The 98,696-nt window shown below is 56.7% G+C and carries 98 protein-coding genes, 4 tRNA genes, 1 rRNA gene and 2 pseudogenes; 78 read left to right on the forward strand and 27 right to left on the reverse strand.

Annotation, left to right across the window (positions count from 1 at the left end):
- The first annotated feature begins 2 nt into the window (after positions 1-2).
- The 50 genes from rrf (at position 3) to bfr (ending at position 35,690) form a co-directional block, all read left to right on the forward strand.
- Positions 3-118: ribosomal RNA gene (gene rrf / locus CEC48_RS14535) — 5S ribosomal RNA — on the forward strand.
- A 165-nt stretch (positions 119-283) separates the two neighbouring features.
- Positions 284-1,243 (forward strand): bifunctional biotin--[acetyl-CoA-carboxylase] ligase/biotin operon repressor BirA, encoded by a 960-nt coding sequence (gene birA, locus CEC48_RS14540; RefSeq protein WP_088424403.1) that lies wholly within the window; start codon positions 284-286, stop codon positions 1,241-1,243.
- Entirely contained in the window at positions 1,233-1,982 is a 750-nt protein-coding gene (locus tag CEC48_RS14545) for a pantothenate kinase (RefSeq protein WP_088424404.1), read from the forward strand. The genes birA and CEC48_RS14545 overlap by 11 nt, the downstream gene beginning before the upstream one ends.
- 7 nt (positions 1,983-1,989) lie before the next feature.
- Entirely contained in the window at positions 1,990-2,436 is a 447-nt protein-coding gene (locus CEC48_RS14550; protein ID WP_088424405.1) for a hypothetical protein, read from the forward strand.
- A gap of 142 nt (positions 2,437-2,578) precedes the next feature.
- Positions 2,579-2,663 (forward strand) — tRNA-Tyr (locus CEC48_RS14555).
- 23 nt (positions 2,664-2,686) lie between these two features.
- Positions 2,687-2,760 (forward strand) — tRNA-Gly (locus CEC48_RS14560).
- A 26-nt stretch (positions 2,761-2,786) separates the two neighbouring features.
- Positions 2,787-2,862 (forward strand) — tRNA-Thr (locus CEC48_RS14565).
- Positions 2,863-3,025: 163 nt separating this feature from the next.
- Positions 3,026-3,101 (forward strand) — tRNA-Trp (locus tag CEC48_RS14570).
- Positions 3,102-3,146: 45 nt separating this feature from the next.
- Positions 3,147-3,515 (forward strand): preprotein translocase subunit SecE, encoded by a 369-nt coding sequence (secE, locus tag CEC48_RS14575; RefSeq protein ID WP_088424406.1) that lies wholly within the window; start codon positions 3,147-3,149, stop codon positions 3,513-3,515.
- A gap of 9 nt (positions 3,516-3,524) precedes the next feature.
- The gene (nusG, locus tag CEC48_RS14580; RefSeq protein ID WP_003176436.1) at positions 3,525-4,058 is read left to right on the forward strand and encodes a transcription termination/antitermination protein NusG; all 534 of its coding nucleotides are present in this window, start codon (positions 3,525-3,527) and stop codon (positions 4,056-4,058) included.
- Positions 4,059-4,175: 117 nt separating this feature from the next.
- Positions 4,176-4,607: a 50S ribosomal protein L11 gene (gene rplK / locus CEC48_RS14585; protein WP_003210097.1), complete on the forward strand. Its 432-nt coding sequence runs from the start codon at positions 4,176-4,178 to the stop codon at positions 4,605-4,607.
- Positions 4,607-5,302, forward strand: a complete 696-nt coding sequence (gene rplA, locus CEC48_RS14590; protein ID WP_003176434.1) for a 50S ribosomal protein L1 — start codon at positions 4,607-4,609, stop codon at positions 5,300-5,302. The genes rplK and rplA overlap by 1 nt, the downstream gene beginning before the upstream one ends.
- A gap of 198 nt (positions 5,303-5,500) precedes the next feature.
- Entirely contained in the window at positions 5,501-6,001 is a 501-nt protein-coding gene (rplJ, locus tag CEC48_RS14595) for a 50S ribosomal protein L10 (RefSeq protein WP_088424407.1), read from the forward strand.
- A 78-nt stretch (positions 6,002-6,079) separates the two neighbouring features.
- On the forward strand, positions 6,080-6,445 hold the full coding sequence (gene rplL, locus CEC48_RS14600) for a 50S ribosomal protein L7/L12 (RefSeq protein WP_088424408.1): 366 nt from the start codon (positions 6,080-6,082) through the stop codon (positions 6,443-6,445).
- Positions 6,446-6,665: 220 nt separating this feature from the next.
- Positions 6,666-10,739, forward strand: a complete 4,074-nt coding sequence (gene rpoB, locus CEC48_RS14605) for a DNA-directed RNA polymerase subunit beta (protein ID WP_076016468.1) — start codon at positions 6,666-6,668, stop codon at positions 10,737-10,739.
- Between the two features lie 64 nt (positions 10,740-10,803).
- Positions 10,804-15,003 (forward strand): DNA-directed RNA polymerase subunit beta', encoded by a 4,200-nt coding sequence (gene rpoC / locus CEC48_RS14610; protein WP_076016467.1) that lies wholly within the window; start codon positions 10,804-10,806, stop codon positions 15,001-15,003.
- A 216-nt stretch (positions 15,004-15,219) separates the two neighbouring features.
- A complete protein-coding gene (gene rpsL / locus CEC48_RS14615; protein WP_002555494.1) occupies positions 15,220-15,591 on the forward strand; it encodes a 30S ribosomal protein S12 in 372 nt (123 codons plus the stop codon).
- 118 nt (positions 15,592-15,709) lie between these two features.
- Complete coding sequence (gene rpsG, locus CEC48_RS14620) at positions 15,710-16,180, forward strand: 30S ribosomal protein S7 (protein ID WP_002555493.1); 471 nt, start codon at positions 15,710-15,712, stop codon at positions 16,178-16,180.
- A 30-nt stretch (positions 16,181-16,210) separates the two neighbouring features.
- Positions 16,211-18,316: an elongation factor G gene (gene fusA / locus CEC48_RS14625; RefSeq protein ID WP_088424409.1), complete on the forward strand. Its 2,106-nt coding sequence runs from the start codon at positions 16,211-16,213 to the stop codon at positions 18,314-18,316.
- Positions 18,317-18,346: 30 nt separating this feature from the next.
- A complete protein-coding gene (gene tuf / locus CEC48_RS14630) occupies positions 18,347-19,540 on the forward strand; it encodes an elongation factor Tu (RefSeq protein ID WP_048724879.1) in 1,194 nt (397 codons plus the stop codon).
- A gap of 141 nt (positions 19,541-19,681) precedes the next feature.
- Positions 19,682-19,993, forward strand: coding sequence for a 30S ribosomal protein S10 (gene rpsJ / locus CEC48_RS14635; RefSeq protein ID WP_003210084.1), 312 nt, complete (start codon positions 19,682-19,684; stop codon positions 19,991-19,993).
- Positions 19,994-20,074: 81 nt separating this feature from the next.
- Positions 20,075-20,710 carry a 50S ribosomal protein L3 gene (rplC, locus tag CEC48_RS14640; protein ID WP_003194649.1) on the forward strand — a complete coding sequence of 212 codons (636 nt, stop codon included), beginning with the start codon at positions 20,075-20,077 and terminating at the stop codon, positions 20,708-20,710.
- 12 nt (positions 20,711-20,722) lie between these two features.
- On the forward strand, positions 20,723-21,325 hold the full coding sequence (rplD, locus tag CEC48_RS14645; protein WP_088424410.1) for a 50S ribosomal protein L4: 603 nt from the start codon (positions 20,723-20,725) through the stop codon (positions 21,323-21,325).
- Entirely contained in the window at positions 21,322-21,621 is a 300-nt protein-coding gene (gene rplW / locus CEC48_RS14650) for a 50S ribosomal protein L23 (protein WP_002555488.1), read from the forward strand. The genes rplD and rplW overlap by 4 nt, the downstream gene beginning before the upstream one ends.
- 14 nt (positions 21,622-21,635) lie before the next feature.
- Positions 21,636-22,460 (forward strand): 50S ribosomal protein L2, encoded by an 825-nt coding sequence (rplB, locus tag CEC48_RS14655; RefSeq protein WP_032884535.1) that lies wholly within the window; start codon positions 21,636-21,638, stop codon positions 22,458-22,460.
- 16 nt (positions 22,461-22,476) lie between these two features.
- Positions 22,477-22,752, forward strand: coding sequence for a 30S ribosomal protein S19 (gene rpsS, locus CEC48_RS14660; RefSeq protein ID WP_003232420.1), 276 nt, complete (start codon positions 22,477-22,479; stop codon positions 22,750-22,752).
- A gap of 13 nt (positions 22,753-22,765) precedes the next feature.
- Positions 22,766-23,098, forward strand: coding sequence for a 50S ribosomal protein L22 (gene rplV / locus CEC48_RS14665; RefSeq protein ID WP_003210077.1), 333 nt, complete (start codon positions 22,766-22,768; stop codon positions 23,096-23,098).
- Positions 23,099-23,111: 13 nt separating this feature from the next.
- Complete coding sequence (gene rpsC, locus CEC48_RS14670) at positions 23,112-23,798, forward strand: 30S ribosomal protein S3 (RefSeq protein ID WP_003176422.1); 687 nt, start codon at positions 23,112-23,114, stop codon at positions 23,796-23,798.
- Between the two features lie 12 nt (positions 23,799-23,810).
- Positions 23,811-24,224 carry a 50S ribosomal protein L16 gene (gene rplP / locus CEC48_RS14675; RefSeq protein ID WP_045057467.1) on the forward strand — a complete coding sequence of 138 codons (414 nt, stop codon included), beginning with the start codon at positions 23,811-23,813 and terminating at the stop codon, positions 24,222-24,224.
- A complete protein-coding gene (rpmC, locus tag CEC48_RS14680; protein WP_008030901.1) occupies positions 24,224-24,415 on the forward strand; it encodes a 50S ribosomal protein L29 in 192 nt (63 codons plus the stop codon). Before rplP ends, rpmC begins: the two co-directional genes overlap by 1 nt.
- A gap of 2 nt (positions 24,416-24,417) precedes the next feature.
- On the forward strand, positions 24,418-24,684 hold the full coding sequence (gene rpsQ, locus CEC48_RS14685; RefSeq protein ID WP_003176419.1) for a 30S ribosomal protein S17: 267 nt from the start codon (positions 24,418-24,420) through the stop codon (positions 24,682-24,684).
- 23 nt (positions 24,685-24,707) lie between these two features.
- Positions 24,708-25,076, forward strand: a complete 369-nt coding sequence (gene rplN / locus CEC48_RS14690; protein WP_002555479.1) for a 50S ribosomal protein L14 — start codon at positions 24,708-24,710, stop codon at positions 25,074-25,076.
- An 11-nt stretch (positions 25,077-25,087) separates the two neighbouring features.
- Positions 25,088-25,402, forward strand: coding sequence for a 50S ribosomal protein L24 (gene rplX / locus CEC48_RS14695; RefSeq protein WP_003176416.1), 315 nt, complete (start codon positions 25,088-25,090; stop codon positions 25,400-25,402).
- A gap of 20 nt (positions 25,403-25,422) precedes the next feature.
- Positions 25,423-25,962 carry a 50S ribosomal protein L5 gene (gene rplE, locus CEC48_RS14700; RefSeq protein ID WP_003176415.1) on the forward strand — a complete coding sequence of 180 codons (540 nt, stop codon included), beginning with the start codon at positions 25,423-25,425 and terminating at the stop codon, positions 25,960-25,962.
- 13 nt (positions 25,963-25,975) lie between these two features.
- The gene (gene rpsN / locus CEC48_RS14705) at positions 25,976-26,281 is read left to right on the forward strand and encodes a 30S ribosomal protein S14 (protein ID WP_003176414.1); all 306 of its coding nucleotides are present in this window, start codon (positions 25,976-25,978) and stop codon (positions 26,279-26,281) included.
- Positions 26,282-26,489: 208 nt separating this feature from the next.
- On the forward strand, positions 26,490-26,882 hold the full coding sequence (rpsH, locus tag CEC48_RS14710; RefSeq protein ID WP_003186040.1) for a 30S ribosomal protein S8: 393 nt from the start codon (positions 26,490-26,492) through the stop codon (positions 26,880-26,882).
- A 12-nt stretch (positions 26,883-26,894) separates the two neighbouring features.
- A complete protein-coding gene (rplF, locus tag CEC48_RS14715) occupies positions 26,895-27,428 on the forward strand; it encodes a 50S ribosomal protein L6 (RefSeq protein WP_003176412.1) in 534 nt (177 codons plus the stop codon).
- A gap of 10 nt (positions 27,429-27,438) precedes the next feature.
- The gene (gene rplR, locus CEC48_RS14720; RefSeq protein ID WP_003186037.1) at positions 27,439-27,789 is read left to right on the forward strand and encodes a 50S ribosomal protein L18; all 351 of its coding nucleotides are present in this window, start codon (positions 27,439-27,441) and stop codon (positions 27,787-27,789) included.
- 3 nt (positions 27,790-27,792) lie between these two features.
- Entirely contained in the window at positions 27,793-28,293 is a 501-nt protein-coding gene (gene rpsE / locus CEC48_RS14725; RefSeq protein WP_003186035.1) for a 30S ribosomal protein S5, read from the forward strand.
- A 2-nt stretch (positions 28,294-28,295) separates the two neighbouring features.
- Positions 28,296-28,472 (forward strand): 50S ribosomal protein L30, encoded by a 177-nt coding sequence (gene rpmD, locus CEC48_RS14730; RefSeq protein WP_003186033.1) that lies wholly within the window; start codon positions 28,296-28,298, stop codon positions 28,470-28,472.
- A 3-nt stretch (positions 28,473-28,475) separates the two neighbouring features.
- The gene (gene rplO, locus CEC48_RS14735; RefSeq protein ID WP_003210066.1) at positions 28,476-28,913 is read left to right on the forward strand and encodes a 50S ribosomal protein L15; all 438 of its coding nucleotides are present in this window, start codon (positions 28,476-28,478) and stop codon (positions 28,911-28,913) included.
- Entirely contained in the window at positions 28,914-30,242 is a 1,329-nt protein-coding gene (secY, locus tag CEC48_RS14740; protein WP_088424411.1) for a preprotein translocase subunit SecY, read from the forward strand. It begins immediately after the preceding gene.
- Between the two features lie 27 nt (positions 30,243-30,269).
- On the forward strand, positions 30,270-30,386 hold the full coding sequence (gene rpmJ, locus CEC48_RS14745) for a 50S ribosomal protein L36 (RefSeq protein ID WP_002555468.1): 117 nt from the start codon (positions 30,270-30,272) through the stop codon (positions 30,384-30,386).
- Positions 30,387-30,515: 129 nt separating this feature from the next.
- Positions 30,516-30,872, forward strand: a complete 357-nt coding sequence (gene rpsM, locus CEC48_RS14750) for a 30S ribosomal protein S13 (RefSeq protein WP_003210063.1) — start codon at positions 30,516-30,518, stop codon at positions 30,870-30,872.
- A gap of 30 nt (positions 30,873-30,902) precedes the next feature.
- On the forward strand, positions 30,903-31,292 hold the full coding sequence (gene rpsK, locus CEC48_RS14755; protein ID WP_002555466.1) for a 30S ribosomal protein S11: 390 nt from the start codon (positions 30,903-30,905) through the stop codon (positions 31,290-31,292).
- Between the two features lie 18 nt (positions 31,293-31,310).
- Positions 31,311-31,931, forward strand: a complete 621-nt coding sequence (gene rpsD, locus CEC48_RS14760; protein ID WP_003210056.1) for a 30S ribosomal protein S4 — start codon at positions 31,311-31,313, stop codon at positions 31,929-31,931.
- Positions 31,932-31,953: 22 nt separating this feature from the next.
- Complete coding sequence (rpoA, locus tag CEC48_RS14765) at positions 31,954-32,955, forward strand: DNA-directed RNA polymerase subunit alpha (protein WP_003176403.1); 1,002 nt, start codon at positions 31,954-31,956, stop codon at positions 32,953-32,955.
- A 41-nt stretch (positions 32,956-32,996) separates the two neighbouring features.
- Positions 32,997-33,383 carry a 50S ribosomal protein L17 gene (gene rplQ / locus CEC48_RS14770; protein ID WP_003210053.1) on the forward strand — a complete coding sequence of 129 codons (387 nt, stop codon included), beginning with the start codon at positions 32,997-32,999 and terminating at the stop codon, positions 33,381-33,383.
- 238 nt (positions 33,384-33,621) lie between these two features.
- Positions 33,622-35,070, forward strand: coding sequence for a catalase (locus tag CEC48_RS14775; protein ID WP_088424412.1), 1,449 nt, complete (start codon positions 33,622-33,624; stop codon positions 35,068-35,070).
- A gap of 155 nt (positions 35,071-35,225) precedes the next feature.
- Complete coding sequence (gene bfr, locus CEC48_RS14780) at positions 35,226-35,690, forward strand: bacterioferritin (protein WP_088424413.1); 465 nt, start codon at positions 35,226-35,228, stop codon at positions 35,688-35,690.
- Positions 35,691-35,757: 67 nt separating this feature from the next.
- Here the strand turns inward: bfr and uvrA are convergent, their stop codons facing one another.
- Positions 35,758-38,592: an excinuclease ABC subunit UvrA gene (uvrA, locus tag CEC48_RS14785; RefSeq protein WP_088424414.1), complete on the reverse strand. Its 2,835-nt coding sequence runs from the start codon at positions 38,590-38,592 to the stop codon at positions 35,758-35,760.
- A gap of 178 nt (positions 38,593-38,770) precedes the next feature.
- Between uvrA and CEC48_RS14790 the strand changes: the two genes are divergently transcribed.
- From CEC48_RS14790 to CEC48_RS31570, 9 genes are all read left to right on the forward strand, one after another.
- A complete protein-coding gene (locus CEC48_RS14790) occupies positions 38,771-40,165 on the forward strand; it encodes an MFS transporter (RefSeq protein ID WP_010174606.1) in 1,395 nt (464 codons plus the stop codon).
- A gap of 9 nt (positions 40,166-40,174) precedes the next feature.
- On the forward strand, positions 40,175-40,693 hold the full coding sequence (locus CEC48_RS14795) for a single-stranded DNA-binding protein (protein WP_003210042.1): 519 nt from the start codon (positions 40,175-40,177) through the stop codon (positions 40,691-40,693).
- Positions 40,694-40,835: 142 nt separating this feature from the next.
- Positions 40,836-42,053 carry a site-specific integrase gene (locus tag CEC48_RS14800; protein WP_088424415.1) on the forward strand — a complete coding sequence of 406 codons (1,218 nt, stop codon included), beginning with the start codon at positions 40,836-40,838 and terminating at the stop codon, positions 42,051-42,053.
- The gene (locus tag CEC48_RS14805; RefSeq protein ID WP_088424416.1) at positions 42,050-43,564 is read left to right on the forward strand and encodes a site-specific integrase; all 1,515 of its coding nucleotides are present in this window, start codon (positions 42,050-42,052) and stop codon (positions 43,562-43,564) included. Before CEC48_RS14800 ends, CEC48_RS14805 begins: the two co-directional genes overlap by 4 nt.
- Positions 43,557-45,569: an integrase gene (locus CEC48_RS14810; protein ID WP_088424417.1), complete on the forward strand. Its 2,013-nt coding sequence runs from the start codon at positions 43,557-43,559 to the stop codon at positions 45,567-45,569. Before CEC48_RS14805 ends, CEC48_RS14810 begins: the two co-directional genes overlap by 8 nt.
- A gap of 2 nt (positions 45,570-45,571) precedes the next feature.
- A complete protein-coding gene (locus CEC48_RS14815; RefSeq protein WP_088424418.1) occupies positions 45,572-45,964 on the forward strand; it encodes a hypothetical protein in 393 nt (130 codons plus the stop codon).
- An 887-nt stretch (positions 45,965-46,851) separates the two neighbouring features.
- On the forward strand, positions 46,852-47,553 hold the full coding sequence (locus tag CEC48_RS14820) for a hypothetical protein (protein WP_088424419.1): 702 nt from the start codon (positions 46,852-46,854) through the stop codon (positions 47,551-47,553).
- 10 nt (positions 47,554-47,563) lie between these two features.
- Entirely contained in the window at positions 47,564-48,673 is a 1,110-nt protein-coding gene (locus CEC48_RS14825; protein ID WP_088424420.1) for an XRE family transcriptional regulator, read from the forward strand.
- A gap of 372 nt (positions 48,674-49,045) precedes the next feature.
- Positions 49,046-49,201: a hypothetical protein gene (locus CEC48_RS31570; protein ID WP_176438718.1), complete on the forward strand. Its 156-nt coding sequence runs from the start codon at positions 49,046-49,048 to the stop codon at positions 49,199-49,201.
- Between the two features lie 144 nt (positions 49,202-49,345).
- Here the strand turns inward: CEC48_RS31570 and CEC48_RS14830 are convergent.
- Both CEC48_RS14830 and CEC48_RS14835 read right to left on the reverse strand, forming a co-directional pair.
- Positions 49,346-50,365: pseudogene (locus CEC48_RS14830) on the reverse strand (IS30 family transposase).
- A gap of 135 nt (positions 50,366-50,500) precedes the next feature.
- Entirely contained in the window at positions 50,501-51,631 is a 1,131-nt protein-coding gene (locus tag CEC48_RS14835; protein WP_088424421.1) for a hypothetical protein, read from the reverse strand.
- A gap of 463 nt (positions 51,632-52,094) precedes the next feature.
- Between CEC48_RS14835 and CEC48_RS14840 the strand changes: the two genes are divergently transcribed.
- Positions 52,095-52,589, forward strand: coding sequence for a DUF1543 domain-containing protein (locus CEC48_RS14840; RefSeq protein WP_088424422.1), 495 nt, complete (start codon positions 52,095-52,097; stop codon positions 52,587-52,589).
- 403 nt (positions 52,590-52,992) lie between these two features.
- Here the strand turns inward: CEC48_RS14840 and CEC48_RS14845 are convergent, their stop codons facing one another.
- The 3 genes from CEC48_RS14845 to CEC48_RS14855 are packed head-to-tail and all read right to left on the reverse strand — an operon-like array spanning position 52,993 to position 57,562.
- On the reverse strand, positions 52,993-54,138 hold the full coding sequence (locus CEC48_RS14845; RefSeq protein ID WP_088424423.1) for a nucleoside phosphorylase: 1,146 nt from the start codon (positions 54,136-54,138) through the stop codon (positions 52,993-52,995).
- The gene (locus tag CEC48_RS14850) at positions 54,135-54,584 is read right to left on the reverse strand and encodes a response regulator transcription factor (protein ID WP_088424424.1); all 450 of its coding nucleotides are present in this window, start codon (positions 54,582-54,584) and stop codon (positions 54,135-54,137) included. The genes CEC48_RS14845 and CEC48_RS14850 overlap by 4 nt, the downstream gene beginning before the upstream one ends.
- On the reverse strand, positions 54,581-57,562 hold the full coding sequence (locus CEC48_RS14855; RefSeq protein ID WP_088424425.1) for a hypothetical protein: 2,982 nt from the start codon (positions 57,560-57,562) through the stop codon (positions 54,581-54,583). Before CEC48_RS14855 ends, CEC48_RS14850 begins: the two co-directional genes overlap by 4 nt.
- Positions 57,563-58,193: 631 nt before the next feature.
- Here CEC48_RS14855 and CEC48_RS14860 point away from each other — a divergent pair.
- Positions 58,194-58,655 carry a hypothetical protein gene (locus tag CEC48_RS14860; protein WP_088424426.1) on the forward strand — a complete coding sequence of 154 codons (462 nt, stop codon included), beginning with the start codon at positions 58,194-58,196 and terminating at the stop codon, positions 58,653-58,655.
- 359 nt (positions 58,656-59,014) lie between these two features.
- Here CEC48_RS14860 and CEC48_RS14865 read toward each other — a convergent pair whose 3' ends face one another.
- Entirely contained in the window at positions 59,015-59,923 is a 909-nt protein-coding gene (locus CEC48_RS14865) for a LysR family transcriptional regulator (protein WP_176438719.1), read from the reverse strand.
- 102 nt (positions 59,924-60,025) lie between these two features.
- Here CEC48_RS14865 and tam point away from each other — a divergent pair, with 102 nt between their 5' ends.
- A complete protein-coding gene (gene tam, locus CEC48_RS14870) occupies positions 60,026-60,787 on the forward strand; it encodes a trans-aconitate 2-methyltransferase (RefSeq protein WP_088424428.1) in 762 nt (253 codons plus the stop codon).
- A 12-nt stretch (positions 60,788-60,799) separates the two neighbouring features.
- Here tam and CEC48_RS14875 read toward each other — a convergent pair whose 3' ends face one another.
- Positions 60,800-61,351, reverse strand: coding sequence for a cysteine hydrolase family protein (locus CEC48_RS14875; RefSeq protein ID WP_088424429.1), 552 nt, complete (start codon positions 61,349-61,351; stop codon positions 60,800-60,802).
- A gap of 96 nt (positions 61,352-61,447) precedes the next feature.
- On the opposite strand from CEC48_RS14875, the pseudogene CEC48_RS14880 reads away from it, so the two are divergent.
- From CEC48_RS14880 to CEC48_RS14890, 3 genes and pseudogenes are all read left to right on the forward strand, one after another.
- Positions 61,448-62,427, forward strand: a pseudogene (locus CEC48_RS14880) (GlxA family transcriptional regulator).
- Positions 62,428-62,598: 171 nt separating this feature from the next.
- The gene (locus CEC48_RS14885) at positions 62,599-63,708 is read left to right on the forward strand and encodes a DUF3182 family protein (protein ID WP_088424430.1); all 1,110 of its coding nucleotides are present in this window, start codon (positions 62,599-62,601) and stop codon (positions 63,706-63,708) included.
- Positions 63,698-64,450 (forward strand): S9 family peptidase, encoded by a 753-nt coding sequence (locus CEC48_RS14890; protein WP_088424431.1) that lies wholly within the window; start codon positions 63,698-63,700, stop codon positions 64,448-64,450. Before CEC48_RS14885 ends, CEC48_RS14890 begins: the two co-directional genes overlap by 11 nt.
- Here the strand turns inward: CEC48_RS14890 and CEC48_RS14895 are convergent.
- The 4 genes from CEC48_RS14895 to CEC48_RS14910 form a co-directional block, all read right to left on the reverse strand.
- Positions 64,437-65,417, reverse strand: a complete 981-nt coding sequence (locus tag CEC48_RS14895) for a lysylphosphatidylglycerol synthase domain-containing protein (protein ID WP_088424432.1) — start codon at positions 65,415-65,417, stop codon at positions 64,437-64,439. The two genes, CEC48_RS14890 and CEC48_RS14895, sit on opposite strands and share 14 nt — an antisense overlap.
- Positions 65,395-66,693 (reverse strand): cardiolipin synthase ClsB, encoded by a 1,299-nt coding sequence (gene clsB, locus CEC48_RS14900; RefSeq protein WP_088424433.1) that lies wholly within the window; start codon positions 66,691-66,693, stop codon positions 65,395-65,397. Before clsB ends, CEC48_RS14895 begins: the two co-directional genes overlap by 23 nt.
- The gene (locus tag CEC48_RS14905) at positions 66,690-67,466 is read right to left on the reverse strand and encodes an endonuclease/exonuclease/phosphatase family protein (protein WP_088424434.1); all 777 of its coding nucleotides are present in this window, start codon (positions 67,464-67,466) and stop codon (positions 66,690-66,692) included. The genes clsB and CEC48_RS14905 overlap by 4 nt, the downstream gene beginning before the upstream one ends.
- A gap of 210 nt (positions 67,467-67,676) precedes the next feature.
- Positions 67,677-68,879, reverse strand: coding sequence for an MFS transporter (locus CEC48_RS14910; RefSeq protein WP_088424435.1), 1,203 nt, complete (start codon positions 68,877-68,879; stop codon positions 67,677-67,679).
- Positions 68,880-69,143: 264 nt separating this feature from the next.
- Here CEC48_RS14910 and CEC48_RS14915 point away from each other — a divergent pair, with 264 nt between their 5' ends.
- Positions 69,144-71,258: a mechanosensitive ion channel family protein gene (locus CEC48_RS14915; RefSeq protein ID WP_088424436.1), complete on the forward strand. Its 2,115-nt coding sequence runs from the start codon at positions 69,144-69,146 to the stop codon at positions 71,256-71,258.
- 135 nt (positions 71,259-71,393) lie between these two features.
- Here CEC48_RS14915 and CEC48_RS14920 read toward each other — a convergent pair whose 3' ends face one another.
- A complete protein-coding gene (locus CEC48_RS14920; protein WP_088424437.1) occupies positions 71,394-75,674 on the reverse strand; it encodes a DEAD/DEAH box helicase in 4,281 nt (1,426 codons plus the stop codon).
- Between the two features lie 334 nt (positions 75,675-76,008).
- Here CEC48_RS14920 and CEC48_RS14925 point away from each other — a divergent pair, with 334 nt between their 5' ends.
- The gene (locus CEC48_RS14925) at positions 76,009-76,893 is read left to right on the forward strand and encodes a sugar nucleotide-binding protein (protein WP_088424438.1); all 885 of its coding nucleotides are present in this window, start codon (positions 76,009-76,011) and stop codon (positions 76,891-76,893) included.
- A gap of 166 nt (positions 76,894-77,059) precedes the next feature.
- Here CEC48_RS14925 and CEC48_RS14930 read toward each other — a convergent pair whose 3' ends face one another.
- The 5 genes from CEC48_RS14930 to CEC48_RS14950 form a co-directional block, all read right to left on the reverse strand.
- The gene (locus CEC48_RS14930) at positions 77,060-77,758 is read right to left on the reverse strand and encodes an OmpW family protein (RefSeq protein WP_088424439.1); all 699 of its coding nucleotides are present in this window, start codon (positions 77,756-77,758) and stop codon (positions 77,060-77,062) included.
- 96 nt (positions 77,759-77,854) lie between these two features.
- Positions 77,855-78,376, reverse strand: a complete 522-nt coding sequence (locus CEC48_RS14935) for a DUF3299 domain-containing protein (protein WP_088424440.1) — start codon at positions 78,374-78,376, stop codon at positions 77,855-77,857.
- Positions 78,377-78,387: 11 nt separating this feature from the next.
- Positions 78,388-79,653 carry an ABC transporter permease gene (locus CEC48_RS14940; RefSeq protein ID WP_088424441.1) on the reverse strand — a complete coding sequence of 422 codons (1,266 nt, stop codon included), beginning with the start codon at positions 79,651-79,653 and terminating at the stop codon, positions 78,388-78,390.
- Position 79,654: 1 nt separating this feature from the next.
- Positions 79,655-80,365 carry an ABC transporter ATP-binding protein gene (locus CEC48_RS14945; RefSeq protein ID WP_088424442.1) on the reverse strand — a complete coding sequence of 237 codons (711 nt, stop codon included), beginning with the start codon at positions 80,363-80,365 and terminating at the stop codon, positions 79,655-79,657.
- A 150-nt stretch (positions 80,366-80,515) separates the two neighbouring features.
- Complete coding sequence (locus CEC48_RS14950) at positions 80,516-81,127, reverse strand: DUF2796 domain-containing protein (protein ID WP_088424443.1); 612 nt, start codon at positions 81,125-81,127, stop codon at positions 80,516-80,518.
- A 135-nt stretch (positions 81,128-81,262) separates the two neighbouring features.
- Here CEC48_RS14950 and CEC48_RS14955 point away from each other — a divergent pair, with 135 nt between their 5' ends.
- On the forward strand, positions 81,263-81,610 hold the full coding sequence (locus tag CEC48_RS14955; protein ID WP_088424444.1) for a hypothetical protein: 348 nt from the start codon (positions 81,263-81,265) through the stop codon (positions 81,608-81,610).
- 3 nt (positions 81,611-81,613) lie between these two features.
- Here CEC48_RS14955 and trxA read toward each other — a convergent pair whose 3' ends face one another.
- Genes trxA through CEC48_RS14970 form a run of 3 tightly spaced genes read right to left on the reverse strand, consistent with a single transcriptional unit; the run spans position 81,614 to position 83,654 of the window.
- Complete coding sequence (trxA, locus tag CEC48_RS14960) at positions 81,614-82,486, reverse strand: thioredoxin (RefSeq protein ID WP_088424445.1); 873 nt, start codon at positions 82,484-82,486, stop codon at positions 81,614-81,616.
- Between the two features lie 32 nt (positions 82,487-82,518).
- The gene (locus CEC48_RS14965) at positions 82,519-83,199 is read right to left on the reverse strand and encodes a methyltransferase (RefSeq protein WP_088424446.1); all 681 of its coding nucleotides are present in this window, start codon (positions 83,197-83,199) and stop codon (positions 82,519-82,521) included.
- Complete coding sequence (locus CEC48_RS14970) at positions 83,196-83,654, reverse strand: YbaY family lipoprotein (protein ID WP_088424447.1); 459 nt, start codon at positions 83,652-83,654, stop codon at positions 83,196-83,198. Before CEC48_RS14970 ends, CEC48_RS14965 begins: the two co-directional genes overlap by 4 nt.
- A gap of 139 nt (positions 83,655-83,793) precedes the next feature.
- On the opposite strand from CEC48_RS14970, the gene nrdR reads away from it, so the two are divergent.
- The 10 genes from nrdR to CEC48_RS15020 all read left to right on the forward strand — a co-directional run bounded on the left by nrdR (position 83,794) and on the right by CEC48_RS15020 (position 91,197).
- Positions 83,794-84,264, forward strand: coding sequence for a transcriptional regulator NrdR (gene nrdR, locus CEC48_RS14975; RefSeq protein WP_003209990.1), 471 nt, complete (start codon positions 83,794-83,796; stop codon positions 84,262-84,264).
- Positions 84,261-85,397: a bifunctional diaminohydroxyphosphoribosylaminopyrimidine deaminase/5-amino-6-(5-phosphoribosylamino)uracil reductase RibD gene (gene ribD / locus CEC48_RS14980; protein WP_088424448.1), complete on the forward strand. Its 1,137-nt coding sequence runs from the start codon at positions 84,261-84,263 to the stop codon at positions 85,395-85,397. Before nrdR ends, ribD begins: the two co-directional genes overlap by 4 nt.
- 34 nt (positions 85,398-85,431) lie before the next feature.
- Positions 85,432-86,094, forward strand: a complete 663-nt coding sequence (locus tag CEC48_RS14985; protein WP_088424449.1) for a riboflavin synthase — start codon at positions 85,432-85,434, stop codon at positions 86,092-86,094.
- A 16-nt stretch (positions 86,095-86,110) separates the two neighbouring features.
- Positions 86,111-87,202 carry a bifunctional 3,4-dihydroxy-2-butanone-4-phosphate synthase/GTP cyclohydrolase II gene (gene ribBA, locus CEC48_RS14990; RefSeq protein WP_088424450.1) on the forward strand — a complete coding sequence of 364 codons (1,092 nt, stop codon included), beginning with the start codon at positions 86,111-86,113 and terminating at the stop codon, positions 87,200-87,202.
- A gap of 90 nt (positions 87,203-87,292) precedes the next feature.
- The gene (gene ribE, locus CEC48_RS14995; protein WP_003209986.1) at positions 87,293-87,769 is read left to right on the forward strand and encodes a 6,7-dimethyl-8-ribityllumazine synthase; all 477 of its coding nucleotides are present in this window, start codon (positions 87,293-87,295) and stop codon (positions 87,767-87,769) included.
- Positions 87,766-88,266 carry a transcription antitermination factor NusB gene (gene nusB / locus CEC48_RS15000; RefSeq protein ID WP_088424451.1) on the forward strand — a complete coding sequence of 167 codons (501 nt, stop codon included), beginning with the start codon at positions 87,766-87,768 and terminating at the stop codon, positions 88,264-88,266. Before ribE ends, nusB begins: the two co-directional genes overlap by 4 nt.
- A gap of 18 nt (positions 88,267-88,284) precedes the next feature.
- Positions 88,285-89,238 carry a thiamine-phosphate kinase gene (thiL, locus tag CEC48_RS15005; protein ID WP_088424452.1) on the forward strand — a complete coding sequence of 318 codons (954 nt, stop codon included), beginning with the start codon at positions 88,285-88,287 and terminating at the stop codon, positions 89,236-89,238.
- 128 nt (positions 89,239-89,366) lie between these two features.
- The gene (ribA, locus tag CEC48_RS15010) at positions 89,367-89,984 is read left to right on the forward strand and encodes a GTP cyclohydrolase II (protein ID WP_088424453.1); all 618 of its coding nucleotides are present in this window, start codon (positions 89,367-89,369) and stop codon (positions 89,982-89,984) included.
- Positions 89,981-90,400, forward strand: a complete 420-nt coding sequence (locus CEC48_RS15015; RefSeq protein WP_008436498.1) for a nuclear FMR1 interacting 1 family protein — start codon at positions 89,981-89,983, stop codon at positions 90,398-90,400. Before ribA ends, CEC48_RS15015 begins: the two co-directional genes overlap by 4 nt.
- A complete protein-coding gene (locus CEC48_RS15020; RefSeq protein WP_088424454.1) occupies positions 90,400-91,197 on the forward strand; it encodes a cobalamin-binding protein in 798 nt (265 codons plus the stop codon). The genes CEC48_RS15015 and CEC48_RS15020 overlap by 1 nt, the downstream gene beginning before the upstream one ends.
- A gap of 107 nt (positions 91,198-91,304) precedes the next feature.
- On the opposite strand, the gene CEC48_RS15025 is transcribed toward CEC48_RS15020, so the two are convergent.
- The 6 genes from CEC48_RS15025 to CEC48_RS15050 all read right to left on the reverse strand — a co-directional run.
- Positions 91,305-93,200: a TonB-dependent receptor domain-containing protein gene (locus CEC48_RS15025; protein WP_088424455.1), complete on the reverse strand. Its 1,896-nt coding sequence runs from the start codon at positions 93,198-93,200 to the stop codon at positions 91,305-91,307.
- A gap of 141 nt (positions 93,201-93,341) precedes the next feature.
- The gene (gene dxs, locus CEC48_RS15030) at positions 93,342-95,240 is read right to left on the reverse strand and encodes a 1-deoxy-D-xylulose-5-phosphate synthase (RefSeq protein ID WP_088424456.1); all 1,899 of its coding nucleotides are present in this window, start codon (positions 95,238-95,240) and stop codon (positions 93,342-93,344) included.
- 111 nt (positions 95,241-95,351) lie between these two features.
- Positions 95,352-96,239, reverse strand: coding sequence for a polyprenyl synthetase family protein (locus CEC48_RS15035; protein ID WP_088424457.1), 888 nt, complete (start codon positions 96,237-96,239; stop codon positions 95,352-95,354).
- On the reverse strand, positions 96,236-96,478 hold the full coding sequence (locus CEC48_RS15040; protein WP_003209964.1) for an exodeoxyribonuclease VII small subunit: 243 nt from the start codon (positions 96,476-96,478) through the stop codon (positions 96,236-96,238). The genes CEC48_RS15035 and CEC48_RS15040 overlap by 4 nt, the downstream gene beginning before the upstream one ends.
- Before the next feature lie 409 nt (positions 96,479-96,887).
- Positions 96,888-97,271 carry a hypothetical protein gene (locus CEC48_RS31100; RefSeq protein ID WP_141099678.1) on the reverse strand — a complete coding sequence of 128 codons (384 nt, stop codon included), beginning with the start codon at positions 97,269-97,271 and terminating at the stop codon, positions 96,888-96,890.
- Position 97,272: 1 nt separating this feature from the next.
- Positions 97,273-98,696: RHS repeat domain-containing protein (locus tag CEC48_RS15050; protein ID WP_141099679.1), on the reverse strand; the 1,424-nt coding region annotated here is incomplete at its 5' end.

Genomic DNA, 98,696 nt, shown 5'->3' on the forward strand with positions numbered 1-98,696 from the left:
TTCTTGACGACCATAGAGCATTGGAACCACCTGATCCCATCCCGAACTCAGCAGTGAAACGATGCATCGCCGATGGTAGTGTGGGGTTTCCCCATGTGAGAGTAGGTCATCGTCAAGATTAAATTCCGAAACCCCTGATTGCTAACGCAATCAGGGGTTTTGTTTTGGGCGGTCGAAAGTATGGCGACGGTCTTCGGGCATCTTCAATGCTAAAGTCCTGCCTTTCTATGCAATGGCCTTATGCATGGCTATCATGCCTGCCTCATTGTGAGGCGAGACTTGCATGCTGACGTTGTTGAAACTTCTAAAAGATGGTCGATTCCACTCCGGGGAAGCGCTTGGTGCTGCCTTGGGGGTCAGTCGCAGTGCTGTATGGAAGCAGCTTCAGCATCTCGAGGCGGAATTGAATCTACCTATCCATAAAGTCCGCGGCAGGGGGTATCAGCTGGCGTCGCCTCTGGTGTTGTTAAATGCTGATGAAATTGCTCAGCATGTGCCGGCTCCTGCATGGCCTATTCATATCTCTGACTCCATTGACTCTACCAATGCCGAGGCATTGCGTCTTATCGAGGCGGGCCGCACTGCGCCGTTTCTTGTGCTTTCAGAGCAGCAGACTGCTGGCAGGGGGAGGCGAGGGCGAAAGTGGATCAGTCCTTTCGCTCAAAACGTCTACTACAGCCTTGTGTTGCGTATCGAGGGCGGTATGCGCCAGCTGGAGGGCCTAAGCCTGGTAGTCGGATTGGCGGTTATGCAGGCGCTGCGGGATGCAGGTGTTCGCAATGCCGGGTTGAAGTGGCCAAATGACGTTTTGGTGGGGAAGAAAAAGATCGCCGGGATTCTTCTGGAGCTGGTCGGTGATCCCGCCGATGTTTGCCATGTCGTCCTGGGTATCGGCATTAATGTGAACATGCAGAAGGCGGATGAGGTCGATCAGCAATGGACCTCTGTACAGCTGGAGACCGGTAGCGCTGTTGATCGTAACTACCTGGTAGCGCGTCTGGGCGTGCAACTGCAGGCTTATCTTGATCGCCACCAGGCTTCCGGCTTTTCCACTATCCAGGGTGAATGGGAGCAGAATCATTTATGGCAGGGTCGACCTGTATCGCTCATCGCAGGTGTGAATCAGATTGACGGAGTGGTATTGGGGATTGACGGGCAGGGCGCGTTACGGTTGAGAGTGGATGGTGTTGAGAAAGTATATAGCGGTGGTGAGCTAAGCCTGAGGTTGCGTGATGATTCTTGAGCTCGACTGTGGGAATAGCTTTATCAAATGGCGGGTGCTCGAGTCGGATAGGGCGCGCATCTTTGCAGAAGGCGTCGTTGGATCGGATGCCTCTCTGATCGACAGCCTGTTCGCGCTCACGGGGCTCGCCTTAAAGGATTGTCGTCTGGTGAGTGTTCGTGCCTCCGATGAGACGAATCAACTGGTCGCTACCCTGGTAGAGGCGTTTGGCGTCAAAGTCCTCTGTGCTGCTGCAGCAAGGCAGATGGGCGGGGTCCGGAACGGGTATGAAGACTTCGAACGCCTGGGCCTGGATCGCTGGCTAGCTATGTTGGGCGGTTTTCAGTTGGCGTCGGGCGCGTGCCTGGTACTCGATTTTGGTACCGCAGCAACAGCAGACTTCATTGCTGCGGACGGTGAGCACCTGGGAGGCTTTATTTGTCCCGGTATGCCGCTGATGCGTAACCAGCTTCGAACGCATACCCGCAAAATACGCTATGACGATATTGCCGCTGAGCGTGCCCTTGAGGCCCTGTCTCCGGGCCGCACAACCGTAGAGGCGGTAGAGCGCGGCTGCACGCTCATGCTGAGAGGGTTTGTGCTCACTCAGTTGGAGTTGGCTCGTAGCTATTGGGGGGGCGATTTCACTGTCTTCCTTACCGGTGGAGATGCTGAGCTGGTGGCGGATGCGGTGCCTCACGGAAGGCTCGTCCCTGATCTCGTTTTTGTTGGCTTGGCGATGGCGTGCCCTTTGTCCTGAGGTTTTTATGCGTTGGCTGTTTCTGCTTTTGCTGGTCCTCAATGTCTTCTATTACATCTGGCATCAACAGGAAGCCCCTCTGCGCGCTAAAGACGTCACGCCTTTGGCTCTCTATCGTGGCTCTCAGCAAGATATCCGGCTGTTAAGCGAATCGGCTGACGCGATGGTGCGGCGAGACAGGGGGAAGGCGCCTGAAGCACCGGCTACGTGCCTGTACATCGGTGGCCTGGCCGATCAGAAAGAGGTTCAGTCCGTTGAGCAGCGCCTCACAAGCCTGGACATCAAGGTCAAACTGCAATCTCTGAACCTGCCTGATGCTTCTGGATACTGGCTGCGAGTAGCCCCTGAAAGCAGGCGCCTGGCCGATGATCTGCCCTTTGAAAACCTTGCTAATGAATTCAATGAGTTAAAACATAAAATAATGCCGTGCGAAGGCATTGCAACCTTCGAATAGTTTGCATAGAATGGCGCCCGCTTCGCAGTGAAGACCTCTTGGGTCGACAGGGTGAAGCAACGGTCAATGCAGCTAACCTCATATTTTTAATGAGAAAATGCTTGACAGAAGGCTGGCATGATGTAGAATGCCGGCTCGCTTAGGAGGGGTTCCCGAGCGGCCAAAGGGATCAGACTGTAAATCTGACGTCTACGACTTCGAAGGTTCGAATCCTTCCCCCTCCACCATTTTAGCGTGAGCTGCAAGCTCCGCGGGTATAGTTTAGTGGTAGAACCTCAGCCTTCCAAGCTGATGATGCGGGTTCGATTCCCGCTACCCGCTCCAAGTTTGCAGGTTGTGCAGATTGTTTTGCTCTTGTAGCTCAGTTGGTAGAGCACACCCTTGGTAAGGGTGAGGTCAGCGGTTCAAATCCGCTCAAGAGCTCCATATAACAAGGCAGATATGAAAATATCTGCCTTTGTTTTAACAGCTGCCTCTGATTGATTCTACTCTCTCTCGTGATTTTGTTTGGGTAGGTTCGGGGTCTGCAGGGGTTTGTTGTTGTAAAGTCTTTTTCAGATCGGCATAATTGTCGGCCTGATTTTGTTTTAGGTCAGTAGCTCAATTGGCAGAGCGACGGTCTCCAAAACCGTAGGTTGGGGGTTCGATTCCCTCCTGACCTGCCAGATTCACTTGGTGTGTCTGGCTTTCTTTTCACAGGATCTTCATAGATGACTCCTAAGGCTGAAGCTCAAGGCTCTCGCTTCGATCTGCTCAAGTGGCTTGTAGTAGTCGCTATTGTGGTCGTAGGCGTTGTCGGCAACCAGTACTACTCTGCGTCGCCGATCCTGTACCGCGTCCTCGCATTGCTCGCCCTTGCTGCTGCTGCTGCCTTTGTTGGCCTGCAGACTGCCAAAGGCAAGTCGTTTGCGGTCTTGGTAAAGGAAGCTCGTACCGAGATCCGTAAAGTCGTTTGGCCGACTCGCCAAGAAACCACGCAGACCACGTTGATTGTGGTAGCTGTTGTTCTGGTTATGGCGTTGCTGTTGTGGGGTCTTGATTCCCTGCTCGGCTGGCTTGTTTCCTTGATTGTTGGCTAAGGGTGTCCCGTGGCTAAGCGTTGGTACGTTGTGCATGCTTACTCGGGTTACGAGAAGCATGTCATGCGCTCTTTGCTAGAGCGCGTAAAGCTGGCAGGCATGGAAGATGGCTTCGGCGAAATTCTGGTTCCCACTGAAGAAGTGGTTGAAATGCGTAATGGCCAGAAACGCAAAAGCGAGCGCAAGTTCTTCCCTGGCTACGTGCTGGTTCAAATGGACATGAATGAGGGTACTTGGCACTTGGTCAAGGACACTCCTCGCGTCATGGGTTTCATCGGCGGTACCGCTGATAAACCTGCTCCGATCACCGACAAAGAAGCAGAAGCAATTCTGCGTCGTGTTGCTGACGGCAGCGACAAGCCCAAGCCGAAGACGTTGTTCGAGCCGGGTGAGGTTGTTCGTGTCACAGATGGTCCGTTTGCAGATTTTAACGGCACTGTCGAAGAAGTTAACTACGAAAAGAGCCGGATCCAAGTGGCAGTGCTCATTTTCGGTCGCTCTACTCCGGTAGAGCTAGAGTTCAGCCAGGTCGAAAAAGTCTAGCTGAGCAAGCATCCCAACCCCGCAGCCTTAGGCTGTGGGGTTTTGTCGTCACTGGGATAAACGCGCAAGTAACCGGGGAGCCTTTCGAGGCGTTCGAACCCGTAATTGGAGTGCCTCATGGCCAAGAAGATTACCGCTTACATCAAGCTGCAAGTGAAGGCCGCTCAGGCCAACCCAAGCCCACCTGTTGGTCCAGCTCTGGGTCAGCACGGCGTGAACATCATGGAATTCTGCAAGGCCTTCAACGCCCGTACTCAGGGTATTGAGCCAGGTCTGCCGACTCCAGTGATCATCACTGTATACAGCGACCGTAGCTTCACCTTCGAAACCAAGTCGACCCCGGCTTCGGTTCTGTTGAAGAAAGCTGCTGGTCTGACTAGCGGTTCCGCTCGTCCTAACACCGTTAAGGTTGGCACTGTGACCCGTGCTCAGCTGGAAGAAATCGCGAAAACCAAAAACGCGGATCTGACTGCAGCTGATATGGATGCAGCCGTGCGTACCATCGCCGGTTCTGCTCGTAGCATGGGCCTTAACGTGGAGGGTGTGTAATGGCTAAGCTGACCAAGCGCCAAAAGGCTATCGCCGGTAAAATCGAAGCGGGCAAGTCCTACAACTTTGTAGACGCTGCTGCTCTGCTGACCGAGCTGTCGACTGTCAAGTTCAGCGAGTCTGTTGACGTTGCTGTAAACCTGGGCGTTGACCCACGTAAATCCGACCAGGTCGTTCGTAGCGCTACTGTGCTGCCACACGGTACTGGCAAGACTGTACGTGTAGCTGTCTTCACCCAAGGCCCAGCAGCTGAAGCTGCTCTGGCCGCCGGCGCCGATCGCGTTGGCATGGACGACCTGGCTGCCGAAATGAAAGGCGGCGACCTGAACTATGACGTCGTAATTGCTTCCCCGGATGCAATGCGCGTTGTAGGTCAGTTGGGTCAGATCCTCGGTCCACGTGGTCTGATGCCTAACCCTAAAGTTGGCACCGTAACTCCAGACGTAGCTACCGCGGTTAAAAACGCCAAGGCTGGTCAGGTTCGTTATCGCACCGACAAAAACGGCATCATTCACACCTCCGTTGGCAAAGTCGGCTTTGATGCCGTCAAGCTGAAGGAAAACGTTGAAGCCCTGATCGCTGATCTGAAGCGTATCAAGCCAGCTTCCTCGAAAGGTATCTACGTCAAGCGCGTTACCCTGAGCACCACTATGGGCCCAGGTCTGGTCATCGACCAAGGCTCGCTGGACGTATAAGACACAAATTGGTGCAAGTAATTGCGCCAGTTGAAAGATTGGGGTCCCTGCCTGGCGGGGGCTATCCAAGACCGTAGGCGACGCAAGTCTTAAACCACCAGCCTACGCAGATGGTGCTCCCGGTTCCTTACCGAATCAGACACCAAAACGACATCCGGCCCAGGCCAGATGAAACGGTAACAAGCAGGAGTTAAACCCGTGGCAATTAATCTCGAAGACAAGAAGGCCATCGTCGCTGAAGTCAACGAGGCTGCCAAAGCTGCTCTGTCCGCTGTCGTGGCTGATGCCCGTGGTGTGACAGTAAGCGCTATGACCGGACTCCGTAAAGAGGCTCGTGAAGCTGGCGTGTACGTACGTGTTGTACGTAACACCTTGCTCAAGCGCGCTGTTGCTGACACTGAATACAGTGTCCTCAACGACGTGTTCACTGGCCCGACTCTGATTGCGTTCTCCACCGATCATCCAGGCGCTGCTGCCCGTTTGTTCAAGGAATTCGCTAAGGGTAACGACAAGTTCGAGATCAAGGCAGCTGCGTTCGAGGGCAAGTTCCTCGCAGCTAACCAAATCGACGTACTGGCAACACTGCCGACCCGTAACGAAGCTATTTCTCAGCTGATGAGCGTGATTCAAGGCGCTACCAGCAAGTTGGCTCGTACTCTGGCCGCAGTTCGCGAGCAAAAAGAAGCTGCCGCAGCCTAAGGCTGAGCACTTCCTCTCGCGTATTTTTGTTTATTTCGATGGCCGCGTAGGCCGTCCCCCAATTCAGGAATTACAGCAATGTCTATCTCCCAAGACGATATCCTCAACGCCGTAGCTGAAATGTCGGTTCTGCAGGTTGTTGAGCTGATCAAAGCTTTCGAAGAAAAATTCGGCGTTTCCGCTGCCGCTGCTTCCGCTGGCCCAGCCGCTGTTGCTGCTGTTGCTGAAGAGCAAACCGAATTCAACGTTATGCTGTTGGAATCCGGCGAGAAGAAAGTAAACGTGATCAAGGCAGTACGTGAACTGACCGGTCTGGGCCTGAAAGAAGCCAAGGCTGTAGTTGACGCTGCTCCAAGCATGGTTCTGGAAGCTGTTGCGAAAGACGCAGCTGACAAAGCCAAGGCTGCTCTGGAAGAAGCAGGCGCTAAAGTCGAGCTGAAGTAAGCATCGACCTTGCGTCTCCAGCCCAAGCGTTAAGCTGAAGGCTGATGGCTGGTGGCTCTTGCCACCGGCCTTTTTCCGTTATTGGCAATCGACTCGGTCGTCGCCTCTAACGCGTTGTAACCACCCGATGCGGTGGCGCAAACCATGGGGTTTGCAAGATTTTCTGGCTGCTCCCGTCGGGAGGGGCCAAACAAGCAGGTGACCAAGCTGGGGAACGCTGATGGCTTACTCATATACTGAGAAAAAACGTATCCGCAAGGACTTTAGCAAGTTGCCGGACGTCATGGATGTCCCGTACCTTCTGGCTATCCAGCTGGATTCGTATCGTGAATTCTTGCAGGCGGGAGCGACCAAAGATCAGTTCCGCGACGTGGGCCTGCATGCGGCCTTCAAATCCGTTTTCCCGATCATCAGCTACTCCGGCAATGCTGCGCTGGAGTACGTCGGTTATCGCCTGGGCGAACCGGCATTTGATGTCAAAGAATGCGTGTTGCGCGGTGTTACGTACGCCGTACCTTTGCGGGTAAAAGTCCGTCTGATCATTTTCGACAAAGAGTCGTCGAACAAAGCGATCAAGGACATCAAAGAGCAAGAAGTCTACATGGGTGAAATCCCCCTGATGACTGAGAACGGTACCTTCGTTATCAATGGTACCGAGCGTGTTATCGTTTCCCAGCTGCACCGTTCCCCGGGCGTGTTCTTCGACCACGACCGCGGCAAAACGCACAGCTCCGGCAAGCTCCTGTACTCCGCGCGGATCATTCCGTACCGTGGTTCGTGGTTGGACTTCGAGTTCGACCCGAAAGACTGCGTGTTCGTACGTATCGACCGTCGTCGCAAGCTGCCGGCCTCGGTCCTGCTGCGTGCGCTCGGCTATACCACTGAGCAAGTGCTGGATGCCTTCTACACCACTAACGTATTCCACGTGAGTGGCGAAACCCTGAGTCTGGAACTGGTGCCTCAGCGCCTGCGCGGTGAGATTGCCGTTCTGGATATCCAGGACGAAAAAGGCAAGGTCATCGTTGAAGCCGGCCGCCGTATTACCGCGCGCCACATCAACCAGATCGAAAAGGCCGGTATCAAGACGCTGGAAGTGCCTCTGGACTACGTCCTGGGTCGCACCACCGCCAAGGTCATCGTGCACCCGGCCACCGGCGAAATCCTGGCTGAATGCAACACCGAGCTGAACACTGAGATTCTGGGCAAGATCGCCAAGTCCCAGGTTGTTCGCATCGAGACCCTGTACACCAACGACATCGACTGCGGTCCGTTCGTCTCCGACACCCTGAAGATCGACTCCACCAGCAACCAATTGGAAGCGCTGGTCGAGATCTATCGCATGATGCGTCCTGGCGAGCCACCAACCAAAGACGCTGCCGAAACCCTGTTTAACAACCTATTCTTCAGCCCTGAGCGCTATGACCTGTCTGCGGTCGGCCGGATGAAGTTCAACCGTCGTATCGGTCGTACCGAGATCGAAGGTTCGGGCGTGTTGTGCAAGGAAGACATCGTCGCGGTACTGAAGACCCTGGTCGACATCCGTAACGGTAAAGGCATCGTCGATGACATCGACCACCTGGGTAACCGTCGTGTTCGCTGTGTAGGCGAAATGGCCGAGAACCAGTTCCGTGTTGGCCTGGTACGTGTTGAGCGTGCGGTCAAAGAGCGTCTGTCGATGGCTGAAAGCGAAGGCTTGATGCCGCAAGACCTGATCAACGCCAAGCCAGTGGCTGCAGCGGTGAAAGAGTTCTTCGGTTCCAGCCAGCTCTCGCAGTTCATGGACCAGAACAACCCGCTCTCCGAGATCACCCACAAGCGCCGTGTTTCCGCACTGGGCCCGGGCGGTCTGACTCGTGAGCGTGCAGGCTTTGAAGTTCGTGACGTACACCCGACTCACTACGGTCGTGTGTGCCCAATTGAAACGCCGGAAGGTCCGAACATCGGCCTGATCAACTCCCTGGCCGCTTATGCGCGCACCAACCAGTACGGTTTCCTCGAGAGCCCGTACCGTGTGGTGAAAGACGCACTGGTCACCGACGAGATCGTGTTCCTGTCTGCCATCGAAGAAGCTGATCACGTGATCGCTCAGGCTTCGGCCACGATGAACGACAAGAAAATGCTGATCGACGAGCTGGTAGCTGTTCGTCACTTGAACGAGTTCACCGTCAAGGCGCCGGAAGACGTCACCTTGATGGACGTGTCGCCGAAGCAGGTAGTTTCGGTTGCAGCGTCGTTGATCCCGTTCCTGGAACACGATGACGCCAACCGTGCGTTGATGGGTTCCAACATGCAGCGTCAAGCTGTACCCACCCTGCGCGCTGACAAGCCGCTGGTAGGTACTGGCATGGAGCGTAACGTAGCCCGTGACTCCGGCGTTTGCGTCGTGGCTCGTCGTGGCGGCGTGATCGACTCCGTTGATGCCAGCCGTATCGTGGTTCGTGTTGCCGATGACGAAGTTGAAACTGGCGAAGCCGGTGTCGACATCTACAACCTGACCAAATACACCCGCTCCAACCAGAACACCTGCATCAACCAGCGTCCGCTGGTGAGCAAGGGTGATCGGGTTCAGCGCAGCGACATCATGGCAGACGGTCCGTCCACCGATATGGGTGAGCTGGCACTGGGTCAGAACATGCGCATCGCGTTCATGGCCTGGAACGGTTACAACTTCGAAGACTCCATCTGCCTGTCCGAGCGTGTGGTTCAGGAAGATCGCTTCACCACGATCCACATTCAGGAACTGACCTGTGTGGCGCGTGACACCAAGCTTGGGCCAGAGGAAATCACTGCAGACATCCCGAACGTGGGTGAAGCTGCACTGAACAAGCTGGACGAAGCCGGTATCGTTTACGTAGGTGCTGAAGTTGGCGCAGGCGACATCCTGGTTGGTAAGGTCACCCCGAAAGGCGAGACCCAGCTGACTCCGGAAGAGAAGCTGTTGCGTGCCATCTTCGGTGAAAAAGCCAGCGACGTTAAAGACACTTCCCTGCGCGTACCTACCGGTACCAAGGGCACTGTCATCGACGTACAGGTCTTCACCCGTGACGGCGTTGAGCGTGATGCTCGTGCACTGTCCATCGAGAAGACCCAACTCGACGAGATCCGCAAGGACCTGAACGAAGAGTTCCGTATCGTTGAAGGCGCGACCTTCGAGCGTCTGCGTTCCGCACTGGTAGGCCACAAGGCTGAAGGCGGCGCAGGCCTGAAGAAAGGTCAGGACATCACCGACGAAGTACTCGACGGTCTTGAGCACGGCCAGTGGTTCAAACTGCGCATGGCTGAAGATGCTCTGAACGAGCAGCTCGAGAAGGCTCAGGCCTACATCGTTGATCGTCGCCGTCTGCTGGACGACAAGTTCGAAGACAAGAAGCGCAAACTGCAGCAGGGCGATGACCTTGCTCCAGGCGTGCTGAAAATCGTCAAGGTTTACCTGGCAATCCGTCGCCGCATCCAGCCGGGCGACAAGATGGCCGGTCGTCACGGTAACAAAGGTGTGGTCTCCGTGATCATGCCGGTTGAAGACATGCCGCACGATGCCAATGGCACACCGGTCGACGTCGTCCTCAACCCGTTGGGCGTACCTTCGCGTATGAACGTTGGTCAGATCCTCGAAACCCACCTGGGCCTCGCGGCCAAAGGTCTGGGCGAGAAGATCAATCGTATGATCGAAGAGCAGCGCAAGGTCGCAGACCTGCGTAAGTTCCTGCACGAGATCTACAACGAGATCGGCGGTCGCAACGAAGAGCTGGACACCTTCACCGACCAGGAAATCCTGGATCTGGCGAAGAACCTGCGCGGCGGCGTTCCAATGGCTACCCCGGTGTTCGACGGTGCCAAGGAAAGCGAAATCAAGGCCATGCTGAAACTGGCAGACTTGCCAGAAAGCGGCCAGATGCAGCTGTTCGACGGCCGTACCGGCAACAAGTTTGAGCGCCCGGTTACTGTTGGCTACATGTACATGCTGAAGCTGAACCACTTGGTAGACGACAAGATGCACGCTCGTTCTACCGGTTCGTACAGCCTGGTTACCCAGCAGCCGCTGGGTGGTAAGGCTCAGTTCGGTGGTCAGCGTTTCGGGGAGATGGAGGTCTGGGCACTGGAAGCATACGGTGCTGCTTACACTCTGCAAGAAATGCTCACAGTGAAGTCGGACGATGTGAACGGTCGGACCAAGATGTACAAAAACATCGTGGACGGCGATCACCGTATGGAGCCGGGCATGCCCGAGTCCTTCAACGTGTTGATCAAAGAAATTCGTTCCCTCGGCATCGATATCGATCTGGAAACCGAATAACACGTGACGCGAATCGAGAGCGGGGCTGTTTAGCCCGCTCTCTGCTCCGCCAGGAGGAAAGGCCTTGAAAGACCTACTGAATTTGCTGAAAAACCAGGGTCAAGTCGAAGAGTTCGACGCCATCCGTATTGGATTGGCATCGCCTGAGATGATCCGTTCGTGGTCGTTCGGTGAAGTTAAAAAGCCGGAAACCATCAACTACCGTACGTTCAAACCAGAACGTGACGGCCTGTTCTGCGCCAAGATCTTTGGCCCGGTAAAGGATTACGAGTGCCTGTGCGGTAAGTACAAGCGCTTGAAGCACCGTGGTGTGATCTGCGAGAAGTGCGGCGTTGAAGTTGCACTGGCCAAGGTTCGTCGTGAGCGCATGGCGCACATCGAACTGGCTTCGCCGGTTGCCCACATCTGGTTCCTGAAATCGCTGCCGTCCCGTATCGGCTTGCTGATGGACATGACCCTGCGTGATATCGAACGCGTTCTCTACTTCGAGAGCTATGTCGTTATCGATCCAGGCATGACCACCCTTGAAAAAGGTCAGTTGCTCAACGACGAGCAGTACTTCGAAGCGCTGGAAGAGTTCGGCGACGATTTCGATGCCCGCATGGGTGCCGAAGCTGTCCGCGAACTGCTGCACGCTATCGACCTGGAACACGAGATTGGCCGTCTGCGTGAAGAAATTCCGCAAACCAACTCCGAAACCAAGATCAAGAAGCTGTCCAAGCGTCTGAAGTTGATGGAGGCCTTCCAGGGTTCCGGCAACTTGCCAGAGTGGATGGTGCTGACCGTTCTGCCGGTTCTGCCGCCAGACCTGCGTCCGCTGGTACCGTTGGATGGCGGTCGCTTCGCGACTTCCGACCTCAACGACCTGTACCGTCGCGTGATCAACCGTAACAACCGCTTGAAGCGTCTGCTCGATCTGTCCGCTCCGGACATCATCGTGCGCAACGAAAAGCGTATGTTGCAAGAAGCTGTCGATGCCCTGCTCGACAACGGTCGTCGTGGCCGCGCTATCACCGGTTCCAACAAGCGTCCTCTGAAATCCTTGGCTGACATGATCAAGGGTAAGCAAGGTCGTTTCCGTCAGAACTTGCTCGGTAAGCGTGTTGACTACTCCGGTCGTTCGGTAATTACCGTAGGCCCGACCCTGCGTCTGCACCAGTGCGGTCTGCCGAAGAAGATGGCTCTCGAGCTGTTCAAGCCGTTCATTTTCGGCAAGCTGGAAATGCGTGGTCTGGCGACCACCATCAAAGCTGCCAAGAAAATGGTCGAGCGCGAACTGCCAGAGGTTTGGGACGTTCTCGCTGAAGTGATCCGTGAACACCCGGTTCTCCTCAACCGTGCACCGACCCTTCACCGTCTGGGTATCCAGGCGTTTGAACCGGTACTGATCGAAGGTAAGGCTATCCAGCTGCACCCTCTGGTCTGTGCTGCGTACAACGCCGACTTCGACGGCGACCAAATGGCCGTGCACGTACCGCTGACACTGGAAGCCCAGTTGGAAGCGCGTGCGTTGATGATGTCGACCAACAACATTCTGTCGCCAGCCAACGGTGAGCCAATCATCGTTCCGTCGCAGGACGTTGTATTGGGTCTGTACTACATGACTCGTGAAGCGATCAACGCCAAGGGCGAAGGTCGTGTGTTCGCGGATCTGCAGGAAGTTGACCGTGTGTTCCGTGCCGGCGAAGCCGCACTGCATGCAAAGGTTAAAGTGCGCATCCACGAAACCATCAACGATCGTGACGGTGGCAGCGTCAAGAACACCCGTATCGTCGACACCACTGTCGGCCGTGCGCTGTTGTTCCAGGTTGTTCCACCTGGCCTGTCGTACGATGTAGTCAACCAGCCAATGAAGAAAAAGGCGATCTCCAAGCTGATCAACCAGTGCTACCGCGTGGTTGGTTTGAAAGAGACCGTTATCTTCGCTGACCAGTTGATGTACACCGGTTTTGCTTATTCGACCATTTCCGGCGTTTCCATCGGTGTTAACGACTTCGTTATCCCGGACGAGAAAGCCGCCATCATCGGTGCTGCTACCGATGAAGTGAAAGAGATCGAAAGCCAGTACGCCTCCGGCCTGGTAACCCAGGGCGAGAAGTACAACAAAGTGATCGACCTTTGGTCCAAGGCCAACGACGAAGTGTCGAAGGCGATGATGTCGAACCTCTCGAAAGAGCGCGTTATCGACCGTCATGGCGTAGAAGTCGATCAAGAGTCGTTCAACTCGATGTACATGATGGCCGACTCGGGCGCACGGGGTTCTGCTGCGCAGATCCGTCAGCTCGCCGGTATGCGTGGCCTGATGGCCAAGCCGGACGGTTCCATCATCGAAACGCCGATTACTGCGAACTTCCGTGAAGGTTTGAGCGTACTTCAGTACTTCATCTCGACTCACGGTGCTCGTAAAGGTCTGGCGGATACCGCGTTGAAAACCGCTAACTCCGGTTACCTGACTCGTCGTCTGGTAGACGTTGCGCAAGACTTGGTTGTGACTGAAGTTGACTGCGGTACCGAACACGGTCTGCTGATGACTCCGCACATCGAAGGCGGCGACGTTGTAGAGCCGTTGGGTGAGCGCGTACTGGGTCGAGTAATCGCCCGTGACGTATTCAAGCCAGGCACCGAGGAAATCATCGTTCCTGCTGGCACCTTGGTAGACGAGAAGTGGGTCGAGTTCATTGAACTCAACAGCATCGACGAAGTGATTGTTCGCTCGCCGATCAGTTGCGAAACCCGCTACGGCATTTGCGCCAAGTGCTACGGCCGTGACTTGGCTCGTGGTCACCAGGTGAACATCGGTGAAGCGGTCGGCGTTATCGCTGCCCAGTCCATCGGTGAGCCGGGTACCCAGCTGACCATGCGTACGTTCCACATCGGTGGTGCGGCAAGCCGGACCTCCGCAGCCGACAGCGTTCAGGTGAAGAATGGCGGTACCGTCCGTCTGCACAACCTGAAGCACGTTGAGCGAGTGGATGGCCACCTGGTTGCTGTGTCCCGTTCCGGTGAGCTGGCAATCGCTGATGACTACGGTCGTGAGCGTGAGCGTTACAAGCTGCCGTACGGTGCTGTGATTTCGGTTAAAGAAGGTGACAAGGTCGACGCTGGCGCAATCGTGGCCAAGTGGGATCCGCACACTCACCCAATCGTTACCGAAATGAAAGGTACCGTGACCTACGTGGGCATGGAAGAAGGCATCACGATCAAGCGTCAGACTGACGAATTGACCGGTATGACCAACATTGAAGTACTCGACGCCAAAGACCGTCCAGCAGCAGGCAAAGATATTCGTCCTGCTGTGAAAATGGTTGATGACAACGGCAAGGATCTGTTGCTGCCAGGCACTGACGTTATCGCTCAGTACTTCCTGCCAGCCAACGCCCTGGTCGGTGTTGCGGATGGTGCGAAGATCGCGATCGGTGATGTTATCGCTCGTATCCCGCAAGAAACTTCGAAGACCCGTGACATCACCGGTGGTCTGCCACGTGTTGCCGACTTGTTCGAAGCTCGTCGTCCGAAAGAAGCGTCGATTCTGGCTGAAGTCAGCGGCACCATCGCGTTCGGTAAAGAGACCAAAGGCAAGCGCCGTCTGGTCATTACCCCGAACGATGGTAGCGATCCGTACGAAGAGCTGATTCCGAAGTGGCGTCACCTGAACGTCTTCGAAGGCGAACAGGTAAACCGCGGCGAAGTTATCTCCGACGGCCCGAGCGATCCACACGACATCCTGCGTCTGCTGGGTGTGAGTGCGCTGGCCAAGTACATCGTTAACGAGATCCAGGACGTTTACCGTCTGCAAGGCGTGAAGATCAACGATAAGCACATCGAGACCATCCTGCGTCAGATGCTGCGTAAAGTTGAAATCGCTGAATCCGGCGATTCGAGTTTCATCAAGGGCGACCAGATGGAACTGACTCACGTACTGGTAGAGAACGAACGTCTGGCTGGCGACGAGAAATTCGTTTCCAAATTCACTCGTGTGTTGCTGGGTATCACCAAGGCGTCGTTGTCCACTGAGTCGTTCATCTCGGCGGCCTCCTTCCAGGAGACCACTCGTGTACTGACCGAAGCAGCGGTAACCGGCAAGCGCGATTACCTGCGCGGCCTGAAAGAAAACGTGGTTGTGGGTCGTCTGATCCCGGCCGGTACCGGCTTGGCCTACCACAGCGAGCGTAAGCGTCGCCGTGAACTCGACAAGCCGCTGCGCGTAAGCGCCAGTGAAGTGGAAGCTGCACTGACCGAAGCGCTGAACTCAAGCGGTAACTGAGTTCTGCGGTAAATAAGACCGGGCCCTGGCAGCCCCGTTCGTCGGATCGAGACAGATTTGTCCCGGTTCGATGGAGGGGGAGGTCGGGGCCTTGCCTTGACTGGGGACAAGATCCTCTTTAGACTCTTGTACCCCTAAATTTGGCGGGAATTCGTTCCTGCCATTTTGCTTTTCTTGCAAGACAATAGCGTCGCAAGACAACAGTGGAGCTAGTAGATGGCAACTATCAACCAGCTGGTACGTCAGCCGCGTAAGCGTATCGTCGAGAAATCCGACGTGCCTGCGCTGCAGAACTGCCCGCAACGTCGTGGCGTATGCACTCGCGTGTATACTACTACGCCGAAAAAACCTAACTCGGCACTGCGTAAAGTATGCCGTGTGCGCCTGACCAACGGTTTCGAGGTTTCCTCGTACATCGGCGGTGAAGGCCACAACCTGCAAGAACACAGCGTGGTACTGATCCGCGGCGGTCGTGTAAAAGACTTGCCAGGTGTTCGTTACCACACCGTACGCGGCTCCTTGGATACTTCCGGCGTTAAAGGTCGTAACCAGGGTCGTTCGAAGTACGGTACCAAGAAGCCTAAGTAGTAGCGGCTTTTTGTAAAACTGAATCATCTTATTTTCTGAGTCGATAAGAGTAAGGTCGGAGGCGTCCCGAAAGGGCACTAATTCCGAGCGAACCTGAAGACCGTTTGAGGGCTTATCCATGCCAAGAAGACGCGTAGCAGCCAAGCGCGAAGTGCTTGACGATCCAAAATACGGAAGCCAAATTCTGGCCAAGTTCATGAACCACGTGATGGAGAGCGGCAAGAAAGCCGTTGCCGAGCGTATCGTTTATGGCGCGCTGGAAAAGGTTAAAGAACGCAAGAACAGCGACCCCCTGGAAATCTTCGAGAAAGCTCTCGACGCCATCGCTCCGCTGGTCGAAGTGAAGTCGCGCCGTGTAGGCGGTGCTACTTACCAGGTTCCGGTTGAAGTTCGCCCGTCCCGTCGTAACGCTTTGGCAATGCGCTGGTTGGTAGACTTCGCCCGTAAGCGCGGCGAGAAGTCTATGGCCCTGCGTTTGGCTGGCGAACTGTTGGACGCTGCTGAAGGTAAAGGTGCTGCTGTTAAGAAGCGTGAAGACGTGCACCGTATGGCTGAAGCTAACAAAGCTTTCTCGCACTACCGCTTCTAATTCTAGCTTCACTAATTTTGCGAGGGCTTTATGGCTCGTACTACTCCGATTAGTCGCTACCGTAACATCGGTATCGTCGCTCACGTGGATGCTGGTAAAACCACCACCACCGAGCGCGTCCTTTTTTACACCGGCAAAAGTCACAAGATGGGCGAGGTGCATGACGGCGCCGCGACCACAGACTGGATGGTTCAGGAGCAGGAGCGTGGTATTACCATTACTTCTGCTGCTATTACCGCCTTCTGGAAAGGTTCCGAGAAGCAGTACAAGGATGAGCACCGCTTCAACGTAATCGATACCCCGGGTCACGTAGACTTCACCATTGAAGTTGAGCGTTCCCTGCGCGTACTCGACGGCGCTGTCGTTGTGTTCTGCGGCACCTCGGGTGTTGAGCCTCAGTCGGAAACCGTATGGCGTCAAGCCAACAAATACGGCGTTCCACGTCTTGTTTACGTAAACAAGATGGACCGTGCTGGTGCCAACTTCCTGCGCGTGATCGGTCAGATCAAGCAGCGTCTGGGTCACACCCCGGTGCCAATCCAGTTGGCTATCGGTTCCGAAGACAACTTCCAGGGCCAGATCGATCTGGTGACTATGGAAGCTGTTTACTGGAACGATGCTGACAAAGGTATGGTTCCTCGTCGCGAAGCGATCCCTGCTGAACTGCAGGAATTGGCTGACGAGTGGCGCAACAACATGGTTGAGGCTGCGGCCGAAGCCAACGAAGAACTGATGAACAAGTACCTCGAAGGTGAAGAACTCACCAACGCGGAAATCAAGGCCGCTCTGCGTCAGCGTACTATCGCTGGTGAGATCGTCTTGGCTGTTTGCGGTTCCTCGTTCAAGAACAAGGGCGTTCCCCTGGTTCTCGATGCTGTGATCGACTACCTGCCGGCACCAGTGGATATTCCTGCCATCAAGGGTACTGACCCGGATGACGAGACTATCGAGCTGGAGCGTCATGCAGACGACGCAGAACCGTTCTCCGCTCTGGCATTTAAAATTGCCACTGACCCATTCGTGGGCACCTTGACCTTCGTCCGCGTTTACTCGGGCGTGTTGAACTCCGGCGACGGCGTGATCAACTCGGTTAAAGGCAAGAAAGAGCGTGTGGGTCGTATGGTGCAAATGCACGCAAACGCCCGCGAAGAGATCAAGGAAGTACGCGCTGGTGACATCGCGGCCTTGATCGGCATGAAGGACGTCACCACTGGTGAAACCTTGTGCAACGCTGACAAGCCAATCATCCTGGTTCGCATGGACTTCCCGGAGCCGGTTATTTCGGTTGCCGTTGAGCCTAAGACCAAGGATGACCAGGAAAAAATGGGTATCGCTCTGGGCAAGCTTGCTCAGGAAGATCCATCTTTCCGCGTCAAGACTGATGAAGAGACTGGTCAAACGATCATCTCCGGCATGGGCGAGCTTCACCTGGACATCCTGGTTGACCGGATGCGCCGTGAGTTCAACGTCGAAGCCAACATCGGTAAGCCTCAGGTTTCCTATCGTGAGCGCATCACGAAGAACTGTGAAATCGAAGGCAAATTCGTTCGTCAATCCGGCGGTCGTGGCCAGTTCGGCCATTGCTGGATCCGTTTTGCTCCTGCTGATGAAGGTCAGGAAGGTCTGCAATTCGTGAACGAAGTAGTGGGCGGTGTTGTTCCTAAGGAATACATCCCGGCTATCCAGAAGGGTATCGAAGAGCAGATGAAGAACGGTGTTGTTGCCGGCTATCCGCTCATCGGCCTGAAGGCGACCGTTTTTGACGGTTCTTACCATGACGTCGACTCCAACGAGATGGCGTTTAAGGTGGCTGCTTCCATGGCTACCAAGCAACTGGCCCAGAAGGGCGGTGGTGAGTTGCTTGAGCCAATCATGGCAGTAGAAGTCGTTACGCCTGAAGACTACATGGGTGACGTGATGGGCGACCTTAACCGTCGTCGCGGCATGATCTTGGGTATGGAAGATACGGTTTCCGGCAAAGTGATTCGTGCCGAGGTTCCGTTGGGCGAGATGTTCGGTTATGCGACCGACGTTCGTTCCATGTCTCAGGGTCGCGCAAGCTACTCTATGGAATTCAAAAAATACAACACAGCTCCGGCGCACATCGCTGAAACTGTATCCAAAAAACAAGGCTGATTCAGTCCTTTAGGCAAGGAGTTAATTGTCGTGGCTAAAGAAAAATTTGATCGTTCCCTACCGCACGTCAACGTTGGCACTATCGGTCACGTTGACCACGGTAAAACTACGCTGACTGCTGCTCTGACTCGTGTTTGCTCCGAAATTTTCGGTTCGGCTATCGTTGACTTCGACAAGATCGACAGCGCGCCAGAAGAAAAAGCTCGTGGTATCACCATCAACACCGCTCACGTTGAATACAACTCGCTGATCCGTCACTACGCTCACGTTGACTGCCCAGGTCACGCTGACTATGTGAAGAACATGATCACCGGTGCTGCCCAGATGGACGGCGCAATCCTGGTTTGTTCGGCCGCTGATGGTCCGATGCCACAAACCCGTGAGCACATCCTGCTGTCCCGTCAGGTTGGCGTTCCGTACATCGTGGTTTACCTGAACAAGGCTGACCTGGTAGACGACGCTGAGCTGCTGGAATTGGTTGAGATGGAAGTGCGCGATCTGCTGAGCACTTACGACTTCCCAGGCGACGACACTCCGATCATCATCGGTTCTGCTCGTATGGCTCTGGAAGGCAAAGACGATAACGAAATGGGCACCACTTCCGTACGGAAACTGGTTGAGACTCTGGACAGCTACATTCCAGACCCGGTTCGTGTTATCGACAAGCCGTTCCTGATGCCAATCGAAGACGTATTCTCGATCTCCGGTCGTGGTACTGTTGTAACTGGCCGTATCGAGCGCGGTATCGTTAAGGTTCAGGATCCACTGGAAATCGTTGGTCTGCGTGACACTACCGTCACCACCTGCACCGGTGTTGAAATGTTCCGTAAACTGCTCGACGAAGGTCGTGCAGGCGAGAACTGCGGCGTTCTGCTGCGTGGTACCAAGCGTGACGACGTTGAGCGTGGCCAGGTTCTGGTCAAGCCAGGTTCGGTTAAGCCGCACACTACCTTCGAAGCTGAAGTGTACGTGTTGAGCAAAGAAGAAGGCGGTCGTCACACTCCGTTCTTCAAAGGCTACCGTCCACAGTTCTACTTCCGGACCACTGACGTGACCGGTAACTGCGAACTGCCGGAAGGCGTTGAAATGGTAATGCCAGGCGACAACATCAAAATGGTTGTCACCCTGATCAAAACCATCGCAATGGAAGATGGTCTGCGTTTCGCTATCCGTGAAGGCGGTCGTACCGTCGGCGCTGGCGTCGTAGCCAAAATCATCGCTTAATAAGTGATGACTTGAAAAAGCCCCCGCTTAGCGGGGGCTTTTTTATTGAGTTGACACCCATATGGGGCGTCTATAGAATTGCGCCTCCTTTTAACGGGCGTGTTGCGCTCGCTGGGAATAGCAGCCGGAGTCTGAAATCCAATGGCAAATCAGCAAATTCGTATCAGGTTGAAGGCTTTTGACCACAAACTGATCGACCAATCCACCCAGGAAATCGTGGAAACCGCGAAACGTACTGGTGCTCAAGTGCGTGGTCCAATTCCACTGCCTACCCGTAAAGAACGGTTCACCGTTCTGGTCTCCCCGCACGTCAACAAAGACGCGCGTGACCAGTACGAGATCCGTACTCATAAGCGCGTGCTGGACATCGTCCTGCCAACGGATAAAACCGTTGATGCACTTATGAAGCTTGATCTGGCGGCCGGTGTGGAAGTGCAGATCAGCCTCGGCTAAGACTTGGGTCTTAGTCGTGTAACGCTCTGAAATGGGCGGCCATAGCGGGTGAAAGCCCCGTACACTCATGAGGTTTACAACATGACTATTGGTGTAGTCGGTCGTAAATGCGGTATGACCCGTATTTTCACCGAAGAAGGTGTCTCCATTCCGGTTACGGTCATTGAGATCGAACCGAATCGCGTCACCCAGTTTAAAACTGAAGAAACCGATGGCTATCGTGCAGTGCAAGTCACTGTCGGCGAGCGTCGTGCTTCGCGTGTGACTGCTGCTCAAGCAGGTCACTTCGCTAAAGCAAACGTTGCAGCTGGTCGTACTGTTATGGAGTTCCGTCTTGAAGACGGCGACTACCAGGCTGGCGATCTGATCAACGCTGAAATCTTCGCCGCTGGTCAACTGGTTGATGTAACCGGTCAGTCCAAGGGTAAAGGCTTCCAGGGTACGATCAAGCGTTGGAATTTCCGTGGCCAAGACAACACTCACGGTAACTCCGTTTCCCACCGCGTCCCGGGCTCTATTGGCCAGTGCCAGACTCCTGGTCGTGTATTCAAGGGCAAAAAAATGTCCGGTCATATGGGCGCTGAGCGCGTGACCGTGCAGTCCCTCGAAGTAGTGCGCGTCGACGCTGAACGCAATCTGTTGTTGGTCAAGGGTGCTGTTCCTGGCGCTACTGGCGGCAACCTGGTTGTACGTCCAGCGGCCAAGGCTCGCGGTTAAGGGGAAGCTGACATGCAATTAAATGTAAATGACGCTCAAGCGATCGAAGTTTCCGAACTGACATTTGGCGGCGAATTCAACGAGACGCTGGTTCACCAAGCAGTCGTGGCCTACATGGCCGGCGGCCGTCAAGGTAGCAAGCAGCAAAAGACCCGTTCCGACGTTCGTGGTGGCGGTAAGCGCCCTTGGCGTCAGAAAGGTACTGGCCGCGCTCGTGCCGGTACTATCCGTAGCCCAATCTGGCGTGGCGGCGGTACCACTTTCGCAGCTCGTCCACAGGATCACACCCAGAAGCTCAACAAGAAGATGTATCGCGCAGCACTGCGCTCCATCCTTGCTGAACTCGTGCGTACTGATCGTCTGGTCGTGGTTCAGGACTTCGCTGTTGAAGCGCCGAAAACCAAAAATCTGCTGAACAAGCTGAACGGCATGGGCCTGACTGACGTCCTGATCGTGTCTGAAGCTGTTGATCAGAACCTGTACCTGGCTGCTCGCAACCTGCCACACGTTGATGTACGTGACGTGCAAGGTTCCGATCCAGTTAGTCTGATCGCATACGACAAGGTGTTGATCACCGTGTCGGCCGTGAAGAAATTCGAGGAGCTGCTGGGATGAACCAGGAACGCGTATTTAAAGTTCTGCTTGGCCCGCACGTTTCCGAAAAGGCTACGGTTCTGGCTGACAAGAAAGGCCAGTTCGTTTTCAAGGTTGCAACTGACGCAACCAAGCTGGAAATCAAGAAGGCCGTCGAAAGCCTGTTCAGCGTGAAAGTAGAGCGTGTTACTACCCTGAATGTTCTGGGTAAGAGCAAGCGCACTGCTCGCGGTCTGGGCAAGCGTAATGACTGGAAGAAGGCAGTTATCTCCCTTCAGCCAGGCCAAGATCTCGATTTCAGCAGCAGTGCTGAGTAAGGAAGGGGTGCATCATGGCAATCGTTAAATGCAAACCGACTTCCCCTGGCCGCCGTTTTGTGGTCAAGGTGGTCAACCAGGAGCTGCATAAAGGCGCTCCTCACGCACCGCTGCTCGAGAAGAAATCGAAGACTGGTGGTCGTAACAACAATGGTCGCATTACCACTCGTCACATCGGTGGTGGCCATAAGCAGCATTATCGTCTGGTCGACTTCCGTCGCAACGACAAAGATGGCATCACTGCCACTGTCGAGCGTATCGAATACGATCCAAACCGTACTGCTCACATCGCTCTGCTGCTGTACGCAGATGGCGAGCGTCGCTACATCATCGCCCCTAAAGGCGTGAGTGCTGGTGACCAGCTGATCGCAGGTGCTTTGGCGCCGATCAAGCCGGGCAACGCTCTGCAACTGCGCAACATTCCAGTTGGTAGCACCGTACACGGCATCGAATTGAAGCCGGGTAAAGGCGCGCAAATCGCTCGTTCCGCTGGTGCTTCGGCTCAGCTGATCGCTCGTGAAGGTGTCTACGTGACCCTGCGTCTGCGCTCTGGTGAAATGCGTAAAGTACTGGCTGAGTGCCGTGCGACCCTGGGCGAAGTCTCGAACTCCGAGCACAGCCTGCGTTCGCTGGGTAAAGCTGGTGCCAAACGCTGGCGTGGCGTTCGCCCAACCGTTCGTGGTGTTGCCATGAACCCGGTTGACCACCCACACGGTGGTGGTGAAGGTCGTACCTCTGGTGGTCGTCATCCGGTATCGCCATGGGGCTTCCCGACTAAGGGCGCGAAGACTCGTGGTAATAAGCGTACCGACAAAATGATCGTCCGTCGTCGCAAGTAAATAGAGGGATACGACAGTGCCACGTTCTCTGAAAAAAGGTCCTTTTATTGATCTTCACCTACTGAAGAAGATCGAAGTGGCGGCGGAAAAGAACGATCGCAAACCGGTGAAAACCTGGTCGCGTCGTTCGATGATCCTGCCACAAATGGTCGGTTTGACCATTGCAGTGCATAACGGTCGCCTACATGTTCCAGTTCTCGTGAACGAAGACATGGTCGGCCACAAACTAGGCGAGTTTGCCGGTACCCGCACATATCGTGGGCACGTGGCAGACAAGAAAGCCAAGCGTTAAGGGGTAAGGAATGATGGAAGTAGCCGCTAAGTTGTCGGGCGCTCGAATCTCCGCCCAGAAAGCCCGCTTGGTCGCCGACCAGATCCGCGGGAAGAAGGTGGGCGAAGCGCTCAACCTGTTGGCTTTCAGCAGTAAGAAAGCCGCCGAGATCATCAAGAAAGTGCTGGAGTCGGCCGTAGCCAACGCCGAGCACAACGAAGGCGCGGACGTTGATGACCTTAAGGTCAGCACCGTTTTCGTCAACGAAGGGCGTTCGCTGAAGCGCATCATGCCTCGTGCCAAAGGCCGAGCTGATCGCATCGTCAAGCGGTCTTGCCATATCACTGTCAAGGTTGCTGACAAGTAACGGAGTCGAAGAGATGGGTCAGAAAGTACATCCCATTGGCATTCGCCTGGGAATCGTCAAGGAGCACACCTCCGTCTGGTACGCAGACGGTCGGACTTATGCGGACTACTTGTTCGCTGATCTGAAGGTGCGTGAGTATCTCCAAGACAAACTAAAAAGCGCGTCCGTGAGCCGTATCGATATCCATCGTCCTGCTCAAACTGCACGTATCACCATCCACACCGCTCGTCCAGGTATCGTTATCGGGAAGAAAGGTGAAGATGTTGAGAAACTGCGTCAGGACCTGACCAAGCAAATGGGTGTGCCTGTGCACATCAATATCGAAGAGATCCGCAAGCCGGAGCTCGACGGTATGCTGGTTGCGCAGAGCGTAGCTCAGCAGCTGGAGCGTCGCGTAATGTTCCGTCGCGCTATGAAGCGCGCAGTACAGAACGCCATGCGCATTGGTGCCAAAGGCATCAAAATCCAAGTGAGCGGTCGTCTCGGCGGTGCTGAAATCGCACGTACTGAATGGTATCGCGAAGGTCGTGTGCCACTGCACACCCTGCGTGCCGACATCGACTATGCCAACTACGAAGCTCACACCACTTACGGTGTGATCGGTGTAAAGGTTTGGATCTTCAAAGGCGAAGTAATTGGTGGTCGCCAAGAAGAACTGAAACCACAAGCACCAGCGCCTCGTAAAAAAGCTGCTAAGTAAGGGGTACGCCAAATGTTGCAACCAAAGCGTACGAAGTTCCGCAAGCAGATGACAGGCCACAACCGTGGTCTGGCTCAGCGCGGTAGCAAAGTCAGCTTCGGCGAATATGCGCTGAAGTCTGTAGCTCGTGGTCGTCTCACCGCTCGTCAGATCGAGTCAGCGCGTCGTGCACTGACCCGTCACGTTAAGCGTGGCGGCAAGATCTGGATCCGTGTATTCCCGGACAAGCCTATTTCCAAAAAGCCCCTCGAAGTTCGTATGGGTAAAGGTAAGGGTAGTGTGGAGTACTGGGTTGCCCAGATTCAGCCAGGTAAAGTCCTGTATGAAATCGAGGGTGTAACTGAAGAGCTGGCGCGTGAGGCTTTTGCCCTGGCTGCTGCAAAGCTGCCGCTCGCCACCGCCTTTGTTAAACGGACGGTGATGTGATGAAAGCGAATGAACTTCGTGAAAAAGACGCGCCGCAGCTTAACGAGCAACTGCTCGGCCTGCTGCGCGACCAGTTCAATCTGCGTATGCAGAAAGCAACTGGCCAGTTGGGGCAGTCTCACCTGCTCCGGCAAGTTAAGCGTGACATCGCTCGCGTGAAGACTGTGCTCAAACAGCAGGCAGGTAAGTAATCATGGCTGAAGCCGAAAAAACCGTCCGTACGCTGACTGGCCGTGTTGTCAGCGACAAAATGGACAAGACCATCACCGTTCTGATCGAGCGTCGCGTAAAGCACCCGATCTACGGTAAATACGTTAAGCGTTCGACTAAGCTGCACGCGCACGACGAAACCAATCAGTGCCACATCGGCGACAAAGTCACTATTCGTGAAACTCGTCCGCTGGCCAAGACCAAGTCTTGGGCACTGGTTGATGTTCTCGAACGCGCTGTGGAAGTCTAAGGACTAGGGGTCGGAGAAATTATATGATTCAGACTCAATCCATGCTCGATGTGGCCGATAACAGCGGCGCACGCCGCGTTATGTGCATCAAGGTGCTGGGTGGCTCCCATCGTCGTTACGCTGGTATCGGTGACATCATCAAAGTTACCGTGAAGGAAGCAATTCCTCGCGGTAAAGTGAAAAAAGGCCAAGTGATGACTGCTGTTGTAGTCCGCACTCGTCACGGCGTACGTCGTGCTGATGGCTCCATTATCCGCTTTGATGGCAACGCTGCTGTTCTTCTGAACAACAAGCAAGAGCCGATCGGCACCCGTATCTTTGGGCCAGTGACCCGTGAACTTCGTACTGAGAAGTTCATGAAGATCGTCTCGCTCGCCCCAGAAGTGCTGTAAGGAGATCCGACATGCAAAAGATTCGTCGTGACGACGAGATCATCGTGATCGCCGGCAAAGACAAAGGTAAGCGCGGTAAGGTGCTTAAGGTTCTCGCCAATAACCGTCTGGTTATCGGTGGTCTGAACCTGGTTAAGCGTCATACCAAGCCTAACCCGATGTCGGGCGTACAAGGCGGTATCGTCGAAAAAGAAGCTCCACTGGACGCTTCTAACGTCGCCATTTTCAACGGCGAAACCAACAAGGCTGATCGCGTTGGTTTTAAAGTAGAAGACGGCAAGAAAATTCGTGTCTTCAAGTCGACCCAAAAAGCGGTTGATGCTTGAACACTGCTAGGTAGAAGACCATGGCACGACTAAAAGAGATTTACTGGAAGGAAATCGCACCGAAGCTTAAGGAAGAACTTAAGCTTTCGAACGTGATGGAAGTTCCACGCGTTACAAAAATCACCCTGAACATGGGTCTGGGCGAAGCAGTCGGTGACAAAAAAGTCATCGAGCACGCTGTTGCCGACCTGGAAAAGATCACCGGTCAGAAAGTCGTTGTGACTTACGCTCGGAAATCCATCGCTGGCTTTAAAGTCCGTGAAGGTTGGCCGATCGGCGTCAAAGTGACTCTGCGCCGTGAGCGTATGTACGAATTCCTGGATCGTCTGCTGTCGATCTCCCTGCCTCGGGTCCGCGACTTCCGCGGCCTGAATGCCAAGTCCTTCGATGGTCGTGGTAACTACAGCATGGGCGTTAAAGAGCAGATCATCTTCCCGGAAATCGACTACGACAAGATCGATGCTCTCCGCGGTCTGGACATCACCCTGACCACCACTGCCAAGAACGATGATGAAGGCCGCGCTCTGCTGCGTGCGTTCAAATTCCCGTTCCGCAACTGATTGGAGTAGGACCATGGCCAAGATGAGCATGAAAAACCGCGAGCTGAAACGTCAGCTCACGGTTGCCAAGTACGCCAAGAAGCGTGCAGCACTGAAAGCAATCATCGTTGATCTGAACGCAAGTCCAGAAGCGCGTTGGGAAGCTACAGTTGCTCTGCAGAAGCAGCCACGTGACGCAAGCGCTTCGCGCATGCGTAACCGCTGCCGCCTGACCGGTCGTCCACACGGCGTTTACCGCAAGTTCGGCCTCGGCCGTAACAAACTGCGTGAAGCGGCAATGCGTGGTGACGTACCAGGTCTGGTTAAAGCCAGCTGGTAAGTACTTTCGAAGTCTCAGCGGCCAGGATCGCAAGATACTGACCGCCGGTGGCCTTGAATCTGGAACAAGCCCCTTTTGGGGCTTGTTTCATTTCCGGAGTGTGTCTAAAATACGCGGCTCGCCTGAGCCCGTGTGTTTTATGCTCGGAGATTCTCGGCGACACGTAATGGCCGCAAGGCTAATTTTTTTGTATTAGGAGCGTCTAGCCATGAGTATGCAGGACCCGTTAGCGGACATGCTAACTCGTATCCGTAATGCCCAGATGGCTGAAAAGTCCGTCGTAAGCATGCCATCTTCCACGTTGAAGGTAGCTGTTGCCAAAGTCCTGAAAGACGAAGGCTACATTGCGGGTTATCAGATCAGCAGCGAAATCAAACCACTGCTGTCCATCGAGCTGAAGTACTTCGAAGGCCGTCCGGTCATCGAGGAAGTGAAGCGCGTTAGCCGTCCAGGCCTGCGTCAGTACAAGTCCGTCGATGATCTGCCAAAAGTTCGTGGCGGTCTCGGTGTGTCTATCGTCTCCACCAACAAAGGTGTGATGACGGATCGTGCTGCGCGCGCTGCCGGTGTCGGCGGCGAAGTTCTTTGCACTGTGTTCTAAGGGGGGATAAGCATGTCACGCGTCGCTAAGAACCCCGTTAAGCTGCCAGCCGGTGTCGAAGTAAAATTCGCAGGCCAACAGCTTTCGGTGAAGGGTGCCAAGGGCACTCTCGAACTGAACATCCATTCGTCCGTTGAGATCGTTGAAGAAGCTGGTGAGCTGCGTTTCGCTGCTCGCAATGGCGATCAACAAACTCGCGCAATGGCCGGTACCACTCGTGCGTTGGTAAACAACATGGTCCAAGGCGTAAGCCAAGGCTTCGAGCGTAAGCTCCAGCTGGTCGGTGTTGGTTACAAAGCGCAAGCAAAAGGCACGGTTCTGAACCTGGCCCTTGGCTTCTCGCACCCAGTGGATTACGAACTGCCGGAAGGCATCACCGCTGAGACCCCTAGCCAAACCGATATCCTGATCAAGGGTATTGATAAGCAGCTGGTAGGTCAGGTGGCCGCTGAGATCCGCGACTTCCGTCCACCAGAGCCGTACAAAGGCAAAGGTGTGCGCTACGCGGACGAAGTCGTCCGTCGTAAAGAAGCCAAGAAGAAGTAGGGCATAGCAAATGACCGACAAAAAAGTTACTCGACTGCGTCGCGCTCGCAAAGCACGCCTGAAAATGCACGAACTCGAAGTCGTGCGTCTCTGCGTGTTCCGCTCGTCGCAGCACATCTACGCCCAGGTCATCTCGGCCGACGGCAACAAAGTCCTGGCAAGCGCCTCGACTTTGGATAAAGAACTGCGTGATGGTGCCACTGGCAACATCGACGCGGCCACTAAGGTTGGCCAGCTGGTCGCTACGCGTGCTAAGGCCGCTGGCGTCTCGCAAGTGGCTTTCGACCGCTCTGGCTTCAAGTACCACGGCCGCGTGAAAGCGCTGGCTGATGCTGCTCGTGAAGCTGGGCTGGAGTTCTAAGTTATGTCAAATAACGACCAAAAGCGCGACGAAGGCTACATTGAGAAGCTGGTTCAAGTTAACCGCGTAGCCAAAACCGTTAAAGGCGGCCGTATCTTCACTTTCACCGCGTTGACCGTGGTGGGTGATGGTAAAGGGCGCGTTGGCTTCGGCCGTGGCAAGTCACGTGAAGTGCCTGCTGCGATCCAGAAGGCAATGGAAGCTGCTCGTCGCAACATGATCCAAGTTGATCTGAACGGCACCACTCTGCAGTACGCAATGAAGTCCGCTCACGGCGCTTCGAAGGTGTACATGCAGCCTGCTTCTGAAGGTACCGGTATCATCGCTGGCGGCGCTATGCGTGCTGTCCTCGAAGTTGCTGGCGTTCAGAACGTTCTGGCCAAGTGCTATGGCTCGACTAACCCGGTAAACGTGGTTCACGCCACTTTCAAGGGTTTGAAAGCAATGCAGTCTCCTGAATCCATTGCCGCCAAGCGTGGCAAAAGCGTCAAGGAGATCTTCTGATCATGGCTACCGTTAAAGTAACGCTGATCAAAAGCATGACCGGCCGCATCCCTAACCACAAATTGTGCGTTAAGGGTTTGGGTCTGCGTCGCATCGGTCACACTGTAGAAGTACTTGATACTCCCGAGAATCGCGGGATGATCAACAAGGCTTACTACATGCTGCGTGTCGAGGGTTAATCGATGAAACTCAATGATCTGAGTCCAGCGCCGGGTTCCCGTCGCGAAAAGCATCGTCCGGGCCGTGGTATCGGTAGTGGTTTGGGCAAGACCGGTGGCCGTGGCCACAAAGGTCAGTCCTCCCGCTCCGGTGGCACCATCGCTCCAGGCTTTGAAGGCGGTCAACAGCCGCTGCATCGTCGCCTGCCGAAGTTCGGTTTCGTTTCTCTGAAAGCCATGGACCGCGCAGAAGTGCGTCTGTCCGAGCTGGCCAAAGTGGAAGGCGACATCGTTACCGTGCAGACCCTGAAAGATGCCAACGTGATCAACGTCAACGTACAGCGTGTGAAAATCATGCTGTCCGGTGAAGTGACTCGCGCTGTCACTATCGGCAAGGGAATCGGCGCCACCAAAGGTGCGCGTTCGGCTATCGAAGCAGCTGGCGGCAAGTTCGAGGAATAAATGGCTAAGCAAGGTGCTCTCTCAGCGCTCGGCAAAGGCGGTATGTCTGAACTTTGGGCTCGTCTGCGTTTTCTGTTCCTGGCGATTATCGTCTACCGAATAGGCGCACACATCCCGGTTCCAGGTATCAACCCGGACCGACTCGCAGACCTGTTTCGACAGAATGAGGGGACCATTCTTAGCTTGTTCAACATGTTTTCTGGCGGCGCGCTGGAACGGATGAGCATCTTTGCACTGGGGATCATGCCGTACATCTCGGCATCGATCATCATGCAACTGATGACCGCCGTGAGCCCGCAGCTGGAGCAGTTGAAGAAGGAAGGTGAAGCTGGCCGTCGCAAGATAAGTCAGTACACCCGCTACGGCACTGTCATGCTCGCCCTGGTTCAAGCTATCGGCATGTCCGTTGGCCTGGCCGGGCAGGGTGTTGCGTTCACTGGTGACTTTGGCTTCCATTTCGTCGCGGTATCCACTTTTGTGGCTGGTGCGATGTTCATGATGTGGCTGGGTGAGCAGATTACTGAACGTGGTGTTGGTAACGGTATCTCGATGTTGATTTTCGCAGGTATCGTTGCCGGTCTTCCGAGAGCGATTGGGCAGTCTTTCGAGTCTGCACGTCAGGGTGATATCAATATCTTCGCCTTGGTTGCCATCGGTTTGTTGGCAGTAGCGATTATCGGTTTTGTGGTGTTCATTGAGCGTGGCCAGCGTCGTATTGCTGTTCACTACGCCAAGCGTCAGCAGGGCCGCAAGGTCTTTGCTGCGCAGACCAGCCACTTGCCGCTGAAAGTGAACATGGCCGGGGTTATTCCTGCCATTTTCGCGAGCAGCATTTTGCTGTTTCCGGCTTCGTTGGGTGCCTGGTTCGGTCAGTCTGAAGGTATGGGCTGGTTGCAGGACATCTCGCAGTCGATCGCTCCTGGTCAGCCGTTGAATATTCTGCTGTTTAGTGCAGGGATTATTTTCTTCTGCTTCTTCTATACGGCGTTGATGTTCAATCCGAAAGACGTAGCGGAAAACCTGAAGAAGTCCGGTGCCTTTATTCCGGGTATTCGTCCAGGTGAGCAGTCTGCGCGCTACATTGATGGCGTTCTGACTCGCTTGACCATGTTCGGTGCTCTATATATGACGGCCGTGTGCTTGCTGCCCCAGTTCCTGGTGGTTGCAGCAAACGTTCCGTTCTACCTTGGCGGGACCTCGTTGCTGATCGTCGTCGTGGTTGTGATGGACTTCATGTCCCAAGTACAATCGCACCTCGTTTCGCACCAGTACGAATCCCTGATGAAGAAAGCCAACCTGAAGGGTTACGGCAGCGGCATGTTGCGCTGAGTACCCATAAGGTTCGAGGAGTTGGTGATGAAAGTTCGTGCATCGGTGAAAAAGCTGTGCCGTAACTGCAAAATTATTCGCCGCGAAGGTGTTGTTCGAGTAATTTGCAGCGCGGAACCGCGTCACAAACAGCGCCAAGGCTGAGTGTGATCCGCTTGAAGCCCGGCAGCTAGTGCGCTGCCGGGTTGATTATTTGTTATTACAGCGATATTATCTCGCGCCCTATTTCTTGGCTTCCGGGGCGTAGGTAGCTGTCAATTGGAGTCCCACTGAATGGCCCGTATTGCAGGCGTTAACATTCCAGATAACAAGCACACTGTTATCTCGCTGACCTACATCTATGGTGTTGGTCGCACTACTGCGCAGAAAATTTGCGCAGATACTGGGGTAAACCCAGCCGCAAAGATCAAAGATCTGAGCGACGAGCAGATTGAGCTGTTGCGTGGCGAAGTGGCGAAGTTCACCACTGAAGGTGACCTGCGTCGCGAAATCAACATGAAAATCAAGCGTTTGATGGACCTCGGTTGCTACCGTGGTCTGCGTCATCGTCGTGGTCTTCCAGTACGCGGTCAGCGTACCAAGACTAACGCGCGTACCCGTAAAGGTCCGCGTAAGCCGATCCGCAAGTAATCGCCCACGCGAATCGACAGGAAATTAATCATGGCAAAACCTGCTGCTCGTCCTCGTAAAAAAGTTAAAAAGACAGTGGTTGATGGCATCGCCCACATCCATGCATCTTTTAACAACACAATCGTGACCATCACCGACCGTCAAGGTAACGCGCTTTCTTGGGCTACCTCCGGTGGTTCGGGTTTCCGCGGTTCCCGCAAGTCCACCCCGTTTGCTGCTCAAGTAGCTGCTGAACGTGCTGGTCAAGCTGCGCTGGAATATGGCCTGAAAAACCTTGACGTCAACGTCAAAGGTCCAGGTCCAGGTCGTGAGTCTGCTGTCCGTGCATTGAACGGCTGTGGCTATAAGATCGCCAGCATCACCGACGTGACGCCAATCCCGCACAACGGGTGCCGTCCGCCGAAGAAGCGCCGCGTGTAATCCAGGAGATTGTAAAGAATGGCTCGTTACATTGGTCCAAAATGCAAACTCGCTCGTCGTGAAGGCACCGATCTCTTTTTGAAGAGCGGCGTGCGCGCGATCGAATCGAAGTGCAACATTGAAGCAGCACCTGGTATCCACGGCCAACGCCGCGGTCGCCAGTCCGATTACGGCACCCAACTGCGTGAAAAGCAGAAGGTCCGTCGTATCTACGGCGTTCTCGAGCGTCAGTTCAGCGGCTACTATAAAGAAGCTGCTGGCAAGAAAGGTGCAACCGGTGAAAACCTGCTGCAACTGCTCGAATGCCGTCTGGACAACGTTGTATACCGTATGGGCTTTGGTTCGACTCGTGCCGAATCCCGTCAGCTGGTATCGCACAAATCCGTCAGCGTAAACGGCCAAACCGTTAACGTCCCGTCGTACCAGGTTCGTGCTGGTGACGTGGTCGCGATTCGCGAGAAAGCAAAAAATCAACTTCGCATTGTCCAAGCTCTCGATCTGTGTGCCCAACGTGGCCGCGTAGAATGGGTAGAAGTAGACACTGAGAAGAAGTCGGGCGTTTTCAAGAACGTTCCTGCTCGCAGTGATCTGTCCGCCGACATCAACGAAAGCCTGATTGTCGAGCTCTACTCCAAGTAAGGGCTAGAAAATAGGTGCATCCATGCAGATTTCGGTAAATGAGTTCCTGACACCACGTCACATTGATGTGCAGGTTGTCAGTCCAACCCGCGCCAAGATCACTCTCGAGCCTCTCGAGCGTGGTTTTGGCCACACCCTGGGCAACGCGCTGCGCCGCATCCTGTTGTCCTCAATGCCCGGCTGTGCAGTAGTCGAGGCCGAGATTGACGGTGTGCTCCACGAGTACAGCGCCATCGAAGGTGTACAGGAAGACGTAATTGAAATCCTGTTGAACCTTAAAGGTCTGGCTATCAAGCTGCACGGCCGTGACGAAGTTACGCTGACCTTGTCGAAGAAGGGTTCGGGGGTGGTTACCGCTGCCGATATTCAGCTGGATCATGATGTCGAGATCGTTAATCCCGATCACGTAATCGCTAACCTGGCGTCTAACGGCGCCCTGAACATGAAGCTCACCGTAGCTCGTGGTCGTGGTTATGAACCGGCCGACTCGCGTCAGAGCGATGAAGACGAAAGCCGCAGCATTGGTCGCTTGCAGCTTGACTCTTCGTTCAGCCCGGTTCGCCGTATCGCATACGTGGTGGAAAACGCCCGTGTCGAACAGCGTACTAACCTGGACAAGCTGGTTATTGATCTGGAAACCAACGGTACTCTGGATCCTGAAGAGGCTATCCGCCGCGCTGCAACCATTCTGCAACAGCAGTTGGCTGCGTTCGTCGACCTCAAGGGTGACAGCGAACCAGTGGTAATCGAGCAGGAAGACGAGATCGATCCGATCCTGCTTCGCCCGGTTGACGATCTGGAACTGACTGTACGTTCGGCTAACTGCCTTAAGGCGGAAAACATTTACTACATCGGCGATCTGATTCAGCGCACCGAAGTAGAACTGTTGAAGACTCCGAACCTGGGCAAGAAATCCTTGACTGAAATCAAGGACGTTCTGGCCTCCCGCGGTCTGTCCCTCGGCATGCGCCTCGACAACTGGCCGCCTGCAAGTCTTAAGAAGGACGACAAGGCGACTGCCTGATCGTCGTAATCACCGAACGTGAGTTTGGTAAGGAATGAACCATGCGTCATCGTAAAAGTGGTCGTCACCTGAGCCGTACCAGCTCGCACCGTAAGGCTATGTTCCAGAACATGGCGGTGTCGCTGTTCGAGCACGAGCTGATCAAAACTACACTGCCGAAAGCTAAAGAACTGCGTCGCGTTGCTGAGCCGCTGATTACTTTGGCCAAGACAGACAGCCTGGCTAACCGCCGTCTGGCTTTCGACCGTACTCGTTCGAAAGCTATCGTTGGTAAGCTCTTCAACGACCTGGGCAAGCGTTACGCTACCCGTGAGGGTGGCTACCTGCGCATCCTCAAGTGCGGTTTCCGCGCTGGTGACAACGCGCCTATGGCGTACGTTGAGCTGATCGATCGTCCAGTTGGCGGTGAAGCTGTATCCGCTGAGTAAGACGTCAGTCTGTAACGAAGAACCGGGCCTAGTGCCCGGTTTTTTGTGCCTGTAAGAAAAGCGCCATCCGTACAATCCTCCGGCTCGTAGACGCCCGCACTATAGCTGCGGGATTGTTGGTAGAAATTTTCTATTGATGCCTACAATTTTATGAATTTGTAGGCGTCATGTTGATGGTCAATACTCCCTCCAAGCCGATTAGCCGGCAGTTCCAAGACTGACCTGAGGAAGATTGAGCATGAGCCAGAATAAAACCCTTACTACCGCCAGCGGCGCACCCGTTGCCGATAACCAGAATTCCCGTTCGGCCGGCCCACGTGGCCCGTTGCTGCTCGACGATTTTCACCTGATCGAAAAGCTCGCCCACTTCAACCGTGAAAATATCCCTGAACGTCGTGTGCACGCCAAGGGTTCGGGCGCTTACGGTACCTTCACCGTCACCCAAGACATTACTCAGTACTCCAGTGCCAAGCTGTTCGAGTCCGTGGGTAAACAAACGCCGACCTTCCTGCGCTTCTCTACCGTGGGTGGCGAACGCGGTTCGGCTGATACCGAGCGCGACCCACGCGGTTTCGCCTTGAAGTTCTACACCGAAGAAGGCAACTGGGACATCGTTGGCAACAACACCCCGGTGTTCTTCATCCGTGACCCGCTGAAATTCCCGGACTTTATCCACACCCAAAAGCGCCTGCCGCAAAGCAACCTGAAAAGTGCGCAGATGATGTGGGACTTCTGGTCGCACTCCCCTGAGGCGCTGCACCAGGTCACCATCTTGTTTTCGGACCGTGGTATCCCGGACGGCTACCGTCACATGCACGGCTTCGGCAGCCACACCTACAGCCTGATCAACGCCCGCGGCGAGCGTCACTGGGTGAAGTGGCACTACAAAACCAAGCAAGGCATCAAGAACCTGGCGCCGGCTGACGCTGCACGCCTGGCGGGTACCGACCCCGATTACGCCCAACGCGACCTGTTCGGCGCTATCGAGCGCGGTGACTTCCCGAAATGGCGCGTGTGCATCCAGATCATGACCGAGGCCCAGGCCAACGCTCACTACGAGAACCCGTTCGACGTGACCAAGACTTGGTCGCAGAAAGAGTTCCCGCTGATCGAAGTCGGCGAGCTGGAGTTGAACCGCAACCCGCTGAACTACTTCGCTGAAGTTGAGCAGGCGGCTTTCGGTCCAAGCAACATGGTCCCGGGTGTTGGCTTGTCACCAGACCGCATGCTGCAAGGTCGTGTGTTCGCTTACGCTGATGCCCACCGCTACCGCGTAGGCACCAACCACCAGCACCTGCCGGTGAATGCGCCACTCAGCCCAGTCAACAGCTACCAGCGTGACGGTTCGATGGCATTCGGCAGCAATGGCGGTGCGGCTCCCAACTATGAACCAAACAGCTACGCCGGTGCACCGAAGCAGGCTCCGCAGTTTGCCGAGCCTGCCTTGGCCCTGAGCGGCGCGGCGGATCGTTACGATCACCGCGAAGACACCGACTACTACAGCCACGCCGGTGCGCTGTTCCGCCTGATGAACGATGAGCAGAAAGCCCTGCTGATCCACAACATCGCCGGCGCCATGGCGGGAGTTTCCAGCGACGTGGTTCAGCGCCAGTTGCAATACTTCTTCAAGGCAGATCCTGCGTATGGAGAAGGGATCGCATCTGCACTGGGTGTATCGCTTAACTAACTCTAAACGATAAGCAGAACCGCCCTCATTTGGGCGGTTTTTGCGTTATTTCAGCTACTTTTCACCGGAAATCTTCACTTTTCTGCCGTTGATCCCGTGACCTCCGGGTCATCATGGTTCAAACTACAGACTTTCAAGCAGGGAGATGTAGGGCGATGCAAGGTCACCCCGACGTAATCGATTACCTCAACACGTTGCTGACGGGCGAACTGGCAGCTCGTGACCAATATTTCATTCACTCGCGGATGTACGAAGACTGGGGCTTTACCGAGCTCTACGAGCGTATCAACCATGAAATGGAAGAAGAGGCACAGCACGCCGACGCGCTGATGCGCCGTATCCTGATGCTCGAAGGCACGCCACGTATGCGTCCCGACGACCTGGACACCGGCACCACGGTGCCTGACATGCTCGCCAGCGACTTGCGCCTGGAATACAAGGTGCGTGCTGCGCTCTGCAAGGGCATTGAGCTCTGCGAGAAGCACAACGACTACGTCACGCGGGAAATCCTGCGGGTGCAGTTGAATGACACCGAAGAAGATCACACCTACTGGCTGGAGAAGCAGTTGGGCCTGATCAAGTTGATTGGCCTGGAGAACTACCTGCAATCGCAGCTCTGATTCCGCAGGCTAAAAAAAGCCCCTGTCACTTACACGGTGACAGGGGCTTTTTCGTGGGGCTGAACAATCAGTCCTTGTCGCGGGCCAGCAGGGGCTTGAGGTAGAAGCCCGTGTGAGACTGCTTCATCTCCGACACTTGCTCCGGCGTGCCGACCGCAATGATCTGCCCACCTTTGGAGCCGCCTTCCGGCCCCAGGTCCACCAGCCAGTCGGCGGTCTTGATCACATCCAGGTTGTGCTCGATCACCACTACAGTGTTGCCGTGGTCACGCAAGCGATGCAGCACGTCCAGCAGTTGTTGGATATCCGCGAAGTGCAGGCCAGTGGTCGGCTCATCGAGGATATACAGGGTCTTGCCGGTATCGCGCTTGGACAGCTCACGAGACAGTTTGACCCGCTGTGCCTCACCACCAGACAGGGTGGTCGCTGACTGCCCCAGCTTGATGTACGACAGGCCGACATCCATTAGCGTCTGCAGCTTGCGCGCCAGAGCCGGTACCGCATCAAAGAACACCCGGGCTTCCTCGATCGTCATCTCGAGGGTTTCGTGGATGTTCTTGCCCTTGTACTTGATCTCCAGGGTTTCGCGGTTGTAGCGCTTGCTCTTGCACACGTCGCACGGCACGTAGATGTCCGGCAGAAAGTGCATCTCAACCTTGATCAGGCCATCGCCCTGGCAAGCCTCACAGCGCCCGCCCTTGACGTTGAACGAGAACCGGCCAGGCCCGTAGCCACGGGAGCGCGATTCCGGCACACCGGCGAATAGCTCGCGGATCGGCGTGAACAGCCCGGTGTAGGTCGCCGGATTGGAGCGCGGCGTGCGGCCAATCGGGCTTTGGTCGATATCGACCACCTTGTCCAGATGCTCCAGGCCTTTGATGCTGTCGTGAGCGGCAGCTTCCAGAGTGGTCGCGCCGTTCAGCGCGGTGGCACTCAACGGGAACAGCGTGTTGTTGATCAGTGTTGACTTGCCCGAACCGGATACACCGGTAACGCAGGTCAGCAGGCCCAGCGGGATCTCCAGGTCGACATTGCGCAAGTTGTTGCCACGCGCGCCCTTGAGGTGCAGTGCCATCTTCTTGTTGCGCGGCGTACGTTTGGCCGGCACGGCGATCTTCACGCGGCCAGACAGGTACTTGCCGGTCAGTGAGTCAGGATGCGCCATCACTTCTGCGGGCGTGCCCTCGGCGACAATATGCCCACCGTGTACGCCGGCTCCCGGGCCGATGTCGACTACATAGTCGGCCAGGCGAATCGCGTCTTCATCGTGCTCAACCACGATCACCGTGTTGCCGATGTCTCGCAGGTGCTTCAGCGTACCCAGCAGACGGTCGTTGTCCCGTTGATGCAAGCCAATCGACGGCTCATCGAGGATGTACAACACACCCACCAGGCCGGCACCAATCTGGCTGGCCAGGCGAATCCGCTGTGCTTCACCACCGGAAAGCGTATCGGCACTGCGGTCCAGCGACAGGTAGTCCAGCCCCACGTTAACCAGGAACTGCAGCCGCTCACGAATCTCCTTGAGGATCTTGTCGGCAATCTCCCCACGGCGGCCGGTCAGCTTCAGCGTGCCAAAGTATTCGCAGGCATCGCCAATCGGCAGGTTGGTCACCGCCGGCAATGTCTTCTCGCCAACCCACACATGCCGTGCTTCGCGGCGCAGGCGGGTGCCACGGCAATCCGGGCACGGCTGGGTGCTGAGGAACTTGGCCAGTTCCTCGCGCACGCTGGCCGACTCGGTCTCGCGGTAGCGACGCTCCAGGTTCGGCACGATGCCTTCGAACGGGTGCGAGCGCTTGACGATATCGCCACGGTCGTTCAAATACTTGAAGTCGACGTTCTGCGAGCCGCTGCCATGCAGGATGAATTTCTGCTGTTCGGCTGTCAGCTCGTTGAACGGCACTTCCAGGCTGAACTTGTAGTGCGACGCGAGTGACCCCAGCATCTGGAAGTAATAGACGTTACGCCTGTCCCAGCCGCGTATCGCACCCTCCGCCAGCGTGAGGTCACCATTGACCAGGCGCTTGATGTCGAAGAATTGCTTAACCCCCAGGCCATCACAGGTCGGGCAGGCGCCGGCCGGGTTGTTGAAGGAAAACAGCTTCGGTTCCAGCTCGCTGATGGCATGGCCGCAGATCGGGCAGGCGAAGCGCGCGGAGAAGATGATTTCTTCGCCGGGCTCGTCGTCCATCGGCGCCACCAGGGCGATACCGTCCGCCAGCTTCAGCGCGGTCTCGAAAGACTCCGCGAGGCGCTGCTGCAAATCGGCACGCACCTTGAAACGGTCGACCACCACATCAATCGAGTGCTTCTTCTGTTTATCCAGCTTCGGCGCTTCGTCCAGCTCATAGAGCTTGCCGTTGATCCGAGCCCGCACGAAACCTTGCGCACGCAGCTCTTCAAAGACGGAAAGGTGTTCACCCTTGCGCTCGCGAATCACTGGCGCCAGCAGCATCAGCTTGGCGCCTTCCGGCTGGGCCAGCACCAGGTCGACCATCTGGCTGACGGTCTGGGCTTCCAGGGGAATGTCGTGGTCCGGGCAACGCGGAATACCCACGCGCGCGTACAGCAGGCGCAGGTAGTCGTAGATTTCGGTGATGGTGCCCACGGTGGAGCGCGGGTTATGGGACGTCGATTTCTGTTCGATGGAAATCGCTGGCGACAGGCCTTCAATGGTGTCGACGTCGGGCTTTTCCATCATCGACAGGAACTGGCGGGCATAGGCCGACAGGGATTCCACGTAGCGGCGCTGGCCTTCGGCGTACAGCGTGTCAAACGCCAGGGACGACTTGCCGGACCCGGACAAGCCGGTGATGACGATCAGTTTGTCCCGTGGCAGGGTCAGGTCGATGTTCTTCAGGTTGTGGGTTCGAGCCCCACGAATCAGGATCTTGTCCAAGATGGCCTCGCACGGCGGGCGTAAATAATGCAGGAGTATACGGCTAAAGACTGGATGAATATACACTGTCAAAGTGCCGGGTGCAGCCTTACATGAAAGCTGCGCGGCAAAGCGCCGCATATACCCTCTCAATCGATGGGACTGGTAGAATCGCCGCCGGTTCACACGAGGTTTATCCATGCACGATCCCCACAGCGAACGCATGAGTGGCAGCGAGACCCGCGCAGCAAGCGGTCTGGCCCTGGTGTTCGCATTCCGTATGCTTGGCATGTTTATGGTGTTGCCGGTGCTGGCGACCTATGGAATGGATCTCGCAGGAGCGACCCCGGCCCTGATTGGCCTGGCGATTGGCGCCTACGGCCTGACCCAGGCGCTGTTTCAGATTCCGTTCGGGATCATTTCCGACCGCATCGGCCGCCGGCCGGTGATCTACCTGGGGCTGATCGTCTTCGCCCTGGGCAGTGTGCTCGCGGCCAATGCCGACTCGATCTGGGGCGTGATTGCCGGACGAGTCCTGCAAGGCGCGGGGGCGATTTCCGCCGCCGTCATGGCGCTGCTTTCCGACCTCACCCGCGAACAACACCGCACCAAGGCCATGGCCATGATCGGAATGACCATCGGCCTGTCGTTTGCCGTGGCGATGGTGGTTGGCCCGCTGCTGACCCGCGCGTTCGGCTTGCACGGCCTGTTCCTGGCCACCGGTGGCATGGCGCTTTTCGGCATCGTGATCGTGGCCTTTATGGTGCCGCGCTCCACGGGGCCGTTGCAGCACCGTGAGTCGGGCGTCGCTAAACAGGCATTGCTGCCCACACTCAAGCACCCGGACCTGCTGCGCCTGGATTTGGGTATCTTCGTATTACACGCGATGCTGATGTGCAGCTTCGTCGCCTTGCCCCTGGCCCTGGTGCAAAAAGCCGGGCTGCCCAAGGAGCAACACTGGTGGGTGTACCTTACTGCGCTGCTGATTTCGTTCTTCGCCATGATCCCGTTCATCATCTACGGCGAGAAGAAACGCAAAATGAAACGAGTTCTCCTGGGCGCCGTCGCGACATTGATGCTCACTGAGCTATTCTTCTGGCAGTTCGGCGACAGCCTGCGGGCGCTGGTGATCGGCACGGTGGTGTTCTTCACCGCGTTCAACCTGCTGGAGGCTTCATTGCCTTCGCTGATCAGCAAGGTTTCACCGGCCGGCGGCAAAGGCACGGCGATGGGCGTGTATTCCACCAGCCAGTTCCTCGGTTCTGCACTGGGCGGGATCATGGGCGGCTGGATGTTCCAGCATGGCGGTTTGTCGGTTGTGTTCCTTGGATGCGCCGGGCTGGCTGCACTTTGGCTAGCCTTTGCTGTTACCATGCGCGAACCCCCATACGTCACAAGCCTGCGTCTGCCGTTATCGCCCGAAGCGATTCGTGAAGCCGGTCTGGTAGAGCGCCTGAAGGCCGTCGTTGGGGTAACAGATGCAGTCGTGGTTGCTGAAGAAGCGGCCATTTACATCAAATTGGACACCGAATTATTGGATCGCGCGACGCTCGAGCAACTGGTCAACCCAGTGCCGACAGCGCGCCCAGCCTAGGAGAACGTTATGGCCCGTGGGGTTAACAAAGTCATATTGGTCGGTACTTGCGGCCAGGATCCCGAAGTTCGCTACTTGCCGAACGGTAACGCCGTGACCAACCTGAGTCTGGCGACCAGCGAACAGTGGACCGACAAGCAAACCGGGCAGAAGGTCGAGAAGACCGAATGGCACCGTGTGTCGATGTTCGGCAAGGTTGCAGAGATCGCCGGTGAATACCTGCGCAAAGGTTCGCAGGTCTACATCGAAGGCAAACTGCAGACCCGCGAGTGGGAAAAAGACGGCATCAAGCGTTACACCACCGAAATCGTGGTCGACATGCAAGGCACCATGCAACTGCTGGGCGGCCGTCCACAGGGCGACCAACAGGGCCAGGGCGGCATGTCCAACTCGGCACCGCGTCCACAGCAGCAGTCGCGTCCGCAGCCAACCCAGCAGCCACAGCGTGAGTCGCGTCCAGCGCCACAGCAGGCAGCTCCTCAGCCGGCAGCCGACTTCGACAGCTTTGACGACGATATCCCGTTCTAGGCCATACCTTAGACTTTTTTGTAAAGTTTAGTCCTGAAGCCCCCGCACTGCGGGGGCTTTGCATTTCTACGGGTGTAAAAAATATTTCGACTAGGCTCTTAAGGTCAGATACCACGTAGAAACGTAAAGATGGGAGTCCGCCGTGAAGCCCTCAGCGCGCAGGATTAAGTCATTAAATGGCGAGCGACTCATCGTTCTTGTCGACGAGTCCGGGATGCCTCTGTTCTACCCGGCGCTCTACGTCACAGTGCATCTGCGCGGGCGTTCTCTGGCGCTGAACACCATTCAGAATGCGCTTGATGCGGTCAAAGCCCTGTACGCGTGGCAGGGCTATTATGGCCATGATATCGAGTCTTATTTTTCGCGTGGTGAGCTGCTGCAAGCTCACGATGTGCATTCCTTACGCGACTTTATGCAAAGACCGTTGAGCCGCGACAACGGTGGCAAAATCGCTACTATTTCAGGTAGACCCGCAGCGGTTAGCACAAGCAATCAGTACGCGCGCATGTCAGTGGTCGCTGACTACCTTGGTTTCCTAGGGGGTCAGCTGCAACGATCATCCGCACACAGTAGTGAAAGTACTCAGCGGATGGTTGCGCAGATCAAAGCTAACCGTCCCAGAAAGTCGACTAAGTCCAACGTAGCCAGGGACGAAAAACATCTCGATGACGTGCTTCTTGATGCGCTTGAGGACGCGTTGAAGCCAGGTTCGGCTAACAATCCCGCTCATGAATATGCCGTCCAGGTACGCAACGCTTTGATGTTCTCCATTCTGCGTGTCACGGGGCTGCGACGTGGTGAACTGCTGAATCTGAAAGTCGAGGATATCGATTTTGCGAAAAATACGCTGAAAGTGGTCAGGCGCCCGGATTCAAAAGATGACGTTAGAGCCTATCAGCCAGTGGCCAAAACACGAGAGCGTACATTTCCCTTGCTGCCCGAACTGGCCGATCAAATTCGAGGCTATGTGCTCGGTCAGCGCAACAAAGTGCCCGGTGCCAAGAAGCACGGCTATCTCTTTGTTACACATAAATCTGGGGCTTCGCAGGGGCGCCCTTTGTCGAATGCCGCGTTCGGCAAGTTCATGGGTGAATTGAGGCAGGTGGTCGAAGGCTGCAACGGAATCCATGCCCACTCGTTACGCCATCACTGGAACTACTCATTCTCGGCAATCTGTGAGGGGATAAATATGTCACCCGAGCGCGAGGAAAAGATCCGTTCATACCTGATGGGCTGGAGTGAGACCTCTGGTACTGCGGCAACCTACAACCTTAGGCACATTAAAGAGCAAGCTGGTAAAGCGGTGCTGGACCTTCAACACAGGCATCTTGGTACCGTACGGAAAGGAGATGCAGCATGAATATGCTGGCTGCGCAGGAAGGTGTCACCGAGGAGTTTTACTCAAGGGAGGGGTATAGGGTCAGGCTTGATGATAAGCGATGGAAGCTGAGTAAGGATGTTGATATCTCGGTTCCTGCGGTGGCCCAGGCCTTGAGTGCGGACATGTATATGTCTTTTCGGCATGTGCTTGCCTTTTACGCTCAATCCAGCTCTCCAGCGCATGTCCAGAATTTGTTTTATCGCTGCAAGTATTACCTTGAGGCTACGGCCGATCAGATACCTTTCAGTGTTGAGTCTTTAATTTTTTATCGCTCTTTGTTGGATAAAAAAACGGAGTGGTATCTAGGGACGTTGCGCGGACTGGTTAGGCGATGGGCTGACCTAGGGTATGCAGGTATGCCGATTGAAACCTTGGCGCTATTGGACAAATGGACATTAAAAGGCAATGAGAAAGGCTATGCCGTTCAGTCTATGTGCCCTGACAGCGGCCCCCTGACCGATATCGAAATGGAAGGTGTTATAGCAGCGGTAATCACGGCCTATGGTGATGATCGCCTAGAGCTCATCGATGCGTCTTATGCAATGACCTTAGCCATGACCGGGCGGCGTCCTGGGCAGATTACCGGATTGAAGATAAAAGACCTGATCCAGCAGTCGGATAGGTACTTCATCAGTTTTCCCCGTGCCAAGCAGCGTCATCAGCTTTGGCGTACAACGTTTAACAAATTCGCAGTCGTCGAAGATCTGTGGCTGCTTTTGCAGCAACAGGCCGTAGCTGTTAAGCAGGTATTTGCCGACAAGCTGGGTATAGACGTTCCAGCGGACTTGGTTCCCGAACTGCCGCTGTTTCCTGCATTGGAAGCTATCGACATTAAGTTGGAGTTGAGGACGCAACTCCGTGGGGATCGTCTGCATGCACCGAGCACTGCTGTAAACCATGCTATGGATCGGGTCGCAAAAATGATCAAGTTGGTCAGCGAACGCACGGGCCTGCCGGTTCACCTTAATCCGACCCGTTTTCGCTATACGCTTGGTACTAATCTCGCTCGCGAAGGCAAAGGCGAATACGTCATCGCTGAGGCGCTGGATCATTCTGATACGCAAAATGCCGGTGTATATGTGAGAAATATTCCGGAAATTGTCGAGCGAATTGACAAGGCCGTGGCCCTGCAGTTGGCACCTATTGCGCAAGCGTTCCAGGGTGTGCTCGTGATATCCGAAAGTGATGCGAGAAGGGGTGGTGATCAACGTAGTCGGATCTCCAATGGCGCCGCGAACCTCGGCACCTGCGGCAGTTACGGGTTTTGTGGAGCGTTAGCACCCATTGCTTGTTATACCTGCAATCATTTTCAGCCTTGGTTAGATGGCCCTCATGAGGCGGTTCTGGAATGCTTGATCCTGGAGCGCGATAGAGTCTTGGAGCAAACAGCAGACAAGAAAATTGCCTCTGTTAACGACCGGTTGATTCTGGCTGTCAGCGATGTGGTTAACCGATGCTGTGTGATGAAAAAAGAGGTTTCCCATGAATGATATTCAGCTCTTTACGTCGAAACAGCACCTTGATGCTAAAGCCAACCTCAATGACTTCATCGAGATGTGTCGTGATCGTCTCACAGTCTTCGGGACCAATCTAGATTGGAACAGTGACACATGGCCCGGTGTTTGTAACTTCACCGTCATAGGAGCTCCCTCTCGGGGGTTCACTACCAATCAATTGCTAAACCCCAAGATTATTCCTTTCGCCAAATCCTATGTGCGCTATCAACACCAGTACTACTCGAACAGTAGCAGTCGCTGTAAAGAGATAAAGGGTATTCGTTGTGTTGAGAAAGCGCTATTGCAGGTCAAAGGAAAGGCAGATATCACGCTGACAGATCTCAATGTATTGGATATGGCCGCTCAAGTTGCGCGCGAGTACAAGGCGTCCGCATACCAGGCAGGTTGCAGCATAGTAAAACTCGTAGAGTTTCTTAACCGGGCGAAGATCGTTCCGCACGAGCTTGTCTGGAAAAATCCAATCTCAAAGCCCAACGAGTTGAATCGAACGGACGCAGCAACAAAAGCCAAGCGAAGAGCAAAGGTTCCACAAGACCACTGCTTGGAATACATGGCCGAAATGTTTTCCAATGATCTGCAAGATCCGCGTGACCGATTCACTACTTCAATATTTGCGATGCTGATGTGCGCACCTTCTCGTATCAGTGAAGTGCAAGAACTTCCGGTCAACTGCTTACATACCGAAAGCGACAGTCAAGGTACAGAGCGGTTGGGGCTAAGGTTTTATGCAGCCAAGGGTTACGGTTCGGATATTAAATGGATTTCAACGCCTTTTAAGAGTATTGCCTCTGAGGCCATACGACGTCTCGTGGCGCTTTCCAATGAAGGTCGTAAATTGGCGTCCTGGTATGAAGAGAATCCCCACCGATTCTATCGGCATCCTGGCTGCCCTCGTGTGAATGAGAATGCTGCTTTGTCTAATGAACAAGCCTGCAGAGCGCTGGGGATTTCAGAAGAAAGTGCAACGGGTTCTTTGTGGGCTTATTTTAAAAGCTATTCACCGTTTCAAACTCTCAGGGCAAAGGGCGAATCGCTCACCCTGGCTTTTCTAAATGAATTTTGTCGCAGCAAACTTCCGGATGGCTGGCCCTGGTTTAATAAAGAACGGAATATCAAGTATTCCGAAGCACTCTGCTGTTTTCGGAGCCATGAACTACGTGTGGGTATGAATACCAGCCCTGTTTTGCTTTGGAAACCCGGTGGTACTACGTTCACGACTGATCTGAACTATATCAATGGTCAAGAGAGAAATGTCTGGATCCGGCACGGTTATAAGAATCCGGACGGGACTGAGATATCGATGACGTCCCATCAAGTTCGTCATTATCTAAACACTGCCGCGCAGCGTGGCAGTCTGGCTCAGCTTGATATAGCAAAATGGTCAGGGCGGGCAAATATTCATCAGAATGCTACGTACAACCATATGGCCGATGATGAGTACGTTGATATGGCTCGACAGGCTGGAGTGGGGGGCCTGCTTCAGAAAGTCAAACTCAATGCTCCTGTCACGTTTGCTGACTTGGACGCTGTGGGGGAGGGCATTGCTCACGTCACTGAATATGGGTTCTGCGTACATGACTTTTCAATGTTGCCGTGCCAGAAGCATCGCGATTGCTTGAACTGCATTGAGCAGGTTTGCGTCAAGGGAGATGAGGAAAAGCTGGAGCGTTTAAAAAAGCAGCGTGATGGCATTCGATTGCAGCTCATAAAGGCCCTAGATGCGTCTGAAAACAGTGTCTACGGCGCAGACCGCTGGAGCCAGCATCAAATTACCACGCTGGAGAGAGTAGGGCAGCTTATCGAGATTCTGGAATCGCCGAGCACCGCGAATGGCTCGGTAATCCATTTAAGCATTGTTCAGGAGTTCAGTCCGCTCAGGCGCGAGATAGCCGCACACACAGCTGTCGCAAAAAGCGCTGCTCCGTCGATATCAACTAGACCTGATGTTGATGAGCTTCGCATCCTCCTGGGAGTCTAACTGTGGCAAAGCATCTAACCATCAGAGACATCTCTATCCTAGTTAACCAGATTGATGCTTGGGAAGGAAAGTTAGGTTGGGATGCTTTGTGTGACGCCGCTGCACCTCTGATCGGTGGAAGACCTACTCGTCAGACCCTTAGTTCACACGGTCAGATCAAAGCGGCGTTTGGGCAAAAAAAACAGCAGTTGAAGACTGGTTTCGTTTCAACGAAGAGACCGTCGAGCTTGAACATTGCAGAACAGCGCATCAGACGTTTAGAAAGCGAAAATGAACGCCTAAAAGTGGAAAATTCGAATTTATTAGAGCGGTTTGTGAAATGGCAATACAACGCGTACAAGCACGGAGTGACCAAGGATAAGCTTGACGCTGAGCTGCCAAAAATCGACAGATAGAAATTTTGAACCGTTGGCAGGCGAACTGCCTTAAGGTTGAGTTGTCGAGGGGCCTAGAGTAATTCTGAGTCGGCGTTGAAGTCGCACCCGTTGAAGCTCACTGGAAACCATAATCCTTGAACAGAGCTAAACTTTACCCGTAGATCGTTTTACGGCTTACCCGATCCTTGACGATATAGGAGGAGGGATATGACTTGTGCTCAAGCTACGGAGGTCCGGGCTGATTTGGCGTTTGAGGAATGGAATCGGCTCTGGATGATTCAAGGTCATGATGTAGTGTGCCGCCTTTGCCAGAGACGTCAAAGGCTGGTCTCGGCTCATGAAGCTTTTGCGCACCGCCGATCTTGTATCTGGTCGATGGCCAAAAAGAAACACCATCCCTGGCAGACATTGGCCAGAATTCTCCGGCCATTTGACGGAAATCATTGAAGAGTTAGTGTGCTATCATTTATCCCGTAGCCCTTGAGGCGCTTGCAAATCCCGGTCTTTGATCGGGATTTTGCCTTTTCCTAATTACACGGACTTGACCACCCATTTGCAGCGGACTTGACCAGCGCAAATGACTGCCATGACTGGCCAGACTCAACCCAAAGCAAACGGCGGCGACAGGCAAAAATCGGCCAGAAACGGTCACTCGTTCTCTATACAGCCAGTTGAGGTTCAGGCGCCATTTATTTCGACCGGACTGAAGCTCGGCGCTTTACCACCTTGGCAAGCGACCAGCATGAGGTCTGCAGAAAGACGCCAAATTCGATCTCGATCCCGGGTTTTCTCTACCCCCCCATTCCTCAAAAAAACCATCAACGACTCAACCGAGCGGTCCTTGCGTTTCCGTTTTTTATACCTCAACATGAGGGGTCCTTTTCGGAAACATGTACGGAGTGGCGATGAGCACATTTGAACTGACGGCTTCAAACGCTTTCACTCGTCGAGCGACGATTATCGATGAGCCCGCGCATGTGGAAGTGCATTTGAGGGAGCTGCATTCCGACTTGGGTCCGGTCCTCCTCCGTGACGCCATTAGTGGCGGTATCCGAGGACGTAATGAGACCAGTCGTGCATCCGCTCCGACTGCGGCAGGTGTGCAGCAATGGCTGAAGACCGTTGAAGATCTGCGCACCTTGTTGGCTTCAGCTCACTGGCATATTCACGAGCAGAAGAACTGCCCTTTCATCAGTTCGCCTGATCGAAGCATTTCCATTGTTGTCATGACTGGCAATAGTGAGACAGGCAAGAATGGAATTGATGAGCCGACAAACCAGGCTGAAAAAGGAGCGGTGGCTGAGGGTTTTGTTTATAACAACAATCGTCAGTTAGAACTCTTCAATAGTGCCTCGTTCCAATTCGCAAAAGAACACCGGAAAGAAACCCAAGTATGGGCGTTGCTTTATCATTATGATAAAGTACTTAAGCAAGTTCGATATGAATTGTCCTTGCCGACTGGATTTGGTAATAAAAAAATTACTAACTGGGGCATTCGCATACTCCTAGGTAGTGTCTCTAACAATCCAGATGATTTCACCATTCGTAAAGATGAATCAAATTCTCCGATTTCGGTGGAAGTAGAGCCTAAAATAGGCAAGTTGTGAGTAAGTAGCTATGTCCGAAATTAATCCCAAGCAAATCACATTTGCCAGGGTGAGAAGACGCTTCACTAAAGCTCAGTTGGCAAAGGAATTAGGTATTACCAGTCGTAGCCTGCAGAACTACGAGACTGGTGCGTCCTATCCTGAGCCAGCGGCGTTGGAGAAAATTGCAAAAATACTTAACTTTCCTCAGCAGTTCTTTTTCATTGAGGAAGATATGCCAGAGCTCAGGGAGGATTCGGTAAGTTTTCGTAAGCTTTCAAAAATGACTGATGCACTGAAAGCTTGCACATTTGCAGCAGGTGCTATCGCGTTTAGAGTGAACCATTGGATAGAGGAAAGGTTTAATTTGCCTTCGGCAGCACTACCCGACCTAAGCGATCTAGGGCCTGAAGAAGCGGCTGCCACACTACGTCGCGTATGGGGACTAGGTAATGCACCAATTCCTAATATGATTCACTTGCTTGAGTCAAAAGGTATTCGTGTTTTTTCGCTGGCCGAAGAAACCCGAGAGGTTGACGCTTTCTGTACTTGGTATGATGGCAAACCATTTATTTTCCTTAACACCATCAAGTCCGCAGAGCGAAGCCGCTTTGACGCGGCACATGAGCTAGGCCATTTGGTTCGCGACGTTTACACAATGCAGCACGGCCAGGCGCACGGACCTGAAATGGAGCGACAAGCTAATGCATTTGCTGCAGCCTTTTTAATGCCTAAGGATAGTGTGGCTGCTAATCAGCCACCAACTTACTCGATTAAGTATTTGATGAAACTCAAGCATTATTGGGGTGTGTCGCTTGCAGCTATGGCATATCGTTTTAATTCATTGGGGTTAGTCAGTGAATGGAATTACCGAAATCTTTGCATAGACATTGCTAAAAGTGGATATCGCTCTAATGAGCCAGAGCCGATGGAGCGGGAGACATCGCAGTTGCTCACAAAAGTACTAGATGCTTTGCATATCCGAAAGCAAGGTCGTCGGGAGATTGCGGATAGTTTGAGTATCAGTATAGATGAAATTAATGCTTTAACTTTCCAGCTGACAAGGTTGTCAGTAGTATCAGGAAGTATAACCGGTCGGTCGGCAGTTAAGAAAGGTTCTCCGAAGTTGAAGCTTATATAGCGGAAATCTTTTTCCTGGTTCAATAGAGAATTGAGCCTATTACTTTGCTTCATTTTTAGCAGATAGACTACGAGCCGCATTCGATCGCTAATGGACGATCCCTCTTCCAGAAGTCCGCGCATCGAAAATATCGTTTGGTTATACGTAACGCCGTTTGTGCTCAACGAGCTCCCCGCACACCTTAACCGGATGGGGAGCTTTTTGTTTTGTCGCGATGCTCCTCATAAACTGGTAGATCAGACGTCCGATCAATGATTTACCCAGTTATAGGCGCCCAATCGAACAGAAAGTCCACCCATGGGCAACGACCTACCTCCCCTCGAATCCAGCACGACCAGGTCGAGATTCTGACCCGTCGCAGCGAATCGTTTTTTGAACGCCTATAACGAATCCAATACCCTGCTGGGTGAATTGATGCGGAACCAGTTAACCCTTGATCAACTGATGGTCGACTGCGTTGCACCGCTGAAACTGTCGCACCACTTCGCCACGGGCGAGCAACTCGGAGCAGCGCTGTTACTAACATAAGGAGACCAGTCAGAGCAGGTGATGTTTTGAGCTGCCGTGTCCGCTATTTGTTCAACGCATTATTGTTGCATTTCACTTATGCAGGCCAGCTATATGACCTAAGCGGTACAATGGGAGGGCGGTCTCAGGTTCCAAGTGCAACAGTCAGTTGATGGTTTCGAGCTTGTTGCTCGCTAATAGCTGAAGGTATTCAACCAGTACTTCGACCGGAAATTTCCAGCCCAGCGTTTGGCGTGGCCGAGTGTTCAGCAAGTCGGCAATTTCGTCCAGTCGCTCCTGGGTGACCAGAGAGAGATCCGTGCCTTTTGGCAAATACTGGCGCAGCAAGCCATTGGTGTTTTCATTGCTGCCGCGCTGCCATGGGCTGTGCGGATCTGCAAAGTAAATCTTCAGGCCGGTGTGGGCCGTGATTTCGGCGTGACGGGCCATTTCACTGCCTTGGTCGTGCGTCATGGTTTTCAGCAATGATGGCGCCATCCGCGACATCTCTCTGGTAATGGCTTGAGCGGCTGCATAGGCGGTCGGTGCGTCGAGTTTTGCCAAGATTACGTAACGGCTGGTGCGCTCAACCATCGTGGCGACAGCAGAGCGATTGTTGGCCCCGATGATCAGGTCGCTTTCCCAGTGTCCTGGAACAAGGCGATCAGCGACCTATGGTGGACGCAAGTGGATGCTGAGCTCAGCAGGATAGCGCTCTCGACGTATGGCACTCTGGGTTCGCGGGCGACGCTTGCCTTTACCTTGGCGCAAGTAGCTGATGAGCTGGCGTTTCAACTCGCCTCGCGGATAGGCATAAATTGCCAGGTAGATGGTTTCGTGACTCACATATCGCTCGGGGTGATCGGGCCAGATACGGCGTAGTCTGCTGGCGATTTGCTGGGGTGACCAGCCAATGCGCAACATTTCTATGATCACTTGGAACAGTTCAGAGCCAGAGCACAAGCGAGACTGACGGCGCGGCTTGTGACGTAGCACTCGCGCCCGGCTTGCGGCGTGAGATGAATCGTATCGCCCCAGTTGGCTGTGCCGCCTGATCTCACGGCTAATGGTACTGGGATGACGCCTGAGCAAAACGGCGATAGCTCGAAGAGTGAGTTGTTGAAGCTGCATCACCATGATGGCGACGCGCTCCTCAGTGCTGAGATGTGTGTACTTCGTTGGCATGGCAACACCTTACATCAGGTGTTGCACTTGGTCCTTGAGACCGCCGAGTGCGCGGCATCAGATGCTGCTTTTATCCAGAGCGAATCGCATAAAGCAAGCGATTGCATCTCTATAATTAGCACGTTAAGGATATATTCAATATATAGTGTTTTTTGCCATTTCTTGCCACAGGAGTTTCCTGTCAAGCTCCTGGCCTTGGTATATGACTTTTCCAAAAGTATCGTCCACTACACGACGCCCTTTCTCATATATATGCACGTGGATTCCCAGTTCCTGAGGCCTGTCTGCTGTCCATAAGACGGCTGGAGTAGAAGACCATACATCGAATTTCAAACCAGGATACTCGTCCATATTTAGCGTGCGATCGGGGACTATATACTGATTGCTGTTGTTAAATTGATCGTGTAAGGGCTTCAGTGGCGTTGATACTATTTTCCCATCACTCCAAACGCTGTCATTACCACAGTTTCCACAGAAATGTTTTGCGTGTGGCGTGTTGGCGAAGCTGCCCAAATCTAGATGAGGATACCCGCATTTTTTGCACGTCACACATGACATTTCTCGGCCATTTTCCAGTGACTTTACGAACTCGAATGCAGCTGGTGGCGTTATCTGAATTTGAGTGATTTCGTCGCTGGAAAATAATCCTAAATTTTTATTGTATGAGCAAACGATAGCGTCAAAATCCCGATCCAGCCGCTTTTTATTGTCACCAGAGAAACGCTTGTGCACGTGTATTTTGGGAGGTCTTGGGACTATCTCTTCACTAGAGAGTGCTGGTGGCAAGGAGCACCAAACCCCAATTTCTTCAAAATCGTTGAAATCCACAACTAAAGGATCAACTACATAGCTCATGCCCATAAGGTGATTACTGCAGGTTACTTCACCGGTAGATGGTACAGCAGCTATATCTGCTTTTACACCCCAGTGGATTTGGTGAGTTTTGCAGTACCATCTATCTGCACCGTTTCTGAATTTCCCACATGGAATAATATTGCAAGGTAATACTGCGTTGTCGCCGGTTTTTGCGGTGAAGCTACCGAACACTCCCTCGGAGTTTACAGCGATATTCCCGATTGTGCTTCCAGGTGCCCAACAAATAGCTGATGCAGTAGAGTATTGTTCAGCACTATCCTCTTGTTCACCCTCATTGCAGTATTTTATAGTAAAGTTTTTTTTCGCCATCCCCGTTCCTGGATCAGACCATTCACACTCCCACACTTCAACTTGCCCTGTCTCTGAGTTTAGTTTTCGGGAATAAAACATTAAGTAATCCTTTAGTTAGGCTGTGAATATTTACTAGAGGGTGCTATTCCTGCAAATCTTCGGCAGGTTTTACTATATTCTGAATCGACCAACCGGTCTTTGTGCGCGCGATCGGGGTGTAAAGGCTGGATGACATCATTGAAGCAGTTTGACCGTCAGAGTTCAAGGTGTACTCGTCTACTGATTATGACTGGCCGGGGTGCGGTGCCCCCCTAACAAATGCTCCTCCCTAGAAGGCTCATCTGCTGCCTATAGAAGGTTGACCGACACCTGCATGGTTACATTTTTTGCTACTTCGTCACCATTCACGCATGGGCTTATAGGTGGTGGGTTTATACAGGGTTCTATTAAGTTGGCTTTTTTGAATTAGATGTGAGTGCAAGATGATTTTAGTGAGCTTTAATATATGATATTATAATTTTCTATCTTTTTTATCGTTTTTTTATTTACAGTAGGGCGGGTAATGATTTTTGTTGTAATGTTAGGCGGAAGACATCCTAGAGCGAAAATTGAAGTCCATGATATAGCCTTCGTGGTCTCCGACAGCTTAGAGGATGCGTATCCTCAGCTTAGACAGAGTTGGTTTGGATCCCCTGTAGGTCTTCATATTGATGCATGGATGGCAGTTGATGGAGTTGAAGGCTGGAAGTTAGAGCTAAGCACCTTAGCTCCCCACCCCGGATCTATGCGCTTGTACTTCATCAATTTGGGTGGATATGAAGTTAAATCCTTTGGCGAAGCGCATCACTATTCTCTAATAGTTGCGAAAGATAAGCAGGCGGCGATGAGCCTCGGTAAGCGCCAGATTTTAAAGCACTGGGCCCGGGCCCATACTGATGGCGTGCTGGATGTGGACGACTGTTTGCCGATTGATGCGATAGAAGGAAGATACGTTCATTTGGTCGAGGGACCACACGACGGCATAATTCAGTGCAATGACTACATCGTCTTGTCGTAACGCTTAGTCAGCTCAATACGTCATATGCTTGTTATCGCTGATACAGAATTAACCCAAATGCGGACTTAACATTGCGCCGTCAGTGATCAGCTCAATGTCAGAACTGCAAATACTTACATCGCGTAGGCTTGGGTCAGCCAAATTTCGATAGCCGACTCAATTGGGCGTTATCGACAACAGTCTCGGCTCATGAGGCTTTTTCACACCGTCGACCTTGTATCTGGTCGACGGTGGAAAGCAAGCATTACCCCTGTCAAATAATGGCCAGCCTTCTTCGGCCATTTGATTGGAATCACTGATGCGTCAGTGTGTTCAGAAAAAGATGCTTTGCCTTCTCTTTTTCAGGCCTTGATGAGAAGGATGAAATTTTGCCTGCTCATCAAGGAAGTCGGTATTGGATGTTCTAGGGGCGCTTTAAAAAATAATCTTTTATCGCTCTGATCATAAATTTTGACGAAATGTAGGATCCGTAAAGATGTAGATCGTCAGTCTTATTCGCATCACACAAGTCGACCACCGTTTTTGCGCAAATACACGCTGGCCTATGCGGTGAAAGTTCTGCTGCCCGCTGTACGGCAAAAATCTCCATGTCCAAGGCATTAACCTTTCTATGGATTACCTCTATTTGGATTAAGTATTCGCGATCAGCTATGACTGAAGAACCGCTTGTGAAAATGCCCACCTCAGGTTTAAATGTTTCCATAGGACGCTTGCCGCCGTCAAAACCTTCTTCCAATTCGCGTATTAGTCCTTCCTTGTTACATAGGACTTTCAAATCTGTGAGAGTGGTATTGTCAGTGTGGACTTGGTACGGTTCTTGTTTAAAGCCATCTGCGGCCCATTTTCCCGATTGGTATTCATAAACCATGCTGGAGATTAGCAGTTGACCTTTATTAGCGCGTTGCTCAAAGCCGCCGCATATTCCACTCATTCCTACTACAGATGGTTTAAATCGGTCTATACATACCCCAGCAATTATTGCGGCATTTACTAGGCCCATTTGTGGCAGGAGAACTACGGTGCCTTTTTTTCCCTCGATTTCAATGTCGTAGCAATCAACACCGCTCCTAGTTATTTGTCTGCCTCCTATTATTGTTACATAAGGGTTTCGTTCTGCGAGTAACGCACAAAATATGATGAAATCCAGCTTTACATTTTTTTTAAGCTGAATCAATAAGTGATCAAGTGTAGATTGCCATCCCTTTTTGTTAGCGAAATCTGCGAGAATGCAGCCATTGGATTCATAAAATTCCCGCATTTCTGGGAATTCGGCAGGGTATGAACTTATAGCCAAAAGTAACGCATCATTTTTCCCTGCTTTTATAATCGACTCCAATATTGATTTTCCGTTTGATGACGCTGTGCCGTTATCACAGTTTGGGAGCTTGAAATCAATTATAAAAAGGCCGATATCGAGATGTAAATAACCCGCAAAATCTGTCATGTTTTTAGCAATGAAAATATCTTCGCTCGCAATTCCTCCTCTGGTGAGGTGCGACGTTATCGCTTGGCGCTTTTTTTTGTCGTCCTCTATTAGCAGAATTTTCATTTGACGGATCTCAGAATTGAAACTATACGTTGCAACGTAGTCTTGGATTTATAGTTGTACAAGACAGCGCCTCTTACATCCTGGCTGTATTTTTCATTGATGACTTTTGGAGAGTCCTTTAGTTTTACCTTTGTACCACCAATGTAAAAGTCAGGATATTGCGTGACAATTATTATTTTAGTGGTTTTTTTTGAAAGTTTAAGCGCTCTTAAAACCTCGATGCCGCCCTGAGCTTGGTCGTGACCTTTTTTCTTATCGTCAGCACTTTCCCCAAATGTAGGCAAGGCCATATCAAGTATGATTAGATCATAGTCAGTTTTCATAACCTCGAGTACTGCGCTGCTGACGCTGTCCACTATCTCGGGTAGGAATTCATATACTTCTTTTACGCATTGAATGATTTCATCGCGTTTGTGGATTTCATCTTCAACAAGTAATATTTTCATAGAGTTGCACAACTAATTACGTCCTCAGTGGCGGTTTCAGCATGTATTGAAAAGCCGACTCTTAGTTCTCTTGCCTCATCTTCATTGTGGCATCGAACAGTGTGTATTCCTTCACTTATCCGGCTGATAAACTTGATCTTTTTGATTCCCGTATAACCTTCCGTGACCATGTCGGTGCCAGCCTCTGCTGTTTCAATAGCCTTCGCAATTCGTAGTTTGGAGTTCTGGTATTGTTCTTTTGCAACTGTTGAAGTGATATCAATCGCTACTAAGTCAAGTACTGACTCAGCTTCCGCTTTGCGTGCGCAAACGTTGACAAGAATAACTGTGCCGTCCTCTCCATGTTTATGGGCATTTTGAAGGAGTACTGCTAAGCAGTCATACAGTCGATGTACACTTATGCCTGTGTACTTTATGTCGAGAGCATCTCCCGAAAACTCAACTCCGTTATTTCGGTTCACATCAATCAATATGATTTGACATAAGTCTCGTATTGATGCTGATATGAATCCAGTTCTTGGCACTTGAAACCAATCAGACACCTTCTTGAATACCTCGTTAACCGCCTCATGCAACTCCGCTTTTATTTGTCCCTCTACGGTTCCAAATATGCCGGAAAAGTACTTATCTATGGAAGTGTTGGCTTCTTGCAATAGTGTTGTTCTTATAAATCTAGCAGCATTCTCTAGCTGAGGGGTAATCTGTTTCCAGCAAAAAGCTATGAGTAAGTCATTGAGAAGCTCGCTGCCGCCCGTTGCTCTTAGCGTACTGGAAAGTACGCGTATATTTTCTTTAGTTGACGAGTCTTCTAAGTCTAAGATGGCATTGAAGAGTGAATGATGAGACTTGAATTGTAGATGGTCTCTTCTCAATTTATCGACGATTGATTTGTAAACATCCATCCATGCCTCGACTGTCTTGCGCATGCTGGAGTTCGCCAAGATGATTCCGTACTCGGATTTACGAAGAACAGCATCCACAGTGTCTGTGGTCACACCATCTAATGTGTTGTGCCGGATACGTCGGCCGAGATACGATTCAATTCCAAACTCAGTGTTCAAGCAAAACTGTTCGAACGCGTCCTTTGCGATTTGTGTTATGAGGTACTCGCTTTGGTCATTAACATGTATTACTAAAACGCTCGTATCGCCACTGGTAATATTCTCGAATGAAGAAATTCTTGCTCTCGGATGTAGGCTTCTATACTGCTCGGTAGACACTGATGGATTACTGTCGAGCCATTTTTTCATAGATATGCTGTCAACATACATTCGACTGCTGTCGAAGTACTGTTGAAGTTTGGAGACTTTGGATCGCGTAGTAATCGCGTCGGCTTCGATAATGTATTCTATGCGATTTAATTTTTTACCAATCAATTGTAATATGTCGCAACGTATTTCTGATGCTTGTGAGGCATTTTTCACCAACGTGTACATTTTTTCTAATGTGACTTCGTCCAGAGAACTCACAATGTAACTTGCTATCTCCGGCGATTCATTAAGAAGAGAATCTATAAAGTCAACCACCGAACCCTTGTGAGCAGTATTTATATGAGCAATGAAATCTGTTCTGAACTCGAAATCAACATCAGGGTCGATTGATTTTTTTCTGAAAAGCGCAAGCGCCAGAACAGTAACTAGACTTTTGCTTTCTGGTGGGGCAGTTACGTAAATCGCCCTCATTTCTTCTTCTGTTAGAAGAGTTTCTAATCGCTGAGTGTTTTCAAATATAAATTTGATTTCTTCACTGGTAAGGCTTAGTAAACTAGATTTGTTCTGTATTAGCCGTAGAAACAGAAAAGTCCTATAGAATGTGTCCAGATTGATCTGGAATTCTTCATTAAGAGGGGTTTCATCAGAAGAGAGTAATAGTTCTTTAGATGTTGAAGTGGTCGACGAGGCCTCGATTTTTCCATCAATAATCTCAGCTAGCAGTCGGGCGCCAATTACTCGATCAAACTTATTCCGATATAGTGCGAATTTAGGTCGTTCAAGAAATGCTGCAGAAGTTCGGTAAAGATCTAGAGAAACCTCGCTGTCTTCATTTATCTCTCGGTAATAATCCGTAATGACTTCTCCATCAATCACGGAGGACGTATACTCAATCAACTCATATAATTTCTTCAAGAACTTCGAATTGAGGCGTTTTTCGAATTCGCGTCGAGTCGCAGTGAATTCTCTAGAAAGATTGAAAATTATTAAAACGGCGTAAATTGTATCCAGTAAGCAGGATTCAGTGGCGCGGAGTAAGAAGCCAGCTATGTCTTTTTCATCAATTGGTGTCGGTATGAAGTTGCTCAAAGATATCGCTTTACGGAAATCGCCATTGACTCTTCCCACGAGGCCGCTGACTCTCCTTTTAGCTACTACAAATAATGAAATCTTTGAATTTAGATTTTCAAGTGCGCTAAAGTGGAAGCCTGCGTTACCGCGATGAGAGATTTCTTCTTCGATTTGGGAAACCAAGTTTAGTGAAGTAGCCGAAAGCTCTCTTGAACTTCTAAGGTATGCCAACTTATACGAAAGGTAGTTTGAAGCACCGTACTTTTCACTGTAATCGAGCAAGAGTTCGAGCGCTGATTCCGACGTCATACTTTCCATGCTGGCAAGCGTTTCGATTATGTGCAGCATTTGGATCGCTGCTTCGTCTACTGAGTTAATGTAACCTGCTGTATAAGAAACTTCGTTCCTCCATTCTATTGGAGGGAAGGAGGTCATGACAAAAATATCGTCACTGGTTTTTTTAGACTCTTCGGGGCCATTGAGTAGTCCGTGACTCCCCTTTAATATAGAACCAATGAGCATGCTGTCGTGGGGAGTACTCCCTTTTCGAATGTTTTCTACCTCATGGCGATTAACGCGAGGTTTTGTGCTACACCCACGCATCAAGTTTCTCTTTTTGATATCTTTAATACTAAATATCAGCTTGTAAATTTCAGCTGGGTGCCACGCCTTTGTATGATGGTATTTGCTATCCATTATCAGTAATTGTCCTTATACATTTGTAGCACAGATACTTTTGGCTCGGAACCCAGCTCGATCTCAAACGCTTCTTCGCCCCAAGCTTCACTCTACCGCAAGTGATGGCATTTTGACTATATTTTGTCTCTTTTGAATATCAGTTTCGGGGTGGGAGGCTCTGCCACGCGTTTCGTATTAACGGGGTAGCGTACTTGCTTAGGTTTAGGATCTGCCAGGAATGGTAGGGTGGGGGCTGGAACAGGCGGCTGCATATTCGTGAGGCGTCGGTGCAAATCTAAGTTCGAGAATAGTTGTTCTGTTTGCATTCTCTCATTAATGTACTTTGATTGAGTTGCGCTTGCGTTAATAGATTTTGCTTTTAATTTGGGTTGCTAGCTCTTTGAGGTATCTATTTACCTGTATTAACGCTTTGGGCATACTGCACGCATGCTTAATGCTAACGCTTAAATCTATTTTGCGAATGTACTTTTCTTACCATTTCTAATCGCTGCGGTGAATTAGTTGCTCTTGAAATTTATCATTGATCTTGACGTGTTTTTTGGTGATGATGTCATTCGTAATGATTGTGATCTTGGGTATTTGATGAAGACTACAACTCATTTTTCTGAATCGTTGTTGGAGATGGTATATGGACGAAAATCAAAAGCTTGAACGCTCGATGCAGCACGTATGGAAGTATTTCGAATTACATGCTCAACAGCGGATGACTGTATTCAACTTTTTTTTAGCAATTTCAGGGTTGGTCGCCGCCGGAATTGGTGTCAGCCTACAACAGGGATCAAAATTTTCTGTCTTCGCGTCTTTTCTAGGAGCATTTTTGAGTTTGATATCTTTTTTGTTTTGCAAATTAGATGCACGTATATCCGCTATGATCAAAAGAGCCGAGTTAGCGCTTTGTCACATCGAAAAATCTGGACTTATTCAAGAGGCTGCTATTTTTTCTTCTGACGATAGTGTAGTGCGTAACAAAGGTTTTTTGTCAATTTGGACATATGGTAAGTGCTTTCGAATTTCATTCTTCACGGTTGGCTTCATAGGGATCATGCTCACTATAGCCCCGTATATTCTCGAGATATCTATTAAAGCTTAACCTAACCATACTTGGTGTATCGAATGCTTTGCGACTGCTCGTTAGGAAAGGCTCGGCGCCATGGTTATGAGGCTGGGACATCCAATACAAGATATTTTTGTAACGGTTTACCGCCGGAAACGGACGTTTTGACGCGCGTTTTTTACAAAATATCTAACGATTTGCCGTCGTTTATTTTCGAATCCTGTTGGTTTAGTCAATGATTGTTCGTTCTCTAGTCACTAGCGCGCTTCGAAGCTAAGCTTGTTTGTATTTACAACCGTTCTAGGATATAGCTGAGACCCGAACTATCGCGTCACAACTGAAAACCCCCGATGGCCTTGGCCTCGGGGGTTTTTCGTTTAGTGCTCGGTAACCTGCTACACCTCGGTAAACGCGGCGTTCACCACCAGCTCCCGAAACCTCTCCAGCACCGATGAGGTGTCACCCACCCGCGTCGCCAAATGCAACGGCGCCACAAGGCTACGACACTCCGAAAGCTCCCGATAAACAATCCCGTCGCCCCGTAACCGTTGCATGGACGCAGGCACAATCGAAACCCCAAGCCCCGCTGCCACCAGGCTCAACGTTGCCGTCATGCGCGGCGCCTCTTGCACAACCTGCGGGCTGAAGCCTGCTTCTCGACACGCCACCAGAATAGCGTCATACAACCCAAGCCCCACCCGGCGTCGATACAGCACAAACGCCTCCGTCGCCAATGCCGCCAACGGCAGCGGTGTCGACGGGTCGATCGCCAGCGAATGATCAGTAGGCAGCGCCAGCAACATCGGCTCCACCAGAATCGGCTCATCCTGCAACGCCTGCGTCCCGCTCAGCGGCGAACGAATGAACGCCGCGTCGAGCTTTTCATGCTGCAACGCGTCCAACAGCTCCCCGGTGCCGGCCTCTTCCAGCACCACTGACACGCCGACAAAGGTTTCCCGAAACAGGCGCAACACACTGGGGACAAACGGATGCAAGGCGGCAGAGCTGGTAAAGCCAATTGCCAGGCGTCCGCGCTCACCACGGGCAGCGCGGCGCACAATATCGGCCAGGCCGTCGACGCTGGCCAAAATATGCCGAGCTTCCTCCAGCAAGGCCAAGCCCGCCGTGGTCGGGCGCACGCCCCGTGGCAGGCGCTCCATCAGCACCACGCCCAACTCGGCTTCCAGGCTTTGCAACAGACGTGTCAGCGGCGGTTGCTGCATGCCCAGTCGTTCTGCCGCACGGGTGATATAGCCTTCTTCGGCAATCGCGACGAAGGCCTTGAGCTGCCTGACTTCCAGCATCGGAATACTTTTGAGGTATGGGAGGTAATCAATCGTGGCATTTGTTCTCATGGATCACAAGATTTAGGCTGTCATCGCTCCTCACAGAAGAAGGAATGCCGCATGACCTGGTCAGCCAAGCAATACTCGATGTTCGAACAACAGCGAACCCGTCCCGTCCGGGATCTGGTGGCAGCCATTCCTGAGGGTGACGTGCGCACCGCCGTCGACCTGGGATGCGGCCCCGGTAATTCCACCGAGGTGTTGGCCGAGCGTTTTCCAAAGGCATTGGTCACCGGCATGGACAGCTCCGATGACATGCTGGTCGATGCCCGCAAGCGCCTGCCCGCGCTGAACTTTGAGTTGGCTGACATCGGCGCCTGGACCCCAGCGCAGAAATTCGACGTAATCCTCGCCAATGCATCGCTGCAATGGCTGCCCGACCACGCCACGCTGTATCCGCATCTGGTGAGCCAGTTGACGCCCGGCGGCACCCTTGCAGTGCAGACGCCCGACAACCTCGATGAACCGGCCCACAAGCTGGCGCGGGAAGTGGCGGCGGATGGCCCATGGGCCGTAAAGATCGGCGCGGTGAAACACAACCAACGCCATGCCGCGAGCTACTACTTTGAGCTGCTGAGCAAACACTGCTCCACGGTGGATGTATGGCGCACCACTTACCACCATCCGCTGGCAGGCTCTGCCGCGGTGGTGGAGTGGTTCAAGGGCTCGGCGTTGCGTCCCTTCCTGGCGCCCCTGACTGAATCAGAAAAGAGCGCCTTCCTTGATGAATACCTGGCGCGGATTACCCAGGCCTATCCGGCGCTGGCCGATGGCACGGTGCTGCTGCCGTTCCCGCGCCTGTTCATCATCGCCACCCAGTAAAAGGATGGGTGATCAGTCGGCGGTCAGGAACTGCGCCGCCGACAGCACGCTCGCATAAGCAAACCCCAGCGACGACATAAACGCGGCATGCGCCTGGGCCGCCGGTACGACGGTGCCATTGAATTCCAGGTCTCGTGTTGCGCAGGCATCGTGGATCACGGTCACGGTGTAGCCGAGATCCGACGCTGCACGCACTACGGCGTCGATGCACATGTGGCTCATGCTGCCGACCACCACCAACTCGGTGATGCTGCGTTGTTCCAGCAGTGCCCGCAGGTTGGTTTCGCGGAACGCATTGACGAAATGCTTGAGCACCACCGGCTCATCGGCCTGGTTCACAACCTTGGGGTGCAAATGCGCGCCTTCCGAACCCGGCGTGAAGAAGGGTGCATCGTCGGAGGTGAATTCGTGGCGCACATGAATCACCGCATCGCCCGCCTGGCGAAACGCCTGGAGCACTTGCTGCGCCTTGTCTGCTGCCGCGTCCACACCGTCAAGGGGCCACTTGCCCTGGGGGAAGTAGTCGTTCTGGATATCGATTAGGATGAGCGCTTGCTTGGCCATGTTGGGTTTCCTTGTGAGGGTTGATGCGTCCAGTATCCTGGCTGGCGTAGCGCCTGGGGATTGGCCGCACCGACAATAACAGAGGGAAAACTGACAATGGCGATCGTCGAGCTTGGCGTGCTGATCTACAGCGGTGCGCAAATGGCCGCCGTGCATGGCTTGACCGACTTGTTCGCTGTCGCCAACCGGATTGCGGCCGAGCATCAGTCCGAGCAACTGCCGTCCCTGCGCATCAGCCACTGGCAGGCCGACGCAGGCAATGCGCCGACCCGTGTGTTCGACAGCCTGCCTGGCAGCGGGCAGGCGCTGACGGCCTTGCTGATTCCGCCCTCCATCGCCGGGTTTCCGAGGGGCAGGCTTCTGCCCAATTGCTGGATTGGCTACGCCAGCAGCACCGCACCGGGACGATTCTGGGCGGCGTGTGTGTGGGCTCGATCCTGATGGCGGAAAGCGGCCTGTTGGATGGTCGCAGCGCCACCACCCACTGGACGTCGGCCAAATCCTTCGCTGCCCGTTACCCGGCCATCCGTCTTGAGGCCGACAAACCCATCGTCGACGACGGCGACCTGATCACCACCGCCGGGCTCATGGCCTGGTCCGAACTGGGCTTGCGCCTGGTAGATAGACTGCTCGGCCCGAGCATCGCCGCCAGCACCGCGCGGTTCCTGGTGATCGAGCACAGCGACAGCGCCAGTGAGTGCGGCAGTAACTTTGCGCCGATCCTCGCCCATGGCGACGGTGCGATTCTGAAGGTGCAGCATTGGCTGCAGGCCAGCGGCGCGGTGGATGTTTCATTGGCCGCCATGGCGCAGCAAGCCGGGCTTGAAGAGCGCACGTTCCTGCGGCGGTTTCGCGCCGCCACCGGCTTGAAACCCACCGAATACTGCCAGCACCTGCGGGTGGGCAAGGCGCGGCAGATGCTCGAGTTCACCAACGGCACCATTGATCACATCGCCTGGACTGTCGGTTATCAGGACCCGGGCGCCTTCCGCGCCACCTTCAAGAAAATCACCGGGCTGGCGCCAAGCGACTACCGCAACCGTTTCGGTGTAACACCCACCAAGGCCCAAGCCTGAATCGTGCAGAACGCCGCGACACCTGGGGCACTTCGTGCAGAATAAAACAGGCCAAGTGCTATCGCTTTTCCCGCAACTGACTGATTCCCCGCGCGTTTAATCAAATGCCGCGTTGGCGTGATCCCTGCAGCCGTTTCCCTACACACATGGCAGGACAGCCAAGGGGGACGCATGACCCCGACAAATCGCAAAAAAATCGTGGTGGCGCATTCAATTCGAGCAGACGCGCCGTTGCACGAAGTCGAAACCAACCGCGCCCTGGCCCGCTGGCTGGCGCACATCCTCGGGCTCAAATACGGTGGCAGCTATAACCCTGAGCTGCACAGTGGGCGCGACCTCTACCTGTTACCCACTCAGACGCTGGTCGGCGCGGCCCAGGCGCGGCAATTGGGTGTCAAAGGCCCCGAGGACTTGTGGGGCGGTTATGTCGACCACGATTTCATCTGCACCAAGGCCATCAGCCACGGCCTGCTGAACAAAGCCGCGGTTGCCCCCGAAGGCTGGTCGCCGCTGTTTTCCGAGCGCATCCGCAATGTAGTGCTGGATGGCTTGAGTGTGCATGCCCTGGAAGACGCGCGGCCGGCGGCGACCCATTTGCTGTACACCGGGCCGATCCGCCTCAAGCCCGTGCACGCCTGCGCCGGGCGCGGCCAGGAAGTGATCCGCAGCCTCGACGAATTTGACGCAATCCTCGCGCGGCCCGATGCGGCGCAACTGTTCACCGAGGGTGTGGTGCTGGAGCAGGACCTGCACGATGTGGTCACCCACAGCGTCGGCCAGAGCTTTATCGGCGAGCACGTCATCAGCTACTGCGGTGATCAATACCTGACGCAGGACGGGCAGGGCGAAGAGGTCTATGGTGGTTCCAACCTGTTGGTGGTTCAGGGCTACTACGAAGACCTGCTCAAGCTCGACCTGCCCGATGACGTACGCCTGGCCATCCAACAAGCGCAGGCTTTCGATAACGCGGCCGATGAGGCCTACCCGGGGTTCTATGCCTCGCGGCGCAATTACGACATCGCCCAAGGCCTGGACAGCGACGGCCAACGCCGCAGTGGCGTGCTGGAGCAATCCTGGCGCATGGGCGGGGCCAGCAGCGCGGAAGTCGCGGCGCTGCAAAGCTTCGTCAACAACCCCGGGCTGCGGGCGATTCATGTGTCGTCGGTAGAAACCTATGTCGATCAGCCACTGCCGGCTGACGCGATCGAGGTGTACCGGGGCCCGGCGGAAAACAGCGACTTTCTTCTCAAGTACGTGACGGTTAACTCTTATGACGGCTAGAAGCGAAACCATCGCTATTGATATCGACGACGAACAGATGAGCGGGACCTTCCTCAGTCCCAAATCGAAAGTGCCGGGGGTGTTGTTTGTGCACGGCTGGGGCGGTAGCCAGGAGCGTGACCTGGAGCGCGCCAAGGGCATCGCCGGGCTTGGTTGTGTGTGCCTCACCTTCGACCTGCGCGGCCACGCCGGCAACGGTATTCCGCTGTCCCGCGTCACCCGCGAAGACAACCTGCGCGACCTGCTCGCCGCCTACGACCGCCTGCTGTCACACCCGGCCATCGACACCTCGGCGGTGGCGGTGGTCGGCACCAGCTACGGCGGTTACCTGGCGGCCATCCTCACCTCGCTTCGCCCCGTGCGCTGGCTGGCGCTGCGGGTGCCGGCGCTGTACCGCGACCAGGAATGGCTAAAGCCCAAGCGCGACTTGGATAAAGCCGACTTGATGGATTACCGCGGCACGTTTGTGCAGGCCGAAACCAACCGTGCGTTGCATGCTTGCGCGGCGTTTACCGGCGACGTGCTGATCGTCGAATCCGAAACCGACGATCATGTGCCCCACGCCACCATCATGAGTTACCGCGCCGCGTGCCAGCAGACGCACTCGCTGACCCACCGGATTATCGATGGCGCCGACCATTCCCTGAGCGACCCTATCTCCCAGCAGGCCTACACCTCGATCCTGGTGGACTGGATCACCGAGATGGTGGTGGGCGAGCGCTTGAGCATCATTCAGTCTTAGGCGTCTTCTTCACCCGTAGCGCCTTGGCCTTGGCTTCCACCGCGAGGTACATCACCAGGGCCACCAGCAGCGGCAAGATGAAGTAGACCGCGCGGTAGGCGATCAGCCCCGCGAGCAAACTACCGCGCGATGCTTCGTGCTGCAGCAGGGCAATGAATACCGCCTCCAGCACCCCAAGCCCCGCCGGGATATGCGTGACCACCCCAGCGATGCTGCTGATCAACAACACGCCGAGCACCACCGGGTAATCCAGTTGCTTGGGCAGCAGCGTGAAGATTACCGCCGCCATCAGCGACCAGTTCAGCGCGCCGAGTGCCAACTGCAACACGGCCATGCGCAGCGACGGCAGGCTGATTTCAATCCCGCGTACCGACCACGCGCGCTTTTTCGACAAGCGGCAAGCCAGCAGATAACCCAGGCTCGCCAGTACCAGCAGCACGCCCACGCCTTGCAGCGCGCCACTGCTGAGCTTCCACCCCGGCGGCAACGTCACCAGCCCGCTGCTGAACACCGCACCGGCAATCGCCATGTAGCCAAACCAATTGGTGGCCAGGCTCAACCCGAGGATCTTCGCGATATTCCCGCTGCTCACCCCCAGCCGTGAATACAGCCGATAGCGCATGGCGATGCCACCGACCCAGGCACTCAGGTTGAGGTTGAAGGCATAGCTGATGATGCCCACCGGCAGGATCTGCTTCCACCCCAACGGCTGGCGGATGTAGGTGCGGCCGATCAGGTCGAAGCACGAATACACCAGGAAACTGCACACCGTCAGCGCGCCTGCGATGAGCAAGGTGCGCAGCTTGAAATCGCCCAAGGTGTCGAACACCTCGCTCCAGTCGATACGCCGGGCGAGCAGGGTGAACAACACGATCAGCGCCAGGAAAAACACCACCGTCAGCGGCGTTTTCCAGCGCCTAAAAAAGCCAGGATGGGCGCTTTCTTCAGCCGTGCGGGCTTGGGTCATGGTCCGGGCGCTCCTCGTGAACGAAGGGTTTCAACCTGGGCTTATGGGCCGGCAGCCAGCCGGTCCATGATGGAAAATGCCGCAGCACATGGAACACCACAAAACCCACCGTCACCCGCCAGAACCAGCCGCGAGGCGTGCGGTTCTCCGGCATGGTCTTGCAGTGGTTTTGACTCAGGTATTCCAGGCGTTCGAACAACTGCTGATTGAACCCTCGATCACGAATCAACACATTGGCTTCAAGGTTCAGCGCCAGGCTCAGCGGGTCAAGATTGCTCGATCCCACTGTGCTCCACTGCTCGTCCACCAGTGCGACCTTGCCATGCAACGGGCGCTGGCAGTACTCGTGGATCACCACGCCTTCCTTGAGCAAATAGTCATACAGCATGCGTGCCGCCAGCTTGGCCAGCAGTACATCCGGCTGGCCCTGCATGATCAATTGCACCTGCACACCGCGCCGCGCGGCGTTACGGATTTCCCGCAGCAAGCGGTAGCCAGGGAAGAAGTAGGCGTTGGCAATCACCACCCGCCGCTCGGCCTTGCGCAGAGCGTGCAGGTAGGCTTCCTCGATGTCGGTACGGTGTTGCAGATTGTCCCGGTAAATCAGCCGCACCAAGCCATCGCCGTCACCCGCAGCCCATGGCGACGGCCGCTGCTCGCGCCGCCAGCCGCGCCGTTTGCGCACACGCCGGCCACTTTGTGCGAGGGCGAAATGATGCAGGTCGGCCACCGCCGGGCCTTGCACCTGCACCGCATAATCCTGCTTGGCCTCGGGGCCAAAATCCCCCAGGTGATCGGCCGAAAAATTGATCCCGCCGATAAACGCCACGGTGGCATCCACCACCACAATCTTGCGGTGCAGGCGGCGAAACCAGTTGGTGCGAAAGCCCAGCGTCTTGGTTGCCGGGTCGAACATCTGCACGGTCACGCCAGCCTGGCTCAGCTCACCGAGAAACCCCGGGCTCAGCTCGCCACAGCCAAAGCCATCAAGGCTGGCCACCACCTTTACGCCACGCTGCGCCGCCTCAATCAAAATGCCTTTCAGCTCGTGGCCGACCTTGTCTTCAAACAGAATAAAGGTCTCCAGCAAGATCTCCCGTTGGGCCTGGCGCATCGCCTCGAACACCTTGGGGAAGTAGGCCTCGCCGTTCTCCAGCAACTCAATTTGATTGCCGCTCTGCCAGCCGTAATCCAGGTCCCGGGCCACTGCGTCGTCCGGCGGTTGATCGGTCGCGATATGTTCCACCGCGACCTTCTCCAGCGGCGCGCTGTTCATAACTCGATCTCCACCGACAGCGGCGCGTGGTCAGACAAATGCGACCACGGACGGCTGGTCAGCACCTGCGGCTGATGTACCTTGAGGTTGCGCACATAGATACGGTCCAGCGCCAGCAACGGCAGGCGCGCGGGGAACGTGCGGGCCGGCTTGCCCTGGGTTTCGATAAACACTTCCCGCAGCCCGCAGTGGGCAAGATCGGCCCGCTGGCGCCAGTCATTGAAATCGCCAGCGACGATCACTGGCGCGTCAGCTGGAATCTCGGCGATCCGCTGCGCGATCAGGCGCAGTTGCTGCTGGCGATGCACCTCCCGCAACCCCAAGTGCACGCAGATGGCATGCACGTCCTGCACGTTACCCGGCAGGCGCAGCACGCAATGCAGCAGGCCACGGCTTTCGTGGCCGCTTTGGGAAATGTCGAGATTGTCGTAGCGGATGATCTGGAATTTCGACAGCAACGCATTGCCGTGGTCGCCATGTGGGTACACCGCGTTGCGGCCGTAAGCGAACTGCGGCCAGATACTGTCGGCGAGGAACTCGTACTGCGGCATGCTCGGCCAGTTGCTGTAGCGCTTGGGATGGTGCTCGTGGGTGCCGTGGATTTCCTGCAGGAACACCACATCGGCGGCCACGCTGCGAATGGCCTCCCGCAACTCGGGCAAGATAAAACGCCGGTTGAGCGCGGTGAAGCCCTTGTGGGTATTGACCGTCAGCACCCTGAAGCGGGTGATGGCTTCGGTGGGTGTGGTCGGCATCAGCTCCGGGTGGGTCATGGTTGCTCCCGTGGGTTGGGTGTCGAGTGACCTCCGTTTTTGGATGACTGCGATGATCGTAAGAAAGTTTCGGCGCCCTTACAGACGGCACATGCCCACTGTAGGAGCGAGATTGCTCGCGAAGAACCTGAGAGCGCCGCGTTCATTCAGGGTGCCAGCGTCATCGTTAACGTCCATCGCGAGCAAGCTTGCTCCTACAGAAAAGCGGGGTCAGTGCCCGCCAACCACGCGGGTCGAACTCTCGGCATACACCGGCCCCAACCGGTCAAGTCGGCCGCTCCAGGCCGTCAGCGCCAAGGCCACCAGCACCACCGAGCCACCAATCCACGCCGTGTGGATCAAGCCCATGTGGGCGACGATCAAGCCACCGGCCCACGCACCACCGGCGATCCCCAAATTGAACGCCGCGATATTCAGGCCCGAGGCCACGTCCACCGCGTTCGGCGTGTGATGTTCCGCCTGGCGCACCACGTACACCTGCAAGCCCGGCACGTTGCCGAAGGCGACCGCGCCCCACACCAGCACGGTGGCCAGGGCCAGCCATGGATTGCCGGCGGTGAAGGTCAGCACAAACAACACAGCGGCGAGCAGGACGAAGATGATTTTCAGGGCGCTGATCGGGCCGCGTTTGTCGGCCAGCTTGCCGCCCCAGATGTTACCGATGGCCACCGAGATGCCGTACACCAACAGCACCAGGCTGACGGTGCCGGCGCTGAAGCCGGAGATGTCCTGAAGGATTGGCGCAAGGTAAGTGAATGCGATGAACGATCCCCCGTAACCGACCGCCGTCATGGCGTACACCAGCAGCAGCCTTGGCTGTTTCAGGACCTGCAGTTGTTGCAACAGCGACGCCGGTTTGCTGTGGGCGATGTTTTTCGGCACATAGAGCAGGCTGCCGATAAACGCGATCAAGCCCAGGGCCGAGACGGCGAGGAAGGTTTCGCGCCAGCCGAAATGCTGGCCGATAAACGTGCCCAGCGGCACGCCGGTCACCAATGCTACGGTCAGGCCGGTAAACATGATGGCAATCGCGCTGGCAGCTTTTTCCTTGGGTACCAGGCTGGTGGCGATGGTCGAGCCAATCGAGAAAAACACCCCGTGGGCCAGGCCGGTGACGATCCGTGCCAATACCAGCGATTCATAACTCGGCGCTTGCCAGGCCAGCAGGTTGCCGAGGGTGAACAGCACCATCAGCGACAACAGCAGCAATTTGCGCGGCACTTTGCCGGTCAGGGCGGTGAGCACCGGCGCGCCGATGGCCACGCCCAGGGCGTAGAGGCTGACCAGCAGGCCGGCGGACGGCAGGTTTACGCCAAGGTCGGCGCCGATGGTGGGTAATAGGCCGACGATGACGAACTCGGTCGTCCCGATGGCAAAAGCGCTGAGGGTCAGCGCGAGCAAGGCGATGGGCATGGCTGCAACTCCGGTGGGTTTCAATCAGGAGCGCAGTCTCGGGTGTTGGCTTATGCGGAAAAAGACAGGTATTGGCATTTGATATTTGATCCTCGCGCAAAGATCGTTCCCACGCTCTGCGTGGGAATGCCGCTTGGACGCTCCGTGTCTGCCTTGAGGTCGTGACGACGAGCGTCACAGGCTGCATTCCCTCGCGGAGCGGGGGAACGATCAGGATTAAACCCCGTCAGTTACTTACAGACCCTTCTGAAGGAGCCCGGTGTTTTGTTGAATTTAAAGACTGCGCTACTGCTCGGCACGCTGCTGTTTTGCGGCAGTGGCGCGCTGCAAGCGGCCACCGACCCTACGGCTCCAGCGCCTGCCGCCCAGGCCCAGCCGGAACTGCTGGTGGAAGGCGGCCTGCTCGGGGCCATCAGCTCCAGCATCGATAATGTGCAAAACAAACTCGACCTCAACCAGAACCTGGTCGACGCCTGGCGCCTGCGGGCGGATCGGGCGGCGGATGAGGTGGACAAGCTGGTAAACCAGCCGTCTGAACGTTCCTCATGGAGCATGGCCGGGGATTTCCTGTTGTTATCCGGGGTATGGATCGGCGCCTTCGCCGTGCTGACGCTGCTCGGGCGGTTTATCGTCAAGCGCCTGAGCCGGCAGCGGCATATCGCACCGCGCCAGCGCCTTCAGGCGTTACTGGGCTACCTGATTCCTTACACGGCCCCGGCCTTGATCTGCCTGCCGTTAACGCTCTACGTCAGCCATTTCCTGCCCACCTCGGTGGGTCGTGCGCTGGCGTTGTGTTTTGCCTACGCCACCAGCAGCGGTATTTTCTCCACCTCGATCCTGCTGTGCGTCATCGTCATGTTCAACGTCGGCCACAAGCGCCCGGCCGTGCAGATTATTCGTGACTACTGCCCCAAGCCGTTGTTCCTGATCGGCTTCCTCGCCGCCCTCAGTGATGCGCTGACCAGCCCGCAGATCGCCCGCCAATTGGGGGGCAACATCACCTCCAGCGTTGCGATCTTCACCGGGCTGTTTGCCTCGGTGATCTTCGGCATGCTGGTGATTCGCCTGCGCCGTCCGGTGGCGCATCTGATCCGCAACCGGCCCCTGGCCCAGCGCTTGAAACACCCGGCGGTGCAGCAATCACTGCGGGTATTTTCCGGGCTGTGGTATTGGCCGATTTTGCTGATGGTGCTGGTCTCGGCCATCAACCTGATCGGCGCCGGCGACGACAGCCAAAAGGCACTGCGCTGTGCGCTGTTCACCACGATTTTGCTGATCGGCACGGTGTTCCTCAGCACGGTATTGCAGCACCTGTTCCAGGCCCGCAGTACGGTCGCGATACAGCGCAGCAGTGCCTACAAGGAACGCTTTCTCAGCTTGTTGCACGCGTTGTTGCGCATCGTCATGGCCATTGCCTTTATCGAAATCCTCGGGCGTATCTGGGGCGTTTCGCTGTTCGAGTTTGCCCAGCGCAACTCGGTGGGCCGGGCGATCAGTGATTCGTTAAGCAGCATTGGTTTGATCCTGCTGATGACCTGGCTGTTCTGGGTGGTGCTCGACACGGCGATTCAGGAAGCGCTGAAACCCCCGGTCAACAAACGCTCCAGCCGCCAACCCAGCACGCGGGTGAAAACTATCCTACCGCTGCTGCGCAACGCGGTGAAAATCATCCTGGTGGTGATCTGCGCGATCACCACCATGGCCAACCTGGGGATCAACGTCGCGCCGCTGCTGGCGGGTGCCGGGGTGGTCGGTTTGGCCATTGGTTTTGGTTCGCAGCAACTGGTGCAGGATGTGATCACCGGGCTGTTCATCATCATCGAAGACACCCTGTCGATTGGCGATTGGGTGGTGCTCGACTCCGGCCACGCCGGCACCGTCGAGGGCCTGACCATCCGCACCCTGCGCCTGCGGGACGGCAAGGGGTTTGTGCATTCGGTGCCGTTCGGGCAGATCAAGGCGGTCACCAACCAGTCGCGGCAATTCGCCTATGCGTTCTTCTCGGTGCAGTTCACCTACGACACCGACGTCGACAAGGCTGTGGAGTTGATTCGTGAGGCAGGGCAGTCGATCCGCGACGACGTGTTCCTCAAGTACAACCTGCAAGGGCCGCTGGAGGTATTTGGCGTCGACAAGATGGACCTCAACGGCGTGGTGCTGACGGCGCAATTCCGTACGGTGTCGGGCGGGCAATATGCGGTGAGCAGGGCGTTTAACCAGCGGCTGAAAAAGCTTGTGGATAACTGCGCCTTCGTCCACTTCGCGCAAACTTATCCACAGCAGGTGATGGTGCCGCAGCGGGTCGGGCAGCAGGTGGATGAGCCGGAAGAAGAGGTGCCTTCTTCGGTGGTGCTGACGGAGCAGCCAAGAACCCAATAAATAGTTTTGTGTTGGCAGTGCCGGCCTCTTCGCGAGCAAGCCCGCTCCCACATTCGACCGCATTTCAAATGTGGAACTCGGTCGAATGTGGGAGCGGGCTTGCTCGCGAAGGCGTCATTACGGGCGCTACACAAGTCAGTGCCTGATAAGTTTCTCCCGCACCAACCCGGCCGCCTGTGGTTCCAGCTCCAGCAACACCTGCTGCTTGCCGGCAATCTCCACCGCCGCCGGCAAGCCATCCCGGTACACCAGCCGATTGCCGCTCAACGCCGGTACCTTGCTTCCCGGCAGCAACGTGCCCACCAGGTTCAGCGGATCGGCGCCGCACACCGCAATCAAGCTTCCATCATGAGGTCGTCGCCGAACTTCCCGCAGCAGCGGGATCGCTTCCGGCAACGCAAACTGTTCCCCCGCCAGGCCACTGACAAACCGCCCGCCGCGAATCTCGCCCCGGGCCTCCAGCCGATGGAAGGTGCGCAGTAATTCCCGCCAACTGGGCAGCCAATCCGCCTCACGCTCCAGCAGGCGCCAGAACACCACGCCGTAGCGGCGCAGCAAGGTCATCGCCACATGTTCCAACGTCTCGGCCGAGTGAGCCGCCGGGCGCGTGCCGTCTGCCACCGGCGCACGCCGCACCAGGGCCCAACGCCCGGCATCGTCCATCCCGCCCACAAACGCACCGCGCCCGCGCCGACTGCTGCGGGCCTGACGTTTGCTCGCGGGCGTGGTCAGGGCGCGCAAGCCGGCGAAGCTGTCGGCGTTCGCCAGCCCGGCGCCCACCAGTTCCTGCAAGGCGGTTTCCAGTTCGCTGCGCAACAGATGGGCGTCGTGGATCAATTCATCGAAAAACAGCGCGCCGTTTTCGCGCAGCGCTTGATGGACTTTCTGTGCCTTGGGCGATAGATCGGTGCTGTCAGGCGCCTCGGTCAGTCCACTCCACACTGGCACCTGGCTGCGGGGCAACAGCACCACCGGCGTGCTGCGCAGGGCCGTTGCGCCGGCTTTGTTACTCAGGCGTGTCCACACCACCTTGCCGCTGCGGCACAAGTCGTCCAGCCAGCTCGGCGCGTAATCCTTGATCCGCGCGCTGAGCAAATCACTGTCCCAGGCCGATGTAGCAGCGGCGTACCCTTCGAACTGCGCGACAATTTGCGGCAACACCGCGCTGCCCTGGCCGCGAGTGCCGTCTGACAGGTGCTGCCAGTCGAACAGAAACCGCATGAAATCCTGCAACGCCACCGGCTCGATTTCCCGGCGCAGGCGCTTGACCGTGTAGCGGTGAATGCGCGCCAGCAGGTGGCGTTCGCACCATTGTTCTTCGCTGGCGCCGGGGCTGAAACGGCCGCGCAGCACGTAGCCTTCGCTTTCCAGTCGCGCGAGTGCCTGTGACACGTCGGCCACCGGCAAGGCCAGGGGCGCGGCGATCTCGATCAAGGCCAGCGGGCCGAAGCCGCTCAGGCGCGCGCGAAGCACTTCCACCAGCGAATCGTCGAAGGTCCAGGGCTCATCGAAACCGGGCAACAGCGGCAGGTCATTCGGGTAGATCGCCTTTAAACAGCTCAGACGTTCCACGGCCACCCAAACGGCCTGGTCGGTACCGGTCTGCAAACGGTTGGCGCGCCCGCCGTCGGCGAGGGCGTGCAGCCATTCGGCCCACTGCGGTGTGACCTCGGATTCGGCGACGCACGCCAGGCTCATCAGCGCTTCATGCATCTCGTCCAGGCCATTGGGCGCGGGCCAGGCTTCTTCGAACACACCGGCAATCGCTTCGGCATCCAGCGCGCCGAGGTCGTCGGTGCTTTGCGGGTCGCTCCAGCGCCGATTGAGTACAGCCTGGGTGCGGCGCTCTTCCAGCGGCGCGTCATCGAGAAAGGTATAGGGGCGGGCGCTGAGAATCTCCGCCGCCAAAGGTGACGGCGCCGGCAGGTCGCGGCTGATCAAACGGATTTCACCACGCTCCATGCGCCGCAACAGGGCCAGCCAGCCTTCGCTGTCCATGGCTTCGTGCAGGCAATCGTCGAGGGTTTGTTCCACCAGCGGATGCTCGGGCACTTCGCGCTCGCCGGCGAGGTTTTCCAGGCAGGCGATCTGGTCGGGGAACACGCTGGCGATCAGGTCTTCACTCTTCATGCGCTGGATCTGCGGTGCCACCTTGCGCCCGCCGGTGTAACGCGGCAGCGCCAGCGCCACCCCGGCATTCCAGCGCCAGCGCACGCCGAACAGCGGCGCATCCAGCACCGCCTGGATCAGGATGTGCTCCGCCGTGTTGCTGTTCAGGTAGCGCCACACCTCGTCCAGCTCAAAGCTGTGGCTGGTGGACAGCGACAACACGATCGCATCCTCGCTGGCGGCGGCTTGCAGTTCGAAGTTGAAGGTGCGGCAAAAACGTTTGCGCAACGCCAGGCCCCAGGCGCGGTTGATGCGACTGCCGAACGGCGTGTGGATGATCAGTTGTGTGCCGCCGGACTCGTCGAAAAACCGCTCCATGATCAACGTGTCCTGGGACGGCAGCGCGCTCAAGGCCAGCCGCGCCCGCGCCAGATAGTCCACCAGTTGTTCGGCGCTGGCCAGGTTCAGGCCGAGGGTGCCGATGAGCCAGTCGAGCGCCGGTTGCAGGTTGCCGGGCGTTGCGCCCAGCAGCTCGTCCAGTTGCCCGTGCAAACGCGCCACGGCGAACGACAACTCGGCACTGCGCCCCGGCGCTTCACCGAGCCAGAACGGAATGGTCGGCGGCTGGCCGTGGGCGTCTTCGACCCGCACCTTGCCGGTTTCCACCCGCAGGATGCGGTAGGACGTATTGCCCAATTGGAAGATATCCCCGGCGATGCTTTCCACCGCGAAGTCTTCGTTGACGCTGCCGATGTTCAGGCTCTGCGGCTCCAGCAGCACGCTGTAGTCGGCGTTGTCGGGGATGGTGCCGCCGCTGGTCACGGCGGTGAGTTTGGCGCCACGCCGGCCGCGCAGGGTGCCGGTGATGGCGTCGCGGTGCAGGTAGGCGCTGCGGATGCCCTGGCGGCCGTTGTAGCCTTCGGCGAGCATCTGCAACAGCGCCTGGTAGTGACGTTCATCCAGCTCGGCGTAGGGCGAGGCGCGGCGGATCAGCGTGAGCAGCGCGTGTTCCTGCCATTCCTGGCAACTGACCTCGGCGATGATCTGCTGGGCCAGCACATCCAGCGGTGCGACCGGGATCAGCAAGGTGTCCAGCTCGCCCCGGCGCACGCAGTCGAGGAGGGCGGCGCACTCGATCAGGTCGTCGCGGGTAGTGGCGAACAACCGGCCTTTGGGCGTGCCGCCCACCTGGTGACCGGAGCGTCCGACCCTTTGCAGGAAACCGTTGATCGAACCGGGCGAGCCGATCTGGCACACCAAATCAACATCGCCGATATCAATCCCCAGTTCCAGCGAGGCGGTGGCGATCAGCACTTGCAGCTCGCCGGCCTTGAGCCGTTGTTCGGCGTCCAGGCGCAGTTCCTTGGCGAGGCTGCCGTGGTGGGCGGCGACGGCGGTTTTGCCCAGTCGCTCGCTCAAGTGCCGGGCCAGGCGTTCGGCCAGGCGCCGGGTGTTGACGAAAATCAGCGTGGTGCGGTGCTGCCTGGCCAGTTCGGCGAGGCGGTCGTAGACCAGATCCCACACATCGTTGGCCATGACGGCCGACAGCGGCACCGGCGGGACTTCGATACCCAGGTCCCGTGGGCGCGCGTGGCCGATGTCGACGATTTCGCAGGAGCGGTCGGTGCCCACCAGAAAGCGCGATACGGCCTCGATGGGCTTTTGCGTAGCCGACAGGCCGATGCGGGTCAGCGGTTCGCTGCACAAACCCTGTAAGCGCTCCAGCGTCAGGGCCAGGTGGCTGCCGCGTTTGCTGGCGGCGATGGCGTGGATTTCATCGACGATCACCGTGCGAATGCTGGCGAGCATCTGGCGGCCGGAATCCGAGCCCAGTAGCACGTAGAGGGATTCCGGGGTAGTGACCAGGATGTGCGGCGGGAGCTTGCGCATCAGGGCGCGGTCTTTCTGTGGCGTGTCGCCGGTACGCACGGCGGTGCGGATCGCCAGCGGCGGCAGGCCCAGGCGTTGCAAATGGTCGGTGATCCCGGCCAGCGGGTTTTGCAGGTTGATCTGGATGTCGTTGGAAAGCGCCTTCAGCGGCGAAACGTAGACCACCAGCGTCTGGTCTGGCAGTTGGCCGCCATTGGCCAGGCCTTGATGGACCAGGTCGTCCAGCACGGCGAGAAACGCGGTCAGTGTCTTGCCGGAGCCGGTGGGCGCGGCGATCAGCGTCGAGCGGCGCTGGCGGATCAGCGGCCACGCCTGGGCCTGGGCGGCGGTCACCGACGGGAACGTGCTGCGAAACCAGGCACTGACAGCGGGATGGAAACCGTTCAATACCGTGTCCGTTGATTCAGGAAGGTTCATACCCAATTTATGCGGCCGGCCCGGTGAACTTGCAACCCCGGCACGCATTCCCTGTGGCGAGGGCGCTTGCTGTGGTGAGGGAGCTTGCTCCCGCTGGGCTGCGTAGCGGCCCCAAAAAAGCGGGAGCGCTGCGCACTCCAGCGGGAGCAAGCTCCCTCGCCACAAAAGGCTCTCTCTACCTAAAGCACCCAGGCCGTAATGGGCGGCGCACTTTATAAGTGACGGTTGCGCTACAAACCCGCAAAATGCAACGATTCTGGCAAATGCCAACGGCATGGCTCACAAGCCTGCCGATAATAACCATCGTTCCAAACAGACCGGGCCTGCTCAATCTATGCGAATGCGCCTTATGTTACTGGGCGGCGGGAATGCCCTCGGGCAGGCGCTGATTCGCCTCGGTGCGGAGGAAGACATTGGTTTCCTCGCACCCAAACCGCCCCAAGACGGCTGGGATGCCGCGAGTCTCACGCAACTGCTCGACGACACCCGTCCCGATGCCTTGATCAATCTCGCCTACTACTTCGACTGGTTTCAGGCGGAGACGGTCAGCGAAACGCGTCTGGCCGCCCAGGAATACGCGATCGAGCGCCTGGCCGAACTGTGCCAGCACCACAGCATCACCTTGCTGCAACCGTCCAGCTACCGGGTGTTCGATGGCTCCCGCGCCACTGCCTACAGCGAAAAAGACGAACCCGTACCGCTAGGCCTGCGTGGCCAGGCGTTGTGGCGCATCGAGCAGAGCGTACGCGCCACCTGCCCGCAGCATGTGCTGTTGCGCTTTGGCTGGCTGCTGGACGACAGCGTTGACGGCACACTCGGGCGCTTCCTGGCCCGTGCCGAAAAACCTGACGAACTGCCGATGGCCGACGACCGCCGGGGCAATCCGACGCCGGTGGACGACGCCGCGCGGGTGATCATCTCCGTGCTCAAGCAACTCGATTGCGCAGCGCCGTTGTGGGGTACCTACCACTACGCCGGCCACGAGGCGACCACCCCGCTGGCGCTGGGGCAGGCGATCCTGACCGAAGCGCGCAACTTCCACCCGCTGGCCGTGGAAGCCCCGACCGCCCAGGCTCACGCAGCCCGCCCGGATGCAGCCGATGAACCGCAACACGCGGTACTGGCCTGCAAGAAAATCCTCCACACCTTCGGCATCAAGCCGCGGGCCTGGCGGGCCGGGTTGCCAGCGTTGCTCGATCGGTTTTACCGGCATAGCTGAAAACAATACAAAGCAAAATGTGGGAGGGGTTTGTGTGGGAGCCGGGCTTGCCCGCGATGCAGTCAACTCGGTTTGTCAGTTACACCGAGGTGATGCTATCGCAGGCAAGCCAGCTCCCACACAAACCCCTCCCACATTTCGTTAGGCGGCGTTGCTTAAAGCGTGTTTAGAACTTGTAGCCAATACCAACCATGTACACCATCGGATCAACATCCACGTTGACCTTGGCGCGGGTGCCTTGGCCCAGTGCGTTGTTGTCCACGGTGGCCTTGGTGCTGATGTCGATGTAGCGCGCCTGGGCGTTGATCATCCACTTGTCGTTGATCATGTAGTCCGCACCGATTTGCGCGGCCCAACCCCAGGAGTTTTCAGCCTTGAAGTTGCTGAAGCCCGCCTGTTGGGCCTGGCTGCCGACGTGTTCGTCGTAGATCCAGGTGTAGTTGATACCGGCGCCTACATACGGTTGGAACACCGATTTGCTGTCCAGCGGGTAGTACACGACGCTCAGGGTCGGTGGCAGGTGCTTCAGCGTACCGAGCTTGCCGTTGGCGGCGCCCAGTGCGGTGTTTTTGATCTTCACATCGTGCTCGAACGGCGTGGCCGCCAGCAGTTCGATACCCCAGTGGCTGGTGAGCATGTAGGCGAAGTTCAAGCCCAACTGGGTGTCGCTGCTCATGGTCGCCTTGCCGCCCAGGTTGGTCCCGGCCAGTGGGCCCTGGTCAACCTTGACACTGCTGCTGTCCGCTTTCGGGTTAACGGTGATGGCACCGGCGCGAATCAGGATGTCGCCCGCTTCGTGAGCGTGGGCAATGGGGGCGACGAGGGCGAGCGCGACAAGCGACGCGCCGAGCAGGGACTTGTTCATGGGAGCTCCAGAGGATGTATGTAAAGAGATACATCCAATGGTAAAGATCGTTCCGGCTGGGCTTTTGACTCAGCTCAATGAAACGGTAATAACGTGCTACTCCTGCAGTTCGTATACGTAGATCTTGTCGGCATCCATCTGGTAGCCGGCATCGGCCAGCTCACTGCTGGACGGTTTGACCTGCATCTGGCCTTCGATCCAGTACGGCTGATACAGCTCATCGAGCTTCACGCCGATCTCGCTTTTGACGTGCACGATCTGGTTCGACGGCGGTGGCGGCACGTGGATGCAGGCGCCGAAATACGGCACCAGCAGAAACTCCGTGGTACGGCCTTCTTCGCTGACTTCCAGCGGCACGATATAGCCCGGCAGGCGGATGTGCTGGCCGTTAAGGCTTTGCACCACCGGCGCGTTGGGCAGGTCTTGCTTGGCGGCCGGAGCAGACTCCACCGACAGCGCATCGGCCATGCCCGACAGGTCGTGCAGCGGTTTCATGTTGGGGATTTCCGGTGGCGCGTCCGGCGGGATCATCTCCTGCCAGGACAGGTCCTTGGGCTGGTCTTCAGCCCACGCGGGCAGGGCCACCAGCAGTAACAACGCAAGCACGACGCGACGCATCAACACTTTCCTCATAACCGTATCGACAGGCCGTCGGCCAACGATTGCCGGTAGGCACGCCAGGCCGGCACGCTGCCCATCAGCAGCGCTGCGACGAGAATACCGCCGAGCAAGGTCCATTCATATTCGCTTGGCAGCGACAGCGGCAGGTCCAGGCCGTAATTGGCCTGCAAATACCCGCGAGACGCGGCGATGCACACGTACAACAGTCCCACACCTGCGATCACGCCCGACAACGCCAGGGCAAAGGCTTCGAAGATCAGCAACGTCGCGATATGCCAGGGCCGCGCGCCCACCGACCGCAGGATCGCCATTTCCCGGCGGCGCTCGTTGAGGCTGGTGAGGATCGCGGTGAGCATGCCGATCAAACCGGTCAGCACCACGAACAGCGAGATCACAAACAGCGCCTTTTCAGCGGTGCCCATCATGCTCCACAGTTCTTGCAGCGCCACGCCCGGCAGGATCGCCAGCATCGGTTCGCCACGGAATTCGTTGATCTCCCGTTGCAGGGCGAAGGTGGAAATCTTGTTATTCAAGCCGAGCATGAACGCGGTGATGGCTTGCGGCGTCAGGTCCATATTGCGGGCCTGGTCGGCGCTGATGCGGCCTTTGCCCTGGGCCGGCACACCGTTGTGCCAGTCGATGTGAATCGCTTCCATGCCGCCGAGGCTGATGTGCAGCGTGCGGTCCACCGGGGTGCCGGTGCGCTTGAGGATGCCGATCACGGTGAACGGTTTGTCATCGTGCTTGACCAGGCTGACCACCGCCACGCCGTGGGCCAGCACCAGCTTGTCGCCGAGCTTGTAATGCAGCGCGTCGGCCACTTCGGCGCCGAGCACCACTTCGAAAGGGTCGGTGGCGAAGGCGCGACCGCTGGCCAGTTCGAGGTTCTGCCGGCGGCCGTATTGGTAGTGTTCGAAGTAGGATTCGTTGGTGCCCATCACGCGGTAGCCACGGTGGGAGTCGCCGAGGGAAATCGGGATCGCCCATTTCACCTGCGGGTTGGCGGCGAAGTGCTCGTAGCTGTCCCAGCGAATATTGTTGGTGGCGTTGCCGATACGGAACACCGAATACAGCAGCAAGTTGACCGAGCCGGAGCGCGCGCCGACGATCAGGTCGGTGCCGCTGATGGTGCTGGCGAAGCTGGCGCGGGCTTCGGTGCGTACCCGTTCCACCGCCAGCAACAGGCACACCGACAGGGCGATGGCGAAGGCGGTGAGGATCGCGGTAAAGCGGCGGTTAGCCAGGCTGGCCATGGCTAGTCGAAACAAATACATCTCAAACCTCTACGGGCGTGGCGGCGCGATTGAGTTCGGCCAGCGACAGGTTGCGGTCGAACAGCGGCGCCAGGCTCTGGTCATGGCTGACGAACAACAGGCTGGCGCCTGCTTCGCGGCATTCGGCGAACAGCAACTGAATGAAGGCTTCCCGGGCGTCGTAGTCCAGGGCCGAGGTCGGCTCGTCGGCGATCACCAGTTCCGGCTGACCGATCAGCGCGCGGGCGGCGGCCACCCGTTGTTGCTGGCCGATGGACAGGGAGTCGGCGCGGCGTTCCAGCAGGTTTTTGTCTTTGAGGCCCAGGTGAGCGAGCAGGGTCGCGGCGGCCTGGTCGACGCTGCCGTGACGCTGGATCGCCCGTTGCGCCCGCAGCTTGGAGAAGTGGCAGGGCAGTTCGACGTTCTCACGCACCGAGAGAAACGGCAGCAGGTTGAACTGCTGGAAGATGTAACCGGTGTGGTCGACGCGAAAACGGTCGCGGGCGCCGGCCGACAGCTCGGTCAGTTCCTGGCCCAGCAGGCGAATACTGCCGTGACTGGGCTTTTGCACGCCGCCCAACAGGCCCAGCAGGGTGGTTTTGCCACTGCCGCTGGGGCCCTTGAGGAACAGGGTTTCGCCCGGCTCCAGGCGAAACGTCGGGATGTCCAGCAACTGTGGGTGACCGGGCCAGTTAAAGCCCAGGTCAGACAGTTCGATAAGTGCTTGGGTCATAGGAAATCAGTGGTCTGGCTCGATTTGGATGATGACACTGATCAAATGTGGGAGCTGGCTTGCCTGCGATGCAAGCGCCTCGGTATTTCTGAAACACCGCTGCGATGCCATCGCAGGCAAGCCAGCTCCCACATTAACCGGGGCATGAACTCAGAATTTCAGGGTAGCTGCCTGCGCGGTCGCCTCCACACCCTGCTGGCCGCTCGGGCCAATGAGTTGTACCTGAATTTTCTGGGTGGCGGGGAAGGTCTTGAACACCTGGGTCAGGTCGAGGTTGCTCAGCGCAGTCGGCGTGGCGCAAGTGAACTGGTAGTGAGCGTGGATTTCGCTGTGGTCGTGGTGATGTTCGTGGGCGGCGGCGCCTTTGCCATCGGTGGCGTGGTCGTCATCGTCTTCGTCATGGTCGGCTTCAGGTTTGTCGCCGAACAGCGGGCTGTTCAGTTCCTGGGTGCTGATCACACAACCGGCGGCCTTGGGCAGGCTGAACAGCACCAAAGGTTGCTCAAGTTGTTTGCGCGCAGCGGCGACCTTGGCTTTGTCGGCAGGCGTGGTAGCGAGGTGTTCAAACCCCACCAGGTTCATCGCCGGGCTGTCCAGTTCCAGCTCCAGGGCCTGGCCGTCGAGCACCGCGTTGAGGCGGCCCACGCCGTGTTCGTGGGCGCCGAGGCTGCCGTGCTCGTGATCATGGTCGTGCTCGTCGGCCGCCTGGGCGATGGCCAGTGGCAACAGGGCAAACGGCAAAGCGAGCAGCAAATGGCGCATGGTGGAGCTCCCGAACAAAGATGAAAGTTTTGTTATGTGATCTTATAACAATTTTGCGAGGAGTTTGACCGCCTGCTTGGCGTAGCGCAAGACGCGTGGGAGCATGCTCGTCAGAAAAGTGCGGGAGTGAGTGCGATGTTGAGAATTCGTGGAACCGTCGGCGACCTGCCGGTGGACTTGACCCTGGAGCTGGACGACAGCGACTGGGCCCGGTTGGGCGCGCAGTTGCAGGCCGGTAAAACACCGAGTGCCGAGCCCGTGGTGGCGCCAGCCGCGGGTAATCTGGACGAGAGCCTGTGGCAGGCCGCCCAGGACTTGCTGCGCAAGGCCGGGCAACTCAACGGGCTTGAATTGCTTGATCAGTTGGAAGGCTTGGCCGGCAGCGCCTCGGCGGGCAAGCGCCTGCTGGTGCGCCTGCGCCATAGTGCCAAGGTCAAGGTGGCCAGCGGCGGGGATACGCCGCTGTACAGTTGGATCGAGTAAGGCTTAATACAACGCGGCGAACAGCTTGCGGCGGTAAACCGTGACCAGCGGGTGATCGTTGCCGAGCAATTCGAACACCTGCAGCAGCGTCTTGTGGGGCAGGCCTTCGCTGTAGCTGCGGTTGCGAGTGAACAGCTTGAGCAAGCCATCCAGCGCGGCGTCGTATTGCTGGCGCGCCAGTTGCTGTACGGCCAGTTGATACACCGCCTCGTCATCCTGCGGGTTTTGCGCCAGGCGGGCTTTCAGGTCTGCGGCGTCCGGCAGGTCGGCGGCCTGGCGCAAGAACGTGATCTGCGCCTTGGCGCCGGCCAGGGCGGCCTTGTGATCATCGCTCTTGACCGCGTCGAGCACGGTTTGCGCCTCGCTCAGCTCACCGCGTTCGGCCAGGCAGCGCGCGTACAGGATCAGCGCGGCGGCGTTGGTGTTGTCTTCGCCGAGAAGGGTGACCAGCACGGCCTCGGCGTCGGTGATGCGGCCTTCGGCAAACAACGCCTGGGCTTGTTCCAGTGGATCGGCAGCGGCGGGCGGCGGCATCTGCACGTGCGGCTCCAGCATCGCGCGCACGGCGGATTCGGGCTGCGCACCGGCAAACCCGTCCACCGGCTGGCCATCCTTGAACAGCACCACGGTCGGCAGGCTGCGAATGCCAAAGCGCGAGACCACGTCCGGCTCGGCGTCGCAATCGACCTTGGCCAGCAGCAACTCTCCCTGATAACTCTCTGCGATCTGCGCGAGCATCGGCATCAGCGCCTTGCACGGCGCGCACCACTCGGCCCAGAAATCCACCAGCACGGGTTTTTCGAAGGAATTCTGGATCACCGCCTGGTCGAAGGTAGCGGTGGTGGCGTCGAAGATGTACGGCGTGGGCTCACTCATGGGGTATCTCGAAGAAAGCAGGAATTGGGCAACTATAAGGGTTGGTGGGGTTGGCTGAAAGCGCGCCGCGAATGGTACAGGCTCACCTTGCGAAACTCCCCGGGCTCGGCCAGGTCGGGCAGGGTCAGGGCGTCGAGGATTTCCAGGCGCTGATAAGCCGGGTGCTGGAAGTCCCGAACCCGGGAATCGGCGACCAGCGCTTCGCGGGCACGGGTGAGGAATTGGTCCAGCAGCGGCAGGTTTGCCCGGTCGTACAGCACATCGGCGACCAGAATCAGGTCGAAACGGTCGGCCTCGGCGAAGAAGTCCGCGCAATAGCCCAGTGTCACGCCGTTGAGTTCGGCATTCGCCTGGCAGGCTGCCAACGCCAGTGGGTCGAGATCGCACGCCACCACTTCCAACGCTCCCGCTTTGACAGCGGCGATCCCGGCAACGCCCGAACCCGCGCCAAAATCCAGCACGCGTTTACCCGCGACCCACTCGGGGTTGGCCGCCAAGTATCGGGCCATCGCCAAACCGCTGGCCCAGCAAAAGCACCAGTACGGCGGCTCATGCAGGATGCGTCGGGTCTCTTCGGGGCTGAAGGCGCGGTCCATGTTGTCGGCGTCCAGCAGCCACAACGACAACGCGGTGCCCGGTAGCGGGCAGGGCACCAGTTGGGCGTCGCCGATCAGGTCGCTGAGGGCGCGTTGCAGGTCCAGCGGTGGTGTCATGGTGCGGTAACGAGTTGCAGCGGGCCGGTGGTCTGGGTGATCGCTTGGGTGATGCGCACAGGCGGCAGGTGCAGGATCAACTGGCCGGACTGGCTCGCGCGGCCGCGCAGTTCAACGCGGGCACCCGCCGGGAATGCTTCGGGGTTAAAGCGCAGGCGGAAGGCCAACGGCTTGTTGTTGCCGATCAGCACGCTGCTGGTGAGTAGTTGTTGTGGGCGCGAACGTTCGTCGATCACCAGCAGCGCCAGTTCGACTTCGGCACCGGCCGGTACGCCGTTCAATTGGCCGCTGACTTCACGCTGGTAGGCGGGCAACGGGCCCAGGTCTTCTTCCACGCCAGGCAGTTTTTTCTCTTGTTGCGGCGCCGGAGCGGGCGGCGCGGGTTTTGGGGTATGGCTGCTGCAGGCGACCAGGAAACCAAGCAACGTGAGCAAAACAAGTGGTCGTAACTGCATGTACGGCTCCAGAAAGGACAAAATCCGTGGCTTAAAAAATATGAAACATAATAGTCAGCCTATATACCGTAAAGGCTATGGCTTGTCTTGCCACGGGGATGCGCTACCATGGCCCTCCCATTTTTTGTTGCCTGCCACCATGCACTGTCCCTTCTGCGGTGCCAACGACACCAAGGTCATTGACTCGCGTCTGGTCGCCGAGGGCGAACAGGTGCGTCGCCGGCGTGAATGCCTGGCCTCTGGCTGCGGTGAACGTTTCACCACCTTCGAAACCGCCGAACTGGTATTGCCACGTCTGATCAAGACCGACGGCAGTCGCCAGCCTTTCGACGAAGAAAAACTGCGCGCCGGAATGCAGCGCGCCCTGGAAAAACGCCCGGTGAGTGTCGAGCGGCTGGAAGCGGCACTGGTGCATATCAAGCACAAGCTGCGTGCCACCGGCGAGCGCGAAGTCAAATCCCTGGTGGTTGGAGAACTGGTGATGGGCGAGCTGCAAAAGCTCGACGAAGTCGCCTATATCCGTTTCGCCTCGGTGTATCGACGCTTCCAGGACCTCAACGAGTTCCGCGAAGAGATCGACCGCCTGGCCCGTGAGCCGGTAAAAGAATGAACCCACCTTCGGCAGAACAAGCGGTGCTCGACGCCCATTACATGGCGCGTGCCCTGGAATTGGCGCGCAAGGGCCTGTACACCACCCACCCCAACCCACGGGTTGGCTGCGTGATTGTGCGTGACGGGCAGATTGTCGGCGAAGGCTGGCACGTGCGCACCGGTGAGCCCCATGCGGAAGTCCACGCCCTGCGGGCTGCGGGTGATAAAGCCCGCGGCGCCACGGCCTACGTGACCCTTGAGCCGTGCAGCCACCACGGGCACACGCCGCCGTGCGCCGATGCGTTGGTGAATGCGCGTTTGGCTCGCGTTGTCGCGGCGATGCAGGACCCGAATCCGGAAGTCGCCGGGCGCGGCATGCGCCGTCTGGCCCAGGCCGGGATCGAAACCTACAGCGGTTTGCTGGAAAACGAAGCGCGGGCGCTTAACCCTGGCTTTCTCAAGCGCATGGAACATGGCCTGCCGTTTGTGCGGGTCAAGTTGGCCATGAGCCTGGACGGCCGCACCGCGATGGCCAATGGCGAAAGCCAATGGATCACCGGCCCGGCCGCGCGTGCCGCCGTGCAACGCCTGCGGGCCCAGGCCAGTGTGGTGCTGACCGGCGCCGACACGGTGCTGGCCGATGGCGCCCGCCTGACCGTGCGCGCTGCCGAGCTGGGCCTGGATGAAGAAACCACGGCCCTGGCGATGTCCCGTCCGCCGCTGCGCGTATTGATCGACGGCCGCCTGCGGGTGCCGCTGAATGCGCCGTTCTTCAAGGCCGGCCCCGCGCTGGTGATCACCTGCGTGACGCCAGACAACCAATACCCCACAGGCCCCGAGTGCCTGGTGGTGCCGGGTGTCGACGGCCAGGTCGACCTGCGTTCCGCGCTGGTGGCCCTGGCGGCCCGTGGCGTCAACGAAGTGTTGGTGGAGGCCGGCCCAAGCCTGGCTGGCGCCTTCGCCCAGCAGGGCCTGGTGGACGAGTACGTGATATTCGTCGCCGGCAAGTTCCTCGGCTCCGCTGCCCGGCCTTTATTGGACTGGCCGCTTGAGAAACTCAGCGAAGCCCCCCAACTCAAGATCACTGAAATGCGCGCTGTAGGCGACGACTGGCGAGTCACTGCCATCCCTCTGCCATCAGCGAGCGTATAATTCCCGGCCTGCGCCACGTCTTCAGGAGAACTGCATGTTCACCGGCATTATCGAATCCATCGGCAGCATCCGTGCATTGACCCCAAAAGGCGGCGACGTACGCGTGCTGGTTGAAACCGGCAAGCTCGACCTGAGCGACGTCAAACTGGGCGACAGCATCGCCGTCAGCGGTGTGTGCCTGACCGTCGTCGAGTTGCCTGGCAACGGCTTTGCCGCCGATGTCAGCCGGGAAACCCTGGATTGCACCGCGATGAACGACCTCAAGAGCGGCAGCCCGGTGAACCTGGAAAAAGCCCTGACCCCCACCACCCGCCTCGGTGGGCACCTGGTCAGCGGCCACGTCGACGGTGTGGGCGAAGTCGTCGCCCGCAGCGAAAACGCGCGTGCCGTGGAATTCCGCATTCGTGCACCGAAAGAGCTGGCCAAGTACATCGCCCACAAAGGCTCGATCACCGTCGACGGCACCAGCCTGACCGTGAACGCCGTGAATGGCGCCGAATTTGAACTGACCATCATTCCCCACACCCTGAGCGAAACCATCATGGCGTCGTACCAGCCAGGTCGCCGGGTGAATCTGGAAGTCGACTTGCTTGCCCGTTACCTGGAACGCCTGCTTATGGGCGATAAGGCCGCAGAGCCTGCTGCCGGGAACATTACCGAAAGTTTTTTAGCCGCCAATGGCTACCTGAAATCCTGACCCAAGGGGGTGCCGCGTGGCGCTCAATAGCATCGAAGAACTGGTTGAAGACATCCGCCAAGGCAAGATGGTCATCCTTATGGATGACGAGGATCGCGAGAACGAAGGCGATCTGATCATGGCCGCCGAACTGTGCCAGCCGGAACACATCAACTTCATGGCCAAGCACGCCCGTGGCCTGATCTGTATGCCGATGAGCCGCGAGCGCTGTGAGCTGTTGAAGCTGCCGCTGATGGCGCCGCGCAACGGTTCGGGGTTCGGCACCAAGTTCACCGTGTCCATCGAAGCCACTACCGGTGTGACCACCGGCATCTCCGCTGCTGACCGCGCCCGCACCGTACAAGCCGCCGCCGCGAAAGACGCCAAGGCCGAAGACATCGTCAGCCCGGGCCACATCTTCCCGCTGATGGCTCAACCGGGTGGCACCCTGGCCCGCGCCGGCCACACCGAAGCTGCCTGCGACCTGGCGCGCATGGCCGGTTTCGAGCCGAGCGGTGTGATCTGCGAAGTGATGAACGACGACGGCACCATGTCCCGTCGCGCCGAGCTGGAAGAGTTCGCCGCGCTGCACAACATCAAGATCGGCACCATTGCCGACCTGATTCACTACCGGATGATCCACGAACGTACCGTTCAGCGGATTGCCGAGCAGCCGCTGGACAGCGAACTGGGCCAGTTCAACCTGGTGACCTATCGTGATTCGGTGGAAGGCGACGTGCACATGGCCCTGACCCTGGGCACCATCTGCGCTGAAGAACCGACCCTGGTGCGGGTGCACAACATGGACCCGTTGCGCGACCTGCTGATGGTCAAGCAACCGGGGCGCTGGAGCCTGCGGGCCGCGATGTCTGCGGTGTCCGAGGCCGGTAGCGGTGTTGTTTTGCTGCTGGGTAACCCGGTGGATGGCGACGTGTTGCTGGCGCATATCCGCGAAACCGCCGACCACGTGCCGGTGAAAAAGCCGACCACCTACAGCATCGTCGGTGCCGGTTCGCAGATCCTGCGGGACCTGGGCGTACGCAAAATGCGCTTGATGAGCGCACCGATGAAATTTAATGCCATATCCGGTTTCGACCTGGAAGTAGTAGAATACGTGCCCTCCGAATAAAGGCCGGCGTTGTTTACCCCTTGTTCGCGGTTCAAATATCACTGAGGGGCGCGCACTAAGCGCGTCCCGGCTCTTTAAGAGATTTGTCGAATGACCCTGAAGACCATCGAAGGTACCTTCATTGCCCCCAAAGGCCGCTATGCCCTGGTGGTTGGCCGCTTCAACAGCTTCGTGGTTGAAAGCCTGGTAAGCGGTGCCGTGGATGCCCTGGTTCGCCACGGTGTGAGCGAAAGCGACATCACTATCATCCGCGCTCCTGGCGCCTTCGAAATTCCACTGGTTGCGCAGAAAGTTGCACAGCAGGGTGAATACGCGGCGATCATCGCCCTGGGCGCGGTCATTCGTGGCGGTACTCCGCACTTCGAATACGTGGCTGGCGAATGCACCAAGGGCTTGGCCCAGGTGTCCATGGAGTTCGGCGTGCCGGTTGCCTTTGGCGTGCTGACCGTGGATTCCATCGAGCAAGCCATCGAACGTTCCGGCACCAAGGCCGGCAACAAAGGTGCTGAAGCTGCCCTGTCCGCCCTGGAAATGGTCAGCCTGCTGGCACAGTTGGAGGCCAAGTGATTAGCGACGACAGCGATCAGTTCAACCCCCAGGACCCGCGCCCAGCAGACGCCGGCAAGCCATCGAAAAGCGAAAAGCGTCGTTCGGCCCGCCAGCTCGCGACCCAGGCCTTGTACCAGCGCCACATGGCGAAAACCTCGCTGAATGAAATCGAGGCGCAGTTTCGCGTCGACAACGATTTCAGCGCGGCCGATGCCAGCTACTTCCACGACATCCTGCACGGTGTTCCGGCCAACCTGGCCGAGATCGACGCTGCACTGACGCCGTGCCTGGACCTCGCGATCGACGAGCTGGACCCGGTTGAACTGGCCGTATTGCGCCTGTCCACCTGGGAACTGCTCAAGCGCGTCGACGTGCCGTACCGCGTAGTGATCAACGAAGGGATCGAACTGGCGAAAGTCTACGGTTCCACCGACGGTCACAAATTCGTCAACGGCGTGCTCGACAAGCTGGCCCCGCGCCTGCGTGAAGCCGAAGTGAAGGCGTACAAGCGCTAACTGGCGCTTGCTGACGCAATGGGCGAGTTTGAGCTGATCCGCAACTACTTCGCCGCCGCGCCTTGTGCGCAGGGCGGCAAAGGCATTGCACTGGGGATTGGCGACGACTGCGCCTTGCTGGCGGTTCCTCCCGGGGAACAGCTGGCGATTTCTACCGATACCTTGGTGGCCGGCGTGCATTTTGCCGACCCCTGCGATCCGTTTCTGCTCGGCCAGCGCTCGCTGGCCGTGGCAGTCAGCGACCTGGCAGCCATGGGCGCCAATCCCCTTGCTTTTACCCTTGCCCTGACGACTCCGACGGTTGATGCCGATTGGCTGCAACGCTATGCCCAGGGTTTGAACGTCATGGCGCAGAATTGCGGTGTGGTTTTGGTGGGTGGCGACACAACCCGTGGGCCGCTGAGCCTGACCATGACCGTGTTTGGCCGGGTGCCGGCGGGCCAGGCATTGACCCGCAGCGGCGCGCAGCCTGGCGACTTGCTGTGTGTGGGCGGTGAACTGGGCAACGCGGCGGGCGCATTGCCGCTGGTGTTGGGGCAGCGCACGGCAGAGGCCGCTATTGCCGAGCCGCTGCTGGCCCATTACTGGTCGCCACAACCACAGTTGGCGCTGGGCTTGGCGCTGCGGGGCAAGGCGACGTCCGCGATGGATATTTCCGACGGCCTTTTGGCTGATTGCGGGCATATCGCCAAGGCTTCGGCTGTCAGCTTGTTGATCGAGCAGCAACAATTGCCGTTGTCGGCGGCCTTACTCGCATTTGTCGGCGACGCCGATGCCCGGGTGGCTGCATTGAGTGGCGGTGATGACTACGTGCTGGCGTTCACCTTGCCGCCTGTCGAGCTGGCGCCGTTGCTGGCGGCCGGTGTGCCGGTGCATGTGATCGGCCGGGTCGAGGCGGGGCAGGGCGTTACACTGCTGGACGCGGCTGGCCAGGACATCACGCCAGCCATCCGTGGCTATCAACATTTCTGAACAGCATAGAACCAAGCTGAAGGCCAATCGAACCGATTGATCTTTATCAGCGACAATTCAGCTTAAGCGTCTGTAGGAACCTGCTGTTACAATCTATCCCCTGTGAAATCTGAAATCAGGAGCACACGGTGCCCGTCGTTTTCGTTGCCGCTTCCAAGCTGCCAACCCCTTTTGCCACGTTCACCATGAATGGCTTTCTTGAACAAGCCACCGGGCGCGAACACGTTGTTCTGAGCCTCGGTGATGTGGCCGACGGCGCTCCGGTTCTCGGCCGCTTGCACTCTGAATGCCTGACCGGCGACGCCCTGTTCAGCCAGCGCTGTGACTGCGGCTCGCAACTGGAAGCCGCCATGCAGGCCATCGCACGCGAAGGCCGTGGCGTGTTGCTGTACTTGCGTCAGGAAGGCCGTGGCATTGGCCTGCTGAACAAGATCCGCGCCTACGAGCTGCAAGATGGCGGCGCCGACACCGTTGAAGCCAACGAGCGTCTGGGCTTTGCTGCCGACCAACGTGACTATGCGATCTGCCTGCCGATGCTCCAGCACTTGGGCGTCAAATCCCTGCGCTTGATGACCAACAACCCACGCAAGGTCAAAGCCTTGACCGACATGGGCATCACCGTCGCCGAGCGCGTGCCGCTGCACACCGGCCACAACCCGCACAACAAACTCTACCTGGCCACCAAGGCCAGCAAGCTCGACCACATGATGGGCAACGAGCATCAGGGCGAGGCCGACCGGGCGTGACGCGCGGCCAGGTCAAGCGGCGACTGTCGTTTAACTGGTGGCAATACCTGGCGTTGGCGCTGGCGCCGTTGTTTGTGATCAACCTGGTGTTTGGCAAGGCCGAGCCCTTGCTGCCGGTGCTGGCAATGCCGTTTTTTATCGCAGGCGTGGCGTCGATGTTTGTCAGCCTGCGTTACTTCCATGGCTATAAACACGCGCTGATCGCCACCGGCAAAGCCCTCGATACCCCCGAAGAACCGGCTGCCTGGATCACCCTCGCGGCCCGTCGCCGTGTGGCGTTGCTGGTGGCCGCGCTGCCAGCCTGGGTCGGCGCGCTGGCGGTGTTTGTGGGGCTGGAGGCGGTGCCGTTGTTTCTGCTGGCGCTGTCGACCCTGGTGCTGTTCTACCTCTACCGCATTCCGCGTCAGTTGGGTTGATGCGCGCTTGGCTTGCGATGTTGCTGCTGGTCGTCGCGGCCCAGGTTTCGGCGGTTGAGCGGGTTGTGAGCCTTGCACCTTCCTTGTCTGAAATCGTTGTTGAGCTGGGCGCTGCCGATTTGCTGGTGGGCGTGCTGGATGGCGGCGAGCGGCCTTCTGCGTTGGCGAACGTGCCGTCAGTCGGGCGCTACGGGCAGTTGGACATGGAGCGGCTGCTCAGCCTCAAGCCGGACCTGATCCTGCTCTGGCCCGGCAGCGTCGGCCCCGCGCAGCGTGAGCAACTTCAGCGCTTGAACATCCCGGTGTTTGTCGCCGAACCCCACAGCCTCGAACAACTCACTTCACAGGTCGAAACCATTGCCCGGCAATTGGGGCGGGATGACGCTGGCCGTCAATTGGCCGCGCAGTTGCGTCAGCGCTTGGCCGACCTGCGCCTGCGCTATTACCGGGCCGAGCCGTTGCGGGTGTTTTATCAGGTGTGGAACCAGCCGCTGTACACCGTTGGCGGCGGGCAGATCATCAGCGATGCGCTGGGTGTGTGCGGGGCGCGCAATGTATTCGACGACCTCAAGTTGCCGGCGCCGCAGGTCAGCATTGAGTCGGTGTTGCAGCGCAATCCCGAGGTGATTCTGGCGGGCGATCAAGCGCAGCTGGATGCCTGGAAGGCCTGGCCCCAAGTGGCGGCGGTGGCGGCCGGGCATTTGCTGCTGGTGCCCGACAAGGGCCTGGAGCGGCCCAGCGGGCAGATGCTGGAGGCTGTGGCGCGGTTGTGTCAGGTGCTTGCACCGGGGCTGTAAGACCGCTATCGCAGGCAAGCCAGCTCCCACATTTGACCGAGTCGTCTGGATAAACACGGTCCCCTGTGAGAGCCGGGCTTGCCCGCGATGGGGCCGGTGCAGACGACTTAGAGTTCCGGGGTCCAGGTGACGCCGAACATCAGCGCGCGGCCTTCTTCCCGATAACCATACTGCTGGCCTTGATACTGATACAGCGCCCGGCTGTAGTCTTTGTTCAGCAGGTTATCGAGCTTCATTTCCAGCTTGATCTCATTATTCACCGCCCAACTGCCTCGTAGCCCGAGCAAGCCATAACCGCCCATGGATTGCTGATTCGCCGCGTCGTCATAGCTGCTGCTCACCGCCTGCCAGCTGGTGCCGACGCCGAGCTTATCGAATTGACGATCCAGGTCCAGGCTCACGGTGCGCCTGGCTCTGCGCGCCAGTGTGCGCCCGGTGTCGCGGTCCTGTGGGTCGATCAGTGCAATGCCGAGGCTACTTTGCCAGCCGAACAACTCTTGCTTGAGCGCCGCCTCAAAGCCATTGATACGCGCCGAGCTGACGTTTTGCGGGCCGTTGCTGGCGAACACAATCGCATCCTGAATATCGGTGCGGTACAGCGAGGCTTCCAGTCGGCTGGTGTCGCTGAGTTGGCTGCGCCACTGCACTTCGTAGCTTTTCGAGGTTTCGGGCTTGAGGTTCGGGTTGCTGTTTTTCCCGTAGCTATCATCCGGGTAGTAGAGGTCGTTGAAGGTCGGCGCACGGAAGCCTTCGCTGTAGCTCAACAGCAGGTCATTGTCCGGGTTCAGCGGCAGGGTGAAGGTGCCGCTCCAGCTGTTGTGGCGGCCGAACTGTTGGTTCTGGTCGCGGCGCAGGCCCAGTTCGGTGGAGAAATGCTGGGTTTGAAAACGATGCTGGATAAACGCGGCGCGGTTCCAGCGACTGTTTTCATTGAGTTGGGCGCTGCTGTTGACCCGGTCTTCGTACCAGTCGCCGCCCAGGATCAGGCTGTTCTGGTCGTTGAGGGTCAGGTCGTTCTGCCAGTTCAGCGAGTTGCGGTAGGTGTTGAACACACTGCGTTCGTCGCTGAGCTTGTCCCGGGTTTGTTCGCGGTTTTCGCTGTGGCCCATTTCTACGCGGGAGCTCCACGCGTCATTGATGCGTGCGTCGACATAGCTGCCGATGCTGCTCACGGTGAAGTCGTTGTAGGGCTTCTGCTGGAAGCTTTGGAAGGTGGCCGTATCAAAGCGACCGAACGGGCTGTCGAATTCGTTTTTGCCACGGTTATCCAGCACGTTCACGCCCGCTTCGAGGTCATCGTTGAAGGCGTGGCTCAGGCTGAAACGGGTGGACTGGTTGCGATAGGCATCATGGTCGCCGTCACTTGGGTAGGAGGCGTGGGTGCGATCGATGCCGGCGGTGTCATCCAGGCTGGCGCCGAGGTTGAAGCGGGTTTGCCCGTCGCCGCCGGACAAGCCCAGGCTGCGTTCCCACGTCTGGTTGCTGCCAAATCCCACATGCACGCGGGGCTGCAGGCCGGATTCGTTACCGCGCCGGGTGAAGATCTGAATCACCCCGCCAATCGCATCGCTGCCGTAGATCACCGAGCGCGAACCGCGCAACACTTCCACCCGTTCGATCTGCTGGATGTTCAGGTGCTGCAGGTTGCTGTCGCCGGAGGTCGAGTTGCCGATGCGCTGGCCGTCTACCAGCACCAGGCTTTGGGCCGATTTGGTGCCGCGAATGTAAATGCTCGCCAGGCTGCCACGGCCACCGGCTTGCGAAACCTGTACGCCGGGCACGCGGCTGAGCAGGTCGGTCACGCTGGTGGGTTGCAGGCGGTCGATGTCATCGCGGGTGAAGACGGTGTTGGCGGCGCTGCTGTCGTTGCGCGCTTGCACCTGGCGGTTGGCGCTGATCACTACGTCGGGAAGTTTCAGGGCTTCGTCGCGCTCGAAGCTGTCGGCGAGTAGGTCGGTGGTTGGCAATAACAGAAGGGGCAGGGCAAAACGAAGGCGGTTCATGGCTGTCCGTAGCATTTGAAAATGGCATAAAACAAATGTGGGAGCGGGCTTGTTCGCGAAGGCGTAGTGTCAGCCAATACATCTGTTGACTGACACACTGCTTTCGCGAGCAAGCCCGCTCCCACATTTTTAATTGCGTTTCTACAGACCGAGCAGTGTCATGCGCTGACGAACCGAAGTTTCAATACCCGCCTCATCCAGCCCGCACTCGGCCAGCATCTGCGCAGGCTTGGCATGCTCGACATACATATCTGGCAAGCCCAAATGCAGCACTGACTTGAGGATGTTCTCCCGCGCCAGGAACTCACTGACCGCCGCACCGGCGCCACCCATGATGGCGTTTTCTTCGAGGGTCACCAGCAGCTCATGGCTACCGGCGATCTCGCGCACCAAGGCTTCATCCAGTGGTTTGACGAAACGCATGTCCACCACCGTGGCGTCGATCTTCTCGGCCACTTTCAAGGCTTCGGCCAATTGCACGCCGAACACCAGCAGTGCAACGTTGCTGCCCTGGCGACGGACGATGCCCTTGCCGATTTCGATAGGCTCAAGGTCCTTTTCGATCACGGCATTCGGACCATTCCCACGCGGATAACGCACAGCTGCCGGCCCGTTGTACAGGTGGCCGGTGCTGAGCATCTTGCGCAGTTCGTTCTCGTCACTCGGGGTCATCACCAGCATGCCGGGGATGCAACGCAGGTACGACAGGTCGAAACTGCCCGCGTGAGTCGGGCCGTCTTCGCCCACCAAACCGGCACGGTCGATGGCGAACAGCACGTCGAGGTTCTGCACCGCGACGTCATGTATCAGTTGGTCATAACCGCGTTGCAGGAACGTGGAATAGATCGCTACCACCGGCTTGGCGCCTTCACAGGCCATGCCCGCGGCGAACGTCACCGCGTGCTGCTCGGCGATGGCCACATCGAAATAGCGCAGCGGGAAACGCTCGCTGAACGCCACCAGGTCAGAACCTTCCTTCATCGCCGGGGTGATGCCCACCAGGCGCGGGTCGGCGGCGGCCATGTCGCACAGCCACTCGCCAAACACGCCGGAATACTTCGGCCCGCCGGGCTTCTTCGGCGCGGTGGCCGGGGCGTTCAGCGGTTCAAGCTTGGTGATCGCGTGGTAACCAATCGGATCGACTTCCGCCGGGGCGAAGCCTTTGCCTTTCTTGGTGACGATGTGTAGGAACTGCGGGCCTTTGAGGTCACGCATGTTGCGCAGGGTGGCGATCAGGGTCGGCAGGTCGTGGCCGTCGATCGGGCCGATGTAGTTCCAGCCCAGCTCTTCGAACAGGGTGCCGGGCACCAGCATACCCTTGGCGTATTCTTCGGTACGACGGGCAATTTCCCACGCGCCTGGCAGACGCGAGAGCACCTTCTTGCTGCCTTCACGCATGCTGGCGTAAGTTCGGCTGGAGAGGATTTTTGCCAGGTAATTCGACAGGCCGCCGACATTGCGCGAGATCGACATGTCGTTGTCGTTGAGGATCACCAGCATGTTGGCGTTCACTTCCGGCGCATGGTTCAGCGCCTCGAAGGCCATGCCGGCGGTCAACGCGCCATCACCGATCACCGCAATCGCCTTGCGATCGCTGTTTTGCAGGCGGGCGGCAATGGCCATGCCCAGCGCTGCACTGATGGAGGTGCTGGAGTGGCCGACGCCAAAGGTGTCGTACTCGCTCTCGGAGCGGCGCGGGAAGGCGGCGATGCCGTCCTTCTGGCGCAGGCTGGCCATGCGCTCGCGGCGTCCGGTGAGGATCTTGTGCGGATAGGCCTGATGACCCACGTCCCACACCAGCCGGTCGTCCGGGGTGTCGAATACGTAATGCAGCGCGATGGTCAGCTCGATGACGCCCAGGCCGGCACCGAAATGCCCACCGGTCTGGCCGACCGTGTAGAGCAATTCGAGGCGCAACTCATCGGCCAGGGTTTCCAGCTCGGCTTCACCCAGGCGGCGCAGGCCGGCTGGCGTGTTGGCACGGTCCAGCAGGGGCGTGGCCGGGCGCTTGCGGGGAATCTCTTGAAACGTCGTGGGCATCAGGCGAATCGTTATAGGTATAAGAAGAGGCGGCAGTTTACCTCAAGCATCGCAAACTGCCCACGCAGAGCGCCGAACTTGGCTGATATGCAGTGGAAAAGGCCGGTGCTGTCAGTGGCGGCGTTCGACGATATACCGCGCCAGGTCACGCAACGGCTCGGCTGCCGCGTCGAAAGGTCGCAGGGCATCGAGGGCCTGATCCCGCAGCTCCAGGGCGTAAGCCTTGGCGGCTTCCAGGCCGAGTAGCGAAGGATAAGTCGGTTTGTCTCGTGCGATATCGGCACCCTGGCGTTTGCCCAGGGTTGCGGTATCACTTTCAACGTCGAGAATATCGTCCTGCACCTGGAACGCCAGGCCGATGGCCCGCGCGTAGGTCTGCAAGGCTGCCAACTGCGCAGCTTCGGCACGGCCACTGGCCAGGGCGCCGAGGTGCACAGCGGCTTCGATCAGCGCGCCTGTCTTGCGGCGGTGCATGTATTCGAGGGCTTGTTGATCGAGCTTGAGGCTGACCGAGCCCATGTCGATGGCTTGGCCGCCGACCATGCCGGCCGGGCCCGCAGCCAATGCCAGCGCGGTGACCATGCGCAGGCGGATCTCGGCGTTGATGCTGCTCAGGCGCGGGTCAAGCAGGGCGCTGAACGCCAGGCTTTGCAGGCCGTCACCCGCGAGAATCGCACAGGCTTCATCAAAGGCTTTATGAGTGGTGGGTTGGCCGCGACGCAGATCGTCGTCGTCCATCGCGGGCAAATCGTCGTGTACCAGGGAATAGGCGTGAATCAACTCCACCGCACAGGCGGCGCCGTTGGCTTGTTCCGCTTGTGCGCCGAGTGCTTCGCAGGCCGCGTAGGCGAGCAACGGCCGCACGCGTTTGCCGCCGTTCATCACGCTGTAGCGCATGGCTTCGTACAGGCGGCTCAGCTCAGGGCTTGGCGCAATAAACAGCGGTTCCAGCGCAGCATTGACCCGGGCCTGGCTGCCGGCCTGATAAGCGTCGATCATTCAGGCTGTTCCGCATCGAAAGGTTCTTCGGCCAACTCCCCGTCGCGTTCCAGCAACACCTGGACCTTCTGCTCGGCCTGCGCCAGCGCGCTCTGGCAGTCGCGGGTCAGGCCGATGCCTTGCTCAAACGCCGTCAACGAGTCTTCCAGCGACAACTCGCCGTTCTCCATCCGCTCGACCAGGGTTTGCAGGTCGGCGAGGGATTGTTCGAAATCGAGTGCAACTTTTTTGCGGGCCATGGCGGCTATTCCGGTAGACGGTAAACCGGCGCGACACTAGCAGACATGGGGGATTGGGGCAAATGAGTGGGGGGATTTGCGGGTGTGTGTGAGCCGAATAACCTGGCTAATCGGCTCACCGAATGAGCCGATTAGCCAGGTTATTCGGCTCACCGTCGATCAGAAGTCGTATGAAGCCGGTCATCGGGTTTTTGGAGGTAGAGGGCAAGGCATTTATCAGGGAGATGAGGTGGTCGTTGGCGATTTAGCGCAGGTCACCCGATTGAGTCAGGTCGACCAGGAGTTTGCTGTGGTTAAGGTAGTGGAGCGGGGCGACGCTTTATGAAGCGGTCGTCGATGGGATGAGACGCTGTTGAGAGGGGGCGTTTCTTGCTGATAAAGCTATCGTGCTGGGAGATCCTTGTTTTGTTTAAACGTATGTTGGGTGGAGTTGAATTTCAGTGGTTGTTAAATCCACATAGCATGGCTTTTGGGCTGGTGCCTCGTCTATTTCAATAAGAACAACAGATCCGCCAATTCTTATAGCTGCGCAATTATCGTCATCGAGAGAGATTAGCTCGGCCACCAAGTGCGTAACTCCGTTCTTGAAATACAAGAGATCAACGTTTGAGTCTGCGGGTTTAATATTTTCTCCCCAGAAAAAAATATTATCTAGATTCAATTCAACATCGCATTGTTGACCTACTTCAGGAGCGCTTCCAATCCACACTGCTACCCCGTTGCCGGCAGGTGAGCGAAAACTCACATGCAATGTGCTGTCTTTTGAAAATACGTCCGCTATTTTTACAATCATTCTATTTCTTCAGTAAGGGAACTCTGACTACCGTGTTATCCACGTTCATCGTCTTGGTTTCAAGCTCAAGGGTCCATATTTCTTCGTGATAATGATGTTTGGTTGGCTTGCTGTACATTTCATGAACACCATAACGAATACTTCTTTTCCCATCTGCAGAAACCAGTCTGTCAGGGTCTGATTCCCCGGTCCTCGGATGAGTATTCGTATGGGGGCCATCACCTAGGAAATCCTCCCATTTTTGAGTAGCGTCTTGGGGCCTTACCGGTTTATTTGCGTAGGTTTCCTTGTGGTAACCCATGTTGGCTGGAGTGTTCGAGGCGGCGGGGAGAACGGGCTCACCTTTATCAGCCCCTGTCTTGTTCGCCGGCTCCTCCACCTCTATTGCCGGTTTGCATCCATCCCCACCCGGACAGGTATTCAACCCCAACGGATCCACCCACCCCGTAGGGTTGGGCACGTACTGGTATCCGTTCAGCCCACCCGCCAGTTTCACCGGATCGGGCGTCAGATAGCGACCAATATCCGGATTGTAGTAGCGATGACGGTTGTAGTGCAGCCCGCTTTCCGGGTCGAAATATTGGCCCTGGAAGCGCAGCGGGGTGGTAACGGTGTTGACGTCCAGCTTCGCGATTTGGCCATAGGCGCGGTAGTGCGCGGACCAGACAATTTCGCCGTTTGGGGCAGTGAGTTCTTGTGGCGTGCCGAGGTGGTCGAGTTGGTAGTGGAAGGGTTTTACGTCTTCCGGGCCGTAGCCTTTCAGCAGCGCTAACGGGCGGAAGCTGTTGGGTTCGTAGATATAGCTTTGGTGGTGATCGGCGCTGTGCTCGGCGACCAACATGTCGCCTTGCCAGAAAAACTCAGTGGTTTGGCCGTTTATCGTTTTGGCGATGCGCCGTCCAAACGGGTCATAGCGATAGCTGGCCTGGCTGCCGTCGGGTTGGGTGACGCTGGTCAGGCGGTGTTGGCAGTCGTAGCGGTATTCGGTGACCAACTGCTGGGCACGGCCCCGACGCTCGCGTAGGAGGTTGCCGAAGGCGTCGTAGTCGTAATGACGGTCGCCTTGCATCAGCAGGCGGTTGCCTTTGATCACACTCGGCCCGACGCGGTCTTGCATCAGCAGGTTGCCCGCCGGGTCGTGGACGAAGCGTTCTTGCAGGTCTTGCTCGTGGTTGGCGCGGGTCAGGCGGTCGAGCGGGTCGTAGTGGTAGTCGTGTTGGCCTTTGCGGGTGTCGAGGATGCGGGTGAGGTTGCCGCGTTTGTCGTAGTCGTACCAGCGGCGCTGGTGACGCTGTTCTTGTTGGGTGATGGCGTGGGCGTGCAGGCGGCCCTGGTCGTCGTAGTGGTAGTGGCTTAGGAGTTGGCCTTGTTGGCGTTGATGTTCGCGGCCGGATTTGAACAGGTGCGAGGTGAGCGGGTTACCGT

This window comes from Pseudomonas sp. K2I15 (genome assembly GCF_002204795.1).
In the GTDB taxonomy this organism is placed as follows: Bacteria; Pseudomonadota; Gammaproteobacteria; order Pseudomonadales; family Pseudomonadaceae; genus Aquipseudomonas.

Excerpts from the sequence above, each read along its gene's own strand:
- rpoA (WP_003176403.1), top strand. The coding sequence starts at position 31,954 with ATGCAGATTTCGGTAAATGAGTTCCTGACACCACGTCACATTGATGTG.
- tam (WP_088424428.1), top strand. The coding sequence starts at position 60,026 with ATGACCTGGTCAGCCAAGCAATACTCGATGTTCGAACAACAGCGAACC.
- dxs (WP_088424456.1), bottom strand. The coding sequence starts at position 95,240 with ATGCCCACGACGTTTCAAGAGATTCCCCGCAAGCGCCCGGCCACGCCC.
- rpsD (WP_003210056.1), top strand. The coding sequence starts at position 31,311 with ATGGCTCGTTACATTGGTCCAAAATGCAAACTCGCTCGTCGTGAAGGC.
- CEC48_RS14795 (WP_003210042.1), top strand. The coding sequence starts at position 40,175 with ATGGCCCGTGGGGTTAACAAAGTCATATTGGTCGGTACTTGCGGCCAG.
- rplB (WP_032884535.1), top strand. The coding sequence starts at position 21,636 with ATGGCAATCGTTAAATGCAAACCGACTTCCCCTGGCCGCCGTTTTGTG.
- CEC48_RS14550 (WP_088424405.1), top strand. The coding sequence starts at position 1,990 with ATGCGTTGGCTGTTTCTGCTTTTGCTGGTCCTCAATGTCTTCTATTAC.
- rpsQ (WP_003176419.1), top strand. The coding sequence starts at position 24,418 with ATGGCTGAAGCCGAAAAAACCGTCCGTACGCTGACTGGCCGTGTTGTC.
- rplR (WP_003186037.1), top strand. The coding sequence starts at position 27,439 with ATGACCGACAAAAAAGTTACTCGACTGCGTCGCGCTCGCAAAGCACGC.
- CEC48_RS14855 (WP_088424425.1), bottom strand. The coding sequence starts at position 57,562 with ATGGATAGCAAATACCATCATACAAAGGCGTGGCACCCAGCTGAAATT.
- rpsL (WP_002555494.1), top strand. The coding sequence starts at position 15,220 with ATGGCAACTATCAACCAGCTGGTACGTCAGCCGCGTAAGCGTATCGTC.
- CEC48_RS14940 (WP_088424441.1), bottom strand. The coding sequence starts at position 79,653 with ATGTATTTGTTTCGACTAGCCATGGCCAGCCTGGCTAACCGCCGCTTT.
- CEC48_RS14920 (WP_088424437.1), bottom strand. The coding sequence starts at position 75,674 with ATGAACCTTCCTGAATCAACGGACACGGTATTGAACGGTTTCCATCCC.
- rplA (WP_003176434.1), top strand. The coding sequence starts at position 4,607 with ATGGCTAAGCTGACCAAGCGCCAAAAGGCTATCGCCGGTAAAATCGAA.
- rpsK (WP_002555466.1), top strand. The coding sequence starts at position 30,903 with ATGGCAAAACCTGCTGCTCGTCCTCGTAAAAAAGTTAAAAAGACAGTG.
- CEC48_RS15040 (WP_003209964.1), bottom strand. The coding sequence starts at position 96,478 with ATGGCCCGCAAAAAAGTTGCACTCGATTTCGAACAATCCCTCGCCGAC.
- CEC48_RS14935 (WP_088424440.1), bottom strand. The coding sequence starts at position 78,376 with ATGCGTCGCGTCGTGCTTGCGTTGTTACTGCTGGTGGCCCTGCCCGCG.
- CEC48_RS14810 (WP_088424417.1), top strand. The coding sequence starts at position 43,557 with ATGAATGATATTCAGCTCTTTACGTCGAAACAGCACCTTGATGCTAAA.
- rplE (WP_003176415.1), top strand. The coding sequence starts at position 25,423 with ATGGCACGACTAAAAGAGATTTACTGGAAGGAAATCGCACCGAAGCTT.
- ribE (WP_003209986.1), top strand. The coding sequence starts at position 87,293 with ATGACCCTGAAGACCATCGAAGGTACCTTCATTGCCCCCAAAGGCCGC.
- trxA (WP_088424445.1), bottom strand. The coding sequence starts at position 82,486 with ATGAGTGAGCCCACGCCGTACATCTTCGACGCCACCACCGCTACCTTC.
- rpmJ (WP_002555468.1), top strand. The coding sequence starts at position 30,270 with ATGAAAGTTCGTGCATCGGTGAAAAAGCTGTGCCGTAACTGCAAAATT.
- rplQ (WP_003210053.1), top strand. The coding sequence starts at position 32,997 with ATGCGTCATCGTAAAAGTGGTCGTCACCTGAGCCGTACCAGCTCGCAC.
- rpoB (WP_076016468.1), top strand. The coding sequence starts at position 6,666 with ATGGCTTACTCATATACTGAGAAAAAACGTATCCGCAAGGACTTTAGC.
- bfr (WP_088424413.1), top strand. The coding sequence starts at position 35,226 with ATGCAAGGTCACCCCGACGTAATCGATTACCTCAACACGTTGCTGACG.
- CEC48_RS14905 (WP_088424434.1), bottom strand. The coding sequence starts at position 67,466 with ATGACCCACCCGGAGCTGATGCCGACCACACCCACCGAAGCCATCACC.
- CEC48_RS14865 (WP_176438719.1), bottom strand. The coding sequence starts at position 59,923 with ATGCTGGAAGTCAGGCAGCTCAAGGCCTTCGTCGCGATTGCCGAAGAA.
- CEC48_RS15035 (WP_088424457.1), bottom strand. The coding sequence starts at position 96,239 with ATGATCGACGCTTATCAGGCCGGCAGCCAGGCCCGGGTCAATGCTGCG.
- CEC48_RS14930 (WP_088424439.1), bottom strand. The coding sequence starts at position 77,758 with ATGAACAAGTCCCTGCTCGGCGCGTCGCTTGTCGCGCTCGCCCTCGTC.
- rpsC (WP_003176422.1), top strand. The coding sequence starts at position 23,112 with ATGGGTCAGAAAGTACATCCCATTGGCATTCGCCTGGGAATCGTCAAG.
- birA (WP_088424403.1), top strand. The coding sequence starts at position 284 with ATGCTGACGTTGTTGAAACTTCTAAAAGATGGTCGATTCCACTCCGGG.
- rpsJ (WP_003210084.1), top strand. The coding sequence starts at position 19,682 with ATGGCAAATCAGCAAATTCGTATCAGGTTGAAGGCTTTTGACCACAAA.
- CEC48_RS14895 (WP_088424432.1), bottom strand. The coding sequence starts at position 65,417 with ATGACCCAAGCCCGCACGGCTGAAGAAAGCGCCCATCCTGGCTTTTTT.
- CEC48_RS14820 (WP_088424419.1), top strand. The coding sequence starts at position 46,852 with ATGAGCACATTTGAACTGACGGCTTCAAACGCTTTCACTCGTCGAGCG.
- rplD (WP_088424410.1), top strand. The coding sequence starts at position 20,723 with ATGCAATTAAATGTAAATGACGCTCAAGCGATCGAAGTTTCCGAACTG.
- CEC48_RS14970 (WP_088424447.1), bottom strand. The coding sequence starts at position 83,654 with ATGCAGTTACGACCACTTGTTTTGCTCACGTTGCTTGGTTTCCTGGTC.
- secY (WP_088424411.1), top strand. The coding sequence starts at position 28,914 with ATGGCTAAGCAAGGTGCTCTCTCAGCGCTCGGCAAAGGCGGTATGTCT.
- CEC48_RS14945 (WP_088424442.1), bottom strand. The coding sequence starts at position 80,365 with ATGACCCAAGCACTTATCGAACTGTCTGACCTGGGCTTTAACTGGCCC.
- CEC48_RS14790 (WP_010174606.1), top strand. The coding sequence starts at position 38,771 with ATGCACGATCCCCACAGCGAACGCATGAGTGGCAGCGAGACCCGCGCA.
- nrdR (WP_003209990.1), top strand. The coding sequence starts at position 83,794 with ATGCACTGTCCCTTCTGCGGTGCCAACGACACCAAGGTCATTGACTCG.
- CEC48_RS31100 (WP_141099678.1), bottom strand. The coding sequence starts at position 97,271 with ATGATTGTAAAAATAGCGGACGTATTTTCAAAAGACAGCACATTGCAT.
- rplK (WP_003210097.1), top strand. The coding sequence starts at position 4,176 with ATGGCCAAGAAGATTACCGCTTACATCAAGCTGCAAGTGAAGGCCGCT.
- rpmC (WP_008030901.1), top strand. The coding sequence starts at position 24,224 with ATGAAAGCGAATGAACTTCGTGAAAAAGACGCGCCGCAGCTTAACGAG.
- CEC48_RS14985 (WP_088424449.1), top strand. The coding sequence starts at position 85,432 with ATGTTCACCGGCATTATCGAATCCATCGGCAGCATCCGTGCATTGACC.
- CEC48_RS14950 (WP_088424443.1), bottom strand. The coding sequence starts at position 81,127 with ATGCGCCATTTGCTGCTCGCTTTGCCGTTTGCCCTGTTGCCACTGGCC.
- rplV (WP_003210077.1), top strand. The coding sequence starts at position 22,766 with ATGGAAGTAGCCGCTAAGTTGTCGGGCGCTCGAATCTCCGCCCAGAAA.
- CEC48_RS14875 (WP_088424429.1), bottom strand. The coding sequence starts at position 61,351 with ATGGCCAAGCAAGCGCTCATCCTAATCGATATCCAGAACGACTACTTC.
- thiL (WP_088424452.1), top strand. The coding sequence starts at position 88,285 with ATGGGCGAGTTTGAGCTGATCCGCAACTACTTCGCCGCCGCGCCTTGT.
- rpsG (WP_002555493.1), top strand. The coding sequence starts at position 15,710 with ATGCCAAGAAGACGCGTAGCAGCCAAGCGCGAAGTGCTTGACGATCCA.
- secE (WP_088424406.1), top strand. The coding sequence starts at position 3,147 with ATGACTCCTAAGGCTGAAGCTCAAGGCTCTCGCTTCGATCTGCTCAAG.
- CEC48_RS14860 (WP_088424426.1), top strand. The coding sequence starts at position 58,194 with ATGGACGAAAATCAAAAGCTTGAACGCTCGATGCAGCACGTATGGAAG.
- CEC48_RS14825 (WP_088424420.1), top strand. The coding sequence starts at position 47,564 with ATGTCCGAAATTAATCCCAAGCAAATCACATTTGCCAGGGTGAGAAGA.
- CEC48_RS15020 (WP_088424454.1), top strand. The coding sequence starts at position 90,400 with ATGCGCGCTTGGCTTGCGATGTTGCTGCTGGTCGTCGCGGCCCAGGTT.
- CEC48_RS15025 (WP_088424455.1), bottom strand. The coding sequence starts at position 93,200 with ATGAACCGCCTTCGTTTTGCCCTGCCCCTTCTGTTATTGCCAACCACC.
- CEC48_RS14805 (WP_088424416.1), top strand. The coding sequence starts at position 42,050 with ATGAATATGCTGGCTGCGCAGGAAGGTGTCACCGAGGAGTTTTACTCA.
- CEC48_RS14775 (WP_088424412.1), top strand. The coding sequence starts at position 33,622 with ATGAGCCAGAATAAAACCCTTACTACCGCCAGCGGCGCACCCGTTGCC.
- CEC48_RS14885 (WP_088424430.1), top strand. The coding sequence starts at position 62,599 with ATGACCCCGACAAATCGCAAAAAAATCGTGGTGGCGCATTCAATTCGA.
- fusA (WP_088424409.1), top strand. The coding sequence starts at position 16,211 with ATGGCTCGTACTACTCCGATTAGTCGCTACCGTAACATCGGTATCGTC.
- rpsN (WP_003176414.1), top strand. The coding sequence starts at position 25,976 with ATGGCCAAGATGAGCATGAAAAACCGCGAGCTGAAACGTCAGCTCACG.
- rplO (WP_003210066.1), top strand. The coding sequence starts at position 28,476 with ATGAAACTCAATGATCTGAGTCCAGCGCCGGGTTCCCGTCGCGAAAAG.
- CEC48_RS14890 (WP_088424431.1), top strand. The coding sequence starts at position 63,698 with ATGACGGCTAGAAGCGAAACCATCGCTATTGATATCGACGACGAACAG.
- CEC48_RS14925 (WP_088424438.1), top strand. The coding sequence starts at position 76,009 with ATGCGAATGCGCCTTATGTTACTGGGCGGCGGGAATGCCCTCGGGCAG.
- rplX (WP_003176416.1), top strand. The coding sequence starts at position 25,088 with ATGCAAAAGATTCGTCGTGACGACGAGATCATCGTGATCGCCGGCAAA.
- rpsE (WP_003186035.1), top strand. The coding sequence starts at position 27,793 with ATGTCAAATAACGACCAAAAGCGCGACGAAGGCTACATTGAGAAGCTG.
- CEC48_RS14845 (WP_088424423.1), bottom strand. The coding sequence starts at position 54,138 with ATGAAAATTCTGCTAATAGAGGACGACAAAAAAAAGCGCCAAGCGATA.
- CEC48_RS14965 (WP_088424446.1), bottom strand. The coding sequence starts at position 83,199 with ATGACACCACCGCTGGACCTGCAACGCGCCCTCAGCGACCTGATCGGC.
- rplL (WP_088424408.1), top strand. The coding sequence starts at position 6,080 with ATGTCTATCTCCCAAGACGATATCCTCAACGCCGTAGCTGAAATGTCG.
- rplW (WP_002555488.1), top strand. The coding sequence starts at position 21,322 with ATGAACCAGGAACGCGTATTTAAAGTTCTGCTTGGCCCGCACGTTTCC.
- rplP (WP_045057467.1), top strand. The coding sequence starts at position 23,811 with ATGTTGCAACCAAAGCGTACGAAGTTCCGCAAGCAGATGACAGGCCAC.
- rpmD (WP_003186033.1), top strand. The coding sequence starts at position 28,296 with ATGGCTACCGTTAAAGTAACGCTGATCAAAAGCATGACCGGCCGCATC.
- rpsH (WP_003186040.1), top strand. The coding sequence starts at position 26,490 with ATGAGTATGCAGGACCCGTTAGCGGACATGCTAACTCGTATCCGTAAT.
- clsB (WP_088424433.1), bottom strand. The coding sequence starts at position 66,693 with ATGAACAGCGCGCCGCTGGAGAAGGTCGCGGTGGAACATATCGCGACC.
- ribD (WP_088424448.1), top strand. The coding sequence starts at position 84,261 with ATGAACCCACCTTCGGCAGAACAAGCGGTGCTCGACGCCCATTACATG.
- rplF (WP_003176412.1), top strand. The coding sequence starts at position 26,895 with ATGTCACGCGTCGCTAAGAACCCCGTTAAGCTGCCAGCCGGTGTCGAA.
- CEC48_RS14955 (WP_088424444.1), top strand. The coding sequence starts at position 81,263 with ATGTTGAGAATTCGTGGAACCGTCGGCGACCTGCCGGTGGACTTGACC.
- CEC48_RS14835 (WP_088424421.1), bottom strand. The coding sequence starts at position 51,631 with ATGTTTTATTCCCGAAAACTAAACTCAGAGACAGGGCAAGTTGAAGTG.
- CEC48_RS14840 (WP_088424422.1), top strand. The coding sequence starts at position 52,095 with ATGATTTTTGTTGTAATGTTAGGCGGAAGACATCCTAGAGCGAAAATT.
- CEC48_RS14850 (WP_088424424.1), bottom strand. The coding sequence starts at position 54,584 with ATGAAAATATTACTTGTTGAAGATGAAATCCACAAACGCGATGAAATC.
- CEC48_RS14545 (WP_088424404.1), top strand. The coding sequence starts at position 1,233 with ATGATTCTTGAGCTCGACTGTGGGAATAGCTTTATCAAATGGCGGGTG.
- rplC (WP_003194649.1), top strand. The coding sequence starts at position 20,075 with ATGACTATTGGTGTAGTCGGTCGTAAATGCGGTATGACCCGTATTTTC.
- rpsM (WP_003210063.1), top strand. The coding sequence starts at position 30,516 with ATGGCCCGTATTGCAGGCGTTAACATTCCAGATAACAAGCACACTGTT.
- rplN (WP_002555479.1), top strand. The coding sequence starts at position 24,708 with ATGATTCAGACTCAATCCATGCTCGATGTGGCCGATAACAGCGGCGCA.
- CEC48_RS14910 (WP_088424435.1), bottom strand. The coding sequence starts at position 68,879 with ATGCCCATCGCCTTGCTCGCGCTGACCCTCAGCGCTTTTGCCATCGGG.